The organism is Collinsella sp. AM34-10 (assembly GCF_003469185.1).
Lineage (GTDB): Bacteria > Actinomycetota > Coriobacteriia > Coriobacteriales > Coriobacteriaceae > Collinsella.
In genome coordinates this window covers 115,105-230,447 of record NZ_QSIL01000004.1, presented here as the reverse complement: position 1 = coordinate 230,447, position 115,343 = coordinate 115,105, and the positions used below count along the sequence as shown (strand labels likewise).

General features: G+C 59.9%; 88 protein-coding genes, 6 tRNA genes and 1 other RNA gene (2 of these 95 only partly in view). 19 read left to right on the top strand and 76 right to left on the bottom strand.

The features are described 5' to 3' along the window. The 4 genes from DW823_RS05605 to DW823_RS05590 all read left to right on the top strand — a co-directional run. On the top strand, positions 1–45 hold the final stretch of the coding sequence (locus DW823_RS05605; protein ID WP_118080950.1) for a hypothetical protein. The gene continues 1,032 nt to the left of window position 1, outside the view; the window shows 45 of its 1,077 coding nt (coding positions 1,033–1,077); the start codon falls outside the window, past its left edge; it ends in the stop codon at positions 43–45. Then, complete coding sequence (locus tag DW823_RS05600; RefSeq protein WP_118080948.1) at positions 45–1,088, top strand: hypothetical protein; 1,044 nt, start codon at positions 45–47, stop codon at positions 1,086–1,088. Before DW823_RS05605 ends, DW823_RS05600 begins: the two co-directional genes overlap by 1 nt. A 45-nt stretch (positions 1,089–1,133) precedes the next feature. After that, positions 1,134–3,311: a MurT ligase domain-containing protein gene (locus tag DW823_RS05595; RefSeq protein WP_118080946.1), complete on the top strand. Its 2,178-nt coding sequence runs from the start codon at positions 1,134–1,136 to the stop codon at positions 3,309–3,311. Between the two features lie 292 nt (positions 3,312–3,603). Further along, positions 3,604–3,680: transfer RNA gene (locus DW823_RS05590), tRNA-Glu, on the top strand. A gap of 198 nt (positions 3,681–3,878) precedes the next feature. Here the strand turns inward: DW823_RS05590 and DW823_RS05585 are convergent. From DW823_RS05585 to DW823_RS05565, 5 genes are all read right to left on the bottom strand, one after another. Continuing rightward, positions 3,879–5,966, bottom strand: a complete 2,088-nt coding sequence (locus DW823_RS05585; protein WP_118080944.1) for a glutamine synthetase III — start codon at positions 5,964–5,966, stop codon at positions 3,879–3,881. A 433-nt stretch (positions 5,967–6,399) separates the two neighbouring features. Next, complete coding sequence (locus tag DW823_RS05580) at positions 6,400–7,839, bottom strand: glycoside hydrolase family 1 protein (RefSeq protein ID WP_118080942.1); 1,440 nt, start codon at positions 7,837–7,839, stop codon at positions 6,400–6,402. After that, positions 7,832–8,182 (bottom strand): PTS lactose/cellobiose transporter subunit IIA, encoded by a 351-nt coding sequence (locus tag DW823_RS05575; RefSeq protein WP_118080940.1) that lies wholly within the window; start codon positions 8,180–8,182, stop codon positions 7,832–7,834. Before DW823_RS05575 ends, DW823_RS05580 begins: the two co-directional genes overlap by 8 nt. 78 nt (positions 8,183–8,260) lie before the next feature. Next, positions 8,261–9,520: a PTS sugar transporter subunit IIC gene (locus DW823_RS05570; RefSeq protein WP_055251025.1), complete on the bottom strand. Its 1,260-nt coding sequence runs from the start codon at positions 9,518–9,520 to the stop codon at positions 8,261–8,263. A 9-nt stretch (positions 9,521–9,529) separates the two neighbouring features. Beyond that, positions 9,530–9,841 (bottom strand): PTS sugar transporter subunit IIB, encoded by a 312-nt coding sequence (locus DW823_RS05565; RefSeq protein ID WP_118080938.1) that lies wholly within the window; start codon positions 9,839–9,841, stop codon positions 9,530–9,532. Positions 9,842–10,084: 243 nt separating this feature from the next. On the opposite strand from DW823_RS05565, the gene DW823_RS05560 reads away from it, so the two are divergent. From DW823_RS05560 to DW823_RS05540, 5 genes are all read left to right on the top strand, one after another. Next, the gene (locus DW823_RS05560; protein ID WP_118080936.1) at positions 10,085–11,989 is read left to right on the top strand and encodes a transcription antiterminator; all 1,905 of its coding nucleotides are present in this window, start codon (positions 10,085–10,087) and stop codon (positions 11,987–11,989) included. Positions 11,990–12,370: 381 nt separating this feature from the next. Continuing rightward, the gene (locus DW823_RS05555) at positions 12,371–13,243 is read left to right on the top strand and encodes a methylenetetrahydrofolate reductase (protein ID WP_118080934.1); all 873 of its coding nucleotides are present in this window, start codon (positions 12,371–12,373) and stop codon (positions 13,241–13,243) included. Continuing rightward, positions 13,243–14,031, top strand: a complete 789-nt coding sequence (locus DW823_RS05550; RefSeq protein WP_118080932.1) for a hypothetical protein — start codon at positions 13,243–13,245, stop codon at positions 14,029–14,031. Before DW823_RS05555 ends, DW823_RS05550 begins: the two co-directional genes overlap by 1 nt. 9 nt (positions 14,032–14,040) lie before the next feature. Continuing rightward, a complete protein-coding gene (locus tag DW823_RS05545; RefSeq protein WP_199574355.1) occupies positions 14,041–16,599 on the top strand; it encodes a homocysteine S-methyltransferase family protein in 2,559 nt (852 codons plus the stop codon). 108 nt (positions 16,600–16,707) lie between these two features. Beyond that, a complete protein-coding gene (locus DW823_RS05540; protein ID WP_117745712.1) occupies positions 16,708–18,072 on the top strand; it encodes a PFL family protein in 1,365 nt (454 codons plus the stop codon). Positions 18,073–18,248: 176 nt separating this feature from the next. Here DW823_RS05540 and DW823_RS09685 read toward each other — a convergent pair whose 3' ends face one another. Further along, a complete protein-coding gene (locus tag DW823_RS09685) occupies positions 18,249–18,521 on the bottom strand; it encodes a hypothetical protein (protein WP_147350659.1) in 273 nt (90 codons plus the stop codon). Here DW823_RS09685 and DW823_RS05535 point away from each other — a divergent pair. Both DW823_RS05535 and DW823_RS05530 read left to right on the top strand, forming a co-directional pair. Beyond that, complete coding sequence (locus tag DW823_RS05535) at positions 18,446–19,276, top strand: methyltransferase domain-containing protein (protein ID WP_369831708.1); 831 nt, start codon at positions 18,446–18,448, stop codon at positions 19,274–19,276. The genes DW823_RS09685 and DW823_RS05535 overlap by 76 nt on opposite strands. Before the next feature lie 158 nt (positions 19,277–19,434). Continuing rightward, on the top strand, positions 19,435–19,734 hold the full coding sequence (locus tag DW823_RS05530) for a YhbY family RNA-binding protein (RefSeq protein ID WP_117839974.1): 300 nt from the start codon (positions 19,435–19,437) through the stop codon (positions 19,732–19,734). A gap of 58 nt (positions 19,735–19,792) precedes the next feature. On the opposite strand, the gene DW823_RS05525 is transcribed toward DW823_RS05530, so the two are convergent. The 8 genes from DW823_RS05525 to ssrA all read right to left on the bottom strand — a co-directional run bounded on the left by DW823_RS05525 (position 19,793) and on the right by ssrA (position 29,091). Beyond that, complete coding sequence (locus DW823_RS05525) at positions 19,793–22,789, bottom strand: BTAD domain-containing putative transcriptional regulator (protein ID WP_118080930.1); 2,997 nt, start codon at positions 22,787–22,789, stop codon at positions 19,793–19,795. Positions 22,790–23,239: 450 nt separating this feature from the next. After that, entirely contained in the window at positions 23,240–23,968 is a 729-nt protein-coding gene (nagB, locus tag DW823_RS05520) for a glucosamine-6-phosphate deaminase (RefSeq protein ID WP_118080928.1), read from the bottom strand. A 272-nt stretch (positions 23,969–24,240) separates the two neighbouring features. Further along, positions 24,241–24,738 carry a PTS glucose transporter subunit IIA gene (locus DW823_RS05515; RefSeq protein ID WP_117839977.1) on the bottom strand — a complete coding sequence of 166 codons (498 nt, stop codon included), beginning with the start codon at positions 24,736–24,738 and terminating at the stop codon, positions 24,241–24,243. A 71-nt stretch (positions 24,739–24,809) separates the two neighbouring features. Next, the gene (gene glmM / locus DW823_RS05510) at positions 24,810–26,147 is read right to left on the bottom strand and encodes a phosphoglucosamine mutase (RefSeq protein ID WP_118080926.1); all 1,338 of its coding nucleotides are present in this window, start codon (positions 26,145–26,147) and stop codon (positions 24,810–24,812) included. 122 nt (positions 26,148–26,269) lie between these two features. Beyond that, positions 26,270–26,665, bottom strand: coding sequence for a 30S ribosomal protein S9 (rpsI, locus tag DW823_RS05505; RefSeq protein ID WP_022094634.1), 396 nt, complete (start codon positions 26,663–26,665; stop codon positions 26,270–26,272). A 2-nt stretch (positions 26,666–26,667) separates the two neighbouring features. Beyond that, positions 26,668–27,111, bottom strand: coding sequence for a 50S ribosomal protein L13 (rplM, locus tag DW823_RS05500; protein WP_022094635.1), 444 nt, complete (start codon positions 27,109–27,111; stop codon positions 26,668–26,670). Positions 27,112–27,268: 157 nt separating this feature from the next. Then, positions 27,269–28,147 (bottom strand): patatin family protein, encoded by an 879-nt coding sequence (locus DW823_RS05495; RefSeq protein WP_118080924.1) that lies wholly within the window; start codon positions 28,145–28,147, stop codon positions 27,269–27,271. A 580-nt stretch (positions 28,148–28,727) separates the two neighbouring features. Then, positions 28,728–29,091: a transfer-messenger RNA gene (ssrA, locus tag DW823_RS05490) on the bottom strand. A 237-nt stretch (positions 29,092–29,328) separates the two neighbouring features. On the opposite strand from ssrA, the gene DW823_RS05485 reads away from it, so the two are divergent. Next, positions 29,329–29,763: a hypothetical protein gene (locus tag DW823_RS05485; RefSeq protein ID WP_118080922.1), complete on the top strand. Its 435-nt coding sequence runs from the start codon at positions 29,329–29,331 to the stop codon at positions 29,761–29,763. A 64-nt stretch (positions 29,764–29,827) separates the two neighbouring features. Here DW823_RS05485 and DW823_RS05480 read toward each other — a convergent pair whose 3' ends face one another. From DW823_RS05480 to DW823_RS05410, 15 genes are all read right to left on the bottom strand, one after another. After that, positions 29,828–31,843 carry a heavy metal translocating P-type ATPase gene (locus DW823_RS05480; RefSeq protein ID WP_233543006.1) on the bottom strand — a complete coding sequence of 672 codons (2,016 nt, stop codon included), beginning with the start codon at positions 31,841–31,843 and terminating at the stop codon, positions 29,828–29,830. A gap of 78 nt (positions 31,844–31,921) precedes the next feature. After that, positions 31,922–32,167: a DUF6110 family protein gene (locus DW823_RS05475; RefSeq protein WP_118080918.1), complete on the bottom strand. Its 246-nt coding sequence runs from the start codon at positions 32,165–32,167 to the stop codon at positions 31,922–31,924. A gap of 644 nt (positions 32,168–32,811) precedes the next feature. Beyond that, positions 32,812–34,488 (bottom strand): Asp-tRNA(Asn)/Glu-tRNA(Gln) amidotransferase subunit GatB, encoded by a 1,677-nt coding sequence (gatB, locus tag DW823_RS05470; protein ID WP_118080916.1) that lies wholly within the window; start codon positions 34,486–34,488, stop codon positions 32,812–32,814. Then, a complete protein-coding gene (gatA, locus tag DW823_RS05465; RefSeq protein WP_118080914.1) occupies positions 34,488–36,002 on the bottom strand; it encodes an Asp-tRNA(Asn)/Glu-tRNA(Gln) amidotransferase subunit GatA in 1,515 nt (504 codons plus the stop codon). Before gatA ends, gatB begins: the two co-directional genes overlap by 1 nt. Then, the gene (gene gatC / locus DW823_RS05460; protein ID WP_117716772.1) at positions 36,002–36,313 is read right to left on the bottom strand and encodes an Asp-tRNA(Asn)/Glu-tRNA(Gln) amidotransferase subunit GatC; all 312 of its coding nucleotides are present in this window, start codon (positions 36,311–36,313) and stop codon (positions 36,002–36,004) included. Before gatC ends, gatA begins: the two co-directional genes overlap by 1 nt. Positions 36,314–36,617: 304 nt before the next feature. Further along, positions 36,618–37,535, bottom strand: coding sequence for a class C sortase (locus DW823_RS05455; protein ID WP_158567276.1), 918 nt, complete (start codon positions 37,533–37,535; stop codon positions 36,618–36,620). A gap of 1,040 nt (positions 37,536–38,575) precedes the next feature. After that, a complete protein-coding gene (locus tag DW823_RS05450; RefSeq protein ID WP_158567275.1) occupies positions 38,576–40,327 on the bottom strand; it encodes a SpaA isopeptide-forming pilin-related protein in 1,752 nt (583 codons plus the stop codon). Between the two features lie 114 nt (positions 40,328–40,441). Further along, positions 40,442–42,112 carry a SpaA isopeptide-forming pilin-related protein gene (locus DW823_RS05445; RefSeq protein ID WP_118080908.1) on the bottom strand — a complete coding sequence of 557 codons (1,671 nt, stop codon included), beginning with the start codon at positions 42,110–42,112 and terminating at the stop codon, positions 40,442–40,444. Further along, complete coding sequence (locus DW823_RS05440) at positions 42,105–45,551, bottom strand: Spy0128 family protein (RefSeq protein WP_118080906.1); 3,447 nt, start codon at positions 45,549–45,551, stop codon at positions 42,105–42,107. The genes DW823_RS05445 and DW823_RS05440 overlap by 8 nt, the downstream gene beginning before the upstream one ends. A 504-nt stretch (positions 45,552–46,055) precedes the next feature. Further along, positions 46,056–46,385 (bottom strand): HAD family hydrolase, encoded by a 330-nt coding sequence (locus DW823_RS09995; RefSeq protein ID WP_118080904.1) that lies wholly within the window; start codon positions 46,383–46,385, stop codon positions 46,056–46,058. Beyond that, positions 46,385–46,876, bottom strand: a complete 492-nt coding sequence (locus DW823_RS09990) for an HAD family hydrolase (RefSeq protein WP_158567274.1) — start codon at positions 46,874–46,876, stop codon at positions 46,385–46,387. Before DW823_RS09990 ends, DW823_RS09995 begins: the two co-directional genes overlap by 1 nt. 222 nt (positions 46,877–47,098) lie before the next feature. Next, entirely contained in the window at positions 47,099–48,385 is a 1,287-nt protein-coding gene (locus DW823_RS05425; RefSeq protein ID WP_158567273.1) for an MFS transporter, read from the bottom strand. 263 nt (positions 48,386–48,648) lie between these two features. Beyond that, a complete protein-coding gene (gene mobB / locus DW823_RS10015; protein ID WP_118080898.1) occupies positions 48,649–49,947 on the bottom strand; it encodes a molybdopterin-guanine dinucleotide biosynthesis protein B in 1,299 nt (432 codons plus the stop codon). Between the two features lie 4 nt (positions 49,948–49,951). Continuing rightward, positions 49,952–51,007, bottom strand: coding sequence for a GTP 3',8-cyclase MoaA (gene moaA / locus DW823_RS05415; protein WP_233543004.1), 1,056 nt, complete (start codon positions 51,005–51,007; stop codon positions 49,952–49,954). 233 nt (positions 51,008–51,240) lie between these two features. Beyond that, entirely contained in the window at positions 51,241–52,278 is a 1,038-nt protein-coding gene (locus DW823_RS05410; RefSeq protein ID WP_118080896.1) for a hypothetical protein, read from the bottom strand. A 352-nt stretch (positions 52,279–52,630) separates the two neighbouring features. On the opposite strand from DW823_RS05410, the gene DW823_RS05405 reads away from it, so the two are divergent. Then, positions 52,631–53,977 (top strand): MATE family efflux transporter, encoded by a 1,347-nt coding sequence (locus DW823_RS05405; RefSeq protein ID WP_118080894.1) that lies wholly within the window; start codon positions 52,631–52,633, stop codon positions 53,975–53,977. A gap of 162 nt (positions 53,978–54,139) precedes the next feature. Here the strand turns inward: DW823_RS05405 and ligA are convergent, their stop codons facing one another. From ligA to aspS, 14 genes are all read right to left on the bottom strand, one after another. Further along, positions 54,140–56,368, bottom strand: coding sequence for an NAD-dependent DNA ligase LigA (gene ligA / locus DW823_RS05400; protein ID WP_118080892.1), 2,229 nt, complete (start codon positions 56,366–56,368; stop codon positions 54,140–54,142). A gap of 248 nt (positions 56,369–56,616) precedes the next feature. Then, positions 56,617–58,077 (bottom strand): S1C family serine protease, encoded by a 1,461-nt coding sequence (locus DW823_RS05395; protein WP_118080890.1) that lies wholly within the window; start codon positions 58,075–58,077, stop codon positions 56,617–56,619. Positions 58,078–58,285: 208 nt separating this feature from the next. Beyond that, positions 58,286–58,948 (bottom strand): response regulator transcription factor, encoded by a 663-nt coding sequence (locus DW823_RS05390; RefSeq protein WP_118080888.1) that lies wholly within the window; start codon positions 58,946–58,948, stop codon positions 58,286–58,288. Positions 58,949–58,998: 50 nt separating this feature from the next. Next, the gene (locus DW823_RS05385; protein ID WP_118080886.1) at positions 58,999–60,336 is read right to left on the bottom strand and encodes a glutamine synthetase family protein; all 1,338 of its coding nucleotides are present in this window, start codon (positions 60,334–60,336) and stop codon (positions 58,999–59,001) included. A gap of 134 nt (positions 60,337–60,470) precedes the next feature. Further along, a complete protein-coding gene (locus DW823_RS05380) occupies positions 60,471–61,493 on the bottom strand; it encodes a LacI family DNA-binding transcriptional regulator (protein WP_158567272.1) in 1,023 nt (340 codons plus the stop codon). A gap of 124 nt (positions 61,494–61,617) precedes the next feature. Further along, positions 61,618–62,310 (bottom strand): GntR family transcriptional regulator, encoded by a 693-nt coding sequence (locus DW823_RS05375; RefSeq protein ID WP_118080984.1) that lies wholly within the window; start codon positions 62,308–62,310, stop codon positions 61,618–61,620. A 526-nt stretch (positions 62,311–62,836) separates the two neighbouring features. Further along, positions 62,837–64,090, bottom strand: coding sequence for an ATP-binding protein (locus DW823_RS05370; RefSeq protein ID WP_118080882.1), 1,254 nt, complete (start codon positions 64,088–64,090; stop codon positions 62,837–62,839). A gap of 383 nt (positions 64,091–64,473) precedes the next feature. Beyond that, positions 64,474–66,423, bottom strand: a complete 1,950-nt coding sequence (locus tag DW823_RS05365; RefSeq protein WP_118080880.1) for an NAD(P)/FAD-dependent oxidoreductase — start codon at positions 66,421–66,423, stop codon at positions 64,474–64,476. Positions 66,424–66,525: 102 nt separating this feature from the next. After that, positions 66,526–66,726 carry a hypothetical protein gene (locus DW823_RS05360; protein ID WP_117634210.1) on the bottom strand — a complete coding sequence of 67 codons (201 nt, stop codon included), beginning with the start codon at positions 66,724–66,726 and terminating at the stop codon, positions 66,526–66,528. Positions 66,727–66,901: 175 nt separating this feature from the next. After that, a complete protein-coding gene (locus tag DW823_RS05355) occupies positions 66,902–69,229 on the bottom strand; it encodes a ferrous iron transporter B (RefSeq protein ID WP_118080878.1) in 2,328 nt (775 codons plus the stop codon). Positions 69,230–69,352: 123 nt separating this feature from the next. Then, positions 69,353–69,574, bottom strand: a complete 222-nt coding sequence (locus DW823_RS05350; RefSeq protein WP_006234774.1) for a FeoA family protein — start codon at positions 69,572–69,574, stop codon at positions 69,353–69,355. A 39-nt stretch (positions 69,575–69,613) separates the two neighbouring features. Continuing rightward, on the bottom strand, positions 69,614–69,856 hold the full coding sequence (locus tag DW823_RS05345) for a FeoA family protein (protein WP_231500839.1): 243 nt from the start codon (positions 69,854–69,856) through the stop codon (positions 69,614–69,616). Between the two features lie 186 nt (positions 69,857–70,042). After that, positions 70,043–70,291 (bottom strand): HPr family phosphocarrier protein, encoded by a 249-nt coding sequence (locus DW823_RS05340; protein WP_055252253.1) that lies wholly within the window; start codon positions 70,289–70,291, stop codon positions 70,043–70,045. Between the two features lie 232 nt (positions 70,292–70,523). Next, a complete protein-coding gene (gene aspS / locus DW823_RS05335; RefSeq protein WP_118080874.1) occupies positions 70,524–72,311 on the bottom strand; it encodes an aspartate--tRNA ligase in 1,788 nt (595 codons plus the stop codon). A gap of 256 nt (positions 72,312–72,567) precedes the next feature. On the opposite strand from aspS, the gene serB reads away from it, so the two are divergent. The 4 genes from serB (at position 72,568) to DW823_RS05315 (ending at position 75,548) form a co-directional block, all read left to right on the top strand. Beyond that, positions 72,568–73,203: a phosphoserine phosphatase SerB gene (serB, locus tag DW823_RS05330; protein ID WP_118080872.1), complete on the top strand. Its 636-nt coding sequence runs from the start codon at positions 72,568–72,570 to the stop codon at positions 73,201–73,203. Positions 73,204–73,316: 113 nt separating this feature from the next. Continuing rightward, positions 73,317–74,099, top strand: a complete 783-nt coding sequence (larB, locus tag DW823_RS05325) for a nickel pincer cofactor biosynthesis protein LarB (RefSeq protein WP_118080870.1) — start codon at positions 73,317–73,319, stop codon at positions 74,097–74,099. A gap of 10 nt (positions 74,100–74,109) precedes the next feature. Then, entirely contained in the window at positions 74,110–75,006 is an 897-nt protein-coding gene (locus DW823_RS05320) for a LarC family nickel insertion protein (protein ID WP_118080868.1), read from the top strand. A 2-nt stretch (positions 75,007–75,008) separates the two neighbouring features. Then, on the top strand, positions 75,009–75,548 hold the full coding sequence (locus DW823_RS05315) for a TetR/AcrR family transcriptional regulator (RefSeq protein WP_118080866.1): 540 nt from the start codon (positions 75,009–75,011) through the stop codon (positions 75,546–75,548). A 310-nt stretch (positions 75,549–75,858) separates the two neighbouring features. Here DW823_RS05315 and larD read toward each other — a convergent pair whose 3' ends face one another. The 19 genes from larD to DW823_RS05220 form a co-directional block, all read right to left on the bottom strand. Then, complete coding sequence (gene larD / locus DW823_RS05310) at positions 75,859–76,590, bottom strand: D/L-lactic acid transporter LarD (protein WP_118080864.1); 732 nt, start codon at positions 76,588–76,590, stop codon at positions 75,859–75,861. A gap of 49 nt (positions 76,591–76,639) precedes the next feature. Next, positions 76,640–77,917, bottom strand: coding sequence for a nickel-dependent lactate racemase (larA, locus tag DW823_RS05305; protein WP_233504063.1), 1,278 nt, complete (start codon positions 77,915–77,917; stop codon positions 76,640–76,642). Positions 77,918–78,417: 500 nt separating this feature from the next. Beyond that, complete coding sequence (locus tag DW823_RS05300) at positions 78,418–81,231, bottom strand: phosphoenolpyruvate carboxylase (protein ID WP_369831703.1); 2,814 nt, start codon at positions 81,229–81,231, stop codon at positions 78,418–78,420. Between the two features lie 258 nt (positions 81,232–81,489). After that, positions 81,490–82,803, bottom strand: coding sequence for a histidine--tRNA ligase (gene hisS, locus DW823_RS05295; protein ID WP_118080858.1), 1,314 nt, complete (start codon positions 82,801–82,803; stop codon positions 81,490–81,492). Between the two features lie 192 nt (positions 82,804–82,995). Beyond that, entirely contained in the window at positions 82,996–83,415 is a 420-nt protein-coding gene (locus DW823_RS05290) for a hypothetical protein (RefSeq protein WP_199574353.1), read from the bottom strand. A 3-nt stretch (positions 83,416–83,418) separates the two neighbouring features. Next, positions 83,419–84,717 carry a M20 family metallopeptidase gene (locus tag DW823_RS05285; RefSeq protein WP_118080856.1) on the bottom strand — a complete coding sequence of 433 codons (1,299 nt, stop codon included), beginning with the start codon at positions 84,715–84,717 and terminating at the stop codon, positions 83,419–83,421. Between the two features lie 116 nt (positions 84,718–84,833). Then, positions 84,834–85,817 (bottom strand): DMT family transporter, encoded by a 984-nt coding sequence (locus DW823_RS05280; RefSeq protein WP_118080854.1) that lies wholly within the window; start codon positions 85,815–85,817, stop codon positions 84,834–84,836. Between the two features lie 338 nt (positions 85,818–86,155). After that, positions 86,156–88,345, bottom strand: coding sequence for a YhgE/Pip domain-containing protein (locus tag DW823_RS05275; RefSeq protein ID WP_118080852.1), 2,190 nt, complete (start codon positions 88,343–88,345; stop codon positions 86,156–86,158). After that, the gene (locus DW823_RS05270) at positions 88,346–91,111 is read right to left on the bottom strand and encodes a YhgE/Pip domain-containing protein (protein WP_233543002.1); all 2,766 of its coding nucleotides are present in this window, start codon (positions 91,109–91,111) and stop codon (positions 88,346–88,348) included. It abuts the gene before it with no gap. A gap of 445 nt (positions 91,112–91,556) precedes the next feature. After that, positions 91,557–93,581 carry a molecular chaperone HtpG gene (gene htpG, locus DW823_RS05265; protein ID WP_118080848.1) on the bottom strand — a complete coding sequence of 675 codons (2,025 nt, stop codon included), beginning with the start codon at positions 93,579–93,581 and terminating at the stop codon, positions 91,557–91,559. 202 nt (positions 93,582–93,783) lie between these two features. Then, positions 93,784–94,284: a GNAT family N-acetyltransferase gene (locus tag DW823_RS05260; RefSeq protein ID WP_118080846.1), complete on the bottom strand. Its 501-nt coding sequence runs from the start codon at positions 94,282–94,284 to the stop codon at positions 93,784–93,786. Positions 94,285–94,323: 39 nt separating this feature from the next. Next, positions 94,324–94,974, bottom strand: coding sequence for a tyrosine-protein phosphatase (locus DW823_RS05255; RefSeq protein WP_118080844.1), 651 nt, complete (start codon positions 94,972–94,974; stop codon positions 94,324–94,326). A gap of 17 nt (positions 94,975–94,991) precedes the next feature. Further along, positions 94,992–95,729, bottom strand: a complete 738-nt coding sequence (locus DW823_RS05250; protein ID WP_118080842.1) for a CpsD/CapB family tyrosine-protein kinase — start codon at positions 95,727–95,729, stop codon at positions 94,992–94,994. A gap of 2 nt (positions 95,730–95,731) precedes the next feature. Further along, on the bottom strand, positions 95,732–96,388 hold the full coding sequence (locus DW823_RS05245; protein WP_118080840.1) for a YveK family protein: 657 nt from the start codon (positions 96,386–96,388) through the stop codon (positions 95,732–95,734). Between the two features lie 176 nt (positions 96,389–96,564). After that, positions 96,565–97,989 (bottom strand): ATP-binding protein, encoded by a 1,425-nt coding sequence (locus DW823_RS05240; protein WP_118080838.1) that lies wholly within the window; start codon positions 97,987–97,989, stop codon positions 96,565–96,567. Between the two features lie 3 nt (positions 97,990–97,992). Continuing rightward, the gene (locus tag DW823_RS05235) at positions 97,993–98,721 is read right to left on the bottom strand and encodes a response regulator transcription factor (protein ID WP_118080836.1); all 729 of its coding nucleotides are present in this window, start codon (positions 98,719–98,721) and stop codon (positions 97,993–97,995) included. 64 nt (positions 98,722–98,785) lie between these two features. After that, the gene (pstB, locus tag DW823_RS05230; RefSeq protein WP_118080834.1) at positions 98,786–99,661 is read right to left on the bottom strand and encodes a phosphate ABC transporter ATP-binding protein PstB; all 876 of its coding nucleotides are present in this window, start codon (positions 99,659–99,661) and stop codon (positions 98,786–98,788) included. 103 nt (positions 99,662–99,764) lie between these two features. Then, positions 99,765–101,003 (bottom strand): sensor histidine kinase KdpD, encoded by a 1,239-nt coding sequence (locus DW823_RS05225; protein WP_118080832.1) that lies wholly within the window; start codon positions 101,001–101,003, stop codon positions 99,765–99,767. A gap of 26 nt (positions 101,004–101,029) precedes the next feature. Further along, a complete protein-coding gene (locus DW823_RS05220; RefSeq protein WP_118080830.1) occupies positions 101,030–101,725 on the bottom strand; it encodes a response regulator transcription factor in 696 nt (231 codons plus the stop codon). Positions 101,726–101,922: 197 nt separating this feature from the next. Here DW823_RS05220 and DW823_RS05215 point away from each other — a divergent pair, with 197 nt between their 5' ends. Beyond that, positions 101,923–103,263 carry a D-alanyl-D-alanine carboxypeptidase family protein gene (locus DW823_RS05215; protein ID WP_118080828.1) on the top strand — a complete coding sequence of 447 codons (1,341 nt, stop codon included), beginning with the start codon at positions 101,923–101,925 and terminating at the stop codon, positions 103,261–103,263. Between the two features lie 133 nt (positions 103,264–103,396). On the opposite strand, the gene DW823_RS05210 is transcribed toward DW823_RS05215, so the two are convergent. The 7 genes from DW823_RS05210 to serS form a co-directional block, all read right to left on the bottom strand. Continuing rightward, positions 103,397–103,487 (bottom strand) — tRNA-Ser (locus tag DW823_RS05210). A gap of 94 nt (positions 103,488–103,581) precedes the next feature. After that, entirely contained in the window at positions 103,582–106,023 is a 2,442-nt protein-coding gene (locus tag DW823_RS05205; protein ID WP_147350658.1) for a lipopolysaccharide assembly protein LapB, read from the bottom strand. 375 nt (positions 106,024–106,398) lie between these two features. After that, positions 106,399–106,475 (bottom strand) — tRNA-Arg (locus DW823_RS05200). A 348-nt stretch (positions 106,476–106,823) separates the two neighbouring features. Further along, a tRNA-Arg gene (locus tag DW823_RS05195) sits at positions 106,824–106,900 on the bottom strand. A gap of 353 nt (positions 106,901–107,253) precedes the next feature. Further along, positions 107,254–107,330: transfer RNA gene (locus DW823_RS05190), tRNA-Arg, on the bottom strand. A gap of 79 nt (positions 107,331–107,409) precedes the next feature. Further along, positions 107,410–107,787 (bottom strand): hypothetical protein, encoded by a 378-nt coding sequence (locus tag DW823_RS05185; protein ID WP_118080824.1) that lies wholly within the window; start codon positions 107,785–107,787, stop codon positions 107,410–107,412. Positions 107,788–107,958: 171 nt separating this feature from the next. Further along, positions 107,959–109,242: a serine--tRNA ligase gene (gene serS, locus DW823_RS05180; protein WP_118080822.1), complete on the bottom strand. Its 1,284-nt coding sequence runs from the start codon at positions 109,240–109,242 to the stop codon at positions 107,959–107,961. A 111-nt stretch (positions 109,243–109,353) separates the two neighbouring features. On the opposite strand from serS, the gene DW823_RS09845 reads away from it, so the two are divergent. Beyond that, entirely contained in the window at positions 109,354–109,527 is a 174-nt protein-coding gene (locus DW823_RS09845) for a DUF6724 family protein (RefSeq protein ID WP_199574351.1), read from the top strand. Between the two features lie 156 nt (positions 109,528–109,683). Here the strand turns inward: DW823_RS09845 and proC are convergent, their stop codons facing one another. From proC to metG, 7 genes are all read right to left on the bottom strand, one after another. Next, positions 109,684–110,454, bottom strand: a complete 771-nt coding sequence (proC, locus tag DW823_RS05175; RefSeq protein ID WP_118080820.1) for a pyrroline-5-carboxylate reductase — start codon at positions 110,452–110,454, stop codon at positions 109,684–109,686. 73 nt (positions 110,455–110,527) lie between these two features. Then, on the bottom strand, positions 110,528–110,998 hold the full coding sequence (rlmH, locus tag DW823_RS05170) for a 23S rRNA (pseudouridine(1915)-N(3))-methyltransferase RlmH (protein WP_117839810.1): 471 nt from the start codon (positions 110,996–110,998) through the stop codon (positions 110,528–110,530). Between the two features lie 6 nt (positions 110,999–111,004). After that, positions 111,005–111,943, bottom strand: a complete 939-nt coding sequence (locus DW823_RS05165) for an SPFH domain-containing protein (protein ID WP_118080818.1) — start codon at positions 111,941–111,943, stop codon at positions 111,005–111,007. Positions 111,944–112,249: 306 nt separating this feature from the next. Continuing rightward, positions 112,250–112,336, bottom strand: a tRNA-Leu gene (locus DW823_RS05160). Between the two features lie 43 nt (positions 112,337–112,379). Beyond that, the gene (locus tag DW823_RS05155) at positions 112,380–113,297 is read right to left on the bottom strand and encodes a TatD family hydrolase (RefSeq protein WP_118080816.1); all 918 of its coding nucleotides are present in this window, start codon (positions 113,295–113,297) and stop codon (positions 112,380–112,382) included. Then, complete coding sequence (gene rsmA / locus DW823_RS05150) at positions 113,287–114,147, bottom strand: 16S rRNA (adenine(1518)-N(6)/adenine(1519)-N(6))-dimethyltransferase RsmA (protein ID WP_118080814.1); 861 nt, start codon at positions 114,145–114,147, stop codon at positions 113,287–113,289. Before rsmA ends, DW823_RS05155 begins: the two co-directional genes overlap by 11 nt. 107 nt (positions 114,148–114,254) lie before the next feature. Further along, positions 114,255–115,343, bottom strand: the 3' portion of a protein-coding gene (gene metG / locus DW823_RS05145; RefSeq protein ID WP_118080812.1) for a methionine--tRNA ligase. Its footprint extends 513 nt past the window's final position; 1,089 of the gene's 1,602 nt are visible here — the last part of the coding sequence; its start codon lies beyond the right edge, outside the window; the stop codon is at positions 114,255–114,257.

Here is a 115,343-nt window from a genome sequence, read left to right as displayed (position 1 = left end):
CGGGCGGCCGAGCAGGGCCTGCCGTTTAAGGGAGGAGACCTCTAATGGATCCGAGCGTCTACATCCCCGCCTACCTGGAGCGCGCCTACCTTGCGTCGCACCCCGAACTCACCGATGCAGCACGCGAGCTTGTCCATAACGACGTGAGCGTCAACCCTCATAAGTATGCGCAGACCGAGCATGCCCAGGCACTGCTGTCCTATGCAGGCGTCCACCGCCACCTGCTCGACGAGCTCCATCGTATCGAGGACATGGGCAGCGACGAGGAGTTTGAACAGACGCGCAACCACCTGTTCGACGATACGCGCGATGAGCTGCTCAAGATCGTCCGCGTCGACGCGCTGGCCGTCGATGCCCAGCTGCTCGCCATCATTTTGGCGGACACGCCCGTCGACGCCTGTCTAGGCGACTTGATGAAGCTCGAGGCGACCACGGCCGATTACTTGCAGCAAAGCGTGCCCGGGTTCGACATGGAGGCCCCGCACTACTGGGCCAACAAGGTTTTGACGGACGGCGTGACGGCGGCCGATCTCACCGTAAGCGAGCCGGCTCTTATCGGGTGGCTCCACACGCTCGAGGCCATCTCGCAGCTGTGCATAGCGAGCGCTCGCTACCGTGCTGCCGCCAACTATTCTCGCCGCGTTCTTAAGGCGGAAGGCTATCCCACCCGAGCTGCAGGCACCGTGCTACTCGCCCTCGCTCGCCTGGAAGACGAGGACGGCTTTTTTGCCCTGGCCCACCAGCTCGAGGAGCAGATGGGGGCCGATGCCCTCGAGAGCTCCCCCTGGTACCTACTCGCCCGCACGATCCTGTTGTTCAAAACGAACAAGATGCGCCCGGCGACACGCGCGCTGCGCGAGTTTGCCAACCGCTGCGAGGGCGGCGCGTTCTTTTTGCTGAACCCCATGTATCAGACACCGTACCTTCCCTGCCGGCCCGAACCGCACGACCCCTGGGACCTTTCGCATCAGGCAGTTTGGGAGGCCGACGGCATCATCTCGGATACTCCCGACTTTGCCCCCTGGACCAACGCTTGCGAAGACGTATCGCAGCTTGCCCAGGAATTTGCGCGCCGTTACGGCTTTTAACGGCGCAAACGCCACGACCATGTCATTCACGTTAGGAACGGCTTCATGAACTTCCGCTCATTTCTCGCCTGCACCTCGAGCGATATCGCCCGCTGGGGGCTGCGCTCCGTCCTTAAGCGCCAGGGCGGCGTACTCCCCGGCCGCATCGCCATGAAGATCGACCCCGAGCTGCTAAGCGACCTCGCGGGCCTTGTCGACCGCAGCGTGGTGATCACCGGCACCAACGGCAAGACCACCACCTCCAACCTCATCGCCGATGCCGTTGCCGCCAGCGGCGCCACCGTGGTATGCAACCGCGCCGGCAACAACATGGAGCCAGGCGTGGTGGGCGCATTGCTCGAGGCGCGCGGCAACCTTAAGCGAACCGCCAGCAGCAAGCGCGTAGGCGTCTTTGAGTGCGACGAGCTCTACACGGTGCGCGTCCTGCCCAAGCTCAAGCCGACCTACTTTGTGCTGCTCAACCTGTTCCGCGACCAGCTGGACCGCTACGGTGAGATCGACCACACCCAGGACGTCATCGCCCACGCGCTGGAGCTTTCGCCGACAACGACGCTCATCTATAACGCCGACGACCCGCTGTGTGCCGCGATCGCCGCGCGCGTTCCCAATGCAAGCATCGCCTTTGGCATCGACGGCGCCACCGACACCGAGTCTGACCGCATTAGCGACTCGCGCTTTTGCTCGCAGTGCAACACCCCGTTGGAGTACGACTACGTGCAATACGGCCAGCTCGGCGCCTACCATTGCCCCTCGTGCGGTTGGGCACGCCCTGCGCTTGTCCGTCGCGTGACGGGCGTGGAGCTCGGCTGCGACGGCTACGATTTTGACCTGGTCTTTGGATCTGCGTCCAACGCGGCTGCCGTACACATCGCCACGCGCTACAACGGTCTGTACATGGTCTACAACGTTGCCGCCGCATTCTTTGCCGCACATGAGTTGGGCGTGGATACGGCGCACCTGCAGCCCACGCTCGATGCCTATGTGCCCGCCGGCGGACGCATGGGGCGCTGGGATATCGCCGGCCGCACCGTCGAGGCCAACCTGGCTAAGAATCCCGTAGGCTTCGATCGACAAATCCAGTCCATCAAGACTGCAGGCGGCAGACTCTGCGCTTTCTTCCTCAACGACAACGATGCCGACGGCCACGATGTATCGTGGATCTACGACGTCGACTTTGAGCGCATCGCCGACACGCCGGGTCTTGTCGCCTTTGCCGGAGGCACGCGTGCACACGACATGCAGGTACGCCTCAAGTACGCCGGCATCGATGCCGCGATTATCTCGGACGTCGCGCAGGCAATTGGCGCCGTGGCAGACGAGGCCGCCGATGACACCTTCTACGCAGTCGCCAACTACACGGCCTTCCCGCCGCTGGTCAAGGAGCTCGACGAGCTTAAGGGCACCGATGCGAGCTCGGTCGCCTCCCACGCCGTAACGCGCGCCGATGGCAGCGCTGTCCCCACCGACATTGCGCCGGTCGAGCTTTCGCGCCCGCTACGCATCGTCTACCTGTATCCCGATGCCCTCAACCTCTATGGCGACGGCGGCAACGTCATTGTCCTCGAGCGCCGCTGCTCCTGGCGCGGCATTCCCGTGCGCGTGGACGAAGTCCGTATGGGCGAGTCGCTCGATCTCACCGACGCCGACATCGTCATGATGGGCGGTGGCTCCGACCGCGACCAACTGGCCGTGGCACACGAGCTGCTCGCTCAAAAAGACAAGGTCGCAGCCTATGTTGAGGACGGCGGCTCGCTGCTCGCTATCTGCGGCAGCTATCAGCTGCTCGGCCGTTCGTACTATATGGGCGAGAATCGCATCGATGGCCTGGGCGTCGTTGCCGCCGAAACCGTGCGCGGCTCCGACCGCCTGATCGGCAACGTCGCCGTTAAGACCGACCTGGCACCCGAGCCCTTTGTGGGATTCGAGAACCACGGCGGCCGCACCCTGCTCGATGCAGAGGCCATGCCGCTCGGAACGTCCGTCGTCGTGGGCACCGGCAACAACGGCGACGATGACTTTGAGGGTCTGATCTACAAGGGAGTCATCGGCACGTACCTGCACGGACCAGCGCTACCCAAGAACCCCGAGCTCGCCGACTGGCTCATCGCCCACGCCCTTGAGCGCCGTGGCGACGCACAGGCCGCCGCCCTGCTGCCGCTCACGCCCCTCGACGACACCTACGAGCACGCCGCCCACGACGCCGCGATGAAGCTCCTCCCCTAACCACCACAAAGTGGACAGGCACCTTTGTGGTGGTTTCGACCCGCCACGGTAGTTTGTCTCGATCTGTAACATTCAGACCGTTAAAAGTCGTCTTACTGTTACAGATTGAGATGTTCGCCCCGACTGCCGCCGTCTGTCTCGATCTGTAACAGATAGAGCCGATTTGCTCGCCCAGATGTTACAGATTGAGATATTTGAAAATCGGGATAGAGAGTCGGCTCCTGTGTGGTGGTTTTCCAGTTTGCCAACGATATACGCGCCGGCAAAAAAGTCTGCTATACTCTTTCCCGCTGTCCCCATCGTCTAGCGGCCAAGGACGCCACCCTTTCAAGGTGGATATCGCGGGTTCGAATCCCGCTGGGGGCACCAACCCGAAAATGTGCGAACCCGTGCGATGTTAAGTCGTGCGGGTTCGTTTTTTGTCTTGGCTGTTTTCGTTTCGGCGCATGCGCGCCAAGCCCGTGCGCCAAATCAGCCAAGAACCTCTGCCGTCTTCGCCGGTGGCGACAAAAAAGAAGGGACCTCGCACAGGCGAGACCCCTTCGCACGCAAAATCAAACGTGTCTGTTACACGTAGAACAGAATGTCGTCGTAGGTCGGGACCGGCCAGTAGTCGGCGGCCACGATCTCCTCCATGGCGTCCACGGCGGCACGCAGCGTATCCATAGCGGGAACGACCTCGTGTGCATACACGTTGGCCTGCTCCTGGCCATCGAGAGCCTCGGCCTTCTGATGCACGGCGTCGAGCGCCTTGATGGAGTCGTTGATGGTGGTGATGCCGTTGCAGAGCTTGTTGAGCGTGTTCTGTTCGCACTGCATGGCAGCCTCGGCACCGGCGGCACGAATAGTCTCAAGGCCCTTAGCGACCTTGGTGGCATAGGCGGTAATGACCGGGCGATAGGTACGACGCGCCTCGCGAACCATCGTGGTGGCCTCGATGTTCATGAGCTTGTTGTACTTCTCGAGCTTGCAATCGTAACGACACTGGGCCTCGGCCTTGGTCAGGACACCCGTCTCCTCAAAGAGCGCGATAGCCTTATCGGAAACAAAGGCGGGCAGGGCGTCGGCCGTGGTCTTGTTGTTGGCAAGGCCGCGCTTCTCGGCCTCGATGGGCCACTCGTCGGAGTAACCGTCGCCGGAGAACAGGATGCGCTGGTGATCGGTCAGCACCTTCTTGCAGTACTCGAGCGCGGCGTCCTGGAACTTATCCTCGGGCGTACCCTCAAGGGCATCGGCGAAGGACTTGAGCGACTTGGCCACGGCGGCATCGAGCACCAGGTTGGAGTCGGAGACGTTCTGCTCGGAGCCGCAGGCACGGAACTCGAACTTGTTGCCGGTGAAGGCGAACGGGGAGGTGCGGTTGCGGTCGGTGTTGTCTTGCATCAGCTTGGGCAGGGTATCGGCACCCAGGTCGAGCACGCCGCGCGTGGCATGGACGGAAGCTTTGCCATCGATGATCTTCTCGACGACCTCGGTAAGCTGGTCGCCCAGGAAGATGGACATAATCGCCGGAGGAGCCTCGTTGGCGCCCAGACGATGGTCGTTGCCGGCCGAAGCAACGGAGGCACGCAGGAGCTCCTGATAGTTATCGACGGCCTCGATCACCGCGGTGAGGAAGACGATGAACTGCAGGTTGTCGAGCGGGGTGTCGCCCGGATCGAGCAGATTCTCGGACTCGGTGCCAAGCGACCAGTTGTTGTGCTTGCCCGAACCGTTGATGCCCTCGAAGGGCTTCTCGTGCAGCAGGCAGACCAAGTCGTGGCGGGAGGCGATGAGCTTCATCTTCTCCATCATGACCAGATTCTGGTCGATGGCCTCGTTGACCTCGCCATAGACGGGGGCGAGCTCGTGCTGGCAGGGAGCAACCTCGTTGTGCTTGGTCTTGGCGGGAATGCCAAGCGCCCACAGCTCGTTGTCCAGGTCCTTCATATAGGACGAGACGGTGGGGCGGATAGCGCCAAAGTAGTGCTCCTCGAGCTCCTGGCCCTTGCAGGGAGCGGCGCCAAAGAGGGTGCGACCGGTGATGACCAGGTCCTTGCGCTTGCGGTAGGCGTCCTTCTTGATCAGGAAGTACTCCTGCTCGTCGCCCACGGAAGGAACGACCTTCTTGGGGGTCTTGCCAAAGAGGGCGAGAACACGCTTGGACTCACGCGAGAGTGCGGTCATGGAGCGCAGCAGCGGGGTCTTCTTGTCCAGGGCCTCGCCCGTGTAGGAGCAGAACGCCGTGGGGATGCACAGGACGTCGTCCTTGATAAAGGCGGGGCTGGTGGGATCCCAGGCGGTGTAGCCGCGGGCCTCGAAGGTGGCGCGCAGGCCGCCGTTGGGGAAGCTGGAGGCATCCGGCTCGCCCTGGATGAGGTTCTTACCCGTGAACTTGGTAATGGCGGTGCCGTCGTGGTTGGGCTCGAGGAAGCTGTCATGCTTCTCGGAAGTGATGCCCGAAAGCGGCTGGAACCAATGCGCGTAGTGCGTAGCGCCCTTGGAGATGGCCCACACCTTCATGGCGTGGGCAACGGCGTTGGCCACATCCAGGTCGAGCGGCTCACCATCCTCGAGGGTTGCAGCAAGGCGCTTCCAAATGTCCTTGGGGAGGTAGTCCTTCATGACTTCCTCAGAGAACACCATGGTCCCGAAGCGGTCAGTAAGTTCGGCCATACGGAACTCCCTTCGTATCGGCACCGCGCGAGAAGCGGTGTTGATTACTAACGAACGAGTCATAGCTTAGGCTCGCCGTGTTTCCGCGACATTACCGTTGTGTTGCTGTCGCGAAACCAATCAATGAGGTTACCGCATCGCGGCAGTATTGCCACCCTTAACAGCCAATGAACTGTATAAATTGCAGACCTCCCCGCACGGTGTAAGGGTAGTCAATTAGGGACGGGGCTATTTTAGCTGCCTCGGCTGCCAGCGCTAGCGTTTTGCCTGACTGACGGTCGAGGTAGCTAAAATGGCCCCGCCGGGAACACTCCCGACGGGGCCATGATCAACAGCACCCTATGCGAACCCGTTTGCCGCTACAGGCAGACACCGTCTTTCCAGATACCGATCTCGTGACAGCCGCGGCGCCGCAATAGCATGGGCCACCAAATTAATCCAGGTCGGCTCCGTTAGTCTCGATCACATGCTTGGCCCAGTAGTAGCTGTCCTTGAGGACGCGCTTGCCGGTACCGTGGCCGTAGTCATCGCGATCGACGTAGATAAAGCCGTAGCGCTTGGACATCTCGGAGCTCGAGCAGCTCACAATATCGATGGGGCCCCAAGCGTAGTAGCCGCGCACGTCGACTCCGTCCGCGATGGCCTCGCGCACCTGCTCAAGGTGCGCACGATAGAAGTCGATACGATACGGATCGTGAACGGTCCCGTCCTCCTCGAGCGTGTCGTAGCAGCCCACGCCGTTCTCGGTAATGTAGATGGGCTTGCGGTAGCGATCCCAGTACGCGTTGAGCGTAAAGCGCAGACCGAGGGGGTCGATGCACCAGCCCCACGGATTCGCCGGCAGCTCCTTGTTGCGCTTGGCGTCGTAACCGTCCTCAAACGATTCCTTGCTCACCACGCGCACGTAGTAGTAGGAGAACGTGCAGAAATCGGCCGTGTTGCGCAGGTCCTCGATATCCTGGTCGGAGATCTGGACCTTGATGCCGTTGTCCTCCCAAAAGCGATATGCGGATCCGGGAACCTCGCCGCGCAGCAGCACATCCGAGAAGAAGAACTGCATCTGGTTGAAGCGCAGCGTCGCGAGCGCGTCCTCGGGCTTGCACGAAGCTGCATACGAGGGACCACCGCAGAGCATCATGCCGATCTGCATCTCGGGATGGTGCTCATGGGCATAGCGCGTCGCGCGACCGCATGCAACCATCTCGTTCATGACCGCCTGGTACTTTGCAGAAGGCAGATCGTCGACCTTGTCCTCGGCAACGCCCAGATGGTTAAAGGACTCATGCTCGATCAGGTTGATCTGGTTGACCAGAATCCAGTACTTGACTTTGCCGGCATATCGGTCAAACACGACCTTGCAGTAGCGCTCAAAGCAATCGATCGTCTCGCGCGAGTACCAGCCCGTATAGGAGAGGGTGAGGTTGATGGGCATCTCGTAATGCGAGAGCGTGACCATCGGCTCCATGCCGAGCTCAATCATCTTGTCAAAGAGCCGGTCGTAGAACGCAAGGCCTTCCTCGTTGGGCTCCGCATCGTCGCCGTTGGGGAAGATGCGTGACCACGCGATCGAGGTCCTAAAGGTGTTGAGCCCCATATCGGCAAGCAGCTCAAGGTCCTCAGGGTAGGTATGGTAAAAATCGATACCCTCGCGCTTGGGGAAGATGCGGTCCTTGCTCTCGAGTGCTTCCTTGATAAACGTCGTGGTGATCTCGCGGTTGTGCTTCTCACCGATGGGGATATCGTCGCGAAACTCGTTGATATCCGCCACGCTCGGAGCCTTGCCGTCGGCGTCCCATGCGCCCTCGCACTGGTTGGCGGCAACGGCGCCGCCCCACAAAAAGCCCTCGGGAAACGTGCGGGGAACCTTATGCATGGCTCTCCCCTCCCTCAAGCACGCTCAGGCGGGCATCGAGGCTCTTGCAGATCTTGAGGATCTGCTTGGTGATCACGATTTCGGAGTTGACCGTCATCAGGTGATCTTGGGCGTGGGTGAACAGCAGCGAGTACTCCTGCTCCCCGCCGGCGGCCTCCTCCTGGATCGCATCGGTCTGCGTTTTGTGGGCGGCGGTGATCTTCTCGTGCGCGAGCTTCATCTTGTCCTCGGCAGCAGCAAAGTCCCACTGGGCCATAGCCTCGAGCGCGTCTTTGTTTGCAAGGCGGGCGTCGCCGGCGTTGAGCACGATGGACATTGCTGCCTGGATCTTATCGTTAGTCATGATGTAACATTCCTTACTTGAGCAGGGCAGACAGGGCGTCGCGCCACGCCTGCCCAGAAAACAATACGTACCGTCCGCTTATGCCTCTGCGGAATCGAGGGCGTCCTTGTCGCCGGCCTCTGCGGCCTCCTCGGCAAGAACCTGCTTCTCGTACACCTTGAAGAACGGGTACCACACGAGCGTCGTCACCACAAAGATCAGCACGCACAGAAGCACGGCCTGGATGGAGCCCTCGGTGGCAAGCCAGGTGCTGATGGGAAGCGGGCAATACCACAGCTGGAACAAAATCTTGGGCACGGGGGCAAACAGCACGATCTTGGTAAAGAAGAACGAGATCAGGCTCGCAAGCACCGTGTTGATGCACATGGGGAGCATGAGGATCGGGTTCCAGACGATCGCGCCAAAGACCGTGGGCTCGTTGATGTTGAACAATGCCGGGACCACGACGGCTTTACCGAGCGCCTTGAGACGCTTGGAGCGCGAGAGGAAGAGCATCAGCGAAAGACCAAGCGTGCACCCCACGCCGCCGATCGTCAGATACGAGTAGTTGAACGAGCTCGTGAAGACGTTGGCGGCACCCGCAGTCATGTTGGCCTCGATGCCCGCAAGCCTGAGCGGCGTGGTGATAGGTGTGAGGATCCAAGCGGAGATGCCCATGGCGTAGAAGATTGTTCCGATCAGGTTGAACAGCGCAAAGCCCCACCAGGTCTCGACGAAGTTCTGCAGTGGCATGAAGATCATCAGAACCGTGTTGTACAGGTCAAACCCGAGGTTGAGCACGACGATCCAACCGAGCAGCACGATGGTGCCCAAGGGCAGCATCTGGTCAAACCAGGCGCGGATGAAATCGGGAAGCGAGGACTCCTCACTAAAGAACGAGAACTTGCCAAACGCCCTGAGGATCAGGCCCGTGATAATGCCGCAGACGATGGCGGCAAACATTCCGCCCGCGCCGAAGGCGCTATGGGCAAAGCCGATTGCCTCGTCGGCCTGCAGGCGCGGCGTGATGCAGATGCAAAAGAGGATGACGCCGCTGATACCGGCGATGATGCGCGATTTGCGCAGGCGGCTCTTCTCCATAAAGTTAAAGGGGATGAGAAACGCCATCATAAGCGAGATCAGACCCATGGTCCAGTTGGTGAGCTGGCCAAACTGCGGCCACCATTCCCATCCAAAGGCAGACCCCGGAATGCTCAGCAGCGAGAAGATCGATCCCAGGAAGATCAAGGGCATGGTCTGGTTGATAGAGTCCTTGAGCGTGATCACCCAAACGTTGTGGTTGATCTTGTTCATCATGGGGGTGAAGCTGGATTCCATCCAGTCGAGCAGCTTTTTCATCCGATCCCCCTAGCCGATATTGCTGAGCAGGTCGTCCAGCGCGGCTGCGCCGTCGAGCTTTGAGTAGTAATCCGCCTTCATAAGGATCACCTTCACATCGGCGCCCTGCGTGTACTCATCGATGTCCTCGAGAATATAGGCGAGGTGCGGACCGACCATAAGGGCATCGATCTCGTCGATATAGTTCTCGATCTCGCTTTCGCTACGGGCGGTCACCGCGATATCGAGGCCGCGCTCCTTGATCACCTTGCGCATATTGGCAGCCATAAAGCCAGAGCTTGCACCCGAGCCGCATACGAGCAGAACGTTGAGCTTAGACATGGTCGTATCCTTTCTTGCCACGCTTGTCCGCGTGATTTCTGTTTTGTGTCGTTGCAAGGGCCCTTGCCTTTTGACGCTTCAACCCTACCCCGTTGCGCGCAAGAACGCATCTTGCGTTTTGCACACCCGTTGTGAAACGCGTGTATCGGTCCCGATTCACCCCCTGCATGCAAGTCCTCACTTGCCCGCCTTTGCAATTTGACGGAATATGAGACGCAGGAAATCAAGGTAGAAGGAGCTATCGTGAGGGCGGTACATCATCAGCTTATCCGCAGTCTTGTCAGCAACTCGCCGCAGACGGCCGCGACACTCGCCGAGACGCTCGATGTGAGTGTGCGAAGCGTCAGGACCTATGTGCGCGAGATCAACACCTCATGCCCAGGAATCCTCACCTCAACGCCTGTCGGCTACACAATCGACCGCAACCTTGCGGCAGACGTCCTCAAGACGGACGACGGAGAGCGCTTCGGTTCTTCAAAGGAACGCAGCGACTACATCGTCAACCATCTGATCATGCAGCCCGATGGCGACCCCATCGACCTGTGGGACCTATGTGACGAGATGTCGGTAAGCATGTCGACGCTCAAAACGGACCTCGCGCGCGCCAAGCGCACCCTCGCGCGCAACGACCTTGAGCTCGTTACCCACCGAGACCGCATCTCCCTCAACGGAACGGAGCGCAACAAGCGCAAGCTCCTCTCGGGCATGCTTCGGCAAGAGACAAACAACGGCTTCATGGGTACCGGCGCGCTCTCACGGGCCTTTCCCGATATCGACATCAAGTCCGTTCAACAGCTGGTGAGCGACACGCTCTATCGCCACCATCGCTTTATCAACGACTATGCGCTCTCGGACCTGCTGCTGCACCTCGCAATCTCAATCGATCGCATCCGCAGGTCCGAAAGTCTCGATGCCGGCAATACCGCGGACCTACCGGAGGAGGACCGCACCATCGCCTGTGAGCTCGCGGACGCCCTGGGGGCTTCCCTCTCGATTGAGTTTCCCGCAGAAGAGCTTCGCGAGCTCACCCTGCTCATCATGGCGCGTTCGACCGATATCGACTACCGTTCGGCAACCGAAAGCAACCTTGCGGAGCTTATCGGCACGGACTGCATGGCGCTCGTCGAAAAGCTCACCGCGCAATTCAATGAGCTCTATGGTATCGACCTTTCTGATCGGGGCTTTCTTGTGCGCTTTGGCCTGCATGTGCGAGGTCTCCTTGTCCGGGCGCGCACCCAAAAGCCCTCGCGCAACCCGCTTACCGAAAGCGTCAAAACCGGTTGCCCCCTTATCTACGACGCCGCCGTCGCACTCGCATCGACCATCACCAACGATCTTGGCGTCACGATCAACGACGACGAGATCGCGTATATCGCCCTGCACCTTGGCAGCGCCGTCGGCACCCAGCGCGAAGCTGACGCCAAGGCAAAGGCAACCATTTTCTGCCCCTCCTATTACGATATGGGGCCACGCCTCGTCGAACAGCTCGCTGGGCGCTTTGGCGAGCAGCTCATGATCACGCGCATCGCGACAGACGAGGCGGAGCTCACGGACTGCCCCGACGACCTCGTCATCTGCATCTCGCCCATCCAGAGCGTGCTCCAAGTCCCAACGCTCCAGATCGCCCCCGTGCCCTCAAGCACCGACATCGCAAACCTCAGAAGCAAGATCGAGGGCATCTTGGACGCACGTAAGCGCTCCGCGTTCAAAGACCTGCTGCACGAACTCATCGATCCTGTGCTCTTTGAGGTTCGGGACGATCTTTCCGACCGCGCCGCCTGCATCGAACACATGGGGCGCGGCCTGGTCGACAGCGGTTTTGCGGATAGACCCTATATCGACAAGGTATTTGAACGCGAGGAAATGTCCTCGACTGCCATGGGAGCATTTGCCATGCCCCATACCGTGGGACTCGTCGGCAAGCATTCCCGCATTTCCGTGCTCATCTCCAAAAAGCCCATCCAATGGCAGGATACGCAGGTCAACCTCGTTCTCATGCTGTGCTTTAGCCCGGCGGAGCGCTCGTCGTTCAACACGGTATTCGACCGCGTGGCGGGCTCTCTCATCGAACCCGCCAACATACGCCGACTTTTGGAATGCACGTCATACGAAGCCTTCGTCGACGCGCTCGCCAGCCTGGCCAATTAGGCTTACAGCAACCTTCCCGCTCGGCGGATACCTGCTGCGTATCGACGGCGCGGTTCTTGAGCGTACGCTTGATCATGGCGCACCTCGCATCCTCGGAGCACGCAACCGCGCAGCCCGAGCCGGCTCAGGGAAACGGGACCGCTCTAACCGCACCAGACAGCGCTCGCAATACCAACCAAAAGCCCCGTCCAAAAAGACTGCCCCAGGTACCTGGTTGATGGGAAAAAGCCCCGTCTCAAATGAGCTACGTTGTTATAGGAAATGCCGATAGCGAAGCATCTTCGATTGGTATTCCCAAATAGCGAGTAAAACTCCACCGTGACACAGTGGTGCTGTAGAATCCTTACAATACATCGCACTAAATATCTAAAGGAGCACGATATGCGCGTCGACGAGGTTTTTAAGCAGGCAGCATCCCAGGGCACCGCGCCCGTTTCGTTTGAGATGTTCCCGCCCAAGGGCGAGCTGACCCTCGACACGGCCCGCGAGGTTGCTGGCAATCTGTGCAAGCTTTCGCCGAGCTTTGTCTCGGTCACCTGCTCGGCCGGTGGCTCGGGCAACGGTGCCACCACCGCCCCCATCGCGCATATGATTTCGAGCGAATTCGATACGCCCTCGGTAGCGCACCTCACCTGCGTGGGCCGCACCCACGCCGACATCGCCGCCAAGATCGACGAGTATCGCACCGCCGGCGTTGAAAACATCCTGGCCCTGCGTGGTGATCTTCCCGCCGGCGCGACCGAGGACGATAAGCCCGCCTCGGACTACGCCTATGCCCGCGACCTTATCCCCGAGCTCGTCGACGCCGGCTTTTGCGTGGGCGCCGCAGCCTACCCCGAGGGCCACATTGCCTGCGAGGATCTCAACCTCTCGGTCGAGCACCTCAAGCAAAAACAGGACGCCGGCGCGAGCTTCTTTGTGACGCAGCTCTTTTTTGATAACGAGTGCTTCTACCGTTTTCGCGAGCTTGCCGACAAGGCCGGTATCACCGTGCCCATTACCGCGGGCATCATGCCGTTTATGGGCAAGTCGCAGATCAGCCGCATGGTCTTTATGTGCGGCGCGTCGCTACCCTCCCCCGTCATCAAGATTCTCGCCAAGTACGAGAACGACCCCGAGAGCCTGCAGGCGGCCGGTGTAGATTATGCTGCTCGTCAGCTTTGCGACCTTAAGGAGCACGGTGCCGACGGTCTGCACCTGTACACTATGAATCGTCCTGCGATCGCCGCAACCATTATGGAGCGCCTGGGGTAATGGAAAAACCGCACATCGATACAGCTTTTGTTGAAGTGCCGGCCGACCTTGCGTCGCCGGCGCTCTACCGTATCGATGATGCCCACCATCCCCGCGTCGACCGTGCCGAGATGCTGCGCTACCTGGGCTACGGCGGTCAGCAGATTGAGCCCGAGCTGTCGCAGCGTATTGAGCTTGTCGTTGAGCGTCTGGAGCTGGACATTGAGCCCCGTGGCGTGCGCCGCGTATTTGCCATCGATGCCACGGGCGTGGACGAGCAGGGAGAGCCTTGCATTCGCTTGGTCGGTACCAACGTTGAGCTGCGTGGCCGCGACATCTATCGACATCTCAAAGACGCCCGCTTTGCCGCACTCATGGCATGCACCCTCGGCATGGAAGCCGAGCGTCGTCTGCGCACCACGGGAGCCCAGCAACCCCTAGAGGGAGCCGTGCTCGACGCCGCGTGCTCCGCCTATGTGGAAGCTGCCGTCGAGCAAATGGACCAGCAAGTCAAGGCTGCGGCCGCCGCACACGGACTCGCTGGTAACTGGCGCTTTAGTCCCGGCTACGGCGACTGCCCGCTTACGGCCCAGCGCTCAATCGTTGCTGCACTCAACGCCACGCGGCTCATCGGGCTTACCGTCACGCCGACCAGCCTGCTCATGCCCACCAAGAGTGTGACCGCAGTGATCGGTCTGTTTGACGGCGAGGTCCACGACGCCCAGAGCCGCCCCACCTGCAATATCTGCCGCATGCGCGAGCACTGCCGCTTCCGCGCCGCCCACACCACCTGCTATTCCAGCCATTAGGAGCCCTCGATGTTTACTCCGCTTATCACCCATGATTCCGACGGTACCGCGCTGGCAGCGCCCGTCAATACTGCGCGTTGTAACGGCGCCACGTACAAGACGCGCACGATCGGCGACCTTCGCATTAAGGACGATCGCCTGCGCGCCGCCATCGAGGGCACGGGACACCTCTTGTTCGACGGCGGCATGGGCACCATGCTGCAGGCGGCCGGCATGAAGGCCGGCGCCCTGCCCGAGCTGCTCAACTTTGAGGAGCCCCAGGTCATTACCGATATTCAGCGTCAGTACGTCGAGGCCGGCTGCGACGTGATCACCGCCAACACCTTTGGTGCCAACGCCCACAAGCTCGACGGTGCCGCCACCGTGGCAGATGTCTTTGCCTCCGCCGTCGCCTGCGCCCGCGCGGCCGGCGCCCACTACGTCGCCGGCGATATCGGTCCCATCGGCGCGCTGCTTCGCCCCTTGGGCACCCTGAGCTTCGACGAGGCCTATGACCTCTTTGCCGAGGAAGTGCGTGCCGGCGTCGATGCGGGTGTGGACCTCTTTATTATCGAAACCATGACCGACCTTGCCGAGATCAAGGCTGCCGTCCTCGCCTGCCGCGAGAACTCCGACCTGCCCGTCTTTGCCACCATGACCTTTGAGGAAGACGGTCGCACGTTCCTGGGTACGAGTCCCGAGGTGGCCGCCGTCACGCTCGACGCCATCGGCGCCGACGTTTTAGGCATCAACTGCAGCCAGGGACCGGCCGAGCTCCGAGGGCTCGCCGCACGCATGCTCACCGTTACCGACAAGCCCGTTATGGTGCAGGCCAATGCGGGACTGCCCCGCGTGGACGATGACGGCAATACCGTCTTTGACATCCAGGCACCCGAATACGCCGAGGCCGTCGCCGGCATGATTGAGGACGGCGTGAGCGTCGTGGGTGGCTGCTGTGGCACCACGCCCACGCACATGGCGGCACTTCGCACCCTCATCGACAACCACACGCCCAGCCCGCGTCACCGCAAGCCCAGTATGTCGGTCACGAGCGCCCAGACGGTCGTGGACCTCCCCTGCGACGGCCACAAGATCGCCGTCATCGGCGAGCGCATCAATCCCACCGGCAAAAAGCGCCTGCAACAGGCCCTGCGCGACGGCGACCTAGACTACGTCGTGAGCCAGGGCATCAGCCAGCAGGAACAGGGCGCCGACATCCTGGACGTCAACGTAGGCCTGCCCGAGATCGACGAGGTCAAGATCATCCAGCAGGCGACCGAGCAGCTCCAGGGTTCCACGCTGCTGCCGCTGCAGATCGACTCCACCGACCCCGCAGCCGTCGAGGCAGCCGTGCGCCGCTACGCCGGCAAGCCCATCATCAACTCGGTCAATGGCAAACAGCAGATCATGGATGAGATCTTCCCGCTAGTCGCCCACTACGGCACCAACGTCGTCGGTCTCACACTCGACGAAGACGGCATCCCCGATACTGCCGAGGCTCGCTTCGCCATCGCCGAGCGCATCGTGGCCGAGGCTGCCCGTTACGGCATCGGACCGGACCGCATCCTCATCGACTGCCTGGTCATGACCGCCTCGACCAACCAGCGCCAGGCCGAACAGATCCTGCGCGCCATGTCCCTGTGCAAGGAACGCCTGGGCGTCAAGTGCGCGCTCGGCGTGTCGAACATCAGCTTTGGTCTGCCCGCCCGCCCGCTGCTGGGCTCGGTCTTTTTGGCTGCCGCCTTCGGCGCAGGCCTGGACGCCCCCATCATGAACCCGGGCTCCAAGCGCTTTATGGATACCGTCTACAGCTATCGCGTCTTGAGCGTTGAGGACGAGGGCTCGAGCGGATACATCGAGCGCTACGCCGGCTGGACCGATCCGTACAAGATCGCCGCCAACCCGGCAGCGGCTCAGGCGGCATCGACCGACACTGCACCCACTGCTGGCACCTCCGGCACCGACGGCAACGACGACCCGATTCGTCGCATGGTCGTCTCGGGCCGCAAAGGCGAGATCGCAGCCGAGACCGAGCGTCTTCTGGCAGATCACGACGCCATGGACCTCATCAACAACCACTTTATCCCCGCCCTCGACGAGGTCGGAGTCCTCTTTGACCAGGGAAAGTTCTTCTTGCCGCAGCTCATGGCCTCGGCCGAGGCCGCGCGCGTGGGCTTCGACACCATCAAGCGGCTGATGCCCGCCGGCGAGATTGCCGATAAGGGCAAGATCTGCGTGGCCACCGTCAAGGGCGACATCCACGACATCGGTAAGAACATCGTCAAGATGCTGCTCGACAACTACGGCTACACCGTCTTTGACCTAGGCCGCGACGTCGACCCGCAGGAGGTGCTCAAGACCGTCAAGGAACGCGGCATTAAGCTCGTCGGCCTCTCGGCGCTTATGACCACCACGGTCGTCGCCATGGAGGAGACCATCAAGCTGCTTCATGCCGAGGTGCCGGGCGTCAAGATCATCGTAGGCGGTGCCGTGCTCACCCCCGAATACGCCAAGCAGATCGGCGCTGACTACTACGCCAAGGACGCCGCCGAAAGTGCTCGTATCGCCGAAGAGGTCTTTGGGCAGTAACACAACGGAAACAACCGAGCACCAAAACGTGCCGCACGCGCCACTTAGCACGTGCGGCACGTTAGAATAGATAAGACTATGCTCGTTTTGGCAGATAGGAGCGCAAGGATGGCGATCACGCCCGCAGAAATCGCGGAAACCCGCGGCATGGTTGAGGAGCAGAACCTCGACATCAGGACCATCACCATGGGTGTTTCGCTCATGGGTTGCGGCGACGAGAACCTCGACCGCATGTGCACGAAAATCTACGACCACGTGACGCACACGGCTGAGCACCTGGTCGAGACCGCCGAGAACCTCGAGCGCGAGTACGGTATCCCCATCGTCAACAAGCGCGTTTCTGTCACCCCAGTGGCGCAGATCGCCGCATGCTGCAAGGATGAGGACCTCACCCCCATCGCGCATGCCCTCGACCGCGCGGCCGAGACGCTCGGCATCGATTACCTGGGCGGCTTCTCCGCGCTCGTCCAGAAGGGCATCGGCGACGCCGACCGCCGCGTCATCCAGTCCATCCCCCAGGCGCTCGCTACCACCAGCCGCGTCTGCTCCAGCGTCAACGTCGCCAGCCTGCGCGCCGGTATCAACATGGATGCCGTGCTCATGGCGGCTCAGACCATCATCGATGCCGCCAAGCTTACGGCAGACGAGGATTCCGTTGGCGCCTCCAAGTTTGTCTGCTTTGCCAACATGGTCGAGGACTCCCCGTTTATGGCGGGTGCCGTCCACGGCGGTGGCGAGGCCGACGCCGTCATCAACGTAGGTGTCTCGGGTCCCGGCGTTATGGCTGCAGCCCTGGAGACGCTGCCCGATTCCGCATCGATGATGGAAGTCGCCGAGAAGATTAAGCAGACCGCCTTTAAGATCACCCGTGCCGGCGAGCTCATGAGCCGCGAGGCCGCCCGTCGCCTGGGTGTCGAAAAGGGCATTGTCGACCTGTCGCTGGCTCCCACGCCCGCCATCGGCGACTCCGTCGCGCGTATCCTCGAGATCATCGGCGTGGGCACCTGCGGTGGCCCCGGCACGACCTGCGCGCTCGCCATGCTCAACGATGCCGTCAAGAAGGGCGGCGTCATGGCCAGCTCCAGCGTGGGCGGTCTCTCGGGCGCCTTTATCCCCGTGTCCGAGGACGCCGGCATGATTGCTGCCGTCGAGGCCGGCGCACTTTCGCTCGAGAAGCTCGAGGCCATGACCTGCGTGTGCTCCGTTGGCCTGGACATGATCGCCATCCCCGGCGACACCCCAGTCGAGACCATCGCCGGCATCATCGCCGACGAGATGGCCATCGGCGTCATCAACAACAAGACCACGGCCGTGCGCGTGATTCCCGCTATCGGCAAGGGTGTGGGCGACTGCGTTGAGTACGGCGGTCTGTTCGGCCGTGCGCCCATCATGCCGGTGAACCCCAACGCCGGCACCGTGCTTGCACACCGTGGTGGACGCTTCCCGGCACCGCTGAACTCGCTGAAGAACTAGCTGAGGGGGACTGGCGAGGAGCCCCGGGGAGGGCAAATATATAAGGTCGCCTGCTCGGACAGTCCTGACTCGCACGGAGAGCACATTAAGTGCTCTCCGGCTCGTGCGGAACTCGCGATCGACCTTATATATTTGCCCTCCCCGGGGCTCACGCACAACGGGACCTCGGTTGGGTTCTATCCCTTTGGCAGTCGCTTCGCTTCTGCCCTACTTTGCTGGTATGGCGGTTTGGCGTTGGATCGGTTCTTTCTGATATATGCTGGTTGCGGCTCTTCTTTTGGGAGGAGTCGCTTTTTTGTTGCTAGGAGGTTGGCCCGTGGTTGATGGGGATGCTCGCTCTGAGCTTCTTTCTGCTGATTGGAATGACGAATGGATGCGCTTGCAAGCTGATCGGCATCGGGCTGATGATCCTTTTGAGTGGGATAAGCGGGCTCGGCATTTTCGGCCATCGGAGACTGCCCCGTATGCTCGGGATTTTATAAAACTGCTGGCGCTTGAGCCTGGTGAGTCGGTGCTCGATATGGGGTGTGGGGCTGGGTCGATTGCTATTCCGCTTGCTCAGGCTGGGCATCCTGTGATTGCAGCCGACTTCTCCCCCGCTATGTTGGGCACCCTTGATGCCGGCGTTGAGTATTACGGGCTCGAGGATCTTATTACACCGCTTGAGCTTGCTTGGGATGATGATTGGGATTTGGTTGGACCGGTCGCAAAAGCGGTGGATGTTGCCTTTGCCAGTCGCTCTGTCACCACGACCAACCTAAAAGGCGCACTTGCCAAGCTTGATCGAACGGCTCGTCGGCGTTGTGCCGTTACGATGGTCGCCAACTCGAGCCCGCGTTATGACCTGCACTTGATGAATGCCATCGGCGCCTCGGTTACCTGCAGCAATGGTTTTGTGTACGCCTTTAACATCCTTATTCAGATGGGTGCACTGCCACAGGTCACGTATTTTGAATCACCCCGCCGCGACACCTTCGATAGTCTCGAGGCAGGCGTGGCAGACTTTTCTCGCATGCTCGAGCACGGCAACGAGGACAAGATCGACCGCCTGCGCAACTATATCGCCCACCACATGATCGAGAACCCGCATGCCGGTGAGCCGGGATCCAAGGGCGTACCGCAGGGACGCTACATGCTCGACCACATCCGCAAAGTCCGATGGGCGTTTATCGCCTGGGAGCCGGTCTCCGTACCCCGCCCGTAGCCCATCTAAAGCTTGCATCGTCTTCCCGCCCGGCATCCGCATTCTTTGCGAACTGGGCAAACGCGCTCCACACCACGCCGTTCCTGCGCTATCGTGGGACAGCTCACGTAGATTAAGGCCCCATTGCGGGGCGCCCCATACATAGAAAGCGAGAACCCATGGCACTGACAGGAGCCCAGGTCAAGCAGCTTCGCAGCATGGCCCATCACCTCAACCCCGCCATCATCATCGGTAAGTCCGATGTCAACGAAGGCACCGTCGAGCAGACGGTCGCCTACCTGGAGAAGCACGAGCTCGTTAAGTGCTCCGTGCTGGACGGCTCCAGCCTTTCTGCCCGCGAGGCCGCCGAGGAGCTCGCCGAGCGCTGCCACGCCGACGTCGTTCAGGTTATCGGCCGCAAGTTCTCGCTGTATCGCGAGTCCTCGCGCAAGGATATCGAGAAGATCAAGCTCGTCTAAAACCGACTGGCCATACCGAGTAGTCTGCGGGCGTCCGAGTGATTCGGGCGCCCGTTTTTTATCGCTCGACAAGCACGCGCTTGTGCCTGCCTTCGACCAGGCGCTCATACAGGCGCCTTGTCTCGGGCTCGGGCACGCCTTGAACCTGCTCTCGCAGGTGGTGCATGTGGCCGCTGTATAGCTCGACAACATCGCGGCGTCGTCCCGCCGCACCGTAAACGCGCATGGCACAGCGAACCATGTCCTCGCGCGCAGTCTCTTGGCGAAGCCCCGATTCAACGAGCCAAATTGCCGATTGCAGGTCATTTTCCTCGAGAGCGGCATTCGCTCCCCTAATCATGCAGTCGATGTACTTGGATTGCATAATGTGGCGCATGCGCGTAAAAAACGTGGGGTTGCAACCGGTGGGAACATACAGCGGCCCCGCGTAGAGCTGCTCAACCTTAAGACAAAGCTCAACCAGGTGAGGGCCTCTCGCGCCCATACGGTTTCCCAGGATCTCGCGGCTCAGCTGGTCAAAGAGCCTTACATCGGTCTTAACGTAGTCGCCGTTGAGCCCTATGCACTCGTTTTGGATGAGCACGCACGACTTGCCATCCGGCGTTGGACCCAAAGCCGAGCGCAAGCGCGATACCGTCGAATACAGATTGTTGCGCGCGGCGCTAAACTCGGCATGGGGCCACAACTCCATGGCGATTGTCTCGCGGTCGACCATGGCATCCATGCCCAACGCGAGCCGCTCGGCAAGTGTTGCCGCCTTTTTGCGACGCCACATCTTATCCGTGATGGGAAAGCCGTCGCGCTCGGCGCGAAATGTGCCAAACATGCGCATCTCAATATGGCCGATCGTATCGACAGCCTTAACCTCGCCCGCCTGGAACAGGTGCTCGCTTTCGCCCTCAAAATCATCGCGTAGTGAATACCGCGACAGCTCACGCACCGGAAGCTTCTTGCGAATCCTGACGGCAGGCTCGCCCAGACAGTGCATCGCAAGACGCGCAAATAGCCGATACGATGGGTCTAAAATCCCCGAGCGATTCATAGACATCCAGGCGGCAAGATCGCTATCGCGGCCCGCAGCGGCCAGGTGCAGCGCCACGATCCAGGCTTCTGAGCCACCGACCTGCGTCTTGCTAATGTCGAGCAGCTCCGCCTCTTCGCGAACCGATACCAGCGACGTATTGCGCAGGTACGCCACGCGCTCCAGCAGCAACGCGTTTTCGCGCATGTACGCAATCGATTCGTCGGCGAGCTTGAGCACCTGAACCGCACGGAACTTCGCGTTGACCGGCCGCCCCTCCGCCAGCGATTGCCAACCCTCCAGCAATAACCCAAACAGCTGAATTTGATTGTCACGAACACGCACCGCAAAGCGGTCGAGCTCGCCAAACGCCACATCGTCGGTCACGGGCAAGCCCGCGAGCAGGCGCCGCGCGGCCAGCACCATACGCAGCCAAATGGATGGCGCCTTAAGCCCGCGGATATCGAGCGCCTCGAGTATCTGCGCCATCTTGTCATCGCGCTCGTCGGGTTTAGCAAACGAGCCGTCGAACAGCTCCACCAGCATATGGTCGGCCTGTATGAGAATCCCCGCGATGTCGAGCTCGCAATCATAAGCTTTGCACGCCTTGAGCTTCGCGAGAACATTGCCGTCTTCCGCTCGCTCGGTTAGGTGGCGCTTGACCTCGATATGCGCGGACAGCATGTCGAGCACCTCGCAGGATGTCTGTTCTTGCACAACAGGGTTGGCGGGAAGCCCCAGGTCATTGTCGCCATAAAAGGCGATGGTGAGCGCCTGGGCTATTTTCCAGGTAGCGGGATCGACCTCGCGGGCCGCCTGGTCACCCGCACGTTCGATAACGGACGCCATATACCTTGCTAGCTTTGTATTGCACACGCTGACAGCCGCCAGATACACGCCGAGTGCCTCGGCGGGTGCCGGCTCTTGCTCCTGCTTTTCCGCATTGATCATCGCCGACGCCGCACGGCAAATGTCCCCTCCGTGCCCGGTCAGGGCAAGATCGGCCCCATACTGCCCGGCAAGTTCCAATACCACATGGCGGTCCAAGAACGCGTCGGCCAGGTCCATAGCCAAATCGCATCGGCCCGCCTTGATCAAAATGCGAGCAGCCCGCGATACAAGTTCGGGACGGATCTCGGCAACAAGCTTTCGCAGCCTCAGGCGCGCGTTGTCCTTAGCGCCCAAACACCTAAAGGTGCGATCAGACGGATCCACGCCAAAAATCGGATAATCGCGCACAAAGGTGGACTGGTCGACCATCGAAAGCCTCACGCCGCACGCCTCTAGCTCCGCAATGCGGCCCTCGCCCATCAGCACCATCAAACAGGCAACGGTAAACAACAGGTTGTTCTCGAGCGATGCGAGATCGGCCAGCGCCGCACCGTACACGTTGACGATTTCGTTCTCGAGCAACCCGGCAACATCGCCCTGTCCATACATTCCCGTCTGCAGGGCAGATACCAGCTCGGGTACACCCTGTGTGAGCCGATAGAAATCAAGCGATGTGCTGATTGAGAACGTCGTGGCCCATGACGAATACTCATAGGCGTGCACCTTGAGCATCTGCGCATTGACTTTTACAGAATCGCCCAGCCCGTGGATAAGCAATCGGTTGGAGGGGCGGCAGGCAATAAAGACCCCCGTCCCCGTAGCACGTAAGCTGCGGATTCGATCGATGAGATCCTCGGTTTCGTGCTGCTCGAGATTGGGCACGTTGTCGATCGCAACGAGCGAATGAGGTTTGTCCTTAAGCTCATCGGCGACAACCTCGAGCTGCATAAAGAGCTCGCGTCCAATCGCGCGGTCGGCCTCGATAATCCGAACCGGCCCTCGCGTGGGGTCCGATTTAACCTCCTGCACGTATTGCAGCAACACCGACGTCTTACCAAACCCATCGGGCGCGTAGAGCAAAACAATTCCCGCCTTGCGCCCTTTAACGATGAGCTCGTTCATCAAGCGATCGCGCCGCACCATATAGCCGCCGCCCGTCGGCATCAACTCGAGGTCGTCCGTATTGCCCAGATCGTTTACCATGCTTGCTCCTCAACTCGACCATATGGACACCGTAGCTGCAGGACCATATGAGCCGCCCCGTGAATAGCGCGACTTAGAGTTTTTAATTGTCTGCCGGTACGTGTTTGGCAAGTTTTTGTACAGCGAGGCCCGATGGTAACTTATCCCCCGACCAATAGGTCTTTGCGCAGGTCAATGCGCTTGCCAGCATGTCCCATCCCATTTGCAGTGTAGCGCAGTCGGCTATTTTTATTTGAGTTGCGCAACTCGCCTACTCCTCGCTACCGCCTGCGACTCTATGGTGGCAAATGTGCATAGAATCTGCTATAGAATGAATCACAAAAAATTAAAACCCTCCAGTCAAGCACGCGGCAAGGTTTCCGTCATGTATACGCCACGGCGTATGTCCACTAAAAAGGCCCCCGCAAAGCGAGGGCCTTTTGAGAAACTATGTAAGATCGCTTGATCGCGTTACTCGCAGAGCGAAAGAGCGGCCTCGTCAGCAACGACAACGCAGTTGGTGTGCAGCTGCAGGATCGAAGCCGGGCATTTGGGCGTAACCGGACCATAGCACATATCGTGCACGGCCTGAGCCTTGGCCTCGCCGTTGGCGACAACCAGGATCATGCGGGCATACATGATGGTCTGGGTGCCCATGGTGTAAGCCTGACGGGGCACGTCATCGATGCTGTCGAACAGGCGGCTGTTGGCCTGAATGGTGCTCTCGGTGAGGTCGACGCAGTGCGTGCCCTTGGAGAAGTGGTCATCGGGCTCGTTAAAGCCGATGTGACCGTTGTTGCCAATGCCGAGCAGCTGCAGATCCGGGTAACCGGCGGCAGCGACGATCTTGTCGTACTCGGAGCAGGCAGCGGCGGCATCGGGGTTGGAGCCATCGGGCACGTGCGTGTTGTTCAGATCGATATTGATGTGATCGAAGAAGTTCTTGCGCATAAAGTAGTGATAGCTCTGGGGATCGTCGTGCGAAAGACCACGATACTCGTCCAGGTTATAGGTGCTGACCTCGGCAAAGTCAATGTCGCCCTTCTCGTACCAAGCAGCGAGCTGTTTGTAAGCGCCAATCGGGGTGGAGCCGGTGGCAAGACCCAACACGCAATCGGGCTTGAGGATAACCTGAGCCGAGATGATATTAGCGGCCTTGCGGCTCATATCCTCGTAGTCTTTAGCTTTAATGATTTTCATTACGCGTCCTTTCTCGTACAAGAGAGGCAAGGCTCCCCTTACAAGCACTTGCCCGCGGCCCGCGTCGGCCGCAACCAACGTGTGCGGCCACCAGGGCGAGGTCGCGTAATATATGTGTCTCGTGTCTAACCGCGTCGAGGCCCCTGCCCGTCCACGGTGACCCAAAGCTGTTTAGCTTCGGACAATCCCCATCTTGCCACGGAGGGCGCCCTCTTTCAAGGGCGCCCTCCGTAAACGTGATTGAATTGTAGGCTAAAGGCCAAGCGGAGCGACTAGCGCTCGCGAGCAACGATGAGCTGGTCCATCTCCTCGACATGCTCGCCAACGGAGCCCTTGATGCTCGAGAACTCAACAGAGTTGCACACCAAGATGGGAACCGTCACATCGTAACCCTCGGCAGCAATTGCCTCGCGATCGAACTCGATGAGCACGTCGCCCTTATGGACGACATCACCCACCTGTGCATGCACGCTAAAATGCTTGCCCTCAAGCTGGACAGTGTCCAAACCAACATGGATGAGCACGTCTAGACCATCGACCGTGTTGAGCGCAACGGCGTGACCCGTGGGAAAAATGGCCTCGACCTTGGCGTCTGCCGGCGCAATCACACGCGTGCCGGTAGGCTGAATCGCCACGCCCTGACCCAAAAGGCCGGTGGCAAACGTCTGGTCTTTGACCTCGGACAACGGAATGACGTCGCCCGAGATGGGAGCATCCAGCGTAAGGACTCGACCACGCATACCAAAAGACCTCAGGACTTTAGTGAACATGCTCCCCCTCGGACATACCAATCAATCAAAATAGCTTTAACAGTTTACCACTTGGCACCCGTTTTTGACCATTAGGGAAGTTCGCGCTTGACAACCTCGACGATGTCGTCAACCACACGCTGGGTCAACTCGTGCGTCTCGGCCTCGGCCATCACACGGACCAGCGGCTCGGTGCCACTCGGACGTACCAGAATGCGGCCGCGACCGTTGAGCTCCTTCTCGGCGGCAGCGACAGCGTCCCAAATGGGCTGACAATCGTCCAGGCCGGCCTTATTGTCGGAATGTACGTTGACAAGTACCTGCGGGTACTTCTTCATGATACCGGCAAGGTCGGTGAGGGTGCGGCCGGTGCGCTTGAGCACGGCCAGAAGCTGCAGGGCCGTCACCAAGCCGTCGCCGGTGGTGTTGTGCTCCAGGAAGATGATGTGGCCGGACTGCTCGCCGCCGATGACGGCACCGTCCTCGAGCATACGCTCAAGAACATAGCGGTCGCCCACGGCGGTCTGGACCATCTCGAAGCCCTGCTCCTTCATGGCGATGGAGAAGCCTAGGTTGCACATAACGGTCGAGACGATCTCGGAGTTGGCGAGCTTGCCGCGAGCGGCCAAGTCGGAACCGCAGATGGCCAGGATGTAGTCGCCATCGATCTCGTTGCCCTCGCTGTCCACGAACAGCACGCGATCGGCGTCGCCATCGTGGGCCAGGCCGATGTCGGCGTGGGTACGCAGTACGAGCTCACGCAGGGGCTCAAGATGAGTGGAGCCGCACTCGACGTTAATGTCGGTGCCGCAGTAGTCGGTGTTGATGGCATGGACCGTGGCGCCCAGGCGCTGCAGTGCGGCGGGCGTGGTCTGGCAAGAAGCGCCGTGGCCGCAGTCGACGGCAACAACCAAGCCGTCGAGCTTAAGGCCGTCGAGCGTGTTGATGGCATGATCGACATATGCCTTGCGGGCGTCCTTCATCTTGATGATGTGACCCACACCGGCGCCGGTCGGCAGCGTGTCGGCAGCCATGGCCTCCTCGGACATGACCCAGGCGCTGATCTCTTCCTCGACAGCATCGGGAAGCTTCATGCCCTTGCGGCTAAAGAACTTGATGCCGTTGAACTCCGGCGGATTGTGCGAAGCGGAGATGACGATGCCGCCGTCGAGCTCGTTTTGGACGGTGAGCAGCGCCACGGCCGGCGTAGGGATAACGCCGCAGCAATGCGGACGGCCGCCCTCTGCCATAATGCCTGCGGTCAGAGCACTCTCGAGCATGGTACCCGAAAGACGCGTGTCGCGGCCGATGCAGATGTCCGGGCCAAGGAACTTGGTCGCCGCGCGGCCCAGGCGAAACGCGAGGTCGCACGAGAGGTCGGCGTTGGCGACGCCACGGACGCCATCGGTACCGAAGATGATCTGGGGCATAGGATCGCTCCTTCCCAAGTGGGCAAAACGAAGCCGCCCACCCTAGTCGAAAAGAAAAGCGGGACCCACCGAGCAGTCGGTAGGCCCCGCTTGTACATTGTATCTCGTAAGGAGATAAAACCTTAGCGCTTGGAGAACTGGGGAGCGCGGCGGGCCTTCTTGAGGCCGTACTTCTTGCGCTCGACCACGCGAGCATCGCGCGTAAGGAAACCGGCCTTCTTGAGGTCAGCACGGTAATCGCCAGCGTTCAGAAGAGCACGAGCGATGCCCAGGCGCAGAGCGCCGGACTGACCGGAGATGCCGCCGCCATCGCACAGAGCGATAACGTCGAACTGACCGGCGGTGTCGGTCACCTTGAAGGGAGCAAGGGCGTTCTCAACGAGCTGATGACGGCCGAAATACTGCTCGGCGTCACGCTTGTTGATGGTCACCTTGCCGGTGCCGGGGACGAGACGGACGCGGGCGACGGCGTTCTTACGACGGCCGGTACCCTGGTAGACAACGGTGTTCTCAGCCATCTTTAAGCCTCCAGCTCAATCTTCGTGGGGTTCTGGGCAGCGTGCGGATGCTCGGCACCAGCGTAGACCTTAAGCTTGGTCATCTGGGCACGGCCGAGGGTGGTCTTGGGCAGCATGCCGCGAACGGCGCGCTCGATGACCTTCTCCGGGTGCTTCTCCATAGCCTGGCGGAAGCTCTCAGCCTTGAGGCCGCCGTTGTAGCCGCTGTGGCGATAATAGGTCTTCGTGTCGGCCTTGTTACCGGTAAGCTGGACCTTATCGGCGTTGATGACGACAACGAAGTCGCCGCAGTCGCTGTTGGGCGTGAACTGGGGCTTGTTCTTACCGCGCAGGATCATTGCGATCTGGGTGGCAAGACGGCCCAGGACAGCACCATCGGCGTCGACGAGAACCCAGTTGCGCTGGACCTCGCCCTGCTTGGCGTAGTGAGTCGATTTCGAAATCACTTAGACTCCTCCATGTACAGTACGTGTTGTTACAGAGATTCACGGGGCTCTGCAAGTAACCCGTCCATATTACCCCGCTCGCCGCCCGAGTCAACAGGTATTTTGGTTCTGACCAGACTTTCTGCACATGTCGTCCATGGGTCATGACGTCGCGACACTAGCGCTCGACAAATGCCTCGATATCTCCCAGCAAGCGCTTTGCCTCCTGGCGGCCCTGAATATACAGGTCGAGGAGCTTTGCTGGATCGTGCTCAACGTGACCGACCTCGACCGGCTTTTGCGGAGCAACGACCAGTGCGCGGCCCTCGCGCTCATACTTCCACAGATGCATGCGCTGGATGTTATAGCGGTCGTGGCGCGTCTCGATAGCCTCGAGCAGGTAGGGGTAGTCGGCATAGCGGGCGCGCGCGGCGGGCATAAACTCGTAGGGCTTTTTCTCGTACGAGCGGTCCTGCGTGACAATGACAACCGCGCGATCGAAGCCCGCCTCCTCCAGCACGTGCTCGATGGGAACCGAATCGGCTACGCCACCGTCGACGTATTTGTGTCCGTCAATCTCGACCGGCGGCGTCACCAGCGGCAGCGACGTCGAGGCGCGCACGGCATCGAGGTCGAGCACGGCGCTTTTGACCGGCAGGTACGCGGCAGTTCCAAAGAGCATGTCCGTCGCGACGGCGTACATCTCGATGGGGCTCGCATCAAACGTCACGTTGTCAAAGGGATCCAGGCGGTCCTGGACATCGTTGAAGATAAAGTCGTAGCCCACAATAGAACCCGTGGACGCAAACGATGCGGCACCCATGAAGCGGTTGTCGTTGCAGAAAGCCAGGTTGATGCGGTTGGCACGGCCGATCTGGTGCGACTTGTAGTTCACGCCGTTGAGGGCACCGGCCGATACGCCATATACCGCCGGAATCTCGACGCCAGCCTCCATGAGGACGTCGAGCACGCCTGCGGTAAACTGCCCGCGAAAACTACCGCCCTCCAGGACGAGCGCGACCTTGCCGGCGTTCTTTGCTTTATCTTCTGCAGTCATGTTGACCTCCTGCTGTTTCGTTTTGGCTTTCTTCTACCCAGTTTTGGGATAGAGAGCGCACAGGTTTTGGAGTTGAGGGGGTGGGGCGGTCGGCGGGAAAGCGCGTCCCACTCTGCGTTGCTGCGGCGCATGGCAGGCTGAGATTCGATATCATCGCATCTATATAGGTTTGAGGCTTTGCGCGGAGAATCCGCGTATTTGCTTCGCAAATCCGCACCGGCTTCGGCCGCCTGCCGGCGTCCTCGCCCGCGGGCTAAAAACGCTCACGCGTTTTCTTAACGCCCGCGCCCTGCGCAGAGTTCGATTCTCCGCGGGTTTGGGGTTCCGTTGATGCGGCGCATGGCAGGCTGAGATTCGATATCATCGCATCTATATAGGGTTGAGGCTTTGCGCGGAGAATCCGCGTATTTGCTTCGCAAATCCGCACCGGCTTCGGCCGCCTGCCGGCGTCCTCGCCCGCGGGCTAAAAACGCTCACGCGTTTTCTTAACGCCCGCGCCCTGCGCAGAGTTCGATTCTCCGCGGTATCTATATGTAATAAAAAAGCAGGTAGAGACACTTCTCTACCTGCTTGTAACTATTGGTGGAGGCGCGGAGAATCGAACTCCGGTCCACGAAAGCCCCCTGATTGGCATCTCCAAGCTCAGTCGCTGGTTTTGTCTCGGACGCTTTGCGCGCAGCGACACGCTCGCGGCGTCCTAACCGGTTCGGTCTTAGCCTGCGCCATACCGATTACGTGCGCAGGAGCATTCCCCTAAAATGACGTCGCGCCGGTGTCGGGGAAATCACCGGGTTGACGCGCCGCTATAAACTAAGCAGCGAGAGCCATAGGCTCAAAAGAAGAGTTGTTGTCAATTCAATTTGACGGTACCCCTGTTTAACGAGGCGAGGAGACCTCGGCTTGCTTCCTCTCTCAGAGCTATCGTGTCGAAACCAGTCGCCCCCGAATGTCGGGAAAGTCTGGATGGCATTGGGCACGAGCACCCAACACCCGTCGACTTTTCAAGGAACACGCGGGGTGAGCCCCGCTCGTGGATAGCTATCTTACCACGTTCTAAAGGCGGACAGCTGCTCTATGCACGAGCTGTGAAGACCATAATGTGCACCACACTTCGCACTTTTGCTACCGGACACGTCACGTATATTTTCGCCAAGCAAAATTGACCCGTCGAAAGGACCGTTATGGATACCAAGCAGCAACTCGTCAATGCTCTCGCAGGCCTGGGCTCAACCATTACCGAAGCTATGGATGTCATCGAAGGCTTTGTCCCCTGCGGACATCCCGCCCTCACGGTATCGAACGCACTTGTCGTGCTGGACGCTGACGATGATGCAGCTCTCGCCCAGCAGCTTGAGACCGTCGAGGGCTTTATCGACCACGTGAGTGAGAACCGCGGCGTGGCCGCCTACCACGGCATCGAGGTCGAGCTCGCGGGTCCCAAAGCCGATCTGCTCGCAGCAATCCGCGAGGTAGGCGCCCTTATGCAGACCGCAGGCGTCAAGAACACCCAGGTCAACGAGTGGGTCTACCGCAGTCTGGCAGCACTAAACGATTCCGACGAAAAGGCTGCCGAAAAGCTCGCCGAAGCCCCCGTCATCAAGGCAGCGTTTGCCTAAAAAGGCCTGCACCCTGGCGTCTGCGGTACCGCCCGAATGCAGGCCATAAGCTCAATCGAAAACCCTAGCGCAGATACGCTTTCGCGTTGCCCAAGCTGTACGCAATCGTCGAGCCATTGTGCAGCAGCGACGACGTCTGCGGGGTAATCGCGCCGGCAATGCCCAACGCCAGGAGCGCTGAGTTGGTGAGCATTACCTTAGAGTAGGAGCTCGTCAGACGATCAATGAGGCCCTGGCTCATGCGGCGCAGGCGCACGATTGCGGCGAGATCCGTGTCGGTCAGGATGATGTCGGCGACCTCCTTGGCGATGTCGCTTCCACCGCCCATGGCCAGACCCACATCGGCCAGGCCCAGCGCCGGCGAATCGTTGACGCCGTCGCCCACCATGGCAACGTGGCGCCCCTCGCTCTTAATGCGCTCCACATAAGCGTACTTGTCCTCGGGCAGCAGCTCGGCCTTAAACTCGTCGACCCCTGCCTCTCGCGCAATGCGCTCGGCCGTGCGCTCGGAATCGCCCGTGAGCATGACCACGTGCTTGACGCCCAACGCGTGCAGGTCGGCGATGGCCTCGCGGACCCCGGGCTTAAGCGGGTCCTCGATACCGAGCACGCCCACAACGGTGCCGTCGACCGCCAGATACAGCGGCGACAGGCCCTGCATCTGGGACTCAATGCGCTCCTTAATGTCGGAATCGAGCCGCGCGCCCTCATCCTCGAATACAAAGTGCGCGGAACCGATGATGGCGCGACGTTCTTCAATGGACGAGGCAATGCCGTGTGCCACGATGTACTCGACCGCGGCATGGCGCTCGCGGTGCTCGAGTCCGCGCTCACGTGCCGCATTGACCACGGCGCGTGCCACCGGATGCGGAAAATGCTCCTCCAGGCAAGCGGAAAGGCGCAGGACCTCATCCTCGCTCCAGCCATCGGTGGTGAGTACGCAGGCAAGACGCGGCTGCGCCTCGGTGAGCGTGCCGGTCTTGTCAAACACAATGGTGTCGGCCTTGGCAAACGACTCAAAGTACTTCGCGCCTTTGACCATGACGCCCGTCTTGGCAGCATCGCTCATAGCGGTCATGACGGCGACCGAACCCGTGAGCTTGAGCGCGCACGAGTAGTCGACCATCAGTGCCGCTGAGGTCTTGATGAGGCTGCGGGTGGTAAGCGCAACAAGGCCCGCGAGCAGGAAGTTCCACGGGACGATCTTGTTGGCGAGGTCTTCCATGTGCGACTGGCCCTCGGACTTGAGCGAGTCGGCCACCTGCACGAGCGAGACAATCGAGCGGAGCTTGGTCTGAGCCGTGTTGGCGCGCACGCGCACCAAGATGCTGCCGTCTTCCACGACGGTTCCAGCGAACACGTCGTCGCCCGTGCTGCGCTCGACGGCAAGCGGCTCGCCGGTCAAGGTCGCCTGGTTGACCATGGCGCTCCCCTGCTCGACCACGCCGTCAATGCAGATGGACATGCCGGTGCGCACGGCCACCAAGTCGCCGGGCTCAAGCTCGGTAGCGGCAACACTCACCTCGGTGTCGCCAATCACTTTTTGTGCCTTATCGGGCACATCGAGCAGCGAGTTGATGAGCTCGTTTTCGCTCATGGCGCGCGTGTAGTCCTCGAGCAGTTCGCCCACGTTGAGCAGGAACATTGTCTGGCCCGCGGTGTCGACATCACGCTTGACGAACGAGATACCGATGGCCGAAGCGTCGAGCACGGGAACGGTCAGGCGCGGCTGCGCGAGCTCACGGAGGGCGGCGCGCAAAAAGGTCATGTAACCGGCGACGACAAACACCGCACGCGGGGGCGTGGGCAAAAACCATCGGCGCGCATAGTGGGCGCCGACAAGCGCGGCAAGATCCATGACGAGCTTGTTCTTGCGTGGCTCAAGCTGCATCACGTAACCCGTCTTTGCGTCGGCAATGGCCTGGGCATCGAGCGCACCCAAGGCGTCGAGCACGCCCGCACGACATTGCTCGTCATATTCGAGCGCCATCTGGCCGATGCGGCCGTAGACGCGCACCTTGTGCACGCCGTCGATATCGCCGCTGAGCTTAAGAAGTGCGTCGAGATCGCTCTCTGGCACAGGACCCGCCAATTGAAGACGGGTCCTGCCGGGGATCTCGCTAATAATCGAGAATCTCATAGTTTGTGCCTGGGAGTGCTACTCGGCTGCCTTGTCCGCAGCGGCCTCGCTCTGGGTGATGTAGGCCGCCTCGGCAACCATGTCGTCGACATTAGCCTTGGCCTGCTCGACCATGTCCTGGTAGCCATTCTTGATGCGCATGCCGCACGCGATACCCTGCACGCAGGCATTCTTTACCGGAGCGCTGGTAAGCAGCTTGATGCCGGCCGTGCCAAGCAGAAAACCGCCACCGACAAGCAGGGTATTGAACGTCGACTTCTTCATGTTGCTTCTCCCTTTTGCCGCATTGGACGCGGCACGGTGCCTCAGCACTCGAGTAAACAAGTTTGCTCGAGCACACTTTTGGAAAAGAGTTTAGTTTATCTAACTATTGAGGTCAACAAAGGTTAACTTTTTGGAAATCTTAAGGTGCGGAACAGCCGGCTTCTGGCGATCCGCCCGCCGCGATGCACATCCGTGACGCCAAAGAGGAGTCCCTCTTCTCTCCAGCAAATTGAAGGTGAATGGTTTTCCGCGAAGTGAACGAGCAAAATTGGGCCCCCGAAGCATCCGCATTTTTTCGCAGCAAAACCGCAGGGAAAACTCGACAAAAACCGCAGGAAACCGAACCAGAAAAGTGTTGATGTTTCAGGGGTCCAAAATAGGTCGTTCACTTCGCGGAAAAGTATTCACCTTCGTTTTCAACATCCATAAAGAATGAGGGCGCCAACGGCGCCCTCATTCACCAAATTCCATTCAGCCTACCTGACCCGAACGGCCGAGTCGTCACGGAACCGAGGGGCCGGGCGCAGGGCCTTGCCTCTCAATGAGTTCCGCACGAACAGGAGGCGCCAGTGGCGCCTCCGTCGTGAGTCAGGACTGTCCGAAATTGAGAGGCAAGGCCCTGCGCCCGGCCCCTCGGTTCCCGTTTACGAGAGCGACGTTCTCAGCAACTCGTTGAAGAGCTTCGGGTTGCCCTTGCCGCGGCTCGCTTTCATGCACTGGCCCACCAAAAAGCCGATAACCTTCTGGTTGCCGTCACGATACTGCTGCGCCTGATCGGCACAGTTTGCCAGTACCTCGTCCACGATCGGCTGCAGCGCGGCGGCGTCGCTCACCTGACGCATACCACGCTCGTCGACAATCTTGTTGGGGTCGTCACCAGTTTGGGCCATGGCCTCAAAGACCTCGTGCGCCTGGTTGGAGCTGATGGCATCGGTCGCCAGCAGCTTGGCAAGCGCCGCCACCTGAGCCGGCGCGATGCCGGACTCGGCCAGCGAGACGCCCGCGCCCTTAAGGTAGGCGATCATCTCGTTGACCAGCAGGTTTGCGACCGTCTGGGCCTCTTTGCCAGCCATACCGGCAGCGGCGGCCTCAAAGAAGTCGGCAAACTCGGGGTCGCCGGCAATCTGTTCGGCATCGGCCGTCTTAATGCCAAAGTCGGCCTCAAAACGGACGCGCTTGACATCGGGCAGCTCGGGGATCTCGCCACGGCAGCGGTCGATGAACTCGTCGTCCAAATCGAACGGCGCCAGGTCGGGATCGGGGAACAGGCGATAGTCGTCGGCCGTCTCCTTGACGCGCATAACCACGGTGCGCTTGCGACTGGGCTCCCAGTGGCGGGTCTCCTGATAGATGATTCCGCCCTCCTCGAGTACCTCGGCCTGGCGGCAAATCTCGTAGGCAAGGCCATCATGCAGGCTCTTAAACGAGTTGAGGTTCTTAAGCTCGGTCTTAGTGCCCAGCTTGGTCTCGCCGCGGCGGCGCAGCGACACGTTGCCGTCGCAGCGCATAGAACCCTTCTCCATGGAGCAGTCCGAAATGCCCAGCGTCACAAAAATGCGACGGAGCTTCTCCATAAACAGGCGGGCCTCCTCGGGCGTGCGCAGATCGGGCTCGGTGACGAGCTCAATCAAAGGCGTGCCGCAGCGGTTGTAGTCGACGAGCGACTCGGCAGCGGCGGTAATGCGGCCCTCGGCACCGCCCACGTGGACCATCTTGGCGGCGTCCTCCTCCATGTGGATGCGCAGGATGCGAATGGGCACCGTGTAAGAACCGTCCTCGCGGCGCTCGGGCATCTGCAGGTTGGACGCATCATAGCTGGCCAGATGACCGGAGCGCTGATTGCCCTCGCGCATGGTCGACGTCATGGACGTGGACAGGCCCTCGGCGTTGGCCGAGGCGCTCGCCAGGCTCTGGGCCTCGGCCTCGCCAAACGCGCAGTCGGGGCGCTCGGCGGCACCGCGACCGGTCACGTCCAGGTCCAGGTGACCGTACATGGCAAAAGCGACCGGACCCTGCGTAGTCTGGAAGTTCTTGGCCATATCGGGATAGAAGTAGTGCTTGCGGTAGAACATCGAGTGGCGCTGAATCTCGCAGTTGGTGGCGAGGCCGGCCTTGACGATGCTCTCGATGGCGCGCTTATTGGGCACCGGCAGGGCGCCGGGCAGGCCCAGGCACACCGGGCACACGTTGGCGTTGGGCTCGTCATCGTGGCTAAGCTTGCAGTTGCAGAACATCTTGGTATCGAGTGCGGTGAGCTCGGTATGGATCTCCAGGCCGATCACGGCCTCCCAATCCTGCAGGACCTCGGAAAGCTCCTTCATTACAGCTCGCCCCCCTTCCCGGCAAAATCGGGCGCGACGGAAAGTGCGGGCGCACCCGTGGCGGCATCGGCAAAGCCGCGCTCCAGGGCGCGGGCAAACGTGAGCAGCTGACGGTCCTTAAAGGCAGGCCCCACCAGCTGGGCAGAAACGGGCAGCTTGGTGTCCTCGCCCAGGCCCAGCGGCACCGAGATACCACCGTTGCCGCAGATGTTGAGCGAGATGGTGTACAGATCGGAGAGGTACATCTGCGTGGGGTCACTGATCTCGCCAAACTTAAAGGCCGTGCGCGGCGAGGCGGGCATGAGGATGATGTCCACCTTGGCATACGCGGCGTCGTAGTCCTGCGTGATGAGCGTGCGGGCCTTTTGCGCTGCGTAGTAGTACTTGTCGTACACGCCCGAGCTCAGCAGGTAGGCGCCGAGCATCTGACGGCGCTTGGCCTCGGCGCCAAAGCCGTGGGCGCGCGAAAGCGAGCTCTGGTCGGACAGGTTGGCGCAGCCCTCCTCCTGGTAGCCATAGCGAATACCGTCGAAGCGGGCCAGGTTGGAGAACGCCTCGGCCGGGCCGATGACATAGTAGGCGGCGATGGCGGCGTCCAGGTGCGGCAGGTCAACCTCGACCAGCTCGGCGCCCTGGTTCTGCAGCTCCTGGGCGGCGCGCTGAACAGCGGCCTTGACCTCGGGCGTCAGACCCTCGGCCTCCATAAACGCGGGGATGATGCCCACGCGCTTGCCCTCGATGCTGTCGTTAAGATGCTCGGTAAAGTCGACGGCGCAATCCTGGCTGGTGCAGTCATACGGATCGTGACCCGCGCCGGTAAGCGCGTTCATGGCCAGCGCGACATCCTCGACCGTGCGACCGAAGGGACCCACCTGGTCGAGCGACGAGCCAAAGGCAACCACGCCGTAACGGCTCACGGCGCCGTACGTGGGCTTAAAGCCCACCACGCCGCAGAGCGACGCCGGCTGGCGAATGGAGCCGCCGGTGTCCGAGCCCAGCGAGAGCGCGACCTCGCCCGCGGCGACGGCAGCAGCAGAGCCGCCCGAAGAGCCGCCGGGCACGCGCTCGGTATCCCAGGGATTGTTGGTGCGGTGGAACGCCGAGCTCTCGGTGGAGCTGCCAAAGGCAAACTCGTCCATGTTGGCCTTGCCCATGGGCAGGCAGCCGGCATCGAGCATGCGCTGGACGCAGGTGGCGGTGTAGACGCTCTGGTAGTCCTCGAGCATGCGGGAAGCACAGGTGGTGCGCGTGCCCACGAGGTTCATGTTGTCCTTGATGGCCAGCGGCACGCCCGCGAGCGGGGGCAGCGGCTTGCCTGCGGCACGGTCGGCATCTACGCGCGCAGCGGCCTCGAGCGCGAGCTCGGGCGCCACCTGCAGGAATGCCTGGACCCCGCCCTCGCGCGCCTCGATGGCGGCAAAGGAGGCCTGGGCCACCTCGGTAGCGGTAAAGTCGCCGGCGGCAACGCCCGCGGCGATCTGGGCGGCGGTAAGGGAATCGAAACTCTGCGCCATTACTCGCTCTCCCCCTCTCCCAAAATGGACGGCACGCGGAAGTAACGCTCGCGCGCGCTGCCGGCGTTCTCCAGCGCAACGTCGAGCGGCAGGTCGCGCTCGGGCTCGCGCAGGTCGTCGCCCATCACGTTGGACAGGCTTCCGATGGGATGGAACGTGGGCTCCACGTCGGGCAAGTCATATTGCAAGACGGGCTCGAGCATCTGGACGGCGTCGTTCATGTAGGACGTCATCTGGGTGAGCTCGTCATCGGTCAGTGCGATCTTTGCGTACTCGGCGATGCCGCGCACGTCTTTCTCGCTGAGTGCCATAGGCGCTCCCTTCCGCATAACAGATAAACCGCTCTAGTATACAAGGCAACGCCGCTTAGAGCAGATGCTTTACCCAAATGCAGCGAAAACGTAACGAGGGCGGCGGGCTGGCAGGCGGCGGGCTGGCGGTTCTGCAGCGAAACCGCACCGTCCATAGCGAAAACCGTCCCGCCCGCAACGAAAAGCATCACAACATTCGACGCTTTTCGTCCAAATCGCGATTTTCATCGAATGTTGTGATGGTTTGGAAGCCCCGACCACCACAAAAGTGCCTGTCCCCTTTGCGGTGGTTCTGGAGAATGTCTTATGCCGAGGCCTTGGCCTTGCGGCGCTTGCGGACCGCGTGGATCACGATGTCCAGCAGCAACAGCACAATGGCTATGACCACGATAAGGACGGCAAACTCGCGCTTGCCCCAGTGGCGGCCGGCCAGCGACTTTTGCTTGTCGACGTCCTTCTTGTTGTACTTGGTGCGCACGCAATGCACCAGCAGGCGATGGTCGTTCACGCCATAGGGCGTGCAGGTAACGAGCGTCACCTTGTCGGCACCGGGCTCGATGGTCAGTGACTCCATCTCCTCGGGCAGCACGACCTCGGAGTCCACCATCTTGTAGGCGAGCGTCTTGTTCATGGTGTGCAGCAGCACCAGGTCGCCGGGCTCCAGCGAGTGGATGTCGTCGAACATGCTCAGGTTGCGCATGCCCGAGTGCGCGGTAAGCACGCAATGCGTCGAGGTGCCGCCCACCGGCAGGCTCGTGCCCTCCAGGTGGCCGACGCCCGCCATAAGGACTTCTTCGCTCGTGCCGTGGTAGATGGGCATACTCACGTCGATGGAGGGGATCTCGACCCAGCTCATCATGGGGTCGCGGTCAAAAATGAGCTGCTGGGCGTAGGGCTCGATCTGGTCGGCGGGGAGCTCGGTGGCCTCGCCCGCCAGCTGCTCGTTAAAGGAGCGCGCCTGGAGCAGGATGCGCTCGCGCTCCTCGGCAGATAGCGCGTCCACGGTGCTGGACACGGTGCTGATCTGGTTGAACACGCCCGAGGCCTCGAGCCGGTCCAAGATCCACGGCCAGGTCATAAGGCCCACGCCGATAAGGATGATGACGATGGTGATGAGCCGGTCGGCCCAGCGCGGCAGTCGCTTGCGACGGCGCTTGGGCTTTGGTTGAGGTTTGGGCTGAGGGCTTGAGCCACCGCCGGCCGCGGCGTTATTGCTCTTCATATGTTTGGCGCCCTGCACCATCGCCGGTCACTCCTCTACAACTCAAGTTGTCTAAACAAATAATAGCCGATTCGCGAGCTCATGCGCCGGACAACGCAGCTAGACTGCACCGTCCAGTCGAGGATAAGCCAGCATTTGAGTTTTCAAAATGTCCCGAATCGGCTGGGCAATTCGGGATACAATGTCTGTAGGAAACGACGCACCCCGCGTAAGTGATCGAAAGCGCGGGCGACCAGTTTCCGGTGTTGTTAAATGCCCGGGCCTCTAACCCCGGGCATTCTTATTTGCGCTTGCGGCGCAAATGCCTTCTACCGTCCGCACCGCGCGTGCGCCTACGGACCTTAAACCGAACCTCATACGAGTCAAGAAACGCGATGACGAACGTGCCCACCGCCGCGAGGGCGGCGAGGGCGTTAAGGAATTTCAGCATTTGGGGACCTCCGATCGAGTCGTCGGCCGCCCGCGCACGGGATACGTCGCAAGGATATTTTACTGCGAGTGTATGTACCAACGCCCGGTAAACGCGATTTTGACAAACATTTGTTCGATAGTTACACACACGGCTCCTCGCCCGGCGGAGCCTGGCCGCATTGTCCGGGTTTGCCCGACGTGTTTGCGTTTTCAAAATGTCCCGAATCGGCGGGGCGATTCAGAATACAATAGCCACAGGAAACGACGCACCCCGCGTAAGTGTACGAGAGCACGGGCGGCCTAGTTTTCAGCTTTTGTTAAATGCCCGGGATCCGACCCCCGGGCATTCTTATGTGCGCTTTCGACGCAAATGCCGTCCACCGTCCGCACCGAGCGTGCGCCTACGGACCTTAAACCGAACCTCATACGAGTCAAGAAACGCGATGACGAATGAGTCCGCATCGGACGATGGAGGCTAGCTGCGCTATCCCAAAAAAACGGGGCAGACTCCAGTGCGGAGTCTGCCCCGTAAAGAGAATGGCAAAGCAAGAACGTCGATGGACGAGAAAAGTGTCCGCAAGTCTCATGGCCATCACATCCCACCTGCCAAAGGGATGGGTGGGTGAGCGTTACTCCTGCTCGGACTCCTCGGCCTGCTTACGGCTGCGGATGAGGTGCGCCACACCGATGCACAGAACCGCGCCACCAGCGATCCAAGTGAAGGTCACGCCGTTGAGACCGGTCAGCGGGAGGCCGGAGCCCTTCTGGTCGACAATGGTAAAGCTGAGCTTGCCGACTTCAGCTTTCGCGGAGTTCTGCTGGACAACATCTTGACCTGCTACAATGGCGCTCGTAGTGTCGGGCGTCACATCCGCACCGTCCTGATTGAGCGTGCGGCTGATAGTAAAGGTCACGCCGTTTGCCGCGGAGTTGTTGTAGCCGGGCGCAGGCTTAACCTCAGTGAGAACGTAGGTGCCCTCGTCGAGACCGACAACGTTAATCTTGCCGTTGCTGTCGGTCGTCAGAATTGCATCATCCTTATTTGACGTCGTGGTACCGTCGGCCTTGATAAATTCGCTGAAGTCTTTCTCCTGCAGCGTGAACTGAACGCCTTCGAGGGTCTTGGGTTTGCCAGTCTTGTCCTCGTCGCTACCAACCTTGGTGACATCGATACCATAGGTGTAGTCGTAGGCCGGATGGTCAACCGTGGTACCGGTGCCATTGGTGTGCGGGTTGTTGGAATAGGTCAACTTGACATTGTTCACCTGGGCCTTGCCGAGCATATCCTGCGTAATCTTGTTGGCATCCAGTTTGGCCTTGTAGTTCACATAGACTGTCGAACTACCGTCAACGGTGATAGGATTGCCAGCCGTATCCTTTGCTTCTCTGAGGTTTTCGAAGGAAACAGTGAGCATATTCGTGCTTTTCCCCGGGACATAGGCCGCACTGTAGCAAGTGGGATCTACGACTGAATCGTTAATCTTGACCTCAACGACCGGGTTATTTCCATTAAGATTCGGCACCATCGTGGAGGGAAGATTGTCGGTGAAAGTGTAGCTGTACTTGACGTATGTGTTAATGTTGCTAGCCACAGTGCCGGCAAGCTGATATTCAACAAGCTGTTCAGCAGCGGAGTCGGCGGCCTTGTTGGCTGCGATGAAAACATTCTTGCTATCGTCCGTAACAAACTTGCCGTCCTTGTCATCCTTGACGGCCTTGGTCACGTTGGGGACATCCTTCTTGGGCTCCGCCTTTACATCTTCACCACCGACGACAGTGAAGATTGGCGAGGTATAGGCGTCGGTATTGCCGTTGGCCAAATCGCTAGATGTGGTCGAACCAACATTTGCAGTCACAAAGAGCCAATAGCCGGTGTTTAAAGCCTTAAAGTCTCCCTTGCTGGAATCGCCTGGGGTTGTCCAGGTTAGAGTCGAACCCTCAAGTGCGGCAGCAATCTTATCCAACGTGGAGCCAGCGTCAACCTTGGCAGTCTGGCCAACTTTATCACCGGCATTTTCTTTAATGTACTTGGCCCAAGCCTGAGCGCCTGCATTCGCAGCAGGAGCCCCCACGACGTCAGCAAATGCACTAGTCACAACACTCATAACATCAGGCGACGCCCAATCAATATCGGAAAGGGTCTTATCGCCAGACCAGGCACTTCCATCATAATTCTGCGTAACCTTTGCCGTGAAAATCTGGATACCCTTAAAGGTTGTGTCCTTATAGGTCTTCTCGTCAATCTTTACATTGCCGTCCGTGGCCACCGTCGGCGTACCCTCAGCAGCAAACGCCATGGTCACCGGGGCCATCACGCCGCCGAAGCTCAACGCTGCTGTGAGGCCGGCGGTTACTGCCAGGCGTGCGATATTCTTGTTCATGCTCATCTTCTTTTCCTCTACTTTCCGTTTGATTCCAATTCGATCGGTCATCATCTGTCTGTGTCTTAGCATCTACTTCGCTACGTCTCGCCCCGCTCTCTGTGGGGCTGCCAGCTACTCTTTATGGCTGCCACCTCCCCGCTTGACCAGGAGCGCGACCACGAGGAGCGCGGCTCCGGCGACCGCTGCGGCGGCCGCGGCGTACATTGCCATATCGCCAGTCGAGGGCATAAAGCCTCCGGTGGTAATGCTAGGGGGTGTGCCGGTGGGCGTGTTGATGAGCGACGCCTCCAGGCTGCCCGTCGACCCGTCCGCGCTGTCGGCGCGCAGGGGCGACTCGGCCGTGATGGTGAGTTTGGGCTTGGCGGCGGCCACCTGGTCGACGTCCAGGCCCTCAGCCTTGACCGTCACGGAGCGCGTGCCCTCAAAGGCGGTGTAGCCCTTGGGCGCCTTGAGCTCGCGGACCTCCAGCTTGCCCGAGTCCACGCCCGAGACGGTCACGCGGCCGTCCTCGCCCGTGGTGACGGTGGCCTTGCCCTCCGCATCCCACGTGCCGTCGGCCGCCAGCGTGCGGCCGCGGTCGTCGGCGATGCTCAGGACCGCCCCGGCAAGCGGCTTGTCGCCGTCGCTGCCGCGCTTGGTGAGCGCGAGATCCCAGGTGTAGGCGCACGCATCCTCGCTCGGCGTGCGGGTGAAGCCCGCGTCGCCGGACTGATCGGCAAAGGGAGAGCGCGGGTAGCGCAGGTAGACCTCGTTGGGGTTGCCCTTCGCGATGCCGTGGTTGCATGCGCTGTTGAGCGGCGCGTTGTACACGGCGACCACGCGGGCGCCCGCGGTGAAGGCGTCGGCCCCGCCGAGTGCGGCGATCAGGTCGCCGGTGCGCACGGTGAAGGTCTTGCCGTCGGCCGCTACCTTGGTGGCGCACTGGGCCGTGATATCGGTCCAGCCCTTCGCGGGGTCGGTGCCGGCGCGCCCGTCCTTGCCGGTCTGGACCGTGTCAAAGCCGCCGTCCGCGCCCGCCGCCGCGTACACGCGCATACTCGCGGCCACCTTGGAGGGGTCGAGTCCCGCGCTCATGGTGTCGACGAACCGCACCGTATAGGTGTCGTAGGCGGTAAGACCCGCCGGGACCGTGGCAGAGAGGCGCCAGTACAGGTCATCGGCGACCGTGGCGTCGGCGGCCTTCTGCCAGGCGTCGGTGCTGTCCTCCAGCACGTGCTTGGCGACCTTGGGGGTCGCCGCCTTGGGCTTGACGGTGACGGCGCTGCCGCCCACCAGGGCCATGATCGGCGCGGTGCCGGCCTCGCCCTGGGCGATAGTGGCGTCGTCGGCGACGATGAGCCAGTAGCCGCAGGGCAGCTTGGCCTCCGTGCCCGCGTTAAGGGCCACGAACACGACGCCAGAGCTCTGGAGGGAACGAGCGAGCTGTGCGCTCAGCGCGCTCGTAAGGTGGGAATCGGCGTTGAGCCACTCGGCAGCTTCCTGCGCGGTGGTCTGGGAATTGGGCATGCCGGCGCTGTGCAGCACGGGCAGGACGGCGTCGCGCGCGGCGTCGCTTGCCCAGGCGAGGTCGGTGGCGATCCTGGCGTCGCTGTCGCCGTCGACGACGTTGGCGCTAAAGATCTGGTAGGCGTCGTAGCTGCTCGCCACGGTGCCGCTCACAGTGATGGAACCGGTCGAGGTCGGCGCGGCCTGCGCGGATGCGGGGAACACAACCGCGCAGATGCCGATCAGGAGGGCAAGCAGCGCAAACAAGATCGGGAAGGAGCAAACTTTCTTATTCACGACGCTCGCCTCCCTTCGCATTCGCCTTGCGACGAATGTGCATCCAGGCCGCAGCAGCGCAAAGCACCGCCGCGCCGGCAAGGTACGTCAGAGTGACGCCCGACATACCAGAAAGGGGCAAAGAGGTGGAGTAGGTGTTGGTGAAGGTGGGAGTGGACTTGCCGGTGAGGTCGTGGGGCGTGTCAGTGGTCACTTCATTGCCATCACGATCCTGAATCTGCTTGTAGGTCGCAGTGACGTCGATATGGTGGTTAGAGTCGTCAGTCGCGTTAACCGTAATCTGATAGACCGACTTGTCGTACGTATAGTGCGAGAACAGCGAACCGTCGTCTTTCTCGCGCACGTAGTACGTGAAGGTCTTGGAAGCACCACGGCCAGTGGGGCCAGACGCGAGCTGGTCGAGTTGATCGAGTTTGTAATCAATCTTGTCGAAGCTCAGGGTCTGGGACTTGTCGCCGTCGGCAGTGGTGGACTTGCTGCTAACGATATCCGTAAAATCTGTGTCGGTCGCAAGCTTGAGCGTGAACTCCTTCATCTCGCCACCCTCAACGACCTTAGTCGCCATAGGCGTCCAGGAGCCCTTCGAGTCGTACGGAGTGAACTTGTTAGTGAAAGTCGTGGAGTCGCCCTCACAGATAATTGGATAATAGTCTCCACTCTTCTGCACCTTGCTCCTCGCTTTTACGTTCTCCCACTTCCCAGACGACTCGCGGAATTCGTACTTGGTTACACCGACGTTTTTAATCGTGTAGTTATGGATGTAAAGATCCTTCAGTTGGCTTGAGTTTTCTTTACTCGGAACAGACATGAGCAAGGTCTTGGTATCTTCGGCCGTCACCACAATCTTATACACGCTGGAGTCGTACGTGATGCCAGAATCACCACCGGGATCTTCGACCAAGTAGTATGTGATTTCGTTACCCGCGCCACTCGATGCGAATTGTTCACCAAGGTCAAACGTAATGCTGCCTTCTGCATCATTTGCTGCTGTTCCAACCTCGGTGCAAACGTCGCGATTGAATGTCGTGCCAGCTGTCGTGCCAGCCAAAGGGTCGTCTGAATCCTTGCGATACACCGTAAAGGAGAACTCCCCATCATTGAGCTTGCGGCCTTCCAGCTTCTTGGTCGCCTTGAGCTTGAGGCTCGGATAGACATACGTGTCCTCAGGCGCGCCCATGTACAGGTCGCCGTTCGACATGATGCCGCCGCCATGGTTCCAGGAATAATTGCCCGTGATAAACGTCGCGCCCGCCTCTAGCGCAGCCTTTCGCGCATTGATCGCCTCGGGGTCTTGAGCCTTAACATCCGAACTCAGGCCGATGCTGTTATATACCTGCACGCCACCGTTAGCGGGGATAGTAATGGCTTTCTGGAGCTCTAAGCTTCCCCGATACTTAGCATCGCCGCCGCCAAGCATTTTGCCAATCACCGCCGCGATCGGAGTCGTATGACCCTCCGCCGCAAGGAAGAAGTCCGCGTGGCCGTTTTCGCGAAACACTTCGGCATTGTAGGCGTCGGAGTCCTGGTCCTTACCGTGACCACCGCCGGAAAGATGGGGGGTGCCGTTATTGCCTGTATTACTCACGGATTCGTAATCGTTCGCGTTTTGCTCATTTCCGGCAGAAGTATTACCGAAAATCGCCGTGCCGTCGGTGCCTGTCACCAAAGTCTTACCCGTCGGGCAAACCGCAACGCCGCCACCGTAGCCACCGGCCTCATTGCTGCTTATATAGGAGTTATAGACAAATAGCCTACCAGCATTAGACGCGACCTTAGAATCGCCCTGGACGAAGATGCCGCCTCCACCCCAGTCAAAGCGAGACATGCAGTGGTTATTAGTGATATAGACTGGATTTGAATTTGACGCTCCTTTTATCATCGCGTCAACCATCTGGCCCACGCGAATGCCGGCACCCTCAGAGCGAAAACTCACGTTAGAGGCAATAGTTCCCCCCGTAATGTTGAGCCATGCCATTGTCTTGCGCGAGCTCGCCCCTTGGTGTTCGATGTCGGTCACATAGACGCCGCCGCCGGCTTCCTCAGAATAGTTGCCCGTGATCTGGCCGCCCGAAATGGTGACATGAGTACCGTTTTTAGCGGCAAGTCCAGCACCGCCATGATCGCCATTACCATCGTTACCACAGTAATTGGCATATTTATTGTTAGTAATGTAGCCACCAGAAACAGTAACGCTGCCGCCTTCGGCCATGATGCCGCCGCCGAAACCAACACCAGTAGCAAGCGTGCTGTTGCCGGAGATTACGCCATTAGTTATGTTGACCGTGGAGTCTTTAGCATACACACCACCGCCACTAGGAGCACTGTTGCCGGCAATTACGCCACCGGAAACCTCGAGGGTCGAATTACCGTGTATTTCAATTCCGCCGCCCGCACCCGAGCCAGAAGCTCCACACACATAGCCGCCGCGCATGTTGACGGTAGAGCCGTTCTCGGCATAGACCAAGCTGCTAACGCTGCTGCCTTGTTTTTGCGTGATCACGCCGCTCACAAGGTTAAACGTGCCACCCTTGCCGTTGTTGTTATACAGATTGATGAGCTTTAGATTTGCGTTGCCGTCGCACGCCACGATGGCGCCCTTAATATCGACGTTATGTCTGACAAGCGTCTCGATTGTCCCTGTACCACTCGGAGTCGATTTGGTCACGTAGTAGGTAAGATTAGACGGAATGCCACCAACGTAATTTAGCTCGACTTTCTTGCCATAATTATTGGGATCCAGCTTCTGCCCCTGATCAGTCAGCTGTTGGACATCGTTGACCGTCTCAGTCACCGGCGCGGAGTCCTTAATTTCGTCCTTAATTGTAAGTGTTGCGCCGTTAGCAACATCAAATAACGGCTTGTCGGTGTTCAAGCACTTGATCTTATGACCGTTTAAGTTCAGCGTTATATTGCTGCCGCTCTTCTCAAGTTTGATTTCACCAGCATAGTCAATATCAGCTGTAAGCTCGAAGCAGGCAGTTTGGTTTTCCCCAACGCCTTGAAGCTTAGCTGACAAATCATCGGCGTTAGTAATGTTAGTAATAGCTGTGGTTGTCTCTTCGCTCTCTGCAGCCTCCTCGGCTGACGCGACAGCGTTAACATCCATCGCATCATTATCTTCCGCCTGCGACTCGTCCTTGGACTGCTCCTCCGGCCGAGCGTCGTCGTCGCTCGCAGCATCGTCGCTGTTCTGGTTTTCGGCGTCTGTGCCGGCATCCCCGTTAGTACTGTTGTCTATACCAGTAGACTCACTTGAGGAACCCCCCATCACAGTTTCCTCGGTAGAAACCGTCTGGGCATCGTTGGCAATGGCCTGCGAGATCGGGGGCATGACGAGCGACAGTACCAGGCTCAAAACGGAGGCTCCGCACAAAACGCCTGCCAGTACACGGCGCGTCGCTTTATTACTCTGCTTAGATTTGTCCGAATTCGCTTTCATCGATGTCTCCTCCCCAAGAGACCGCGATCTTGCTCTTTCCCTATCAAACGTATCTGCGCAATCTGTAATTGCGCTCGCTAAGTGATGCAATTATAACGATTGTTTAAACATCTGAGCAGCAAAACCGACATTTTTGTGCAAGTTCTTAATTCTCTTGACAATTGTTTAGATTTGCCTTCGTTTATTCGCTATAAAATATCTGTTTCTACTGGTAATTAAGTTAGTTATCAGTTTTTTAATAGCATTTTATTTATTTGCACAACCTTTTGCTCAAGAGCAAACATCCTGTGAACGGTCGAAAATCGACCGTGAACGGTAGATTATTAACCGGAAGGAATATCCTACCAAACTGATGAGAATATCTTTAACCCACCGGTGGTTAGAGGCATGATGTTCAGACAACTATATTTGAATTATCGCGCAGATTTTAGGCATCAATTCGCCCAAATCGCCTGAGGCCACCACAAAGGCGCCTGTCCCCATTGCGGGGGTTCTCCCCCGGCGCTACAGCAGATGTTCCTCGACAAAGATCGCAATGCCGTCTTCGTCGTTGCTGACGGTTACAAAATCGGCGGCGGCGCGGGTGGCGGCGCTGCCGTTTGCCATGGCCACGCCAACGCCGGCGTCGGCCACCATGCAGGTGTCGTTATCGGCATCGCCAAACACGCAGATGTTCTGAAGCTCCATGTCGTTGAGCTCTGCCACGCGCACAAGGCCGCGCGTCTTGGACACGTGCGGATCCATGAACTCGTAGAGCCGCTGCGTGGTTTGCAGAGCCGCCGCCTTAACAGTGTCATCGGCAAACGTCGACGCCCGCTCAATCGCCCGCGGCATTACCTCGGCGCCATGGTAAACATCACCTTGGGCTGCGGCTCGCGCAAAAACTCGGCAAAATCGACCACCTGGTAGGGCACGCCGTCGACGCGTGACAGGTGCTCGACGCACGCGTTGCTCTCGGGCACGTAGAACACGCCGTCTCGGGGGCAGACGGGCGTTGCCGGAAGGTCCGCCATGTGCTTGCAGATGCGCGCGATGGTCTCGCCCGGCAGCGGATAGCTCAGCTCGTTGATGTCGTGCGCGCGGTCGATGACCTCGGCACCACCGCAGCCTACCAGCACGTCCACCAGGCCTTCGATGCCCCAGAGCTCGTACATGGCCTCGGTCGCGTGGGCGTCGCGCCCGGTGCACAGGCCAAAGAGCACGCCGCGCTCGCGCAGGGCGCGGATCGCCGCCACGGTGCGCGGGGACACCGTGTGCTGGCTCGTGAGCAGCGTGCCGTCGATATCGCAGAACACGGCCTTGATGTGGCTGAAGGTGGTGTCCATGGGGGCCTTTCTGGGTTGTGCGGCGGTGTGGGGTGTATTCGCAAACGGCGTACATGGTATACCAAGGCGCAGGCGCGGACTGTCAAAGCAAAAACCACCACAAAGGTGCCTGGCCCCTTTGTGGTGACCAAACCCGAAGGGTGACCTGACCGGAGCGCAAATCATCACAACATTCGACGTTTTTCGGCAAAATCGCGATTCTCACTGAATGTTGTGATGGTTTTACTGCCTTGCAGAACGATCGAAATGCCGGCGGCCAAACAGCAGCAACGCCGCGGGAACTGCCGTCACGACCATGCCCGCCCCTACAAGCGTCTGCTGCACGCCAAATGTCGCCGCCAGCCACGGGGCAATCGCCAGCGGCGCCACGCCGGCGAACATGTTGCCAAAGCCCATGACCGAGTTGACGCGACCGAGCTGCTCGAGCGGAGCCGTCGTTTGCACGATCGTGTTGTGGAGCGGGTTGACGACGCCCCAGGCCACGCCCAGGACAATCTGGCCGATAAGGGCCACGCCCACGTACGGTGTCCCCACATAAATCAGACTTCCCACGCCCACGGACATGAGTGACACGAGCAGCGTTTTGAGGCTGACGAAGCGCGGCGGCAAGTGGAGCGCGACCACGGCGCCCAGCACCGCGCCCACACCGCTGGCCGACGAGAGCCAGCCCATCCATTCGACACCGACATGCAGAACATCGCGGTAGAAAAACGACTCCAGCGGGTCAAAGGCGCCATAGCCAAAGTTCGAAAGAAAGATAATGCAGAACAGTAGGGCGAGGACGCTATTGGTAAAGACTGTCTTGATGCTGGTCGCGAAGGTTGCGCGGGTGGATTTACTGGAGTCGGGGCTTTGATTGGCAGTACTTGCCGTTGTGCTGCTATCCGCGGGAGTACTTTCGCGCGCGGCGGCGCGACTTGCTTGCGGCCTAAAGCCCCAACCGGCGACGAGCGCCAGTACGGTAAAGATCATCATGAGCACGAACACCGCGCGTGACGATGCAGCCGCCGCGACAAAGCCGCCCAGTGTGGGGCCGACGATAATGCTCACGTTGGAGAACATGGTTATGGCGGAGTTGATGTCTTTGAGCTCGACGGGGTCGTCGGTGAGATACGCCGGATAGGACGTGGCGATGGGCTGGGCGAATCCCATCACAAAGCCCAGGAGTACCGCGCCGGCAAGGACTGTTCCGGTCGCGCTGCCAAAGGCGATAATTGCCGCGCCCGTCGCCAGCGTGCCGACGATGCTCAACAAGAAATGGCGACGTGGGCCCCAGGCGTCGAGCGCCGCACCGCCCGCAAAGGACCCCAGAATCACAAAGACGTTCATAAAGAGGACAGCCAGTGACGTCGCAACAACCGAAGCGCCATCCGCATAGGTGAGCGTTCCGATGACGCCGATAAAGTAGCTGGTCTGAAAGCCGGTGTAGATGAGAAAGCGCATCGCCACCAGGCGCTTGGCCTGCGCGGACAGCGATGATTGAGGCTTTGAGAAAAGAGAGGCGAGCATGGAGACTCCTTGTTTCATACGAATGCGCACGGTGGGTATTCGCCACCGTCTGTCAAATCAATCTATCCGCATGAAACATTAAGGACGCATCAGGACCCTTCTCTCCGTTTTTCGCTCAGTATGAACTACTTGGTAGATTGTAAGGCATGTCCCACACATCCAACAAAGCAAAAACCACCACAAAGGTGCCTGTCCCCTTTGTGGTGGAAATGACGTTTGCCCAGATAAAACCTGCCAAATTGACCTGTCTTTTTTGGCAGGTTTTAGGCCAGGTGATCTTGGATGAGATCGCAGATGGCTCGGGCGTCATTGATGTTGATGGCTCGGGTCGCAAAGCCGGCATCGAAGGCCTGACGCGCCAGGGCCTCGTTGCAGGCAAGGGCCAGCGTGTGGCCATCGACCAGGTCGAGCGAGCTCTTGCCGCGCAGACGGTCGACACCGGAGCGTGCGACGACGATGTTGTCGAAGCCCTCGGTCTTGTAGCCCTCGATGATCACCACGTCGACATCGTTGTAGCGCGACAGCAGCTCGCGCGCGGACATCTCGTCCTCCTCGCGCGTGTCGGCGTACTCCGCCCAGCGCGTGGCGCAGATGAGCCCCACGTGCTTGGACCCGGCCTGGTGATGGCGCCAGGTGTCCTTAGCGGGCACGTCGATATCAAAGCCGTGATGCCCATGATGCTTGAGCGAACCCACGCGCAGGCCGCGGCGGGTGAGCTCGGCAATGACCTTCTCGACAAGTGTGGTCTTGCCCGAGTTTTGGTAGCCGATAAACGCGATCGCGGGGACGGCCGGGGCCGGAACTGCGGGCGCGGCGGCGACGGGTGCGTTCGCGGGCGCGGCACCGTCAGCGGCAGCAGCCTCAACAGCAGCGGCCTGACGCTCCGCACGATCCCACACGCCCGAGCGGCCGCCCTCCTTGTGCAGCAGGCGCACGTCGACGATCTCCATGCCGCGATCGACCGCCTTGCACATGTCATAGATGGTCAGGCACGCGGCGCTCGCGCCGGTCAACGCCTCCATCTCGATACCTGTCTTGCCCGTCACGCCGGCCGTAACCAGCACGTGAAAGCCAACCTGCCCGTCCGCGCGCGCCGGCGCCCAGCCCTCGGGCACGTCCTCGACCGGCGTCCCCGCCGGAGCGATAGGCGCAATGTCGCACTTGCTCTTGGTAATGAGCAATGGATGGCACATGGGGATGATGTCACTCGTGCGCTTGATGGCCATGATGCCCGCCACGCGTGCGCAGGCAAGCACGTCGCCCTTCTTGGCGCGGTCCTGCAGCACCATAGCCTGCGTCTCGGAGTGCATGAGGATAGTGCCCTCGGCGATAGCAATGCGATGGGTCTCGGCCTTGTCGGACACGTCGACCATGCGCACCTCGCCCTTGGCGTCCACGTGCGTCAGCTCGTCGCGACGGGCGTCGCGGGCGGGCTCGGTAGCAGCACTGGCAGTCGGCTGCGCGGACGCGTCGGCGTTGTCGGCATTCACCGCGGCCGCATGGGCAGACATCGCGGCCCTGCGAGCGGCCTTGGTGGCATCGGCGTACCTGCTCTTGGCCATATGATCATCCTCCGATTTGGGACATAAATCGTTGCGTGCCCTCAATTATCGCGTGTTCCTGCGGTTTGTGGGCCACGGCATCGCGCCAAATCGAAAGTACCTGCATATCATCACCACGACGCAACGCCTCACGCACCGAATACTCGGCATCGCTGAACAGGCACGGACGCACGTTGCCATCGGCCGTCAGGCGCAGACGGTTGCAATTCGCGCAAAAATGGTTGGACATAGCGCTAATAAAGCCAACTGTTCCCGCCGCACCCGGAAAGTGCCAATAGCGCGCAGGGCCCGCGCCGGCAGGAGCGTCGTTGATGTCGAGCGGCTCGAGCTCGCCCAGTCCCGCCGCGGCGGCCCCGGCATTGATGCGCGCCCGCAGCTCGTCGCTCGGCACGGTATCGCTCGCGTCCCACAGCTCGGGATTGAGCGCGGGCGCATGCGGGTCCACAGCGCAATGCGAGCTCGTGCGCTCGTCGCCAATGGGCATATATTCGATAAAGCGCAGGTGAATGGGGCGATCGAGCATGAGCCGCGCAAGGGCCGCCACATCCTGGTTGAGCCGGCGCACAACAACGCAGTTGACCTTAACGGGCTCAAAGCCCCAAGCCAGCGCCGCGTCGATGCCAGCCATGGTCTGCTCGAGTCGACCCAGGCGCGTGATCTTTCCAAACAGCGTAGGGTCGAGCGTGTCGAGCGAAATGTTGACGCGGTTAAGCCCGGCATCTTTGAGCTGCGGCGCCAACTTGGGAAGCAGGGCGCCGTTGGTGGTGAGCGAGATGTCCTCGATCTGCGGAATCGCGCGAATGTCACGAATGAGCGGGATGATACGGCGGCTGACCAGCGGCTCGCCACCCGTCAGGCGCACGCGGCGAATGCCCTCCCCCGCCACCAATCGCACAAAGTGGGCGATTTCCTCGACACTGAGCAGCTCGTCGTGTGCACGGGGCGCCACGCCATCGGCCGGCATGCAATAGATGCAGCGGAAATTGCACTTGTCGGTCACGGCAATGCGCAGGTAGTTGATATCGCGGCCAAAGCCGTCATGTTGCACGTGCCCGTCCACGCGGCCCTCCCCTCACGCGGCGTTTTATTCTTCGGAAAACATAATACCCCACGAGAGAATCATGCCGACACCCGTACGACAGGACAGGTCGCCTCGAACAAAACGGACCTTCCAAGCCCATCCTCAACACAGACCATCACAACATTCGATGCTTTTCCCGTTTTTGGCAAAAAACGTCGAATGTTGTGATGGTTTGCCTGCCCACAGCACCCCGCAGAAGGACCAAAACGCCCCTAAAGGCCGCCGTCCCAGTGCCGAATCACGAATTCTCGTAGGTCGTTCTGACGTTTTTGGAACGCTTCGCTCCGGTCGCACTTGAGGCCCATTGCGAGCGCGATGGCGTTCATCGCCCGGTGAAATTGCAGCTGATGGGCAAACTGAGTCCCGGTGAGGACGATCATCCTAAAGCCCAGCGCGCTCAGCACGGTCATACGCTCCGCATCCGACGCGCTGCGCTGTTTATCAAGATGGTCCGAGCCGTTGTATTCAATCCCCGTACCACTCGCAGGCGCATATACGTCGATCTCGAAATACCCGGCCTTAGCGAGATATTTGAACTCGTTGGGAACATCGACCCGATGGTTGAGCTCGATCTTGGCGTATCCCAGCCCTCCCTGGGAACGCTTTGCTACGACCATGATTGCGGTGGCCGTCTCCATGGGCGACCGCGCGCCATCGTGCACGCGCCTGAGCACGGCGGCCGCGCGTATAGCCCCCTGACGAGGTCGGTTCTCATTGCAATAAGCAATCAAGTCGGCAACGGTATACCTCTGCCCCATCTCGATATAATCGCCTGTCGACAGATGATTCAAATGGTATCGGGCGCAGATTTCGTAGCCATATTCCAGCTGCTCGGGCTCACTCATCCACGAACCCGCTTGGACAAAGCACATGGCCTCATCAACCACTAGAAGGCCCTCTGCCACCTCGATAAGATGGCCTGGAGGTACCGGCGCCCCAAACACGTGGCACCTAAATCCAGCCGGCGTCGAACGCTCAAAATCGAAGTTGACGAGCGTGTCGATATGATCGAGCTCTTCTCGTGGAATACCGAACGAAACCAGATAGTCGGTAACAATCCCGGCAGCCGTTGAAGCCCTCAGTCCCTTGGCATCGAGTCCCAATTTGGGCAGGCTCGCGGTCGGCTCCGCCTCGTTAGCAAGCGAGTCCTCATCGTATAGGCTGCTTGCTCGCGAGAGCGGCTCGGACGGGCGCGCCACGTTGTGGTACAGCCAGGCAGTCTTATGGGACAGGACGATCGGCAGGTCCATGAGCCCTCCAATGAAGTCGGATAACCAACCTTATTCCCCTGCCCACGGGTCCGCACACCTTCGTGCGCAAGAAAGCGATTCCACCCGTTCGAGTGGCAGAAAACCCATCACAACATTCGATGCTTTTCCCGATTTTGGCAAAAAACATCGAATGTTGTGATGGTTTGAGGCGAGGGGCACGGAGAGGTCAAAGCATCATGCTCGAACGGGTTAATCCAACTCTTTTAAACCATGGGAAATGAATACAGGCTCACTTTTTCGCCCGGCACCCAACATAAACCTTGACTCTACAATCGTTGTAGGATTTTCACTACACTGGTACGTAAACAAACCCAGCCAGAAAGCCCCGCCCATGGAACACGACCTCACACGCGGCAATGTCCTCAAGACCATCGCGGTCTTTGCCCTGCCTTATATGCTCTCGTACTTTTTGCAGATGCTCTACGGCATGGCCGATCTGTACATGATGGGGCAGTTCAGCGGCGCCGCCGGCATCACCGCCGTGGGCAATGGCGCGCAGACGCTCTATATCATTACCGTGACGCTTGTGGGCCTGGCCATGGGAACGACGGTTATTGTCGGCCACGCCGTGGGCTCGCGTCGCTTCGACCGTGCCGAGACCGCCATCGGCAACACCATCACGCTCTTTATGGGTGTCTCGGTGGTGCTGGCCGTTGTCCTGCTTGCGCTGTGCCCGCAGGTTGTGGCGCTCATTGGCACGCCGGCCGAGGCGATCGAAGGAACCGCCGCCTACCTGCGTATCTGCTTTGTCGGCATTCCGTTTATCGCCGCGTACAACATTCTTTCGGCCATCTTTCGCGGGCTGGGCGATTCGCGCTCGCCCATGTACGTGATTGGCGTGGCATGCATCATCAACATCGCGCTCGACTTTCTGTTTATCGGACACATGGGGCTCGGCCCCGTGGGTGCGGCGCTCGGCACGGTAACCGCCCAGACGGCCAGCGTTGTCCTCGCGCTCGTGTGGCTCAAGAGCCGCCGCACGAACATCCACGTTAAGCGCAGCGACCTGCGCCCCCAGCCCGAGGTGCTCGGCAGCATTCTTAAGATCGGCGTGCCCGTGGCCGTGCAGGACGGCTGTATCCAGGTGGCGTTTATGTTTATCACCGTCATCGCCAACCACCGAGGGCTCGTCGACGCCGCCGCCGTGGGCCTGGTCGAGAAGATGATCAGCTTTTTGTTCATTGTGCCGAGCTCCATGGGCGCCACCGTCAGCGCGCTCACGGCGCAAAATGCCGGCGCGGGCAAGGGCGATCGCGCGCGTCAGGTGCTCAAGGACGCCATGACGATCTCGGTGGTGTACGGCTGCCTGATCACGGCGCTGATGTGGCTGGTGGCGCCGGCGTTTATCGGCTTTTTTGCCAAGGACGCCGCGGTGGTCGCCGCCGGTACCGGCTATATGCACAGTTATATTTTCGATGCAATCTTTGCCGGCATCCACATTTGCTTTAGCGGCTTTTTCGCTGCATACGGCAAGAGCTACATCGGCTTTGCGCACAACGTGCTGGCCGTGGCGCTCATTCGCGTGCCCGGTGCATGGCTGCTGTCGAACGCCTATTCCGACACGCTCTTTCCCATGGGCATCGCGTCGCCGTGCGGGTCGATTTTGTCGGCAGTCATTTGCGTTGTCGCGTTTACCGTACTCAACCGGCGCGGGGCTTTTGACAAGTTGGTAGCGTAGCGGGACAACGCGAGATCGCCCTCATCGACGACATCATCAGCGACGACCCCACAACCTACGTGACGCAGATCACAGTGCCCGTTGCCCCGTCCAAATAAGATCCGCCCGGAAGGCAGTTCAATCATGCTTTCCGGGCGGTTCTTCAATTTGACTATTGATGCCTTAAGCCTGGGGCACCTCACCGGTAGCCAAGATCTGCTCGAGTGCGTCCTCGTCCAGCACGGGCACACCCAGCTGCTCGGCTTTGGTGAGCTTGGAGCCCGCTTTGGGGCCGGCGACCAGATAGCTTGTCTTCTTTGACACGCTGCCCGAAACCTTGGCGCCGAGCACCTTGAGCGCCGCACCCGCCTCGTCGCGGGTGCGGTTGACGAGCGTGCCGGTGAGCACGAAGGTCAGACCCGCAAGCGGCTGTGCGTCAGCAAGCTCACCCGCCACGCCAGCGTTGGCTGCGGCCTGCGCATGAGCGGCGCCTAGGTCAACCTCGAGCGGCAGGCCCGCCTGGCGCAGGCGCTCCAGCACGGCAAGGTTCTCGGGCACGGCCAGGAACTGCTTGACGCTCGCCGCAATCTTGGGACCGATGCCCTCGCACTCGGCAATATCCTCTTCGCTCGCCAAGATGAGCTTGTCAATCGACAGGAATCGCTCGGCGATGACCTCGCCCACGCTCTTGCCCACGTGGCGGATGCCCAGGGCAAACAGCACGCGACCGAGCGGCTGGCTCTTGGACTTGTTGAGCTCGGCGATGATTTTCTCGGCCGTCTTGAGGCCTACCGGAATGGGGTCGCCCTTCTTGACGCCCTTTTTGCTGTTGGAGCTGGCATAGGTGCGGCCCGTGTCCAGGCCGGCGATATCGTCCACCGTAAGCTGGTAGAAGTCCGCGACATCATGGATCAGGCCGGCGGCGATCATCTTGTCGACGATCTCATCGCCCAGGCCGTCGACGTCCATGCAGCCGCGGCTCACCCAGTGGAGCAGGCGCTCCTTGAGCTGTGCGGGGCAATCGATGGAGACGCAGCGGTAGGCAACCTCGCCATCCTCGTGAACCACGGGGCTGCCGCACACGGGGCAGGCCTCGGGCATGTGCCAGTCAACCGAATCGGCCGGGCGCTTATCGAGCACCGGGCCCACGACCTCGGGGATCACGTCACCCGCCTTGTGCACGATGATGGTGTCGCCCTCGCGCACGTTTTTGCGGCGGATCTCGTCGATGTTGTGCAGCGTGGCGCGCGCGATGGTGGAGCCGGCGACCGTCACCGGGTCGAACTCGGCGACCGGCGTGAGCACACCGGTGCGGCCCACCTGAATGCGAATCTCGCGCAGGACGGTCTGCTTTTCCTCGGGCGGGAACTTAAAGGCGATGGCCCAGCGCGGTGCGCGGGCAGTAAAGCCCAGGTCAAGCTGCTGCTGAAAGCTGTCGACCTTTACGACCACGCCGTCGATGTCGTAGTTCAGGTCGCCGCGATGCTCGAGCGCCTGAGCGCAGAACTCGTGAACTTCGGCCGGCGTGGCGCAACGGGCCACGTTGGGGTTGACGCTAAAGCCGGCGCTACGCAGCCAGTCGAGGAACTCGCGCTGGCTGTGGACGTGCAGCGGGTCGGTATCGGCAATGGCGTAGATAAAGGTGGCCAGGTCGCGGCGCGCCGTGACCTTGGGATCCTTTTGGCGCAGGCTGCCGGCGGCGGCGTTGCGCGGGTTGGCAAAGGGGTCGCGGCCCTCGGCATCGGCCTCTTCATTCAGGCGTACAAAGCTGCCCTTGGGCATGTAGACCTCGCCGCGTACCTCGATGGTACGTTCGCGGTCGGCACCCATGTGGGCGAGCGCCGGCTCGGACAGGTGCATGGGCACATCTTTGATGGTACGGACGTTGAGCGACACGTCCTCGCCCGTGGTGCCATCGCCACGTGTGGCTGCACGTACGAAGGCGCCGTTTTGGTAGGTAAGCGCCACGCCCAGGCCGTCGATCTTAAGCTCGCAGGTATAGGTGACGCTGCCGGCACCGAGGGCATCCTCAGTGCGCTGGAGCCATGCGTCGAGTTCGTCCAGATCCATGGCATCGTCCATGGAATACATGCGCGCCATGTGCGTGACCGGCGTAAACTGCTCGCTCACGTAGCCGCCCACGCGCTGGGTATAGCTGTCGGACGTCACCAGGTCGGGGTAGGTCGCCTCGATTTCCTGCAGCTCAACGAGCATTTTGTCAAAGGCGGCGTCCGTGATCTCGGGCGCGTCGAGCATGTAGTAGCGATAGGCGTGGTAATCGAGCTCGTGGCGCAGCTCGGCCGCACGCGCCGCCGCCTGGGCGCGGGCATCGGCCGGTGCGGCGGCTTCCGCGGTCGTGGGCGTTTCGGTATCGATGTCCACGCCGTCACCAAACAGGCTCGATTGCTCCATAGCGGCACTCCTTCGCTCGATTTCAAACGGATACAAGAGTACCACCGGTCGCAACGGGGCCGAATAGCGGTCTCAAACCGCACCGAATCGGCAGCCGCTAGACCGGGGTGGATCGCGCGATCCAACCATGCTCTTATCAACTCTAAATGATCCGTTTTCCTCCGTCCCCAACGGATCAATAAGAAAAGAGGGGCTGTCCCACGTTGATGGGACAGCCCCTCTGGCCTCGATATGTGCGAAACGGCTCGCTAGTAACCCTGGCCGTAGCCTTGACCCTGGCCCTGCTGGCCCAACAGCTCCTCCAGGTACTGGCGCAACTGCTCGTCGGTGATGCCGCCGTTGCCGGTGTCGGTCGCGCTGTCGTCCTGCTGCTGGCTCTGCAGCTCCTCGTCAGAGCCCAACTCAACCGTGACCTTCTTCTCGTCCTTGCCGCGCATGAGCGTGATCTCGACCTTCTCGCCCACCTCGTGGCTGCGCAGCGCAATGATCAGGCCATCGGCACTCGTAATCTCATCGTCGCCCAGCTTGGTAATGACATCGCCCTCTTGGACGCCAGCCTTGGCGGCAGGACCGTCCTCGACGACGCTTGCCACATACGCGCCGCTATCGGTGCTCAGCTTGTTGGTGCGGGCGTTGAGCGCATTGACGCTCGAAAGCGTAGCGCCCATGTATGGGTGCACCGGCGTCTTGCCGTCGATGATCTGGTCGGCAATGTTCTTGGCGTAGTTAACCGGAATGGCAAAACCCACGCCCGAGCTGGAGCCCGAGTAGCTCTCGATGAGCGAGTTGATACCCACCAGCTCGCCATTGTCGTTGACGAGTGCGCCGCCGGAGTTGCCCGGGTTGATGGCGGCATCGGTCTGGATCATGTTGGCGTAGATGGTGTTGCCGCTGGTAGAGCTCATGGCCGTGGAGCGATACAGCGCCGACACGATACCCGTGGAGACAGACTGCTCGTTGCCGAACGGCGAGCCGATCGCCATGACCCACTCGCCCACGTTGAGCTTGGAGGAGTCACCGATCTCAATCGGCGTGAGCTTGGAGGCGTCAGCATCCTTGAGCTTGATGACGGCCAGGTCGCTCGAAGCATCGTTGCCCACGAACTCGGCCTCGTACGTGGTTCCGTCGTCCATGGTCACCACGTACTGGTCATAGCCATCGACCACATGGTTGTTGGTGAGGATGTGGCCCTCGGTATCGAGCACAACGCCCGAACCGACGCTGCCCGAACTATCCGACTCGTCAGCAGACTGCGAAAGCGAGCCATTCTGGCTACCGCTCGAAGTGGCGGTGATGGAAACGACGGAGGGCAATGCCTTGGCAGAAACGGCCTCAGCCAGCGTGGTGTCCTCGGAGTCGATCGTGATCTTTTGCGTCGACGAACCCGAAGCACCCGCCGTCACGGCATTCTTTCCGCCGCCGATATCGAGTGTGCCACTCATAATGAGTGCGATGACCAACAGGGCGCCGCAGGCACAGCCGGCGAGTGCCGTAATAAAGATCGGCAGCTTTTTGGTCTTAGTCTTGACCACTGTGTGCTTGTTTACAACCTGCTGGCTGCCCAGCGGCTTGCCAGTCTGTGTGTCGTAGGCCTGCACGTAGGGAATGTTGCTGTCGGCAGGCGTCGACTCCACCTGCACGCGCGGCTGCTGCTGGGTCTCGCCGGCGTTGCCCGCGTCCTGGGGACGCTGAGAATCGTTCTCGCTCATAGCTGCGATCCTTTCGTCAAATAACCAAAGGCCCGCCAAACACGTGGCGGGCCATCATTGTTCACGTTGAGTTGTACCCCAATATGCGGGTGCACGTGTATGAGAACGCAATCTTTTAGGAAGGCTTAAGTTCTGTTGCGGACCCGAAAGGAACCCACGCATGCGGCAAAACCACCACAAAGGTGCCTGTCCCCTTTGTGGCGAAAAGCTAGTCCTTAAACAGATAGCCCACGCCGCGGACGGTGGTGATATGTGCCGCGATCTGCGGGCCCACCTTGGAGCGGATGCGTCGGATGTGCACGTCGACGGTACGCGTACCGCCGCAGTACTCAAAGCCCCACACGCGGTGCAGCAGTACCTCGCGGCTGTAGGCACGGTTGGGATGCGTCGCCAAAAAGCTCAGCAGCGAGTACTCCATCAGCGTCAGGTCGATGGGCTCGCTATCGAGCGTCACCTGGTAGGTAGCCAGGTTAATCTCGAGGTTGTCGATGTTGAGCACATCGTCGGCGGCGACGGTCTCCTCCTCGCCCATCAGGCGCTGCGCGCGAGCCTTGAGCTCGTTGGGCGTCGCCGTGGGGCATACAAAGTCGGCATGCGCGTGATTGGGCAGGCGCAAGGTACCGAGCGCCTCGTCGTCGACAATCACCAACATGGGGACGCCGCCGCGATCGTCAAGCCACTTGGCAATCTGATCGATGCGGTCGCTGCGGATGCCATCGGAATCGAGGATCAGCAGGTCGAAGTCGTGCGCCGCAGTCGGCGAATCGGGGGTGGCCAGGCTCACCTCGACACCCAGGGTGGTCGTCAAGCTGCGGGCAAACTCGTGGAAGCGCGTCGTGCGCGCCATGAACAGGGCACTCTTTTCGGACATATCGGCCTCCAAGGAAATGAGCTCAATCGTACTGGAACAAGCCAGCGCGATTAGGAGTTCGCCAGGTAGTGCTTGATCTCCCACTCGGTGATCGTAGACTCAAACTTATGCCACTCGTCGCGCTTCTTTTTGAGGAAGAAGCTGTGGATGTGCTCGCCGAGGGCATCCTTCATAAACTGCGAGTCCTCAAACACGTCGAGTGCCTCTTTAAGCGAGCGCGGCAGCGGCGTGTAGCCGGCCTCGGCCATCTGACGGTCGGTAAGCTTGAGTGTCTCGGCCGTGGCCTCGGGCGGGAGCTCCAGCTTGCGCTCGATGCCGTCGAGACCAGCCGCCAGCGTGACGGCGTTGACCAGGTACGGGTTGGCCATGGGGTCGGGGCTACGAAGCTCGATGCGCGTGGACAGCTGCTTGCCGGGCTTGTAGACCGGGATGCGGACCATGCTCGCGCGGTTGCGCAGGCCCCACGTGGCGTACTGCGGCACGGAGTCGCCACCCGTGGTGATGCGCTTGTACGAGTTGACCGTGGGGTTGGTGATGGCGCTGATCTCGCGGGCATGCGCCAGGATGCCGGCCATATAGTGCTTGGCAACGTCGGAGAGATGGTACTTCTCGTCGCCCTCGCCCCAAAAGACGTTGTTGCCGTCGTGGTCGAACAGCGACTGATGCAAAAACATGGCGCTGCCATCCTCGCCCGCCAACGGCTTGGGCATAAAGGAGGCGTGGCAACCGCTCTCGTAGGCCTGCTGCTTAATGATGAGTTTGGCCGTGGTGATGGCGTCGGACATGCTCAGGGCCTCGGCGTGACGCAGGCTCATGCCGTGCTGCGAGCGGCCGGCGGCGTGGAAGGTGTACTCCACGGGCACGGACATCTTCTCGAGCGTGAGGACCGTATTGCGACGCAGGTCGCGGGCGGCATCGCTCACCGAAAGATCGAAGTAGCCCACGTTGTCGAGCGGCTCGGGGGTGTGTTCGTCGGGGAAGTAGTAATACTCCAGCTCAGCGCCCACGTTGAGCAGATAGCCAGCTTTCTCGGCCTTGCGGAACATTCGGCGCAGGGCATCGCGCGGGTCGCCGGCAAACGGCTTGCGATCGGGAGTGCACACGTCGCAGAACACGCGGGCGACGCCATTATGGCTCGGGCGCCACGGCAAAATCTGGAAGGTCGAAGCATCGGGGAACGCCAGCATGTCAGCTTCCTCAGGCGTGGCAAAGCCCTCGATGGCGGAGCCGTCAAAGCCAATACCCTCCTCAAAAGCGACCTCGAGGTCCTCGGGGCTAATGGCAAAGTTCTTGAGGCGGCCGAGAATGTCGACAAACCACAGACGCACAAAGCGGATGTCACGCTGCTCTACGGAGCGGAGTACGTAATCGATGTTCTGCTGGTTCATGTCGCTCCCCTTTCTTTCGGGCGGGTTTCGACTGGTCTATATCGCAGATACTATCGCAGAAAAATGTTTCCGCAGGGTTAAAGCGTATCAAGCGCTCAAAAAACGTGCGCGAACAGGCAGTTGCGAACGAACGGCTAGCGCGAGGTCGAGGCGCGGTGTTCGATGTGGCCGGGGATCTCGATGCACTTGGGCGCCAGCTTTGCGGCCTCGCCCACGGTGGTGGTAACAACGTCGATGCGCTCGAACAGGCGCTCGACTACGCGCTCGGCAATGGTAAGGGTGTCTTGCGCGGCCGTGGTCACACCGCCAAAGAGCACGTGGTTCCAGGGGTAATCGTCAAACGTCGCAATCTTGAGGCCAGCCGGCAACGAAGGTCCCAACTGTGCCAGTGCCTCGGTCAGACGCAGAAAGACCAGGCCGTTGACGGCAATGAGGCCGAGCTTTTTACCCGCATAACCGCGGATGGTCTCGTCCAGGCGACTGACGCCCGTGGCGCCACCGTCGGCCAGGGTGACGACCTCGCCCGCAAGGCCGCGTCGCGAAAGCTCGTCGACAAAGGCCTCGGCGCGCTCGCGACGCACGGGGCTGCCGTCGCTTGCCTCGGTGAGCAGGCACAGGCGCTCGCTGCCCGCAGCAGCCAAGGCGTCTACCAGGCCGGCGACCAGCTCACGGTTGTTGGAGGTCACCAGATCGATGCCACCGTCGGCAACGTCGCGGTCGAGCAGTACAACGGGCAGGCGCCCCGCGGCCGCGGCGATTGCCTCGTCGTTACCGCCGCAGGTATTGACGACCAGGCCGTCCACGCCGGCGTCGATAAGCCTGGTGAGCGACTCCGCTTCCTTAGCGGGGTCGTTGCCGCTAATGGCCGTCATGAGCGAGCAGCCGCGCGCGGCGGCGCTGACGGAAAGCCCTTCGAGCATGGCGCTGGAGAACGGGTTGGCGATGTCGGCCAGGATCACGCCGATGAGGTTGGTGCGCGAGCTGCGTAGATTGCGCGCGGCGGCACGCGGGCGATAGCCGGTGCGCTCGATAACCGCCGCGATGCGAGCACGGGTTTCCTCGGTCATTTGCCCGGGGCGGTTGTTGAGATAGCGCGAGACCGTGGCCGGGCTCACGCCCGCCTCGGCGGCAATGTCCTTGATTCTCATCTGCGCCATAACGCACCCCGTTTCCCAATTGTCGGCGGTCTGAGCCATTTTAGGCATTTTTTAAAATTCTCAGTTGCAAAACGCTGTGGGTGAGCAGCATCGTTTTTGCGTCTCGAGCAGATGCAGTGATGGGCTAGATAGACGAGTCTTTGGACAGCTCAAAGTAGTCGGGATGCAAGGCGATAACCGGGCCCTGCTCCTCGGGCATCAGGTGCAAGTGCGTCTCTGCCAGATAGCTCGCCGTGTCGGTATCGCCCCTCTTAATGGCCTCGAGAATCCGGCGATGCTGCCGACGAATCGGCTCCCAATCCAGGTCCTGCGACACCATACGCAACCAGTTGTATCGCTCAAAATGCGTGTTGACGCTCTTCATCCAATTCCACAGCATGTGACGACCGGCAATCTCAAAACACGTCTCATGAAACAGGTTGTCCAGATCGAAAAAGCGACGCGTCTCGCTATGGTCGAGCGACTCGGACTCGGCAAGAATCTGCTCGAGCCGATGCTTTTGCTCGGGCGTGGCGGCAGAGCAGCATTTAATAAGCACGCTTCTCTCGAGTTTCTCGCGCAAGAAACAGGCATTCTCGGCGTGTTCCATGCTGATCTTAGAGACGTAGGTGCCGCTCTTGGGACGCGTTTCCACCAGCTCTTGCTCGCGCAGGCGCACAAAGGACTCGCGAATGGGCGTGCGCCCGATCCCCGTCTCCTTTTCCAGACCAATCGCCGAAAGGCGCGTGCCGGGCTTGAGCTCGGCATAGATGATCTTGGAGCGCAATGCGTTGTATGCCTGGTCTTGCAGGCTCTGATAATGCTGGTGTTGTTCCATAAAGCCCTCGGATGAAGCCCACGGTTTGTCGAATTTCACCACGTAATACTATCGCATCGACACGCCCCAGCTCCCAATCAGTCTTTTTGGGTCGGGGCTCTTTTAGCTACCCTGGCCCGCAGATCGGCCCCCTTGCCACAAAAGTGGCCCATCTACTACATTAACACGGATAGCCTCGGCCATACCGAAAACCGTGAAAACAAAACCGCAGGTAGACAGCTTGTCGATTTTCGAAAAAGCCGACTATGGTTGACCTCTGCGGCTTAAACGTAGTAGATAGGCCCTTTTCGTGGCGCAGCACTACTGCACCCCAAATTGGCACCCCGAGCCTGTTATAAGTTGCTGTGAAATACGGACGGTTGATAATCAAGGCGCGCTATACGGCTTGCTATATCTCACTATACTTTGCTGTACGTCGCCATGCTTTGCTATAACTTGACAATAATCGGCCCGTTACCATCCGGGACATAACGGACCCCAAGCCAACGCTGGCTTGGGGTCCGTCTTGTACCATGGCTCTTTTTGACTATGAGCGCTCGTATTTCGTGGCCCGCCCGGTTCCCTGCCTTACGATTGCATTCCGTTCAAGCAGAGATTCGAGTGCCGTCAACGTCCGCATGCGGCTCAGCCCCGTCTGTTTTTCAATCTCGCTTCGCGATATAATTCGACCGCCCGACAAGGCCTTGAGAACCTGGACCTCTTCCTCGGACCCTTCAAGGGCATCGGTAACGGGCAATGTGACGGCCACCATGCCGCCGCGAACATCAAAAATTGGTTGATTGATCGAATCGCGATAGGCACGTCTAATGCGCGCGATTCCCGTACCAAATTTCTCGATGTAATCCAGCTTTAAGAAGGCCTCTGCAACGATGGGGTTTCTGAGCACGGATATCTGCCCATACAGGTATTGTTCCGTCGTCAAACCGGCGGGCAGCGATCCGGGGGAGGTCACAACGACACGATCATCGTACAGGGCAATTTGAACGTTCGCTCGAACGTCCCACGTCCGATGCACCAAAGCATTTGCGACAGCTTCGCGAAACGCCTCGAGAGGAATTCGATCGGTTTGGACGCGCTCCATCCCTTCGATACGCTCATAACGGTAGTAGCGTGCAAACATAGCTACCGCCCTGTCCACCTGCTCAATTGCGGATACATTTGTCGCTGCCTCGCGATCCAAGATCACATCCTCGGTATCGCCAAAACGGACGCAGTCGATGCCCGGAAAATCATTCTTATCCGCTAAAATCGCCGCGGCATTGGTATAGCCATCCTTGCCGAGCAAGCGGAGCGTACGCAAGATATCCGACGTTAGCTCGGAAATGCCGAGGTGTTCAACACACTTATGCTCGAGCGTATGAAAGCTCAAGTCCTGGCGAGCCGACGTGAGCGCGTCGAACGTTACGTTGCTGCCTTCGAGCGTCAGCCTGCCATACTCAAACCGGTCGACCTCCACCGTTGCCGAATCGTTTCGTCTGTAGGCCTTTCCCTTGCTTCGATAGGGTTTGTCCTGCCCCTCATAAACCGTAAGGATTACGATCCCGTGTTTCTCATCGGGCTCAAGCGAATAACGGGGTGCGGGATCAAGACTGTCGTTAATCATGTTCTCGATGCGCAGGCATTCTGCAACCGGATCCGCAAGGCCGACAGCCACACCCTCGTCATCAACGCCAAACTCAATCTTGCCCGTCCCGTAGTTTGCATAGGCGCTCACCGTTTTAAGAAACGTCGGCGTAACGCTTTCCTTGTATTCGACTGTAGGGCTCTCTCTAACAACCATATGCACAACCCCCTCGTTTCGTACCATTCATAACCGTATTATAAGACGAAAACCGTTTGCGTACTGATTTATAGAAGACGCAAACGGTTTTCGTCTTGATTTGCGTACGGAATTAAGACGCATAATTTCGCTTTCGTATGGCTCAATACCGGACGCAGACTGTTTTCGTCTGTCAATACGTCTGCAATCCAAACGAAAAGAGCCCCGAGCTCGTATGAACTCGGGGCTCTTTGTGCCGCACATCTATGAGAGAAGAAATTCGATGCGTACGGACGCTACTCCATGAAGCCGCCCTGGGATGGCGGCAACCTCGTCAATGGGGTCAGGTTTACATGCACCAACTTGGTGCAAACCAACCTGTCCCCCACGCACCAAGGGGTTGACTAGAGCTCGCAGGCAATCTTGTAGCCGTCGCCGATGGCGTCGCGGATGTTGCCGCACTTCTGGGCATCGCCCAGTACATGGGCAGCAACGCCAGCAGCGGCAAGGTCGTCGGCCAGCTTGGTATTGGGACGATAGCCCATGGCAAGCACCAGCGTATCGGCACCGGTGATGGTGCGGACCTCGCCGTCCTTCTCGTAACTGATGGTGTCCTCGGTGATCTCGGTCACCTTGGCCTCGGTCAGCACGTGAACGCCCTTGGAGAGCATGCGCGTGATGAGCACCGCGCGACCGGCGCCGCCCTCGTTGGCGGCGAGCGTCTTGGTCATCTCGATAACGGTGACATCGCGATTGGCCGGCGAGAGGTCGTTGACCAGCGGGGCCAGGTAATCGGCCGTCTCGCAACCGACGGTGCCGCCGCCCACGATGACGATCTTCTTGCCCGGGAAAGCCTTGCCACCCAGCAGGTCGTCAGCTGTCATAACTTGCTTAAAGCCCTGCATGAAGGCCGGAGCGATGGGCTCGGCGCCATAAGCCAGGACAACCTCGTAACCTGCGTAGTCGCGCTGAATGTCCTCGGCCGAAAGCTCGGTGCCAAATACGCACTTCACGCCGGCCTCGGCCAGGCGACGGTACTGATACTTGATCACGCGCGTGAGCTCCTGCTTTGCCGGCGGAACGGCCGCGATGCGCATCTCGCCGCCCGGCTCGTCCTGCTTATCCACGAGCACCACGTTATGGCCACGCTTGGCGGCAATGTAGGCCGCCTCCATACCCGCAGGACCAGCGCCCACAACCAGTACATTCTTGGCCTCGGCGGCAGGCTCGTAGCCGGCCTCGTCGCGCTCCACGTCCGGGTTGACGGTGCAGGAGATGCGCTTGCCAAACATGATGCCGTTCAGGCAGCGCAGGCAGCCAATGCAGGGGCGGATATCATCGGCATTGCCGGCAGCGGCCTTGTTGCAGAACTCGGCATCGCACAGATTGGCGCGGCCCATCATGCAGATGTCGGCAGCGCCGTCCTCGATCAGCTCCTCGGCAATCCATGCCTCATTGATGCGGCCGACGGTGGCGACGGGAATGTTCACATGCTTCTTAATCTCGCGCGAGCAGGCGGCGTGCGAGGCCTGCTGCGTGCCGGCGGCGGGAATCGCAGAGCCGCGCTTGATGGTGGTGCCGCCCGACACATGGATCATGTCGACGCCGGCCTTCTCCAGACGACGCGAGACGTAGATCATGTCGTTGAGGGTCAGGCCGCCATCGGTGTACTCGTCGCCCGAGATACGGACGTCGATGATGAAGTCCTGGCCGCAGCGCTCACGAATCTCGGCGATAACCTCGAGCAAGAAGCGCATGCGGGCGTCGAGCGAGCCACCGTACTCGTCGGTACGCTTGTTGTAGAGCGGGGTCAAAAAGCCGCCGAGCATACCGTGGGCGTGCGCCGCATGGACCTCGACGCCATCGACGCCGGCCTTCTGCATGCGCACGGCAGCGTCGCCGAACTGATGCGTGAGCTCGTGGATCTCGTCGACCGTGATGGGGCGCGGCGCCTCGCGGGCATAGGACGGGCCCACAAAGGACGGGGCGATGAGGCGCGGCGTGCCCGGAATGTTAAAGGCCATGTAGGCGGGGTGGAAGAGCTGCGGCATGATCTTGCAGCCATACTCGTGGACGGCGGCGGCGAGCTTTTCCCAGCCGGGGATAAACGTGTCGTCGTAGCAGCACATGTCACCCGGCAGATAGGTATAGGTGGGCTCGACCGTCACGACCTCGGTGATGATCAGGCCCACGCCGCCCTTGGCACGGGCGCGGTAGTGGTCGACCAGGTCGTCGGTCACATAGCCGTGGTCGGCCAGGTTGGTAGACACCGGCGGCATAAAGACGCGGTTCTTGACCTCGGTCGTACCGACCTTGATCGGACTAAAGAGCATCGGGTAGGCGGATGACTCCATGCAGGCTTCCTTTCGTTTGAGCCGCTCGGCGGCAGTTGCTAACGACCCTATCGTATCAGCAACTGCCGCATCCGCAATCATGCATGCCCAAACGCCGGTCGGCTAATGAATACCGCGGCCCAAGTCTTCGGCGATTTTGTCTACGCCCTTAAGTGCGGCGCAGGTTTTTTTGTTGGAGCAATGTCCCGTGCAAACGCCACCTTGAGCGCAGTCGGCGCAGGTGCCCTTGCGATAAATGCGCACGCACACGGCGACAAACGCAATGCCGATAACAGCCAGTACAACAATATCGATAGGTGCCATAGCAAGCCTCCTCTAGTTAACCATCACTTACTTTACCCCATTCTCAACCCACCAAAAAGGGACAGGTTTATTTTGGTCGGTTTTATCTGCGGAAACGTCACATCTCCCCCACCAAAAAGCCCGGGGGTCGCTGGGACACCCGGGCTTTTGGAAAGGGGCTAATCCTTATTCGGACTTAGGCGGAAACCGTGGCAGAAGCGGTGCTGGTCTCGTCCTCGTCGGTCCAAACATGCTTGGGCATGGGGCGGAAGATCTGGAAGAGCATCGCAACGAGCAGCACGATGGCCACAACCGTCCAGACACCAAACTGTCCCAGCACAAACAGGTTGTAGAACTGGTTGATGAACAGGCCGATGACCCAAGCAAAGGCGCATTCGTAACCGATGGCGATCGCGGTCCACTTGCCGGAGTCCATCTGGTTGCGGATGGTGCCCATGGCGGCAAAGCAAGGAGCGCACAGCAGGTTGAAAGCGCCAAAGGCAACGCAAGCGCCCATGGTCGGGAACATGGCTGCAAACGCGGTCCACAGGCTCGGGTCGGTCTCGGCGGCGTCGGCAACGGACAGCAGCGAGCCGGCGGTGGCGACGACGTTCTCCTTGGCGACAAGGCCCGAGACGGTCAGCGCCGTGGCCTGCCAGGTGCTAAAGCCGAGCGGGGCGAAGATCCAAGCGACCAGGTTGCCGAGCATGGCAAGCACGGAGTAATCCATAAACTCCTCGGGGATGCCGTCCATCGCAGGCAGGAAGCCAAAGGAGCCGTTGTAGCTACCAAAGTTGGAGAGGAACCAAACGACGACGGTGGACGCAAAGATGACCGTGCCGGCCTTCTTGATAAAGGCCCAGCAGCGCTCCCACACGTGCAGCGCCCAAGAGCGGATCGCCGGGAAGTGGTAGGCAGGGAGCTCCATGACGAACGGCGTCGGGCGACCGGCGAAGAGCTTGGTCTTCTTGAGCATGAGGCCCGAGGCGATGACGGCAAAGACGCCCAGGAAGTAGAAGAGCGGGCTGATCCATGCGGCGGTGGTGGAAGAATCGCCGATGATGGAACCCATGAGCAGGGCAATAATCGGCAGCTTGGCGCCGCAGGGGATGAACGTGGTGGTCATGACCGTCATGCGGCGGTCCTTCTCGTTCTCGATGGTCTTGGTGGCCATGACGCCGGGGACGCCGCAGCCCGAGGACACGAGCATCGGGATGAAGGACTTACCGGACAGGCCAAAGCGGCGGAACACGCGGTCCATGATGAAGGCGACGCGGGCCATGTAGCCGCAGTCCTCCAGGAAAGACAGCATGATAAAGAGCAGGAACATCTGCGGCACAAAGCCGAAGATGGCGCCCAGGCCGCCGACGATGCCGTCACAGACGAGCGAATCGACCAGACCACCGTCCTCGGTGCCACCGGCCACAAGGGCGTCGTGCACCACGGTGGTGAGACCCGGGACATAGGGGCCAAACTCCGCCGGGTCGACCGAGTCGGCGTCGTCGCCCGCGGCCTCGACAGCCTCATCGTAGGCGTCGCGACCCTGGCCGAGCACATACCAGCCGTCGGTGCCGAAGAGCTGGTCGTTGGTGAAGTCGGTCACCGTGCCGCCCAGGGTGGAAACGGCAATGTAGTACACGCAGAACATGATGACCACAAAGATCGGCAGACCCAGGATACGGTTGGTAACCACGCGGTCGATCTTCTCGGAGGTACTCATCTTGGCCGGAGCCTTGGTGAGGCACTCGTCAATAATGTGGGCGATCACGCCGTAGCGCTCGCCGGTGATGATGGACTCGGCATCGTCGTCGCAATCCTGCTCGCACTGGGCGACCAGCTGCTCAACGCGATCGGCCTTCTCCTTGGTGAGGTTGATGAGCTTGCAGGCGTCCGCATCGCGCTCAAACAGCTTGACGGCGTAGTAGCGACGCTTGTTGGCGGGAACGCTCGCCGGCAGGTTGTTCTCGATGTGGGTCAGAACGTCCTCGATAGAAGAATCGAACTTGTGCTCCGGCACCTGGCCCTTGGAAGCAGCGGACTTCTTGACCTGCTCGAACAGCTCCTTGATACCCTTGTTCTTAAGGGCCGAGATCATCATGACCGGGCAGCCGAGCTTCTTGGAAAGCTTGTCCGTGTCGATCTTATCGCCGTTCTTCTCGACCAAATCGGCCATGTTGAGGGCGACGACCACGGGCAGGCCGGTCTCGACGACCTGAAGTGCCAGGTACAGGTTGCGCTCAAGGTTGGTCGCGTCGACAACCTGGACGACCACATCGGGCTCGCCGCTCATGAGGTAGTCGCGCGAGCACTGCTCCTCGGGGCTGTAGGGGGAAAGCGAGTAGATGCCGGGGAGGTCCGTAATCGTGACGTTCTTGTCACTCAGGAGCTTGGCTTCCTTTTTCTCAACCGTGACGCCGGGCCAGTTGCCAACGTAGCCGTTGGCGCCGGTGATCAGGTTGAAAAGCGTGGTCTTGCCGCAGTTGGGGTTACCCGCCAGCGCGACATGGATCTGAGAATCCGCCATTCAATCCTTCTTCCTTGTGTGCCCGCGCTGCTTTCTCCGCGCGGGCTGGATAATGTGCTTCAACACTGCATTATTGAGTTAGAAAAACCTAACTTTATCTGCAGAAATATGTGCCGCCGGCCCTTACTGGACCTCGACGACGGCAGCCTCCTCCTTGCGGATGGAGAGCTCGTAGCCGCGCACGTTGATCTCGACCGGATCTCCGAGCGGTGCAACCTTTACGACCTTGAACGAAGTGCCCTTGATGAGCCCCAGGTCCATAAGGTGACGGCGAAGTGCGCCCTCGCCGTGAAGTTTGACAATGGTAGAGCTCTCGCCCACCTTAACGTCACCCAACGTCTTCATATTCTTTTCCCCCTTTCAGCTTTTATGGAATGCTGCGAACTAACCGACAGTCATGATGTGCATGGCGACCTTGGTATCAATGCCAAAGCGCGCGCCGAGCACGGTGACGATGATATTGGCGCCACTCGAGCTCACCACGTGAACCTCACTGCCTTCGACAAAGCCGAGGTCCTTGAGGTGGTGCTTCATGTCCTCATTGCCCTTTACACGAGACACGTGCACGGTTTCGCCCGCTTTCACCATCGAAAGCGGCATGGCCGGCATCTGCGGTCCGCAAGACATGAGTGTGCTCCTAACGTCAGTTCGTCCTCAACATCGACGCAGCAAAAGTTAACCACGTCTATGTTCGCTACAGTAAACTAGCACGTGGTTAACTTTTTGGAAAGGGTCCCTATTCAGTTTTCGAAAAAGTTTCCCATACGAAACAGATGTGAAAAAGGGACTGTCCCTTCGTCACATTGTTGCGCTTTAGAGCGAGAGGTTTCTGATCGACGTGACGCACGAGGCCTCATCCACGCCCGAAACGCGGAACACAATATCCTCGCCGAACTCGCCGTAAAGAGCCATGAGCCCCATCACATCGCGGCCGTCGGTATGGCGGTCGCCGATGCTGACCGACACGTCGCTACGGTGCTTGGCAATGATGTCGTAGAGCAGCGCAACCGGGCGGGCATGCAGTCCCAACGGATCTTTAATCGTCTTTGTAAACTCGACCATATCCCCTCCCACGGCATCGCACATTCGGCCGGCAAACCCAGCCACGTGGTAGTTATTGTACCGTTAGATGCTTGTTGAGGGCGGGATGGAAACCGCATCCCACTTCGAGCGTCAACGATGGGACACAGTTTCCGTCACGTCCGGTCACCCCATGCCCTCGCAACGCCCGCGCACAAAAAACGAGGGAAGGCACACGTCCTTCCCTCGTTGCAAGCAATAGGTAGCTGCTTGCCTACATCAGGCGCAGGCTGACGTCCTTGAGCTGGGCGCCGCTAACGGCACTCGGGGCGCCCGACATGAGGTCGGAGCCGCTGGCCGTCTTGGGGAACGCCATGACGTCGCGGATGGAGTCGGAACCGGTGAGCAGCATGCACACGCGGTCCAGGCCCAGAGCAAAACCGCCCATCGGGGGCGCACCAAACTTGAGCGCCTCCATGAGGAAGCCGAACTGCGACTCGGCGCGCTCCTCGGTAAAGCCCAGGAGCTTGAGCATGGACATCTGCATCTCGGCGTTGTGGATACGCATACCGCCACCACCGGCCTCAAAGCCGTCCATGACAAAGTCGTAGGTGCAGGAACCGGCTGCCAACGGGTCGGCCTCGATCTTGGCGATGTCGGTCTCGGTCGGCAGAGTGAACGGCTGATGCTCGGCGGCATAAGCCTTGCGGTCCTCATCCCAGTGGAACAGCGGGAAGTTGACGACCCACAGGAAGTCGTGGCCCTCGCGCTTGATCTCGAGTGCGTTGGCCATGTGGGAACGCATGCCGCCCAGGATCTCGTCAGAGAGCAGGCGCGGGCCGGCGGCGAACATCACGAGGTCGCCAGGCTCGACGTCCATGCGCTCGCGCAGAGCAGCCATCTCCTCGTCCGAGAAGAACTTGACGATGGGGCTGTTGATGGAGCCGTCCTCGCGGAAGGCGATCCAGGCCAGGCCCTTGGCGCCAAACGTGGAGGCCACGCCGGCGAGCTTATCGATCTTGGCACGTGCCCAGGCGCCGGCGCCCTTGGCGTTGATGGCCTTGACGACAGAGCCCTCCTCGTTCGCGGCAGTCGCAAAGACCTTGAACTTGGAGTTGGCAAAGATGTCGGTCAGGTCGACCAGGTGCATACCATAGCGGGTATCGGGCTTGTCGGAGCCATAGGTGTCCATGGCCTCCCAGTAGTCCATGCGACGCAGCGGCGTGGGCATCTCGACACCCATGCGGCCGAAGGCATCGGACAGAACTTCCTCGAGCGCGCTCATGACGTCGTTCTGGTCCACGAAGGACATCTCGATATCGACCTGGGTGAACTCGGGCTGACGGTCGGCACGCAGGTCCTCGTCGCGGAAGCACTTGGCAACCTGGTAGTAGCGCTCGACGCCACCGACCATGAGCAGCTGCTTCAGGAGCTGCGGGGACTGCGGCAGGGCGTAGAAGTTACCCGGCTGAATACGGCTGGGAACGATGAAGTCGCGGGCGCCCTCGGGCGTGGACTTGAACAGGGAGGGCGTCTCGACCTCCATGAACTCACGGTTGTACAGTGCCTCGCGAATGGCAAAGGTAAAGTCGGAGCGCAGCTTGAGGTTGGCCATCATCTCGGGACGGCGAAGGTCCAGATAGCGATAGCGCAGGCGGGTGTCCTCGCTGGTCTCGATGCCGTCCTCGATCTGGAACGGCGGGGTGACGGACGTGTTGAGCACCTCGGCGTGGTCGGTCAGGACCTCGATCTCGCCGGTCGCGAGCTTAGTGTTGGTGGTCTCCTCGCCACGGGCGCGCACGACGCCGTGGATCTTGATGGGCCACTCGGGGCGCATGGTCTCGGCGATCTTAAAGGCATCGCCGTCGGAGTGCTCGGGGTCGAAGGTGAGCTGCGTGATGCCCTCGCGGTCGCGAAGGTCGCAGAAAATAAGGCCGCCGTGGTCGCGGCGACGGCTCACCCAACCGGTGAGGGTGACCTCTTCGCCCACGTTCTCGAAGCGAAGCTCGCCGCAGGTACGGGTGTGCATGGAATGCTCATCGATGGGACGGGTCTGGCTCATACCAGTGATCCTCCTTTATGGATCTGTGCCGCCCCGTGTCGTTCCGGGCGGCGTCGTACAGATTTGCCCAGCCTGCGTAAACCGCGCAGCCAGACATGGCGTTCTATCTTATCGCACCCGCGTCGATGTGCCGCGAAAAAGTAGCTCTTGCCCAAAGACTTGACGGAGACGAAACAATTGACGCGGCCTGGCCGTCGCCAAGGCGCGCCGCGTGCGACAATGTGCCCCAATACAACTGCACTCGGAAAGGCCCGCCATGACTGCACGCCTCATCGTTATGGATATCGACTCCACGCTCATCAACCAGGAAGTCATCGACCTGTTGGGCGAGGAGGCCGGCGTGGGCGAGCAGGTGGCACAGATCACCGAACGCGCCATGCGCGGCGAGCTTGACTTTAAGCAGGCGCTCGAAGAGCGCGTGGGGCTGCTTGCCGGCTTGGATGAGAGCGTGTTCGAACGCACCTTTGAGCGCGTGACATTTACCCCCGGCGCGCTGGAGCTTGTGCGCTCGGCACACAGCAAGGGCTGGAAGGTTGGCGTGGTAAGCGGCGGCTTTCACGAGGTCGCCGACAAGATCGTGGCCGCCGCGGGCATCGACTTTTGCCTCGCTAACCGCCTGGAGGTCGTGGACGGCAAGCTCACCGGCAAGCTGGCGGCAAACATTGTGACCAAGGAATCCAAGCTCATCCAGCTGCAGGACTGGGCAGTTGAGTGCGGCGTCGACATGGCCCACACGGTCGCTATTGGCGACGGGGCAAACGACATCCCCATGATCCAGGCCGCGGGCACGGGCATCGCGTTTTGCGCCAAGCCCAAGACGCGCGAAGCCGCCCCGTTTGCCATCGATGAGCGCAACCTGATGCTCGCCATGGACATCATCCTGCGCGACTAGTCGATCCTTCTAACAAGAGAATCAGTCTGTCCTATAGTTTCCGAACAATTTTGTCTTAGTGTTCGGAAACTACCCTTCTCGTGCTAGACTTTGCGCCGTCGAAGGGAACATATATGGATAAGCGAGATCTTGAGCAGTTGCTGAGCGATGTTGCCGGCGGAGCAGTCGCCCCGGCAGTCGCCCTCACGCGCATCCAGACGGCGCCGACCGCCGACCTGGGCTTTGCACAGCTCGATCTTTCGCGCGGGGTGCGCCAGGGAGCCGGCGAGGTTATCTACGGCGCCGGTAAAACCGCCGAGCAGATTGCCGCCATTATCGAAGCGCTTCTCGATGCAGGCCAGGGACACGTCCTGGTCACGCGGCTCGATGCCGATAAGGCTGCGCGCACCGCTGAGCTTCTTGCCGACGACATCGACCTTGGATATATCCCGAACGCACAGCTCGCCCTCGTGGGCGGCAAGCCCTCCCCTACTGGCAACGGACGCATCGTCGTCGCCTGCGCCGGCACGAGCGACCTGCCCGTCGCCGAAGAGGCCGCACTGACGGCCGAGTTCTACGGCAACGAAGTCGATCGTCTTTACGACGTGGGCGTCGCCGGCCTGCACCGCCTGCTCGCTCATGCCGAGGAACTTGCCCAGGCACAGGTGGTCATCGCCATCGCCGGCATGGAAGGCGCCCTGGCGAGCGTCATCGGCGGCCTGGTGAGCTGTCCGGTCATCGCCGTTCCCACGAGCGTGGGCTACGGTGCAAGCTTTGGCGGCGTGGCAGCACTGCTCGCCATGCTCAATTCCTGCGCCAGCGGCGTCTCGGTCGTCAATATCGACAACGGCTTTGGTGCCGCCTACCAGGCAAGTCTTATCAATCATCTGAGCGCCGGCACGTCCTACGCCCATTAAGGAGCATTCCATGTCCAACCATCAGCACACGCTTATCATCGACGGAACCTCAGGCATCAGCGGCGATATGACCGTCGCGGCCCTGCTCGACCTGGGCGCCAGCGAGGAGCACCTGCGCGAACAGCTCGCCACGCTGCCGGTCGATGGCTTTGAGATTGCCGTGACGCGCGTGAACAAGCACGGCATCGACGCCTGTGACTTCGATGTTCAGCTTGCGGCCGAGCTGGAGAATCATGACCACGACATGGCTTGGCTCTACGGCAACGAGGCAACTGCTGAGCACACGCACGAGCATGGACATGGGCATGGGCATCATAACCATGGGGAGCACGAGCACTGCCACGAGCATGACCACGAGGGCCACCATCACGCCCACCACCATCACCACCGTTCTTTGGCGGACGTCACCGCTATCATCGATGGCTCGCAGCTAAGCGATGGCGCCAAGCGTCGTGCCCTCGCCATTTTTTCCGTACTCGCTGCTGCCGAGGCCAAGGCTCACGGCAAAACGCCCGACACCGTCCTGTTTCACGAGGTGGGCGCCGTCGACTCCATCGTCGACGTCTGCTCTGTCGCCATCTGCCTCGACGACCTGGGTATTGAGGACATCGTGGTCGAGTCGCTCTCCGAGGGCCACGGAACCATCCGCTGCGCCCACGGCCTCATGCCCATTCCCGTCCCCGCTGTCGTCAACCTGTGCCAGGCAGGCAATATCGCCCTCACGCCCGCGCCGGTCGCCGGCGAGCTCGTGACGCCCACGGGCGCCGCCATCGTCACCGCGCTGCGCACGTCCGAGCACCTGCCAGTCCGCTACCGCATCGAGGCCGTCGGCTACGGCGCCGGTAAGCGCCCCTACGAGGGCTGCTCCGGTACACTCCGCTGCCTGCTCGTTCACGCGGACGCATAGCCATGGATGCCCGCAAGGCAAAAAGCCGTGCCGCCATCGTTGCGGCGTTCTCCGAGCTCCTGTGCGAGGAAGATTACGGCAAGATCACCGTCGGCGTCATCATCGCTCGCGCCCATGTGGGTCGGGCCACGTTCTACGGCCTCTTTAAAAGCAAAGATGACCTGCTCGCTGAGCTCGTGCGCGATATCTGCACCCATGCCCTCGACAATGACGGTACGCCCCTCGATGACCCACTCGTACAGGTCGAGCATATCCTCAACAACCTCTGGAATCGTCGGCAGGGTGTACGGGCACTGGTAGCCGGCGCCGGCTCACGCGTCTTCGCCGACTGCCTACGCAAGACCATCATGTCACGAGCAGCCGAAACCGTGCCCGTCGACCCCTCAGGCCCCGCCGGCACCATGGACCGCAGCTTCCTACTACACCACATAGCCTCAAGCTTCGTAGCCACCGTCCAATGGTGGGCCTGGCACAACTTCCAAGCAGATAAGGCCGATGTGGCAAAAGATTACCTATCAGCCATAAAACCCCTCTTCAACTAAGTAAGTAAGCCTCTCATCCCAAAGCACCGCCCCACCCCAAGGCGCCACGCATCCCAAAGTGTCACTCGCACCTCAAAGCGCCTAACAACAAAGTGCCCACCACATCCAAATTCAGATATATATGTTGGTTGCTTGTTCGAACGCAACTGGATTCCCGCAGGGTCCGGCATAGGTTAACTTTCCGCCGCACTCCGCAGGACGCAAGAAGCTCCCGCCGCACGAAGTGCGCAGCGGGAGCTTCTTGCATGTCCGAGGACGCGGCGGAAAGTTAACCTATGCCGGACCCGGGCGTTATATCAATTGTCTTGGACTAGAACATGCCCAAGAAACCGTGCACAAACAGCGCGGCCAGAGCGGCACCGACAAACGGAGCGATGCCAGGAACGAGCAGGCCGTACTTCCAGTTGTTGTCAGCCTTGTTCTTGATCGGCAGCACCTGATAGGCCATGCGAGGACCAAGGTCACGAGCCTGGTTCATGGCGAAGCCGGTGATGCCGCCCATGCCCATGCCAACGGCCCAAACGATCAGGCCGACGCAGATGGCGAGCATCAGAACGTTCTCGCCGGCGCGGTTAGCGGCAGCGAGGATGGCGCTGATGAACACAAAGGTGCAGATAGCCTCGCAGAAGAAGTTACGGGCGTAGTTCGTACCCTCGGTGGTGGGGTTGGTCGAGAAGATGTTGCGCTGGGCAATGGGGTCGACGACGCCATCGGAAGCCTTGAACTCATCGGCATACATCAACCACGCGATCACGGCGCCCGCAAAGCCGCCGAGCATATCGGCAATCATGAAGGGAATGCAGCTGCTCCACGGCACCAGGCCTACGATGCACTGGGCAAGCACCATGGCGGGGTTCATGCACACGGCGCCGCCAAAGACAAACAGGCAGACCGAGATGCCAAAAGACCAGGTGGTGATGGCAAACATGTGGCCGGAGCCCTGATACTTGGTGCCCTTGAGCACGGTATCGCAGTGCACGCCCACGCCAAAGATGATCATGAGGGCCGTTGCGCCGAATTCACAGAGGAGTTTGGTAAGCATAAAACCTTATCTTTCTTGTCGGTTACAAACGATTCGTTTAGGCCGCGCACTAGTGCTGCGCGACGACAACGCCCAGGCCATCGGGAATGACGGCCACCTTGGCATCGGCACCCTTCATCTCAAAGGCGAGCTTGAGCGCCTCCTCGAGGGTGTTGACCGGCGTCATGTGCATATCCTTGATCATCTGGTGATCGCACAGGTCGGTGACCATGATCACAGGGTGATGCGCCAGGATGCGGGCAAAGATCTGGCTCGTCCACTGATCGGGCAGGGTCTCGTCCTTAGGACGGTCGATGCAGGCGCGCTCAAACTCCGCCGGGTCGTTGTCGGCGATGTTGTGATAGAAGCCCTCGCCGCCGTGACCGTCGGCACAACCGGCGACATCAATGATCACGCCGCCCTCGGGAAGCGTGGCCTCGGCAGCGCACATGCCCTTCACGGCCTGATAGATGTTCTGGTCGAGCGGGTAACCGCCGTTGGTGGTGATGGCAATCTCGCACTCAACGGGCTCAACGCCGGCAAGGCTCTTCACGAACTCGCAGCCAGCCTCGTGCGCCTTGTGGATGTCACCGGCAAAAGAACCGATGACCTCGTGCTTGCCGTTGAGCACCACGTTAAGCACAAAGGCGAGGTGGGCCATCTCGGCGGCGGCGAACATATCCTCGCTCACGTGGTTGTGGCACAGGTTGCCGGCACGCGAATGGGAATCGTTCACAAACTGACCGTTGTGGTTGTACATGATGGTCTTGTAGCTGGCGATACCGGGCAGCACGGACTTGCGGCTGCCAGAGAAACCGGCAAAGAAGTGCGGCTCAATGAAGCCCTCTGCAAGCAGCAGATCGCAATCGGCGGCAATCTTGTTGATGATGCACTCGCCACCAGAAGGCAGGGTACCGATCTTTTTCATCATGCTGTCGTCAGTCGCGACGTGCATAACGATTTCCTCGTTGGCAACGATCTCCTCGCCATACTTGTTGACGAGTTCCTCGTGTGTCGACGGACGGTGCATACCCGTAGCAACCAAAATACGCACGCGAGCCTCGGGCGCAGCGGAATGGATGTGATGCAGCAGAATAGGCATCGTCACACGCGAGGGAACGGGACGCGTATGATCGGAGCTAATGATGACAATATCCTTCTTGCCAGCACAAAGCTCCTCGAGCGAAGGCGAGCCATAAGGGTTGGCAAGCGACTCCTCTACCAGCTCTTCCTGCGATTTTGTAGTCTTAAACTCGTTTTGATGACCTTCCATCACACCCGCGAAGTTCTTATCCTCGAGCTCCAGATGCAACGTCTTGTGGTCAAACGGCAGTTCACATTCAAACAATGACGAGCGCCCTCTTCCTTTCATCTAACACACTAGATAAACCGTTGGAAGGATACGCCGCTCACCGAAAAACTCCACCGTACACCGAGTCATTAACACAACGTTCATATTTGACCCACAACAAAACGGCCGCGACCCCAACCGGGACCGTGGCTGCTACAGTCGTAAGGCGAGAAGCGCGCCATCTTTCCCCAGCCAGTAATCCGCCGAAGACCGGACATCGCAGGGCCCGCCATTAGTTTACTTTTAGGCACACTCCGCAGGACGCAAGAAGCCCTCGCCGCACTCCACATTAGGCGCGAAGCGCACTTTATTTTCATCAGCTTTAATCCCTGAAGACCGAGGACGAAGGGACCCGACGGGTTTCCCTCTGAATGCATTCCGCAGCACGAAGCCCCCTTATCCGCAGCTCCGAAGGAGTAGGATAAGGGGGCTTCAAGTGCGAGGACGCATTCAGAGGGAAACCCATCGGGTCCCGGTGAGAGCTACAGGGCTATCGATTACCCCGTGTTCTGCAATCCTGCCGAGACGCCGGTCACAGTCGAAAGAATCAGGCTCATGTACTCGGCCTTCTTCTCCTCGGCCATCTCGTCCTGGTTCATACGCACCTCGCGAAGGGCGCGGACCTGGGCGATGGACAAGGCGTCGACGTAGGGGTTGCGCACGCGGACGGCGCAACCGAGCACGCGGCGGCGCTGCAGCGGCCACTCGTCACCGACGATGGCAAGGACCCACTTACGCGTGAGCTGCATCTCGGTGAAGACCTTCTCGGACAGATCCTGGCGATCGCCCAGGTGCAGATACATCTTGGCGATGCGCTGGTCAGTCTTGGCGATCGACATCTCGATGTTGTCGATAAAGGTACGGAAGAACGGCCACTCCTGGTAGGCAGCCTTAAGCTGGTCAAGATCGCCCAACTGCTCGCAGGCGGTGCCCAGGCCGTACCAAGCGGCCAGATTGATGCGCGCCTGGCTCCAGCTGAAGATCCACGGAATGGTACGCAGGTCATCGAGCGACTTGGCGCCCAGACCGCGCTTGGCGGGACGCGAGCCGATCGGCAGCAGACCGACTTCGGTCAGCGGCGTCACGGTCGAGAACCACGGTGTAAAGTCCTCGGTGTTCAGCAGGTCCAGATAGCGCTCGTGGCTTGCGGCGTTGAGCTTCTCGGCCATATCCCAGAACTTCTGCGTGGTCTCGGTGTTGATCTTCTCGACACTCGGGGCCGACTGCAAAAGCGTTGCGGCGGCAACGGACTCAACATGGCGCTGAGCCAGCGTGCGGTTGCCGTAACGGGCAAAGATGACCTCGCCCTGCTCGGTGAGCTTAAAGAAGCAGTTGACCGAACCCTTGGGCTGCGCCAGCACGGCCTTGTTGGCCGGGCCGCCGCCACGGCCCACGGCACCGCCGCGACCGTGCATGAGCACCAAGTCGATATCGTTCTTCTCGGCCCACTTGGCAATGCGCTCCTGCGCGGAATGCAGCGCGAGCATGGCCGTGGTAGGACCGGCGTCCTTGGAGGAATCGGAATAGCCCAGCATAACCTCCATGCGACGGTTGGTCTGGGCAAGACGCTTCTGTACCACGGGCAGCGTAAGCATCTGGTCGAGCACGTCGACGCAGCCCTCGAGGTCCTCGAGCTGCTCGAATAGCGGGATCACGTCGAGCTCGGGGACATCTTCCTCGTGTGCGAAGGACAGGTGGGCCAGCTCGAAGACGTCAGCCACATGCTGGGCGCTCTTGGTAAACGAGATGATGTAGCGGTGCGCCATCTTCTTGCCGTAGCGCTTTTGGATGGAGCCGATAGCACGGAAGGTATCGATGACTTCGCGCGTCATGGGCTGCAGGTCGCCATGGATACCGTTCTCGTGGATATCCTTGAGGGCGCGGGCATGCACCACGGAGTGCTGACGGAACTCCATCTCGACCATATGGAAGCCGAAGGACTCGACCTGCCAGATGATGGTCTGGACCGGGCCGTAGGCAGCACGGACGGCACCGCAGGCGGCCAGCGAGCGCTGGACGACGCGCAGGTCATCCAGGAACTCGTCGGCGCTGTGGTACATGGTGTCGGTGATACGGCGCACGGTGGCGTTCAGACGGTCGGCCATGACGAGCATGACGGCGCGATGCGGCTCGTGCTCGGAGATCAGCTCGGCGCGGGCCGTGTACCGAGGGCTCATCTCGACCTGATGGTTCCACAGGTTAATGAGCTCGGCAGAAGGCTTGCTGTAGGTGGCCTCGAGCGTAAGGTTGCGGCCGATGCGGCGGCACTTGTCCTCGAGCTTGAGCACCATATGCGTGAAGTACTTGGCGGCGACCTCGCGGCTCACCTTGGCGGTGACGTTGGGGTTGCCGTCGCGGTCAGAGCCGATCCAGCTGCCGGGATGGAAGAATGCCGGGCACAGCGGCGGCACGGTGCCGGCCTTGTCGCCCAGCACCCAGTCGTCAAAACGACGATAGATAACGGGAATGACGTCGAACAGCGTGTTATCGAAGATGTCGATGATGGTATCGGCTTCCTCGACCGGCGTGGGCTTCTTCAACGCGATGGGGCTCGTGCGAACCAGGGCGTCGATCTCCTGCAGCATGTGGCGCTCGTTCTCCACCAGGTCGGAGCCGCCCAGACGCGGGCGCTCCTCCAGCAGGTTGGAGATACGGCGGATCTTGCCCTCGACGGCCTTGCGACGGGCCTCGGTGGGATGCGCGGTAAAGACGGGGTGGAACTCAAGCTTGCCAAGCAGCTCGTTGGCGCCCTCGACACCCATCTCGTTTACCAACTGGTGATAGGCGACGGTGAGTTCGTTGGCGGGATCGACCTCGGTATCGGTCGATGCGCCGGCCTCGCGCTCGCGCAGCTGCGCCACACGGTAGTTCTCCTCCGACAGGTTTGCCAGATGGAAGAAGCTCGTAAAGGCGCGGACGATAACCTGCTGCTTATCGAGCGGCAGACTGTCGATCAGATCAACGACCTCGCGAAACGCCACGGCGGTGGGCTCGTCGGCAGTGGGCACGCCCTGCTCGTCGACGGACTCGTCGGCAGCACGAGTGCCGGGGTTTCCGGCGTTGGCCACAATCTCGGCTGTCAAAATCTTGTCGAACAGGTCCGCGATCTCGGGATCATACTCGCTAAGCACACGGCGCTCCAGGCGCAAGAACAGCGCCAGATTGTCGCGCAGCTCCTCGGGGATCTCGATCTCGGCGAGACGCTCCTTGGACTCGGCATTCGAGCCGATTCGGTTAACGAGGCGGTTGACCACGGCAGCGACGCGCGCCGCGGCTTCGGGTACAGACTGGTTGCTTAGGTTCTCAGCCACGTTTCCTCCCATTCCTCCTTCTATGCACGTAACATGCGGTATTCATTATAGGCACTCGGCAAAAACTTTCGGAGCTGATTGCGCTTTACCACAGAAAAGTATTTTCTGCATTGCAAGGGTTTTTGCCCTAAATGGTCGTATTTCTCGGTGGGCGGCATATGCAAACGGGAGCATTCCGCATAAATGCGAAACACCCCCGTAACAATCGCTCTCAATGAGCTGAGCGTTTTAGTGAGTCCACAGCTCAAAAATCATGCGCTACAGGCGCTCACGAACCGCCTCGACCACGTTGGCCAGATCGACGAGAGCCTCGTCATGGCTCTCCATGTCGCGCACCTTGACCTTGCCGGCGGCAAGCTCGTCGCCGCCCAAGACCAAAATGAGCTTAGCACCCACTTTGTCGGCCTGCTTAAACTGAGCCTTGAGCGAACGACCCTGATAGTCTGCCTCGGTCACGATACCTGCGGCGCGAAGCTCCTGCGTAATGGCAAAGACGTTCTGGCGCAACTCCTTGCCGGCGTTGGCGACGTAGACACACGGGGTCTCATCGGCGCCCAAGTCGCTGCCAAAGGCCTGCAGGGCCAGCAGGGCGCGCTCAAAACCGACGGCGAAGCCGACGCCAGCCGTGGGCTTGCCGCCCTCGAGCTCGACCAGGCCATCGTAGCGGCCGCCGCCACCGATGGAGCCGACGCCGGCACCAGGGGCCTCGACCTCAAAGACGGTACGGGTGTAGTAGTCCAGGCCGCGCACCAGGGTGGGATCCTCGACATACTCGATGCCGGCGGCATCCAAATAGCGCTTGACCTGCTCGTAGTGCTCGCGGCACTCATCGCACAGGTTGTCGCCCATCAGCGGTGCGTCAGCCATAATCTCGCGGCAGTGATCGTTCTTGCAGTCGAAGGCGCGCAGCGGGTTAAGCTCGGCGCGCTCTCGGCACTCATCGCACATCTCGTCGGCGTGATCGAGAATGAACTGCTTGACCTGCTCGCGATAGGCCGGACGGCACTGGGCATCGCCCATCGAGTTAATGAGCAGACGAAGCTTGGAAAGATCGAAACCAAGGCGCTTGTAGAACTCCATGAGCATGATGATGCACTCGGCGTCTGCCGCCGGATCGGGAGCGCCGAGCCACTCGATGCCTACCTGGTGGAACTGACGCAGACGCCCCTTCTGGGGACGCTCGCCGCGGAACATGGCCTCGGCATAGTAGGCCTTAAACGGCGTGGAGCCCTGGGGCACCAGGTTGTTCTCCACGACGGCGCGCACCACACCGGCCGTGCCCTCGGGGCGAAGCGCCAAGCGCTGCTTGGGCTTGAGCTTGGTATCGGTACCCTCGGTAAAGACGCGCTCCAGGTTGGCGCCGCTAAACACGCGGAACATCTCCTTGCGCACGACGTCGGTCGATTGGCCGATGCCGTGGACAAACACGTCCACCTGCTCGATGGCGGGCGTCTCGATGGGCTTAAAGCCAAACGGCTCGAACACGCCGGCAGCAATCTGCTGCATCTTTTGCCAGGCGCGCATCTCGGCGCCGATAAGGTCGCGGGTTCCCTCCGCCTTCTGTGCCTGCATGGGCAAACACCTTTCTTTTGTATCGCGTCATAGATAGTGGACATTATACGGCACAAAGCAGCAACGCGGCGGCGCGTCTGACCGAACGAGGGTATGGGGACTCGTTCGGCCAGATGCGCCGCCGCTGTTTGTGACCCGTTTTCCTCCGTCCCCTTCGGATCACGTGATCTGTTGGGGACGGAGGAAAACGGGTCATTTCGTAGGCCCGTGACCGCCTTGGAAACCGAATGATGGTACGAGCATCCATTCGGCTTCCAGGGCGGCCACAAACAGAACGGGGCAAACAGAAAAGAGCACGTAGACCTGCCACAGCTCACCGACAAAGCTCATGCCGGCAAGAACGGCAGAGGTGGCGATAACAGTGAGGGAGCCCAAAACGCGACCGCTCACCTTGTCGGCCACATGACCGATCACAAGTGAGCCGATAACGCTCACAACGGTAGAGATGGCGTTGGAGATGTTGTACTGCGCAAGAGAAATGCCCAAGTCGCTGACGATGAGCGGCTGAAACAGGCTCATGCAGTTGACGAAAATCGTGTAGCACGTGGCCATGATGACAAAGCCGGAGGCCACGACGAGCCAACCTGGGAAGAACTTACGCTGCTGGGGCATTGGTTACTCCTTGTGGTCGGCGATATAGCCCAAAGCGACGGCGGTATAAGCCGCGGCACCGAGGGGAAGCTCGGCATCGTTAAAACGTGCCTTGGGATGGTGTTGGGCAAAGTGTTCGTCCGTGTCGGTTACGGCCGCGCCCACGGTAAAGTACGCACTCGGAATCTCGCTCGAGATAAGCGCGAAGTCTTCACTCGCCATGGCATGGAAAAGCGGCAAGAAAGCCGCCTTGGGCAGCACTGCGCCCACATAGCCAAGCGACGCCTGAGTCATATCGCTGTCGAGTACAAGCGGCGGAACATCCGAAAGCGTCTCGATGGTCGCCGGCGTACGATATGTTGCAGCAACGCCGTTAACGACCTCGGCGATGCGGGTCTTGAGGTGAGCCATGAGCTCAACATCAAAGCCGCGCAGCGTTCCCTCGAGCACGCAGGTGTCGGGGATGACGTTGGCCGCCAGGCCGCCAGCAAACTTACCGACGGTAAGCGCGACCTCCTTGGCCGCCGGCACCTCGCGAGAGATGAGCTCCTGAAGCGCCAGATGCACATGGACGCCGGCCGTGATGGGGTCGATGCAGATCTCGGGGCTCGAGCCATGGCCGCCCTTGCCCTGCAGCGTGATGCGAAAACCGTACACGCCCGAGAGCGCCGGGCTGCCGTAGAGCACCAGGCCAAGCGGCGACTGGCTATTGACATGCATGGCGAAGGCGGCCTGGGGACGCGGGTTCTGCAGCAGACCGTCGGCGATGGCGGCGCGGGCGCCCTCGAAGGTCTCCTCGCCCGGCTGGAACAGCAACTTCACCGTGGCGTTGGCCTCCACAAGCTCGGCCTCGCGGGCCTTGAGCAAACGGGCCGCACCGAGCAGGGCCGTCGCGTGCATATCGTGGCCGCAGGCATGCATGCAACCGTTGGTGGAAGCGAAAGGCTCGCCCGATTCCTCGGCAACGGGCAGCGCATCCATGTCGCCGCGCAGCATAACGACCGTACCGGCCTGTTCGTCCGCGCAGACGCCATTGCCCTGGGCCGCGGCGGCACCGGCGCCGACAAGGCCCACAACGCAGGAACCATCGACGAGCGTGGTATGGGGGATGTCCATCTCGTCCAGACGTGCCTGGATATAGGCAGACGTCTGCGGAAGATTGTTACCGAGCTCGGGCATCTGGTGTAGATCGTGTCGCCACGCAGCGAGCTCGTCTGCAAAAGCCTGAGCTTCTGCGACAAGACCGTCACCGATAGCGGTCTGCGCCGCTGTGGTAGCCTGAGGCGCTGGTTGCGGTTGAAAATCGGACAGAGCTGGTGCCATAGATGCCCTCCAGTAACGTTTTTGCAGCACGCACTTTGATAGCGTAAAGTGCAAGGCACAACTGTAAGGGCATGACATAAAAAATGCCGCCCCAGGAGGGCGGCGCAACAAGTTGTTTACAATTGCGGGCGCGGCTTTCGACGCAAAAAATCAAAGTGAGTCTCGCTCAAGATAATCGACAGGAAGATAAGCACGAAGCCGGCGAGCAGGCGCGAAGTGAGCGCCTCCCCCATCAGCAGTACCGAAAACAACACGCCCGAAGGCGACTCCATCGAAAGGAGCAGCGAGCCCGTCGAGGCCGGGACATGTGCCAGGCCGACGTTTTGGATGAGCAGAGCCACGCATGTGCAGCCCACCGAGAGAAACGCCATCACACAGATAAAATTCGGCGTCCACACGGACAGAGGCGCCTGGGTCTCGAATAGCAGCGACGAGATCAGGCTCAGCACGCCATTGCCCACAAACATCCAAAACGTGATGACGTTGATGTCCATTTTGCGACCGTACTTGGCGGTCACCGCCATCTGGATGGCGAAGAAGACCGCGCCGCCCAGCGTAATGGCATCGCCGATGTTGAACTCGACGCTATCGAGCGCCACCAGGCCAATGCCCGCCAAGCACAGCAGTGCTGCACCCAGGTTATAGCGGGTGAGCTTTTCGCCGCTTAGGAAATAGCTCGCGAACGGGACCAGAATGCAATAAGTGCCCGTCAAAAAAGCGTTCTTGCCCGCCGTGGTGTGCGCCAGACCGACTGTCTGCAGAGCGTAGGCGGCCCACATAAGTGCGCCCATTCCAAGTCCGACGATAAGGTTGCGGGCGTTGAGGTGCGCGATGATGCGCTTGTAGAAGATGGCAAACATGACCAACGCCGCAGGCAGAAAGCGCACGTAGAGCAGTTCAAACACCGGAATAGTGTCGAGCGCGTCCTTCATAGTGGTAAAGGAGTAGCCCCAGATAATCGCCACCGAAAGCAGTAGAACTTTCCAGAACAACGGCGAACGAGCACCGGCGCCACGGGAGGCGCCGCCCGCACCCAGGTCCTCGCGAGCAACAGGGCTATCGGGCATCATTTCGATATTGTCAGTGACATGCTGGGGCATAGGGCATCCTCGCGCTCAATCTGGGCGTGGTGTCCGCACGCGCTTGACCGCATGCCGCCTCATGGTCAAATAAAACAGGGCGCACCGGACCCCCGGCACGCCCCGCTACTGTAGCAACAACCAAGCAACCCACGCAATTCACTACGCTAAAGCGCCTTGTTCCGCCGTTCTACCGAACGGCGGACCGGCCGACGCTGCGCGAGCCGCATTCACGCCAATCTGACGTTCAATTTCAAGGGCGCGACCAGAAGGTCAGTGCCCTTTCATTTCACGTCACCTTGGCGCAAATGCGGCTCGCTCGCTGGCATTGCCGCAGCATCAGCGTTTACATTGTTGCGCTAGATTAATTTAGTACTCTCCAGCTTTTCGATGATCCAGTCGTTGGCTTTGATGACCGGGCGGCGGAAGACGACGCCTAGGGCCAGCGACGGAATCAGATAGCTCGCCAGAATACCCAGCTCAACCCAGTACTCCATATGGTAGGCGCCGGCCATGGCAGCGTGCATGGCGTTGATGCCATGGGTAAACGGCAGGAACGGATAGATCGCCTGGAACACGGGGCCGGTCATCTCGATGGGAAACGTTCCGCCCGAACCGCCGACCTGCATGACCAACAGCACGACGGCGAGCGCCTTGCCGATATCGCCAAACGAAACCGTAAGCGTGTAGACGATATTGGAGAACACGAGACTCGCGACCCAGCCAGCCAGCACAAACTGCAGCGGGTTGTCGCACTGAATGCCAAAGAACAGGATGTCGCCCGCGCACACGAGCGTCGCCTGCAGCAGAGCCAAACCGCCAAAGAACAGGTAGCGACCCAGGTAGATCTCGTGCAGACGCACGGGGATGAGCTCGTTGATGAGCTCATCGTCAACCGAGACCTTCATCATGGCCGCCAGTACGATCGAGCCGACCCATAGCGACAGAATCGTGTAGAACGGCGCCATGGCCGAACCGTAGTTGCGGATCGGATAGACCGGCTTGCGGTCGAGTGCGACGGGGCCGGAAAGCGACACGGCCAGACCCTCGGGATCTTTGCCGATCATCGTCTTGATCGTAGCGAGGTCATCCGACATCAAGGCGCCGTCGAGCTCGTCCTTAAACGCGCTGATCTTGTCCGACGCCTCGCCCAGCTGATCAGAAGCCTTGTTGACCAGCTTTGCAGCCTTGGAGAGGCCCTTTGCCAGCGAACCGGATGCGTCGGTCAGGCCGGCAACAGCGCTATCCAGGTCGCCCGAGATGCCGTCGAGTGAATCCAACACGCCCGAAATAGTTTTCTTGAGCTCCTTGGCCTTGACCGAGAACGTGGAATCGTAGTCAGACTTAGCGCCCGAGATGCCCGCCTTGGCATCGGCGATGGCCTGGTCGACCTCGGCACGCGTGCTGTTGACCTCTGCCATGCTGTCGGAAAGGGACTTTGCGGTTGCCCTCAGGTCGTTGGCATTGTTACGATACTCCGTCGCGATCCTGCCCAGCGATGTAGCCACAGACTTGAGGCTGTCCCGGAGCTTTTCGTCACTCACCTGATCGGCAAAGCTGCGGAGCTGGTCGGCCGTGTCGTCGATTTCCTTGGCACGCGATTCGAGTGCCGACGCGGCTTCGTTGAGCTGGGTCACCGTAACGTTGACATGCTGGTTCGCGGCATCGAATGCCTTCGCAAGCTCGGCGGACACGTTGTCAAACGAGCCCGCACTTCCGTCAATCGCGGCGTTGATGGCGTCGTTGGCGGCCTTGAGTGCTTCCTTGGAATCACTAATGCCGCTCTCGGCGTGCTCCATCAACTGCTTGGTAGATTCATCGACCTTACCCGTCTGCTGGAGCATACCGCTCGCCGACGTCAACGAATCGGAGGTCGAGCTCAAAATGCCCGCCAGCGACGAAGCATTGGCCTGAACGTCCTGCAGGTCCTCGACCGAATCGCCGAGCGTCGAGGACAGGTTGGCGATAAAGTTACTGACCTGATCGGTGCTCATGTAGTCGAGCAGGCTGGCCACCGTCTTAAGACCGATGGTCGTGATGGTCTCGGTAAAGGTCTCGTTAACCTGGCTCTGGACGGCACTCGAACCCTTCTCGGTCACAATCTGCGCGATGGCGTTGGCCTTCTGGTTCTCGTAGAACTCGATATCGGCGTGCTTCACGTCGGTCGAGAACAGCGTCATCATGTCGGCGCTAAACGTCTTGGGGATCACGACGGCGGCATAGTACGCGCCCGACTTAACGCCCTCGATAGCCTTGTCTTTATCATTGAGCACGACCCAGTCGAAGTTCTCGTTACCGCGCAAGGCTGCCGTCACGTTTTCGCCCGCGTTGATCTCGACGGGAATCAGGTCGCTCTCGTAACCCTCATCGGTGTTGACCACGGCAATCTTAAGATTACCGGTGTTGCCGTACGGGTCCCAGCTGCCGGCGATGTTAAACCACGCGTACAGGCACGGCACGATGATGAGGCCCATCACGACGATCATGCCGATCACGGAGCGAGACACGTTTTGGACATCGCGCTTAAACAGGTGCAGGATGTTCTTCATTTATGCCTCACCTCCTTTGGAATGCTTTCCGAGCGGGGCAGTGCCCCCATCATTTGTTGCAGCGCTATCGGTGCCCTGAGATTTTTGGTGCGAGCCGATATGCGGCAAGCGGCCCGTGGACTGGTCGCCGTCCTTGGAGCCACGCTCACTGGCATTGAGGCCAAACATACGACGAGCAGCCGGGATGGCGGCCGTGTGCTCGCGCATCTCGCGACGCAGGTCCTCGTCCGAGAGCGCCGAGATGCGCATCTGGGTATTGAGGCTCGCGCGAATGTACTCGATGTTAATGAGCCAGCCGCAAATGGCAATAACCGAGATGATCCAGATGACCAACAGGATGATCTTGCCGTTGTTGTCCAAGTCGAGAACCGTCGACAGCACAAAGAGCAGAACCTGTACGCCCACCACGGCGGCAAATCCACCCTTGATGTAGTAGGGGTAACGGTGCTCAAAAGTCACCGCATGGTCGAGCAGCTCACGACGGTACGAATCGGAATCGAGCATGACGCGCATGGCCGTGCGCAGCGAGTAACGCTGGCGCGGCATATCGTTGGACTCGCAAATCATGAGGCCCGTCGTGGCAAGCTGTTTATCAAAGAGCAGGTTGAGGTTGAGCAGCAGCGGACGCAGCTGCAGGCCGATAAAGAGCGCCACGATCAAGAACACGCCCAGAATGCACAGGTTAAACAGATAGTTGAACGAATACATGCCACCGACGGTCTCGCGCAGCAGGTTGATGCCATAGGTGAAGGGCAGCAGCGGATGCAGCCATTGGAAGAAGCCGGGCATCATCTCGATGGGATACATGCCCGACGAGCCCGGAATCTGCACGATGACGAGAATGACACCGATTGCCTTACCGATATGCTTAAACGTGGTGGACAGCGCATAGATGATGTTGACGTAGGTGAACGAAATAGCGATGCCGCCCAGCACAAATAGGAGCGGACTGACGCACTGTACGCCAATGACCAGATCTCCCACCGTAACGATAATGGCCTGCAACGCGCCCAGGATCACCAGGAGCAACCAGCGGCCAAAGTAGCCCTGACGCGCGGTAAAGCTGCCGATGCCCTCGCGATCGACCTCGAGTTTATAGATGGCGATGAGCACGTAGCCGCCCACCCAGAGCGCCAGGTTGGTGTAGAACGGGGCAATACCCGAACCAAAGCTCTTGACCGGGTAAATCGATTTGGTGGTCAGCTCGACCGGGGATGCCATAAAGTCGGCAACGTCATCGACGTCGACGTCCATCAGCTCGGCCAGCTCGCCCATGGACTCGGAGGTCTGCAGCGCCGCGATGTCGTTGGCGGCGGTTGCAAGCTTGTCCTGGACTTTGGCAAGCGAGGTATCGGTCTGCGACAGCGTGGTCTTAGCCTGCTTGAGCGTGGCATCGAGCTGCGAAAGCGTACCGCGCGCACTTGCAATAGTAGGCGTGAGGCCAGACACGATTCCCGTCAGATCACCCGAGACGGCGGCAAATGAATCAAGCGCGCTCGAGGCCTTCGGCAGCGCGTTTTGACCCAGGTCCGTCTGGGCCTGGCCAAGGTTGGTCGCACCGGTCTGGATTGCGTTATTGATAGCGTCGCTGGCACCCGAGACAGCCGCGGCGTCATTCGTCATGGCGCTCGACTGTGCAGACAGACCGTCCTTGATGCTCTGAAGCTTTTCATTCTGCTCGCGGAGCAAATCGATGGTCGACACAATGCGCGCGTCAATTTCCTTGGAACCTGTTGACGTGTCATTGACGAGAATTTCCAAGTGCCCGATAACGGCCTTATTGTGGTCGATCGTCGCCTGGAGAGACTCGAGCGAGTTGTCGATGCGGGTGGTCGTAGATGTGATCGTGCCCGTCAGCTTGCCAATCGCAGCGTTCGCGGAGGCTGACGTCTTGGTGAGCGCAAGGCTGCCTTCCGAGAGCGCCTTGGAGAGCGAGGCGACAGAGTTACCCGCCGTGGCGCGAGCCTCGCCCAGCAGGTCGTTGCCCTGGGAGATCGCCTGCGTCAGCGACGGCGCCTGACCCTGCAGACCGGCAAGTGCTGCATCTGCCGAGGCAATGGAACCGCTCGTCTTATCGATGGCGGCATTCATGTCGCCAATCGAATCGCGCACTTCGCCCAACGTGTCAGAAGCCTCTGATACCGAACCGGCCAACGAATCCTGAGCCTGGGTTGCCTTGTCCTTTAAATCGACTCCGGCATCCTTGGCAATACTGGCAACGGTCTCACCCACCGTGGAGACGAACTCCGAGTTAATCTGCTGCTCGATGGTGTTTGCACCGGTGTCGGTAACCTTGGGTGCAATAGCGCTCTTTTTCTCATTGACGTAGTACGTAAGCTTGGGCTGATGGTAGTTGCCGTCGAGCATCGAGACCAGGTTATCCGAGAAGTTCTTGGGGATTACGATGGCCGCATAGTACTCACCGCTCTCGACGCCCTCCTTGGCGTCGGCCGCCGAATCGACGAAGGTCCAGCCCAACTGATCGTTCTCCTTGAGCTGATCGACGACCTTATCACCCGCGTTGAGCTCACCCACCAGGTCGTTTTGGGTGCCCTGATCGTTGTTGGCGATGGCAATCTTGATACCCTGAGTGTTTCCGTACGGATCCCAGTTTGCCACGATGTTGTACCAGGCATACAGCGAGGGAATAACGCACACGCCGAGGGTAACCACCAAGGCGACGGGGTTCACAAGTAGTCGCTTAATGTCGCGCTTGAATATCGCAAAGGAGACCTTTGCATCGGATAGTTTGCTGCCGAGACTCACGCTTGGGCCATCCATCCTGTCGTTGAATCAAATCGTACTATCGACAACCATTGTACGTAGGCGCTTAAGCGTCTCAGAGCACAATGGTATTGAGTTTTGCGGGTAGCAATATACTACGAAGACGAATTAACGTACAGTTGTACAGTATCTTTAATTTCAGCAGGTCACAAAACCACAACCCGCACAAATTAGCAATTCAAATAGCATCGGGGACGTTCTTAAACGACTAGTCAAACAAAAACGCCCCCAATGACTACTTAGGACCACGAAAGCGTCGCTGGTTGAGCATAAGTCAGCGAAAACGCCCCTAAGCGAGCAAGGTGACGCGAAAGAGGAGGGAAGCGTACTTCGGTACGCGACCGACGATTGAACGTCAGATTGCCGCTTAGGGGCGTTTGCAGCGTCGAGCTGTTACGCGGTTTGGTAAAACCGCGTAACTACCTAACTACATCAAGTTGCAGACAGCCGCCGCGAAGGCCACGGGGTCCTCGGGCAAAATGCCCTCGACCAGCAGGGCCTGGTCATAGAGCAGGCCGGAGTACTGCTTGATCTTGTCGGTGTCGCCCGCCTTCTGGGCAGCGACGAGCTTGGCAAAGACCGGGTGCTTGGCGTTGAGCTCGAGCACGCGCTGGCTCTTGGGCATACCGTCGGGCGCGCCCTCGGGACCCTTCTGGAGCACCTTCTCCATCTCGAGCGAAAGCGGGCCCTCGGTGGTGATGCACGCGGGAGCATCGGTCAGGCGCGCAGAGACGGCGACCTTCTCGACCTTGTCGCCGAGCGCCTCCTTCATGGCGCTAAAGAGGTCCTCGTTCTCCTTGGTGGCGTCCTCGGCCTCCTTCTTCTCGTCCTCGGTCGCCAGGTCAAGATCACCGGTCGCGACGTTCTTGAGCTCCAAGTGACGATCCTCGACCTCGGGCTCAGCACCGTCGGCAACGGCCTTCTCGGCAGCCTCGCGGGCAGCATCGTCCTCGTAGATCTTGGGCATATCGGCGGCAACGTACTCACGCATGGCCTGGAACGTGAACTCGTCCACGTCCTGCGTCAACAACAGCACATCGTAGCCGCGATCGAGCACGCCCTTCACGACGGGCATCTTGGCCAGGCGCTCACGCGAATCGCCGGCGGCATAGTAGATGGCCTTCTGGTCCTCGGGCATGCCCTTGGCATACTCGGCCAGGGTAATCATCTTCTGCTCCTTGGCAGACCAGAACAGCAGCAGGTCGGCGAGCTCGTCAGCCTTCATGCCATAGCTCGAGTAGATACCGTACTTAAGGCCGCGGCCAAAGTTCTCAAAGAACTTCTCGTAGGCCTCGCGGTCGTTGTCACGCATATCCTCAAGGTCAGCGGTGATCTTCTTCTCGACACGCTTGGCAATAGCCTTGAGCTGACGGTTCTGCTGCAGCGTCTCACGCGAAATATTGAGCGTCACGTCGGCAGAGTCCACGACACCGCGCACAAAGTTGTAGTAGTCGGGCAGCAGGTCGTCGCACTTCTCCATAATCAGCACGTTGGAGCTGTAGAGCGCCAGACCCTTCTCGTAATCCTTGCTGTACAGATCGAACGGAGCGCGTCCCGGCACAAACAGCAGCGCATCGTACTCAAGCGTACCCTCGGCATGGAAGCTGATGGTGCGCGCGGGATCGTCAAAGTCGTGGAACGTGGACTTGTAGAACTCGTCATAGTCCTTCTGCTCAACGTCGGAGCTGCGCTTTTTCCAGATCGGCGTCATGGAGTTGATGGTCTCGAGCTCCTGGTAGTCCTCGTACTCGGGCTTGTAATCATCCGGCGCGTCCTCGGGCTTGGGTTTCTGGCGGCTCTTGCTCACCATCATCTGAATCGGGTAGCGCACATAGTTGCTGTACTGCTGAATCAGGCTCTTGAGGCCCCATTCGGTCAGGAAGCGATCGTAGGTCTCGGCCTCGCCGTCAGCGTCGAGCTTCTCGTTCTCGCGCAGCGTCAGGATGACATCGGTACCGTGCTCAGCACGCTCGCCGTCCTCGATGGTGTAGCCCTCAAGACCGTCGGACTCCCAAACGTGGGCGGTATCCTCGCCATAAGCGCGGCTGACGACCTTCACGTGGCTGGCAACCATAAAGGCGGAGTAGAAACCCACGCCAAACTGACCGATGATGTCCACATCGGAGCCCTGCTGCTCGGCGTTCTCGGTCTTAAACTCCTCGGAGCCGGAATGAGCGATGGTGCCCAGGTTGCGCTCGAGCTCCTCGGCGGTCATGCCAATGCCGTTATCCGAGATGGTGATGGTACGGGCATCTTTATCAAAGGAGACGCGAATAGCCAGGTCGCCCTGGTCGAGCTTGACGCTCGGGTCCTGCAGGCTCTTAAAGTTGAGCTTGTCGACGGCGTCGCTCGCGTTGGAGATAAGCTCGCGCAGGAAGATTTCCTTATTGGTGTAGATGGAGTTGATCATGAGGTCGAGCAGTTTTTTGCTCTCGGTCTTAAATTGACGCATGTGCAGTCCTTTCGCGCTATCACCGTCCGCAAAAACGGCCCGGTTGCCCGAGCCGCATCGCAGACCTGCTATGTTCAGACTTAGATTTTATAACCCATTAGCGCGCATATATACATACGGAATCGAAAAACTGTATGCCAGAGCGCTCCGATGCGCCAATTGCCAAGGAGTGTCCCCAACTGCCGTCAGAAAAGGTACGTCCCTATCTGTCGCCCAGCAGTTTGGCCATCCAGGCATGGGGCTGGCCTTCGTCCTCATAGTCCACCGGCGCAATCTGTGTGTAGCCCGCCTTGGTGTAGAGCGGCAGCACGTACTCCTGTGCATGCAACTTTATGAGCTTGGCGCCGGCATCGCGCGCAGCAGCTTCGCTGGCTTCGACAATCTTGCTTGCCAGACCGCGACGGCGCATGGTGGACAGCACGGCGACGCGGCCCATAATATAGGTCTCCCCCGCTGCGACGCCTTCGTCCAAGTCGCACGCCGGCGAAACCGGAGCCTCTGCATCTGCCGCGCGCTCCAGTTCCTCGGGAAACGCGCGCGAGCAGCCGGTGAGCTCGCCGTCCACGTACAGCGTCACGTGGATGCAAGTCTGCGCCTCATCGATAGCGTCGAATTCGCTCTCGTAGCCTTGCTCGTCCATAAAGACGGCGCGGCGCACCAGCGCCGCATCCTCAAAGCATCCCGTCTTAATTTGAATATCCATGGTCGCCCCTCCGTTCAAAGCAAACGTTAGGGACAGATTTTAGCGAAAGTGAGCGCCTCGCACGCTAAACTTGGCTCGCGCCTTTGCAAGGTAATCGTAGTGACGAACATTGTGGGCGTCGCTTGCGATAAAGCTGTACAAGCCCTCGTCAAACAGGCGCTGCGCCGGCTTTTTCTCGCGACCAAAGCGCCCGCCGGCAATAAAATCAGCCGAAGCCTGCAGCTTGCAACCCATATCGACCAGACGCTCGGCCACACTCACATCCTTTTGAACAGCGCGATATCGCTCGGGATGAGCGATGATCACCTGGTAGCCGCGGCATTGCAAATCGTAAATCGTACTCTCGTACTCTCTAAACGCATAGGAATCAGCATGCGTCGAAAGCTCAAGCAGGAACTCATTGGTGCCATCGAAATGCAGGTACTCCGCGGCGTCGATGCCCAGCTCGACAAGCTTTCGGTGGTTGACCTCAAAGCCCATCTGAAGCGGAAAACCATCTGCGTTATCCTGCAATAGCTCAAAGGCATCCCACATCTTGTCGTAATCAAAATAGGGATCACGGCAGTGAGGAGTGCAAACGATTCTGGTTACACCGGCCCGCTTGGCAGCCTCGAGCATCGCCAAGCTCTCATCGAGATCGGCGGCGCCGTCGTCTACACCCGGCAAGATATGGCAATGAATGTCACGCATAGGTCGGCCTTAATCAACTAAACGTTTGCCCGGTTGGTGAAGATGCCCTTTTTGGAAGTGCCCTGATCAGCGGAGCCCTTCTTAACCTTCTTACCGTCCTTGGTGTAGTAAGAATAGTAGTACTCGCTGGTCTCGGTCTCACAGTAATTCATGACGGTACCGATGAGCTTGACCTTCTCGGACTTCTTAAGCTGGGCGATAGCGTTGAGCGCCTCTTCGCGCTTGGTGAAGTCTTCGCGCACCACGAACAGCGTGCCGTCGGTCAGGCTGGCAATCTCGGCAGCATCGATGAAGGTGCCGACCGGAGGAGCGTCAAAAATGACATACTGGAACTTGGCAGACAACGCCTTAACCAGCTTGGCAAAACGATGAGACACGATGATGTCGGCAGGATTGGGAATATGCGGCTCGGCATCGAGGAAGTAGAAGTTCTTCTGACCCGTCTCGACAATTGCCTGGTCAATGGAGATCTGCTCGGAAAGGACCGCATAGAGTCCGCCGCGCGAACGAACGCCGAGCATATCGGAAAGGGACCTGCGGCGCATATCGGCCTCGACCAGGAGCACGGACTTGCCGCTCGTGGCGATTGCCTGAGCAAGGTTAATGGCAACCGTTGACTTGCCCTCGTTGGGAATCGAGGAGGTAACGGTGATGGTGCGAATGGGGTCGTCCACGCTCGCAAAGCGGATGTTGGCCAGAAGGGTCTTGGCGGCATTCTGTACAACGAGCTTATCGGTGTTCTTTGCCTTAGCCATGCCTATTTACCACCTTTCATAGCCGGAATTCGGCCAACAACGGGAATACCCAGGAGCTCTTCTGCCTCTTCGGCACCGCGGATGCGGGTATTGAGCATGTCTGCCAAAACGACATAGGCAACTGCGATAAAGATACCGGCGAGGAACGCAACGGCGACGTACAGCGTGCGCTTGGGGCCGCTGGGGGATTCGGGGGTCTTAGCCTTATCGATAACGTTGATGCTCTGAGCGGCACCGACATTCTGGGCGACCGTGCTCACCGAGCTGGCCATGGCCCTTGCCACCTCTGCCGTCTCCTCGGCATCGGTGCCCGTCACCGAAAGCGTGATGACGCGCGTCGTGGTCTCGGAGGAAACGGAAATCTTGTAGTCGTCCAAATCGGCGAGGCCCAGATCCTTGGCAGCACCGCCCTTAACGCTATCGCTATCGAGCAGCGTGGCGATATCGTTGGAAAGCATCTGGCTCGCCGAAAGATCGTTGTAGCTCATCTGACCGCTATCGTCGGTCTTGGCGAGAACGTACATGCTCGTCGTGGCGGTGTAGGTGTTATCCATCATAGCGAAGGAGACGACGCCCATGGCGATCGCGCAGACCACCGGAAGGGCAATGACCAGCTTGAGGTGCTTTTTAAGCAGCTGGAACAGTTCAAGAAGGGTCATGCAGCTTGCCTTTCATTTCCCTAGTTCGTATCGACAAAACTGCTCGTATCATATCGCATCTTTCTGCCAAGTCCGAACTCTATACATAAGATACAGCACATACGGCAATGTTGCGCAATAATAACGCCGCATCGGCAACCCCGGTGCGGCGTCAAAACAACACGTTTGCTGCATTGCTACGCAAATGATTCGTCCTGCTGTACGGGAAACGTCACCGTGATGGTAGTCCCCACACCCAGCTCGCTCGATAGGTCGAGCGAAGCATGGTGATACACGGCGGCATGCTTAACGATGGCCAGACCCAAGCCTGTTCCGCCACGCGCCTTGGAGCGGCTCTTGTCCACACGATAAAAACGCTCGAACACCTTGCCCTGCTCCTCGGGCGCGATGCCGATACCTGTATCGGCAACCGTCAGGTACGGATGGCCCTCATCATTGGTCCCACATCGAAGCGTAACCGTGCCACCGGGCTGGTTATAGCGAATAGCGTTACTGGCCAGGTTATAAATCAGCTCATCGATCAGGCGCGACACACCTTCGATCACCACGGGCTTCGTCTCGTGCCCAATGGTCACATTCGACTGCCGGGCAACCTGCTCAAGACGCTGTTCCACCGTCAAAATGGCGCGAGAGAGCTCGATGGGCTCTGTGGACCCAATAGGCACCGCCTCGCCCTCGGATGCTCGCTCCGCCTCATCCAAGTTGGAAAGCGTGAGGATGTCGTTAACGAGCGCTGCCAGGCGGCCCGCCTCGCGATAGATGCGACCGCCAAAGTTGCGCAGATCGTCCTCGCCCTCAACCATGCCGTTTGCAATAAGCTCGGCGTAGCCCGAAATCGCGGTAAGCGGGGTCTTGAGCTCATGAGTGATATTGGCCGTGAACTCACGACGCATGCGGTCGTTATCGGCCAGCACCGCCATCTGGCGTTTAAGCTCCTGGCGCTGCGACTCAATGCGCTCGAGCATGGGAACCATCTCGGCGTAGGCATGTTCATAGCTACGGCGCGGATGGTCCAAATCGACCTCCTGCAGCGGCGCAATGATGGCACGGGATTCGCGACGCGCAAGGAAAAACGAGAGCACCGCGCCCGCCACCGCGATAAGCAGCATCGGCGCCACCAGCGAAAGCAAAATCGCCGCGACGCCAGGCTGGGCTTGCGCCAAACGAACGACCTGACCGTTATCAAGGGCGACGGCGCGATATAGCATAATCTCGTCGAGCGTGGCGCTCGAGCGCTCCGCGGAGCCCGAACCGCTCTCAAGGGCCTCAACGACCTCGGGGCGATCGCCATGGTTGGGCAACATGGAAGGAGACGCCTCGTTGTCGTAGGCGACCGATCCATCCCTGTTGATCAGCGTGATACGAAGGTCCTCGCGATCGAGGCTTCGCAAAAATGCGATGGGTTCCTTCTGCTCGTTTAAGGCGGCGGCAATAAGCTCGGTTTCTTGCGAAAGGTTGGCACTCGTGGCATCTGCCAAGGTGTTTTGCACAAAGAACGCACCCAACACCGTAAACGCCAAAATGACGGACATTGCGCAGACAAATATCGTCGCAAACACGCGATGCGAGAGCGTGTGTTTTCCCTGAGGGGCAAAGACCACGGGCTACTCCTCCGTTGCGGCGTCCGCAATGCCGGCATCTTCGGTATCGCCACCAGCGGAAGGCTCGGCCAGACGATAGCCCACGCCGCGCACTGTCTCGATAGCGCTGGCACGCTCGCCGAGCTTTTGGCGAAGCGTCTGTACGTGAACGTCGACGGTACGCGAGCCGCCATCGAAGTCCCAGCCCCACACGCTCTGCAGCAGCGACTCGCGAGTAAAGACCACACCGGGTTTGCGCATAAGATACTCGAGCAAATCGAACTCGCGCAAAGTAAGCTTGAGTGGCTCACCGGCAACGGTCACCTCGCGATGGCTGGGCGAAAGCACGATATCGCCCACGCTGAGCACATCACTCACCTGCTTGACCATACCGCCGCGGCGCAGCAGCGCACGGCAACGGCTGGCAAGCTCCATGAGCGAAAACGGCTTAGTCAGATAATCGTCGGCACCGCCATCGAGCGCCATCACCTTATCGAGCTCGGTATCTTTGGCGGTGAGCATCATGATGGGCACCGTCGCCGTCAGGCGGTCGGCGCGCAGGCGACGCATAATTGCCAAACCGTCGGTATCGGGCAGCATGATGTCGAGCAGGACGGCATCGGGTACCCGTCGCGCCACGGCGGCCTTAAACTCGCCATCGCACGAAAAGCCTTCGGCCTCGATTCCCTGCTTGCGCAGTGCATAGACCGTCAAATCCCTGATGTTGTCATCGTCCTCGACGTAATAGATCATGTTGAACCCCTTTGCGGCCGGCATGACCGCATCTTAACCCTAAAGGTACCTTTACTAGATGGTATCAGCCAAAACGTCCCGTTAAATAATCCGCCGTGCGCGGGTCGGTGGGATTTTTGAAGAGCTGAGCGGTGGGTGCGTGCTCCACTAACTCGCCCAGCAAGAAAAACGCGACCGAGTCGGAGATGCGCGCCGCCTGCTGCATATTGTGCGTAACGACCACGAGCGTACAGGTCTCTTTGAGCTCGCAGGCCAGCTGCTCAACCACCAGCGTCGACACGGGATCGAGAGCGCTCGTGGGCTCGTCCATCAGCAGAATATCGGGCTGCACGGCAAGCGCGCGGGCGATGCACAGACGCTGCTGCTGCCCGCCCGAAAGGCCCAGCCCCGACTCCTTGAGTTTGTCCTTGACCTCATCCCATAGCGCAGCGCGACGAAGAGAGTCCTCGACCAACTCATCCAGAACGGCGCGGTCGCGCACGCCCATGCCGCGTGGACCATACGCGACGTTGTCGTAGATGCTCATGGGAAACGGGTTGGGGCGCTGGAACACCATGCCCACGCGCTGGCGCAGGCGGCAGATGTCGTAGTCGCCCAGGATATCCTGGCCGTCGAGCGCGATCTTACCCTCGATGCGGCAGTCCTTGATGTCGTCGTTCATGCGGTTAAAGCAACGCAGCAGCGTCGACTTGCCGCAGCCCGAAGGACCGATAAACGAGGTGATCTGCTTGTCGCGAATCTTGATGGATACGTCCTTGAGCGCGTGGTGGTCGCCATAGAACAGATCGAGGCCCTCGACGTCGATGCGCGTCGACGAGGCGGCAAGATCCTGCGCCGTGGGACGAGTCGCGTCCCCGACTTCGCGCTCGTGCGCAGCCTCGGCTTGCGCCTCCATTAGCTCCTCGAGCTCCGTGGGCTCCATAGCCGCAGCAGCCGTCATACCGCATACCTCCACATCGATATCAATTCAGCAGTATCGATAGTAGAAATCGCGGCTCATATGCACGTGAGCGCATTGTCAGGTGTTTGTAAGGGCGCCTACGCTACGCGGCAGGCAGCTCGATGGTAAAGACGGTATGCTCGGGCGTCGATTCGCACGCGATGGTACCGCCATGCGCGCATACAATCTCCTTGGCGATGGCGAGGCCCAGCCCAGCACCGCCGCGATTGGTCGCACGCGCTGCATCCAGGCGATAAAACTTCTCAAAGATCACCTTGAGCTTAGCCGCGGGAATCGGGTCACCATGGTTAATAAAGCGCACGCGCACGCCGCCGTCATCTTGGCGTCGGGCCTCGATCGTAATGGTCGAGCCTTCGTAACTATAGGCGACGGCGTTTTTCATGATGTTGTTGAACACGCGCGCCATCTTGTCGCCATCCACAAGCACCGTCAGGTCCTCGTGCACATCAATCTGTGCTTCCTTATGCTGTTCGTTGAGAATGGGATAGAACTCATCGGCGACCTGCGCCAGCAACAGGCTCAAGTCGACGTAGCCGCGCGTAAGCACAATATCGTGGAAATCAAAGCGTGTAATGTCGAAGAACTCCTCGACAAGTGCGTCGAGCCGATGTGCCTTGTCAAGCGCCACGCCCGTAAAGTGCGCGCGCTGCTCGACTGGCAGCTCGGGGGCCTCCTGCAACAGGGAGAGGTAGCCCACCACGCTGGCGAGCGGCGTGCGCAAGTCATGCGCCAGGTATGTGACCAAGTCATCCTTGCGATGTGACTCGTCGCGTAGGGCCTGCTGCACCTTACGCTCGCGATCGCGCACGCGGTTGAGCGCACCCTCGACCTCCAGGAAGTCGCCGTCGATGTTATCCCAGGCGTCAGGATGATCGATCAGGCGGTCCTGGATACGGGCCGCAAGCACGCGATCGGCATGCTGTTCCCCTTGCTCGTAGCCTTGGTAATACAGTGCTCGGCCACAAAAGAATAAGACGCACACGGCAAGCGCCAAGACAAAACCAAGCATGTTGAATACAAAGCCGGCGTCAAAGAACACCGGCTCGGCAATGCCGCCAAGCGCCATGGCGCCAATCGCCAGCGTGATTACCCACGCGGCACCGCCAATCACCACGCAACGGCGCACGGTTTCGAATCGATCGATCAGCAAAAACCCGATAAGCAAAACTGCCAAAATGCCAGCGATGTTGTCGATACCGACCAGCAGCAGGCTCAGCAAAAAGAGCAGTACCGTCGCGAGCGCGCGGTTGTCGACGACTGCCCTCACGTATTCAAAGAGTCGATCGGGCACCTCGAACGCCTGTCTATCATCTTTTGTCATATCAAGATCCTCACAAGCGAAAAGCGTTATTCGATGATGTAGCCGACGCCCCAGACGTTTTTGATAAAGCGCGGTTTTTGGGCATCGTCGCCAATCTTTTCGCGCAGGTGGCGAATATGCACCATCACGGTATTGTTGGAGCCGGGCATAAAGTCCTCGTTCCACACCGCGCGGAACAGGTCCTCCACGGGCACTACGCTGCCGCGATGCTCGGCCAGATACAGCAAGATGGAATACTCGATGGGCGTGAGGCGCACCGGCGCACCGTCCACTGTCACGGCACGAGCGTCGCGATTGATCTCGAGACCGTCGAGCTGAATGACCGGAGACTCAGCCACCTGCACTCGGCTACCGTAGCTGGTATAGCGGCGAAGCTGGGCGTGGACGCGCGCAGCAAGCTCCAACGGGCGGAACGGCTTGACCACGTAATCGTCCGCACCGAGCGAAAGGCCCTCAATCTTATCCTGCTGGGCATCACGAGCCGTCAGCATAATCACGGGATAGGTGTGGCTGGCACGAATCGTGCGCAGCAGTTCAAAGCCGTCGATATCAGGCAGCATGACATCGAGCAACGCCAGATCAAACTCTTGCTCCAAGATTGCTTTGGCCGCGTCGGCCCCGCTATAGGCAATCTGAACATCAAAGCCTTCTTTTGTAAGGTAGATACCCACCAGGTCGGCGATGGCCTTCTCGTCGTCGACTACCAAAATGCGCTCGTTCATGCGTGCTCCTCTCGCGCTCCATTATGCCCGAGGGGACGCTCGCCACACACAACAAGCGCGGGCGATTAAGTCGTCCTTAAGCACCCATATGTCCGTTCGGGCACAGATGCAGGCCATGCGCGCGCTCGACGCTCGCCTGCGCCGGCAAACGATATACTCTAGTGCCAGAAGAGACCACCCCGTCGAAAGCGAAATCCGTGAAGCCCTTCACCTCTTTTGCAAAGCGCTCTGCCCAGCTTGCTGCCGGCTTTATCTGTGCCGTCGCCCTTGTTGCCGGCGCGCCAACGGTCGCCGGCGCCCAAGTGCTAACAACTGACGACATTTGCGGCAAAACCGCCGATGCACGCGGTATTACGGCCGAAAACCTCCCCGATATCGAGGCAACCAATGCCGTTGTCATGGGGAAAGACGGCACCGTCTACTACGCCCGCAGCGCCGATGATCAGGTCAAGATTGCCTCGATCACCAAGGTGATGACCGCGATCCTGACCGTTGAGAACTGCAAAATGGACGAGAAGATCACGGTGAGCAATGCTGCCGCCACCGTAGGCAACTCGACCGCCGGCCTGCTCGAAGGCGACGAGCTCACCGCGGAGCAAGCTCTGCGCGGCCTGATGATCCCCTCGGGCAACGATGCCGCCATCGCGCTTGCCGAGCACGTGGGCAAAAAGATCGACCCCAAGACCAAGGACGCCGTGGCCACCTTTGTAAAGGCCATGAACGAGCGCGCTAAAGAGCTCGGCTGCACGGGAACGCTTTTTGAAAATCCGCACGGTCTGGACTTTGATGAGTGGGCCGGCGACATGCATTCGACCGCGCACGATGCGGCCCTGATGATGCAGGAAGCAATGAAGAGCGATACGTTCCGCGAGATCGTGGCGAGCGATGATTCCTGGATTGAGGTTACAGGCGCCGACGGCTCCGACCACTCACATTCCATGGATACGCACAACGAGCTGCTGGGGCAGGACGGCAATATCGGCGGCAAGACCGGCACTACCGACGATGCCGGCTACTGCTTTACGGCAGCCTACGACCGCGATGGCGACGAGACCTATACCGTCGTTTTGAACTCAAGTACCAACGACCAGCGCTTTGCCGACACGGCCGCCCTTGCCAACTGGTACTACGGCCACAAGGTGACGGTTGCGATCGCCAACACGCAGGAAAAGACCGCCAACGGCAATCCGCTCATCGCGCGCATAAGCCAGACCGACTGGACGGACAAGACGATCGACGCCACACTCGCCGATCCCGCAGCTCAGGCGACCGTCTTTTCGCTTGCTGGAGAGGTAACCGAAAAGGTTACCTACGATGACCTTTCGGGCACGGTGCATGTGGGCGACAAAGTGGGCAGCCTCACGCTCAAACAAGACGGTATCAAGGTCGTTGTCACAGATTTGGTTGCCGACGAAGAAGGCTCGGGGCCGAATCCCATTGAGTGGCTCCTTGTGAAGCTCGACCGCCTGGGCCGCCGCATCGACAATCGCCCGCTTACGGCAGAAAGCGAAACCGTAGCCAAGGCACCCGAGATGTAGGGTCGAAGGACAATACGCTCGCCGAAAGGAGGCATCCGAAAGGATGCCTCCTTTTTTGAGGGTTCGAATCCCCAGCGCCCTTTCTCGATAATAAAAAAAGGGCCCCAAATGGGACCCTTCTTTCAATTCATACTGGCGGAGAGCTGGGGATTCGAACCCCAGATGCCCTTTTGGGGCATACTCGCTTAGCAGGCGAGCACCTTCGGCCTCTCGGTCAGCTCTCCGTAACAGCCGTTCTATAGTAACCAAACAGCCGAAGTTGAGCAAGAGGGAATTTTCTAATTGCCTAGAGGCCTTTCCTCCTTGCAGTTTTCGCCCCTACCCCAACGAGCGGTTGAGGGAGCCAAGTTCGTCGTTGCCCATGGTGCGCCACATTTGGAAGATGCAGACGCGCGCCAGGAAAAAGAAGCCGTTATCGACCAACTGCACAGCAGCATCCGCCAGCTGGTTGGTCACGGCGGGCACGGGAGGCAGCTCGAGCCCGGCTTTACGGATGGTCTCAACCGCATCCTCGAACGTCGGCGGCTCATTGACGCCCATCTCGTTCATAAGGCCCTGCATTTCCTCCAGCGCGCTGCTACCCGACTCCTCGCCGCGCGGCACGAGGCAGTAGCACGCCAACGCGAGCTCGAGCTGGTCGCAGTTCCAATAGGCAAACGCCAGACGATAGAACAGATAACCGATTGCGGAACGGTCACTGGCAATGCGCAGGCCGTGGCGCGCCACCTCGATAATCTCGTCAAAGCGCTCCAGGCGCGCCAGCACGTTGATGAGCGCAAAGTGCGACTGCATGGACGAGCGAGCCAGATCGTAAAGACGACGCACCTCGGGCAATGCCCGTTCAAAATCCTCCTGCTCGGCGTAATAACTGCAGATCTCGTGCTGGGCAAAGTACAGCGCATCGGGAGCACGCAAAATACGAACGGAGCGGTCTTCCTCCATTACCGGCAGCACCATGCGTACCAGCTGGTTGTCGCAAAACTGCGTCTGGACCGGACCCGTTGCCAAAAGCTCGGCAACGGCGCACTTAGCCTCCAACTCCTCAACAAGACGGGAGAAGCCCTCAAACGCGCTTGCACGGTCAACTTTTGCCTGCTCGCGCAACTCAACGACGCGCGCCACATACGGGTCATCGTCCATCTCCATGACCTCGAGCTCATCAGCCGTATCGGCAAGCAGCAGGTCGCGCAACGCCGGCGGCAGCGAACGGTGGTCGTCACGCGGGCGAGCGTGAACCTCTGCAGGCTCAATCGCATCCGGCGCGTCCGACTCATATGCCTCAAGCATGCGCTTGCACGGCATATCGTCCATATCCATGCTCTCAAGATCCTTGGCGACAGGCACGCAATTGGCCAGATAGGCCGCACGCCCAAAGGAATATGTTGCAATGACGCGCTCGCCCTGCTCGCCGTCGGGAGCCGCAATCTGAACATAGCAGCGCGCAATGCAGGCACCTGCGGCAAAGCAAGCCGCTGCCAGCGTAAGCGCCACGCGCGCGTCGTGCTCCGCGGCCCAAATCGCACGCGCACTCTCGTCCAACTCGCGCCAAACATCATCCTGGGCGTCGTATTCACGTTGTGGCATGGCATCCACGACAGAGTGCCCAAACCGAACGAGCATAATCCCCTCGGCAACGTTTGCCCGATAGGTATAGTCGAGCCGTGTGACCACGTTAAGTGCCTCGACAATACGCGCGAAGCGGCTGCGCACATCCCACTCACCGCCCGGCTGGCAAGCCACCGTTCCCGGTTTGCCCCACGGGTTGTCGCTCGAGGCCGTATCGAGCAGTCGGGGAACATCGTTGGTCGTCTTGGCGATATGCCACGCGTCAAAGAGCGCGCAGCCCTCAAGGCTCGGCGAGGATGCCGCCGGGACCAATCCGGCCCCGATGCGTTCAAGGATGCCAGAGAGGCGATTGAGACGGCACTCGATGGCAAGCAGCATGTCAATCTCGTCCTGGTCCAGCAGGCTGCGATCAAAATTGAGATAGAACAGCTTTGAGCGGTCGATGCGCGCTAGGCTCATTTCGGACTTGGCAGCAATGGTGCGCAGGCGGGGTAAGTCGATCTCGCTCATAAGGGCGGCGGCATAGCGCTCGATACCGCTCGGATTCTCGGCATGGTCAACACGGTAAAGCAGCGTCTCGATAGCATCGGGGAGCGGTGCCGTGTCAAAGCCCAAAAACACCTCGACCGGCTCGGGCAACTTTACGAGTTTGATCTTGTCGACAACGTTTTGCATGTCTGCATCGAGACCGTCGACGCCCGCCGTGTTCGCAAGAGCGCTTTCGGAGTTGGCAAATATCACGTAGCGCAAGAACATCGAGGCCATGAACTCGCCGAAAGGAAGGGCGCGGGTCGAATTCCATGTCTCGTGGTCGGACTGCTCGCGCATGGGGCCTTCGGGAGAGCCGGCAGTTCGCGCACACGCGCGCATTGCACCGTTAGCTTCCCTCACCATAATCTCGCCAATACTGGAATCGGACTCGTGAAGAACCAGCTCCATGTCAGGGTCCTCGGGCAACGGTACTTCCCGAACAGGACGATCAACCTTATAAACCTTGCCCGACACGCTCACGTAGCCCAAGAGCGATATGTGAGTTTTGCCGACGAATTCGACGACATAGCACGACTCTTTGGGGTCCTCGCCAAAGACTTTCCAGACAACACCATATGAGCGCCCCGCAGGCTGCTCTGGCATCGATGGAAAACGCTTTTTGGGGTCGAGAAACCTGAGCTTGTATGTCGGACGCTCTGCCACGAAATATCACCCTGATCAGTCGTTGAAAGAAGGAGTGGTCGCGGATGGGCCGCGACACCTACTCGGAATCTTACACGAGTCGATAAGAAATAGTCCGCTTCACGCTCGCGCCTCGACCGAGGTTCGAATCCATGGGATGCCGCCATAAAAGAAAAGCCCCCGTTGCCGGAGGCTTCAAGCTCAAATGGTGCGGCGTATAGGATTCCGCGCATCCGCTTCGCGGATCCGCGCCGGCTTCGCCCGCCTGCCGGCGTGCTCGCCCGCTCGCTACGGACGCTCCGCGTCCGCTTTACGCTCGCGCCTCGACCGAGGTTCGAATCCATGGGATGCCGGCGTAAAAGAAAAGCCTCCGTTGCCGGAGGCTTCAAGTTCAATTGGTGCGGCGTATAGGATTCGAACCTATGACGTTCTGATTCGTAGTCAGACCCTCTATCCAGCTGAGGTAACGCCGCGACTTGTTGATTATTATGCACATGGACTGAATAATGGTCAAGCGTTTTTTCAAAAAAAGTTATCGAATTTGATTTTTACTCATTTGGAGCACTTGGCGCGATCCTCGACGTATCGCGATATAAGAAAAGCCCCCGTTGCCGGGAGCTTCAAGATCAATTGGTGCGGCGTATAGGACTCCGCGCATCCGCTGCGCGGATCCGCGCCGGCTTCGCCCGCCTGCCGGCGTGCTCGCCCGCTCGCTGAAAACGCTCCGCGTTTTCTTGACGCTCGCGTCTCGACCGAGGTTCGAATCTCCGCAATGCTCCCATATAAGAAAAGCCCCCGTTGCCGGGAGCTTTAAAGTCAATTGGTGCGGCGTATAGGATTCGAACCTATGACGTTCTGATTCGTAGTCAGACCCTCTATCCAGCTGAGGTAACGCCGCAACGCACGGATTATTATGCACGCGAGCCCCCGATGGGTCAAGCGACAATTTGAAAAAATTTTACGGAGTGGTGATTGGGCTGTTCACACCCCGACCGAGGTTCGAATCCATGCATGGTTGCCATAAAAGAAAAGCCCCCGTTGCCGGAGGCTTTAAGTTCGATTGGTGCGGCGTATAGGATTCCGCGCATCCGCTGCGCGGATCCGCGCCGGCTTCGCCCGCCTGCCGGTGTGCTCGCCCGCTCGCTGAAAACGCTCCGCGTTTTCTTGACGCGCGCGCCTCGACCGAGGTTCGAATCCATGCGGTGTTGCCATAAAAGAAAAGCCCCCGTTGCCGGAGGCTTCAAGTTCGATTGGTGCGGCGTATAGGATTCGAACCTATGACGTTCTGATTCGTAGTCAGACCCTCTATCCAGCTGAGGTAACGCCGCAGCGCAAGACATATAAAACCACTTTAGTTCGTTAGAGTCAAGCAAAATCTCAAACTTTTTTCGCGCGAGCCACAATTTGTTACGCTGCGCCACGAGCATCAGCGCTTTTCGTGCGATCGATTGGCTTTTCGATCACATCGAACCCGGCGCCAAGCTCCCCCAGAAGCGACCGCACCCGTTGGGCACAGTCGTAGTCAGCAAACGAGATGCTCAGCATTCGGGCCACCTGATTAGAAGTTCCAACACCATAGAAGTGCTCAAGGACAACAAGCGCCTCATGCGCCACAAACGTCTCGACCACATGCGGCGACTCCTCATAGCACCATTGCGTCAATGGCCCCTCACTCGTCTGCCGAACCACCAAGCCACCCATACCCGACGGCTCGCACGTTACCAGCAGGTGCTCCCCGCCCTCATCGCTCTGGAACAAAACAACCCGCTCGTCGAACAGCTCCATCACATCCCCTTTCTCTTGCTCTTAGCTAGCAAAAGCATAGCAGGTAAATGGCTGTATACAGAACGTTTGTTCGTGTGTTTTCTATCGAGCTGTCCGCACGGCATGGTATAGCCGTACACAAAAAGGGCGCCCCTAAAAGGAGCGCCCTCGCAAATCGCCTATGCAGCTAGCTTACGCGACCGGCTCGATCTTCTCGAGGCCGCCCATGTAGGGACGCAGAACCTCGGGGATCGTGATGGTGCCGTCGGCGTTCTGGTAGTTCTCCAGAATGGCGGCCATGGTGCGGCCAGCCGGCAGGCCGGAACCGTTGAGGGTGTGCAGGTAGCGCGAGCCCTTGAAGTTCTCGGGGTCGCGATACTTGATGTTGGCGCGACGGGCCTGGAAATCGCCGCAGTTAGAGCAGGAGCTGATCTCTTTGTAGGCGTTGTAGCTCGGCAGCCAGACCTCGATGTCGTAGGTCTGACGGGCAGAGAAGCCCAGGTCGCCGGTGCACAGGCTAATCACGCGATACGGAAGGCCCAGCTGCTGAAGCAGGAACTCGGCCTCGGCGGTCATGCTCTCGAGCTCCTCGTCGGACTCCTCCGGCTTGGCAAACTTGACCATCTCGACCTTGTCGAACTCGTGCTGGCGGATGATACCGCGGGTGTCGCGACCAGCGGAGCCGGCCTCCTCGCGGAAGCAGGGGGTGAAGGCGGTGTAGCGGCGCGGCAGGGTATCAGCATCGAGAACCTCGCCGGCGTGCAGGTTGGTAAGCACGACCTCGGCGGTGGGGATCAGGAAGTTGTCGCCCGAGACGTGATAGGCGTCGTCCTCGAACTTGGGCAGCTGACCCGTGCCAAACATGGTCTGACGCTTGACGACGATGGGCGGCCACCACTCCTTAAAGCCACGGCTGGTGTGCGTGTCAAGGAAGAAGTTGATGAGGGCGCGCTCAAGACGGGCGCCGGCGCCACCGAGAACGGTAAAGCGGCTGCCGGAGAGCTTGTTGCCGCGCTCGAAATCGAGGATGTCGAGGTCGGTGCCCAGGTCCCAGTGCGGCTTAAAGTCGAAGTCGAACTCGCGCGGGGTGCCCCAACGACGGCGCTCGATGTTCTCGTCCTCGTCCTTGCCGTACGGCGTGGCCTCGCAAGGGATGTTGGGAAGGTGAGCCATAAAGTCGTACTGCTCCTGCTCGAGAGCGGTGCGGCGCTCGGCCAGACCGTCAATCTTCTCGTTGACGGCGCGCACGGCCTCCTTGGCGGCCTCGGCCTCGTCCTTCTTGCCCTCCTTCATCAGGGCGCCGATCTTCTTGGACTCGGCATTACGCGTGGCCTGGAGCTCCTCGACCTCGGTGATGACGGCACGGCGCTCGTCGTCGAGCTCGAAGAACTTCTCTCGATCCCAAGACGTCTGGCGGTTGGCCATGGCGGTATCGATGGCATCGGGGTTCTCGCGAACAAACTTGATATCAAGCATTAGATCCTCCGGCGATATACATTCCATTTAGGTTGCAACCTTGTACATGTATGGGCAAGTATATACTTATGAGCGTTTACGACCCAACCCAACTACGCAAGAAGGCACCCAATGGACGCAGTTTTTTCCTTTTTGTTTGGCACCCGCACCGGTTTTGCCATCCTTTTCGCCGGCGGCATCCTACTGTTTGCGATTCTTGCCTTTGTAATGGAGAAGCGCACCCATAAGATGTATGTCGACCGCGGCCCCAAGGACGAGGACGATCAAGACAGCTTCTGGGACTAACCTGCCAAAAAGGGACTGGTTTATTTTGGTCGGTTTTATCTGGGCAAACGCAAGCGCCTCGCAACTGGAATTGAGCCAGTTGCGAGGCGCTTTTTGCTATAGAGATAAAACCGCAGGAAAACCTGCCAAAATAAACCTGTCCCTAAATGGCAGGTTTTACTGGAGGGTGGCGTCGATGGCCTTGACCAGGGCGCTGCGCATGCCGGCGTCCTCGAGCGCGACGACGCCCTTGATGGTGGCGCCACCGGGTGAGCATACGGCATCCTTCATCGCCGCAGGATGCTGGCCAGTCGCAAGCTGTAACTTTGCCGTGCCCAGCACCATCTGGCTCACAATGCGATAGGCATCGGCGCGCGGGATACCGTGCTTGACGGCCGCGTCGCCCAAGGCCTCAATCGCCATGGCGACAAATGCCGGTGCGCAACCGCCCACGGTACCGCCCACAAACAGCAGACTCGAATCGAGCTCGACGACGGTGCCAAGCTTTCCGAGCAGACCGAGCACCGTGGCACGCTGCTCATCGCTAAGCGTGGAAGCCTTCTCGCAGGCGATAACGCCCTCGCCCACCGAAACCGGTGTGTTGGGCACCGTCGAGATGTGTGCGACACCCGGCAGGACCTGCTCCCACTTGGCGCTATCCCAGGTCCAGGCGACCGAAAGGACAACCTTGTCGGCAAGGGTTTCTTTGAGCGGAGCGAAGACCTTCTCAATCATGTATGGCTTGACCGCAGCAACCACGATATCGGATGCGGCGACAACCTCCGCCGCATCACGACAGGCAACCATCCCACGTGCCTCACAACGCTCGACCAAGGCGTCGTAGTGGCCCGCGCAGGCGCACATATCGCTCGCAGCCACACCGGCGGCGATCCAGCCATCGGCCATAGCGCTCGCCATATTGCCAAAACCGACAAATCCGATCTTCATATCTCATAGTCCTCTCAGACACGCTCTTCAAAACGAAGGCTATTGTCCCACGGCATTGTTTCGTATTGCCGACCTATTTGTGATACGGCTCGCCACGGCTGATCTTGCAGGCGCGGTAGATTTGCTCCAGCAGCACCACGCGCGCCAAGTTGTGCGGCAAGGTAATACGTCCAAAGCTGAGCATCTCGTCGGCTCGTGTGCGCACGTCATCGCTCACGCCGTCCGATCCACCAATCACAAAGGCGATGTCGCTGTTACCACGCAGCATAAGATCGTCGAGCCGCGCCGAAAGCTCCTCGCTCGAGCGCTCTTTGCCCTCAATGGCAAGCAGGATCACATGCGCTCGAGGCGGCAGGGCTGCGAGAATCGCCGCACCCTCCTTGTCGCGTGCGGCATCCACGCCGCCCGCCTTAGCCGGGTCGATATCGGCCACCTCGCGGATATCCACCTTGGCATAGGCACCTAGGCGCTTGGTGTACTCAGCGCACGCGTCCTTCCAAAAGCGCTCCTTGAGCTTACCGACGCAAACGACGGTGTATTTCACGCGCGTCTACTCCTTCGAATCGTTTTGAACTTTGCTGGCGGTCAGCATCTGCTCGAACATCGAGGCCGACTGCGAGAAATCGCTCGGCAGTACGACCGTCGATGTTTTACCCGTGCGAGCGAACTCTGTCATCATCTCGGACCACTGCGTAAACATGAACAGCTGGTTGGCCTCGTCGTTACCGACACCCGTCTCCTGGATGATCTCGAGCGAATCCTTGATGCCCAGCGCGATGGCCTTGCGCTGGTTGGCGATGCCTTCGCCCGCCTTTTCCATCGCCTCGGCCTCGGCGGTCGCCTCGGTGACGCGCTTGATGCGGTCGGCCTCGGCGAGCTCCTGCGCAGCAGCGCGCTTTCGCTGGGCAGCATTGATGTCGTTCATGGAGTTCTCGACCTCGGTCGGCAGCGCGATCTTGGTGATGAGTGTCGACACGAGGGTAAAGCCGTAGGCAGCCATCTGCTCGGACACGGTGGCATTAACGTCCTTGGCGATGTCATCCTTCTTGGCAAAGACCTCATCGAGCGTATAGACAGGGATGGAAGAGCGCAGGGCGTCGGTGATGAAATCACGCATCTGGTCGACGGGCTCCTGCAGCATGTAGTAGCTCTTGTAGATGCCCGAATCTGCCGGGCCGGCGCCCATGTCATAGCTCACGTGGTACTGAGCAGAGACCTCAAGGCCGATGGTCACGTTGTCCTGGGTCTTAACGTCGATGCCAAAACCGTTTTTCATGGTGCGCAGACTCACCGTGGCGGCCTTGCGGTCGATCACGGGCACCTTCATGTGGAAGCCCGCGTTGACGATGCGGTTAAACTTGCCCAGACGCTCGATGATCACGGCATGCTGCTGTTCAACGACATAGCAGGCGTTGGGGAGCAGCAGCAACAAAATGATGATGGGAAGTAGAAAGCTCGTAAGAGCAGCGATAATACCGGACACCAGCATGGTCTCTCCTCTGATAGGCACACGTTGACACTAGGATACCCGCACGAAGCAGCCACGTGACACCAACAGGAGGCCCATAACAAAAAAGCTCCCATTGCTGGGAGCTCTTTCATTTAATGGTGCGGGCGAAAGGACGTCCGCGTATCCGCTTCGCGGATCCGCACCGGCTTCGGCCGCCTGCCGGCGTCCTCGCCAGCTCGCTAAAAACGCTCCGCGTTTTCTTTGCGCTCGCTCCTTCACAGGTTCAAGTCCCTGCAATGGGCCCATAACAAAAAAGCTCCCATTGCTGGGAGCTCTTTCATTTAATGGTGCGGGCGAAAGGACTTGAACCTTCATGGGGTTGCCCCCATACGGACCTGAACCGTACGCGTCTGCCAATTCCGCCACGCCCGCGTGCAGGAATTAGAATAACGGAGCGCCACCGCGAACGCAAGAACTATTTTTGAAAAAGTTTGCGAGCATTTTCCCAGGCGGCCTGCGCAATCGGTTCAGGATCCTCACCGGTACGATCGACACGGTCATTGACTAGCGTGTTTGCCGTGATGGAAATCATTGCCGGCTCGCACTCAAGACCACGAATGGGCTCCGGCGCCATATACGGGCAATCCGTCTCGAACAAAATGCGATCGAGCGGGGTTGCCGCAAATGCCTCGCGCACGTCGTCGTTGCGCTTAAAGGTGGCCGCGCCACCATAGGCGATATAGCAGCCCAAATCCACAAAGCGCTCCATCGTGGCTCGATCCTCGCCAAAGCAGTGCAGCACGCAACCGGCCTGAGGAACACCCACCTCGCGCAGCACGTTGTACGCATCCATATGCGAGGTGCGCTCCCCATCCGAGTCCTCGTGCCGCAGGTGCAGCTCCACCGGCACATTGCGGCGCACGGCAACTTCGAGCTGACGCGCCATGCAATCAATCTGCACACTGTGGGGCGCCGGCGCGATGTCGTCGTCGTAATCCATGTGGTAGTCCAGACCGATCTCGCCGATACCGGCGCACAAAGGGTCATCGAGCGCAGCAACAACCTGCGCGTGAATGTCATCGGTATAATCCGGCGCGCCATAGGGGTGAACGCCAGCGAGATACTTAATCTGCGGAATATCCCGCATCGGCAGAATTTCGCGCACGAGCCAGTCGCTATAGTCCGTCACGCTGCGCTTGTCGGCGATGGGGTCGAGCATCGTCACCAACAGGTCGACGCCCGCGGCTTTGGCGCGCACGAGCGTCTCGGGCACCTCCTTGCCCCAAAACGAGAGCAGGTGCGCATGCGTATCGGCAAGCGGCGCCAGCGGCTCCGGACACGCAACCGTTTTCTTTTTCTTGGTAAACGTCACGCGTTCGGCATTAGGCGTCATGGATGAGCTCCTGGGCCAGACGGACAAAGTCGGCAACATCGAGCGTCTCGGCGCGCGTAGTGGGTGCGATACCGCAAGTCTCAAAGGCGGCATCGAGCACGTCCTTGGCAAAGCCGTTGGCGCTCATGGAATTGCGGATGGTCTTGCGACGCTGAGCAAATGCAGCGTCAATCACGCGGGCCACGAACTCGCGATCGAGTCCTTCGGGCACCACACCGTCAACACGGTCGATACGCACGACGGCCGAGTCCACGTGCGGCGCCGGCATAAAGCAACGCGGCGGCACCTCAAAGCGACCCGTAACCTGCGCATACAGGCCGAGCTTTGCCGTGTAGCCGCCATAGGTCTTGTTGCCCGGCGTTGCGGCAATACGATCTGCAACTTCCTTTTGCACCATGACGACAGCGCGCTTAAGTGCGGGCATCGTCTGGAAGAACTGAAGGATGATCGTCGCCGCCACGTTGTAGGGCAGATTCGCGACAAACACCGTCGGCTTACCGCCCGCAACCTGCTCGATTTGTTCCGGCGTCACCTTGAGCGCATCGCCCATGATAAAGCGGAAGTTGGCATAGTCGGCGGCGTGGGCGTCAAGCACCGGCTCAAGCTCGGGATCGGCCTCAATCGACGTGACGCACGCCGCCTCCTGCAGCAGGGCCAACGTCAGCGTACCGCAACCCGGGCCGACCTCGAGCACGCGCTCATCGCCCGCAAGCTCAGCGAGCTCACAGATACGTTCGATCACATGGTTGTCGATCAGGAAGTTTTGGCCCAGGCGATGCTTGGTCGCAAGGCCAAACTCCTCTAGCAGTTCCCTTGTTGCCGTGGGGTTTGCCAAAGGCGAAGTTGTCATAGTTGCCTCCTTAGCATGATGGCGGCGTCTTGAAACAAAAGGGCATGGACCGTTGCGGCCATGCCCTTACATCTAAACAGCAAATTGCCGATATGGCGCGCGGCGTCTTAGCCCAGACGCGGGAACAGCGGCTCACCCTTCTCGACGGGCTGACCACCGGCAAGCAGGCCCCAAGCGCAAATGCCCTTGAGGTCGTCGCTCGCGGCCTCGTCCTCGCAGGACAGGCGGCGCAGGGCTTCGGCAGAGGTCTGGGGCATGAGCGGCATCAGCAGGTGAGCGGCAATGCGGATGGCCTCGAGCAGGTTGTAGATCACAAATGCCAGCTCGTCAGCCTTGGCCTCGTCCTTGGCAAGTGCCCAGGGCTCAGAGTCCTCGATGTAGTGGTTGGCGGCGTGGATGAGCTCCATGACCTCGTCCTTGGCTCCGCCGTAATCGAGCACGTCCATCTTGGCCATGTAGCGCTCGACCAGGCCGTCGGCGATCTTTGCCAGCGGGTTGTCGAACGCATCGAACGATGCGGGCTTAGCGGGCGCGCAGCCGTCAAAGTACTTGCCGCTCATGTTGAGCGAACGCGAGATGAGGTTGCCCCAGCTGTTGGCCAGGTCGGCGTTGTAGACCTGCTCCATGCGATCGAAGCTGATGGCGCCGTCGGTGCCGGGGACGACGTCGGTCATAAAGTAGTAGCGATAGCCCTCGACGCCCAGCATGTTGATAACGTCCTGCGGAGCGATAGCGTTGCCGCGGCTCTTGGACATCTTCTCGGCCTTGCCGGTCTCGGCATTGCGCACGGTCAGGAAGCCGTGGGCAAAAACGTGCTCGGGCAGGGCCTCGCCGATGGCCATGAGCATGGCGGGCCAAATGACGCAGTGGAAGCGGATGATGTCCTTGCCCACGATGTGGAACTGCGCGGGCCAGCGATAGGCCAGCTCGGCACGTGCCTCGTCGGTGTCGACACCGTAGCCGACGGCCGTCATATAGTTGAGCAGCGCATCGAACCACACGTAGGTCACGTGGCCCTCGTCAAACGGGACCTGAATGCCCCAGTCAAAGCTCGTGCGGCTCACGGAAAGGTCGTTAAGGCCGCCCTCGACAAAGCTGCGCACCTCGTTCATGCGGAACGCAGGCTCGACAAAGTCGGGATGCTCGTCATAGAGCTTGAGCAGCTTGTCCTGGAAGGCGGAAAGCTTAAAGAAGTA

Excerpts from the sequence above, each read along its gene's own strand:
- DW823_RS05600 (WP_118080948.1), top strand. The coding sequence starts at position 45 with ATGGATCCGAGCGTCTACATCCCCGCCTACCTGGAGCGCGCCTACCTT.
- DW823_RS05595 (WP_118080946.1), top strand. The coding sequence starts at position 1,134 with ATGAACTTCCGCTCATTTCTCGCCTGCACCTCGAGCGATATCGCCCGC.
- DW823_RS05585 (WP_118080944.1), bottom strand. The coding sequence starts at position 5,966 with ATGGCCGAACTTACTGACCGCTTCGGGACCATGGTGTTCTCTGAGGAA.
- DW823_RS05580 (WP_118080942.1), bottom strand. The coding sequence starts at position 7,839 with ATGCATAAGGTTCCCCGCACGTTTCCCGAGGGCTTTTTGTGGGGCGGC.
- DW823_RS05575 (WP_118080940.1), bottom strand. The coding sequence starts at position 8,182 with ATGACTAACGATAAGATCCAGGCAGCAATGTCCATCGTGCTCAACGCC.
- DW823_RS05570 (WP_055251025.1), bottom strand. The coding sequence starts at position 9,520 with ATGAAAAAGCTGCTCGACTGGATGGAATCCAGCTTCACCCCCATGATG.
- DW823_RS05565 (WP_118080938.1), bottom strand. The coding sequence starts at position 9,841 with ATGTCTAAGCTCAACGTTCTGCTCGTATGCGGCTCGGGTGCAAGCTCT.
- DW823_RS05555 (WP_118080934.1), top strand. The coding sequence starts at position 12,371 with ATGCGCGTCGACGAGGTTTTTAAGCAGGCAGCATCCCAGGGCACCGCG.
- DW823_RS05550 (WP_118080932.1), top strand. The coding sequence starts at position 13,243 with ATGGAAAAACCGCACATCGATACAGCTTTTGTTGAAGTGCCGGCCGAC.
- DW823_RS05545 (WP_199574355.1), top strand. The coding sequence starts at position 14,041 with ATGTTTACTCCGCTTATCACCCATGATTCCGACGGTACCGCGCTGGCA.
- DW823_RS05540 (WP_117745712.1), top strand. The coding sequence starts at position 16,708 with ATGGCGATCACGCCCGCAGAAATCGCGGAAACCCGCGGCATGGTTGAG.
- DW823_RS05535 (WP_369831708.1), top strand. The coding sequence starts at position 18,446 with ATGCGCTTGCAAGCTGATCGGCATCGGGCTGATGATCCTTTTGAGTGG.
- DW823_RS09685 (WP_147350659.1), bottom strand. The coding sequence starts at position 18,521 with ATGGCCGAAAATGCCGAGCCCGCTTATCCCACTCAAAAGGATCATCAG.
- DW823_RS05530 (WP_117839974.1), top strand. The coding sequence starts at position 19,435 with ATGGCACTGACAGGAGCCCAGGTCAAGCAGCTTCGCAGCATGGCCCAT.
- DW823_RS05525 (WP_118080930.1), bottom strand. The coding sequence starts at position 22,789 with ATGGTAAACGATCTGGGCAATACGGACGACCTCGAGTTGATGCCGACG.
- nagB (WP_118080928.1), bottom strand. The coding sequence starts at position 23,968 with ATGAAAATCATTAAAGCTAAAGACTACGAGGATATGAGCCGCAAGGCC.
- DW823_RS05515 (WP_117839977.1), bottom strand. The coding sequence starts at position 24,738 with ATGTTCACTAAAGTCCTGAGGTCTTTTGGTATGCGTGGTCGAGTCCTT.
- glmM (WP_118080926.1), bottom strand. The coding sequence starts at position 26,147 with ATGCCCCAGATCATCTTCGGTACCGATGGCGTCCGTGGCGTCGCCAAC.
- rpsI (WP_022094634.1), bottom strand. The coding sequence starts at position 26,665 with ATGGCTGAGAACACCGTTGTCTACCAGGGTACCGGCCGTCGTAAGAAC.
- DW823_RS05495 (WP_118080924.1), bottom strand. The coding sequence starts at position 28,147 with ATGACTGCAGAAGATAAAGCAAAGAACGCCGGCAAGGTCGCGCTCGTC.
- DW823_RS05485 (WP_118080922.1), top strand. The coding sequence starts at position 29,329 with ATGGATACCAAGCAGCAACTCGTCAATGCTCTCGCAGGCCTGGGCTCA.
- DW823_RS05475 (WP_118080918.1), bottom strand. The coding sequence starts at position 32,167 with ATGAAGAAGTCGACGTTCAATACCCTGCTTGTCGGTGGCGGTTTTCTG.
- gatB (WP_118080916.1), bottom strand. The coding sequence starts at position 34,488 with ATGAAGGAGCTTTCCGAGGTCCTGCAGGATTGGGAGGCCGTGATCGGC.
- gatA (WP_118080914.1), bottom strand. The coding sequence starts at position 36,002 with ATGGCGCAGAGTTTCGATTCCCTTACCGCCGCCCAGATCGCCGCGGGC.
- gatC (WP_117716772.1), bottom strand. The coding sequence starts at position 36,313 with ATGGCACTCAGCGAGAAAGACGTGCGCGGCATCGCCGAGTACGCAAAG.
- DW823_RS05455 (WP_158567276.1), bottom strand. The coding sequence starts at position 37,535 with ATGAAGAGCAATAACGCCGCGGCCGGCGGTGGCTCAAGCCCTCAGCCC.
- DW823_RS05450 (WP_158567275.1), bottom strand. The coding sequence starts at position 40,327 with ATGAACAAGAATATCGCACGCCTGGCAGTAACCGCCGGCCTCACAGCA.
- DW823_RS05440 (WP_118080906.1), bottom strand. The coding sequence starts at position 45,551 with ATGAAAGCGAATTCGGACAAATCTAAGCAGAGTAATAAAGCGACGCGC.
- DW823_RS09995 (WP_118080904.1), bottom strand. The coding sequence starts at position 46,385 with ATGCCGCGGGCGATTGAGCGGGCGTCGACGTTTGCCGATGACACTGTT.
- DW823_RS09990 (WP_158567274.1), bottom strand. The coding sequence starts at position 46,876 with ATGGACACCACCTTCAGCCACATCAAGGCCGTGTTCTGCGATATCGAC.
- DW823_RS05425 (WP_158567273.1), bottom strand. The coding sequence starts at position 48,385 with ATGCTCGCCTCTCTTTTCTCAAAGCCTCAATCATCGCTGTCCGCGCAG.
- mobB (WP_118080898.1), bottom strand. The coding sequence starts at position 49,947 with ATGGCCAAGAGCAGGTACGCCGATGCCACCAAGGCCGCTCGCAGGGCC.
- DW823_RS05410 (WP_118080896.1), bottom strand. The coding sequence starts at position 52,278 with ATGGACCTGCCGATCGTCCTGTCCCATAAGACTGCCTGGCTGTACCAC.
- DW823_RS05405 (WP_118080894.1), top strand. The coding sequence starts at position 52,631 with ATGGAACACGACCTCACACGCGGCAATGTCCTCAAGACCATCGCGGTC.
- ligA (WP_118080892.1), bottom strand. The coding sequence starts at position 56,368 with ATGGAGCAATCGAGCCTGTTTGGTGACGGCGTGGACATCGATACCGAA.
- DW823_RS05395 (WP_118080890.1), bottom strand. The coding sequence starts at position 58,077 with ATGAGCGAGAACGATTCTCAGCGTCCCCAGGACGCGGGCAACGCCGGC.
- DW823_RS05390 (WP_118080888.1), bottom strand. The coding sequence starts at position 58,948 with ATGTCCGAAAAGAGTGCCCTGTTCATGGCGCGCACGACGCGCTTCCAC.
- DW823_RS05385 (WP_118080886.1), bottom strand. The coding sequence starts at position 60,336 with ATGAACCAGCAGAACATCGATTACGTACTCCGCTCCGTAGAGCAGCGT.
- DW823_RS05380 (WP_158567272.1), bottom strand. The coding sequence starts at position 61,493 with ATGGCGCAGATGAGAATCAAGGACATTGCCGCCGAGGCGGGCGTGAGC.
- DW823_RS05375 (WP_118080984.1), bottom strand. The coding sequence starts at position 62,310 with ATGGAACAACACCAGCATTATCAGAGCCTGCAAGACCAGGCATACAAC.
- DW823_RS05370 (WP_118080882.1), bottom strand. The coding sequence starts at position 64,090 with ATGGTTGTTAGAGAGAGCCCTACAGTCGAATACAAGGAAAGCGTTACG.
- DW823_RS05365 (WP_118080880.1), bottom strand. The coding sequence starts at position 66,423 with ATGGAGTCATCCGCCTACCCGATGCTCTTTAGTCCGATCAAGGTCGGT.
- DW823_RS05360 (WP_117634210.1), bottom strand. The coding sequence starts at position 66,726 with ATGGCACCTATCGATATTGTTGTACTGGCTGTTATCGGCATTGCGTTT.
- DW823_RS05355 (WP_118080878.1), bottom strand. The coding sequence starts at position 69,229 with ATGGCGGATTCTCAGATCCATGTCGCGCTGGCGGGTAACCCCAACTGC.
- DW823_RS05350 (WP_006234774.1), bottom strand. The coding sequence starts at position 69,574 with ATGAAGACGTTGGGTGACGTTAAGGTGGGCGAGAGCTCTACCATTGTC.
- DW823_RS05345 (WP_231500839.1), bottom strand. The coding sequence starts at position 69,856 with ATGTCTTGCGGACCGCAGATGCCGGCCATGCCGCTTTCGATGGTGAAA.
- DW823_RS05340 (WP_055252253.1), bottom strand. The coding sequence starts at position 70,291 with ATGGTCGAGTTTACAAAGACGATTAAAGATCCGTTGGGACTGCATGCC.
- aspS (WP_118080874.1), bottom strand. The coding sequence starts at position 72,311 with ATGAGCCAGACCCGTCCCATCGATGAGCATTCCATGCACACCCGTACC.
- serB (WP_118080872.1), top strand. The coding sequence starts at position 72,568 with ATGACTGCACGCCTCATCGTTATGGATATCGACTCCACGCTCATCAAC.
- larB (WP_118080870.1), top strand. The coding sequence starts at position 73,317 with ATGGATAAGCGAGATCTTGAGCAGTTGCTGAGCGATGTTGCCGGCGGA.
- DW823_RS05320 (WP_118080868.1), top strand. The coding sequence starts at position 74,110 with ATGTCCAACCATCAGCACACGCTTATCATCGACGGAACCTCAGGCATC.
- DW823_RS05315 (WP_118080866.1), top strand. The coding sequence starts at position 75,009 with ATGGATGCCCGCAAGGCAAAAAGCCGTGCCGCCATCGTTGCGGCGTTC.
- larD (WP_118080864.1), bottom strand. The coding sequence starts at position 76,590 with ATGCTTACCAAACTCCTCTGTGAATTCGGCGCAACGGCCCTCATGATC.
- hisS (WP_118080858.1), bottom strand. The coding sequence starts at position 82,803 with ATGCAGGCACAGAAGGCGGAGGGAACCCGCGACCTTATCGGCGCCGAG.
- DW823_RS05290 (WP_199574353.1), bottom strand. The coding sequence starts at position 83,415 with ATGCCCCAGCAGCGTAAGTTCTTCCCAGGTTGGCTCGTCGTGGCCTCC.
- DW823_RS05285 (WP_118080856.1), bottom strand. The coding sequence starts at position 84,717 with ATGGCACCAGCTCTGTCCGATTTTCAACCGCAACCAGCGCCTCAGGCT.
- DW823_RS05280 (WP_118080854.1), bottom strand. The coding sequence starts at position 85,817 with ATGCCCCAGCATGTCACTGACAATATCGAAATGATGCCCGATAGCCCT.
- DW823_RS05275 (WP_118080852.1), bottom strand. The coding sequence starts at position 88,345 with ATGAAGAACATCCTGCACCTGTTTAAGCGCGATGTCCAAAACGTGTCT.
- htpG (WP_118080848.1), bottom strand. The coding sequence starts at position 93,581 with ATGCGTCAATTTAAGACCGAGAGCAAAAAACTGCTCGACCTCATGATC.
- DW823_RS05260 (WP_118080846.1), bottom strand. The coding sequence starts at position 94,284 with ATGGATATTCAAATTAAGACGGGATGCTTTGAGGATGCGGCGCTGGTG.
- DW823_RS05255 (WP_118080844.1), bottom strand. The coding sequence starts at position 94,974 with ATGCGTGACATTCATTGCCATATCTTGCCGGGTGTAGACGACGGCGCC.
- DW823_RS05250 (WP_118080842.1), bottom strand. The coding sequence starts at position 95,729 with ATGGCTAAGGCAAAGAACACCGATAAGCTCGTTGTACAGAATGCCGCC.
- DW823_RS05245 (WP_118080840.1), bottom strand. The coding sequence starts at position 96,388 with ATGACCCTTCTTGAACTGTTCCAGCTGCTTAAAAAGCACCTCAAGCTG.
- DW823_RS05235 (WP_118080836.1), bottom strand. The coding sequence starts at position 98,721 with ATGATCTATTACGTCGAGGACGATGACAACATCAGGGATTTGACGGTC.
- pstB (WP_118080834.1), bottom strand. The coding sequence starts at position 99,661 with ATGACGGCTGCTGCGGCTATGGAGCCCACGGAGCTCGAGGAGCTAATG.
- DW823_RS05225 (WP_118080832.1), bottom strand. The coding sequence starts at position 101,003 with ATGACAAAAGATGATAGACAGGCGTTCGAGGTGCCCGATCGACTCTTT.
- DW823_RS05220 (WP_118080830.1), bottom strand. The coding sequence starts at position 101,725 with ATGAACGAGCGCATTTTGGTAGTCGACGACGAGAAGGCCATCGCCGAC.
- DW823_RS05185 (WP_118080824.1), bottom strand. The coding sequence starts at position 107,787 with ATGGAGCTGTTCGACGAGCGGGTTGTTTTGTTCCAGAGCGATGAGGGC.
- serS (WP_118080822.1), bottom strand. The coding sequence starts at position 109,242 with ATGCTTGATATCAAGTTTGTTCGCGAGAACCCCGATGCCATCGATACC.
- DW823_RS09845 (WP_199574351.1), top strand. The coding sequence starts at position 109,354 with ATGGACGCAGTTTTTTCCTTTTTGTTTGGCACCCGCACCGGTTTTGCC.
- proC (WP_118080820.1), bottom strand. The coding sequence starts at position 110,454 with ATGAAGATCGGATTTGTCGGTTTTGGCAATATGGCGAGCGCTATGGCC.
- DW823_RS05165 (WP_118080818.1), bottom strand. The coding sequence starts at position 111,943 with ATGCTGGTGTCCGGTATTATCGCTGCTCTTACGAGCTTTCTACTTCCC.
- DW823_RS05155 (WP_118080816.1), bottom strand. The coding sequence starts at position 113,297 with ATGACGCCTAATGCCGAACGCGTGACGTTTACCAAGAAAAAGAAAACG.
- rsmA (WP_118080814.1), bottom strand. The coding sequence starts at position 114,147 with ATGACAACTTCGCCTTTGGCAAACCCCACGGCAACAAGGGAACTGCTA.